Origin of the sequence: Vibrio ostreae (assembly GCF_019226825.1) — a bacterium.
GTDB lineage: Bacteria > Pseudomonadota > Gammaproteobacteria > Enterobacterales > Vibrionaceae > Vibrio > Vibrio ostreae.
This window is the reverse complement of record NZ_CP076642.1, coordinates 1,153,003-1,268,345: the sequence shown is the minus strand read 5'-3', so window position 1 is coordinate 1,268,345 and position 115,343 is coordinate 1,153,003. Positions and strand designations below refer to the sequence as shown.

The 115,343-nt window shown below is 49.6% G+C and carries 102 protein-coding genes and 9 pseudogenes (2 of these 111 only partly in view); 42 read left to right on the top strand and 69 right to left on the bottom strand.

Translation table 11 applies throughout. From position 1 onward, the window contains the following. From KNV97_RS05525 to KNV97_RS05515, 3 genes are all read right to left on the bottom strand, one after another. On the bottom strand, positions 1–340 hold the 5' portion of the coding sequence (locus tag KNV97_RS05525) for a LysE family translocator (protein ID WP_218561730.1). It extends 296 nt beyond the left edge of the window; 340 of the gene's 636 nt are visible here — the first part of the coding sequence; its start codon is at positions 338–340; the stop codon falls past the left edge of the window. Between the two features lie 326 nt (positions 341–666). After that, entirely contained in the window at positions 667–1,026 is a 360-nt protein-coding gene (locus tag KNV97_RS22195) for a GNAT family N-acetyltransferase (protein ID WP_407701870.1), read from the bottom strand. A 277-nt stretch (positions 1,027–1,303) separates the two neighbouring features. After that, positions 1,304–1,774, bottom strand: a complete 471-nt coding sequence (locus tag KNV97_RS05515; protein ID WP_136487449.1) for a GNAT family N-acetyltransferase — start codon at positions 1,772–1,774, stop codon at positions 1,304–1,306. A gap of 339 nt (positions 1,775–2,113) precedes the next feature. Between KNV97_RS05515 and KNV97_RS05510 the strand changes: the two genes are divergently transcribed. Continuing rightward, the gene (locus KNV97_RS05510; protein ID WP_218561728.1) at positions 2,114–2,527 is read left to right on the top strand and encodes a VF530 family protein; all 414 of its coding nucleotides are present in this window, start codon (positions 2,114–2,116) and stop codon (positions 2,525–2,527) included. 144 nt (positions 2,528–2,671) lie between these two features. Here KNV97_RS05510 and KNV97_RS05505 read toward each other — a convergent pair whose 3' ends face one another. The 3 genes and pseudogenes from KNV97_RS05505 to KNV97_RS05495 form a co-directional block, all read right to left on the bottom strand. Further along, positions 2,672–3,922 (bottom strand): DEAD/DEAH box helicase, encoded by a 1,251-nt coding sequence (locus tag KNV97_RS05505; protein ID WP_218561727.1) that lies wholly within the window; start codon positions 3,920–3,922, stop codon positions 2,672–2,674. A 260-nt stretch (positions 3,923–4,182) separates the two neighbouring features. Continuing rightward, positions 4,183–4,428 (bottom strand): hypothetical protein, encoded by a 246-nt coding sequence (locus KNV97_RS05500; RefSeq protein ID WP_218561726.1) that lies wholly within the window; start codon positions 4,426–4,428, stop codon positions 4,183–4,185. A gap of 75 nt (positions 4,429–4,503) precedes the next feature. Beyond that, positions 4,504–4,572: pseudogene (locus KNV97_RS05495) on the bottom strand (putative quorum-sensing-regulated virulence factor); the annotation flags it as partial. A gap of 258 nt (positions 4,573–4,830) precedes the next feature. On the opposite strand from KNV97_RS05495, the gene KNV97_RS05490 reads away from it, so the two are divergent. Continuing rightward, the gene (locus KNV97_RS05490) at positions 4,831–5,325 is read left to right on the top strand and encodes a GNAT family N-acetyltransferase (RefSeq protein ID WP_218561725.1); all 495 of its coding nucleotides are present in this window, start codon (positions 4,831–4,833) and stop codon (positions 5,323–5,325) included. Between the two features lie 166 nt (positions 5,326–5,491). After that, complete coding sequence (locus KNV97_RS05485; RefSeq protein WP_218561724.1) at positions 5,492–6,214, top strand: HNH endonuclease; 723 nt, start codon at positions 5,492–5,494, stop codon at positions 6,212–6,214. A 78-nt stretch (positions 6,215–6,292) separates the two neighbouring features. Here KNV97_RS05485 and KNV97_RS05480 read toward each other — a convergent pair whose 3' ends face one another. The 3 genes from KNV97_RS05480 to KNV97_RS05470 are packed head-to-tail and all read right to left on the bottom strand — an operon-like array spanning position 6,293 to position 9,068. After that, a complete protein-coding gene (locus KNV97_RS05480; RefSeq protein ID WP_017789163.1) occupies positions 6,293–6,979 on the bottom strand; it encodes a hypothetical protein in 687 nt (228 codons plus the stop codon). Positions 6,980–6,982: 3 nt separating this feature from the next. After that, positions 6,983–8,095: a hypothetical protein gene (locus KNV97_RS05475; protein ID WP_218561723.1), complete on the bottom strand. Its 1,113-nt coding sequence runs from the start codon at positions 8,093–8,095 to the stop codon at positions 6,983–6,985. Next, positions 8,088–9,068 (bottom strand): hypothetical protein, encoded by a 981-nt coding sequence (locus KNV97_RS05470; protein ID WP_061900404.1) that lies wholly within the window; start codon positions 9,066–9,068, stop codon positions 8,088–8,090. The genes KNV97_RS05475 and KNV97_RS05470 overlap by 8 nt, the downstream gene beginning before the upstream one ends. Before the next feature lie 649 nt (positions 9,069–9,717). Here KNV97_RS05470 and KNV97_RS05465 point away from each other — a divergent pair. The 6 genes from KNV97_RS05465 (at position 9,718) to KNV97_RS05440 (ending at position 13,546) form a co-directional block, all read left to right on the top strand. Continuing rightward, complete coding sequence (locus KNV97_RS05465) at positions 9,718–10,479, top strand: ABC transporter ATP-binding protein (protein ID WP_136487145.1); 762 nt, start codon at positions 9,718–9,720, stop codon at positions 10,477–10,479. 29 nt (positions 10,480–10,508) lie between these two features. Then, positions 10,509–11,459: an ABC transporter substrate-binding protein gene (locus KNV97_RS05460; RefSeq protein WP_218561722.1), complete on the top strand. Its 951-nt coding sequence runs from the start codon at positions 10,509–10,511 to the stop codon at positions 11,457–11,459. Positions 11,460–11,481: 22 nt separating this feature from the next. Next, entirely contained in the window at positions 11,482–12,474 is a 993-nt protein-coding gene (locus tag KNV97_RS05455) for a FecCD family ABC transporter permease (RefSeq protein WP_407701869.1), read from the top strand. Positions 12,475–12,478: 4 nt separating this feature from the next. Beyond that, the gene (locus KNV97_RS05450; protein ID WP_136487133.1) at positions 12,479–12,916 is read left to right on the top strand and encodes a hypothetical protein; all 438 of its coding nucleotides are present in this window, start codon (positions 12,479–12,481) and stop codon (positions 12,914–12,916) included. Positions 12,917–12,955: 39 nt separating this feature from the next. Continuing rightward, the gene (locus tag KNV97_RS05445) at positions 12,956–13,147 is read left to right on the top strand and encodes a DUF1289 domain-containing protein (protein ID WP_136487132.1); all 192 of its coding nucleotides are present in this window, start codon (positions 12,956–12,958) and stop codon (positions 13,145–13,147) included. A gap of 189 nt (positions 13,148–13,336) precedes the next feature. Next, a complete protein-coding gene (locus KNV97_RS05440; protein WP_218561721.1) occupies positions 13,337–13,546 on the top strand; it encodes an ATP-binding protein in 210 nt (69 codons plus the stop codon). A gap of 123 nt (positions 13,547–13,669) precedes the next feature. Here KNV97_RS05440 and ampC read toward each other — a convergent pair. Next, positions 13,670–14,701: pseudogene (ampC, locus tag KNV97_RS05435) on the bottom strand (class C beta-lactamase). 292 nt (positions 14,702–14,993) lie between these two features. Here ampC and KNV97_RS05430 point away from each other — a divergent pair. After that, complete coding sequence (locus KNV97_RS05430) at positions 14,994–15,863, top strand: LysR family transcriptional regulator (RefSeq protein WP_136487130.1); 870 nt, start codon at positions 14,994–14,996, stop codon at positions 15,861–15,863. A 19-nt stretch (positions 15,864–15,882) separates the two neighbouring features. Here KNV97_RS05430 and KNV97_RS05425 read toward each other — a convergent pair whose 3' ends face one another. From KNV97_RS05425 to KNV97_RS05415, 3 genes and pseudogenes are all read right to left on the bottom strand, one after another. Next, the gene (locus tag KNV97_RS05425; protein WP_218561720.1) at positions 15,883–16,098 is read right to left on the bottom strand and encodes a hypothetical protein; all 216 of its coding nucleotides are present in this window, start codon (positions 16,096–16,098) and stop codon (positions 15,883–15,885) included. A gap of 306 nt (positions 16,099–16,404) precedes the next feature. Next, positions 16,405–16,620: a DUF3820 family protein gene (locus tag KNV97_RS05420; RefSeq protein ID WP_136487129.1), complete on the bottom strand. Its 216-nt coding sequence runs from the start codon at positions 16,618–16,620 to the stop codon at positions 16,405–16,407. Positions 16,621–16,794: 174 nt separating this feature from the next. Then, positions 16,795–17,977 (bottom strand): annotated as a pseudogene (locus KNV97_RS05415) (lytic polysaccharide monooxygenase). A gap of 416 nt (positions 17,978–18,393) precedes the next feature. Here KNV97_RS05415 and KNV97_RS05410 point away from each other — a divergent pair. After that, positions 18,394–18,738: a DUF3316 domain-containing protein gene (locus tag KNV97_RS05410; protein WP_136487127.1), complete on the top strand. Its 345-nt coding sequence runs from the start codon at positions 18,394–18,396 to the stop codon at positions 18,736–18,738. 271 nt (positions 18,739–19,009) lie between these two features. After that, entirely contained in the window at positions 19,010–20,071 is a 1,062-nt protein-coding gene (gene glpQ / locus KNV97_RS05405; protein ID WP_218561719.1) for a glycerophosphodiester phosphodiesterase, read from the top strand. A 93-nt stretch (positions 20,072–20,164) separates the two neighbouring features. On the opposite strand, the gene xapA is transcribed toward glpQ, so the two are convergent. Next, complete coding sequence (gene xapA, locus KNV97_RS05400; RefSeq protein ID WP_136487124.1) at positions 20,165–20,998, bottom strand: xanthosine phosphorylase; 834 nt, start codon at positions 20,996–20,998, stop codon at positions 20,165–20,167. A gap of 108 nt (positions 20,999–21,106) precedes the next feature. Here xapA and KNV97_RS05395 point away from each other — a divergent pair, with 108 nt between their 5' ends. Beyond that, positions 21,107–22,012 (top strand): LysR substrate-binding domain-containing protein, encoded by a 906-nt coding sequence (locus tag KNV97_RS05395; protein WP_240798209.1) that lies wholly within the window; start codon positions 21,107–21,109, stop codon positions 22,010–22,012. A 209-nt stretch (positions 22,013–22,221) separates the two neighbouring features. Then, complete coding sequence (locus tag KNV97_RS05390; protein WP_218561718.1) at positions 22,222–24,333, top strand: TonB-dependent receptor; 2,112 nt, start codon at positions 22,222–22,224, stop codon at positions 24,331–24,333. A gap of 40 nt (positions 24,334–24,373) precedes the next feature. On the opposite strand, the gene KNV97_RS05385 is transcribed toward KNV97_RS05390, so the two are convergent. The 12 genes and pseudogenes from KNV97_RS05385 to rbsD all read right to left on the bottom strand — a co-directional run bounded on the left by KNV97_RS05385 (position 24,374) and on the right by rbsD (position 35,299). Beyond that, positions 24,374–25,153 carry an IucA/IucC family C-terminal-domain containing protein gene (locus KNV97_RS05385; RefSeq protein ID WP_218562136.1) on the bottom strand — a complete coding sequence of 260 codons (780 nt, stop codon included), beginning with the start codon at positions 25,151–25,153 and terminating at the stop codon, positions 24,374–24,376. Further along, a complete protein-coding gene (locus tag KNV97_RS05380) occupies positions 25,141–25,959 on the bottom strand; it encodes an ABC transporter ATP-binding protein (protein WP_218561717.1) in 819 nt (272 codons plus the stop codon). The genes KNV97_RS05385 and KNV97_RS05380 overlap by 13 nt, the downstream gene beginning before the upstream one ends. 27 nt (positions 25,960–25,986) lie before the next feature. Beyond that, positions 25,987–26,928, bottom strand: coding sequence for a FecCD family ABC transporter permease (locus KNV97_RS05375; protein ID WP_206208429.1), 942 nt, complete (start codon positions 26,926–26,928; stop codon positions 25,987–25,989). A 73-nt stretch (positions 26,929–27,001) separates the two neighbouring features. Then, complete coding sequence (locus KNV97_RS05370; protein WP_256611535.1) at positions 27,002–27,631, bottom strand: FecCD family ABC transporter permease; 630 nt, start codon at positions 27,629–27,631, stop codon at positions 27,002–27,004. Between the two features lie 19 nt (positions 27,632–27,650). Next, positions 27,651–28,016: pseudogene (locus tag KNV97_RS22190) on the bottom strand (iron chelate uptake ABC transporter family permease subunit); the annotation flags it as partial. Continuing rightward, positions 28,016–28,894: an ABC transporter substrate-binding protein gene (locus tag KNV97_RS05360; RefSeq protein ID WP_206208428.1), complete on the bottom strand. Its 879-nt coding sequence runs from the start codon at positions 28,892–28,894 to the stop codon at positions 28,016–28,018. The pseudogene KNV97_RS22190 and the gene KNV97_RS05360, both read right to left, overlap by 1 nt. Positions 28,895–29,126: 232 nt before the next feature. Beyond that, on the bottom strand, positions 29,127–30,137 hold the full coding sequence (locus KNV97_RS05355) for a substrate-binding domain-containing protein (protein WP_136487118.1): 1,011 nt from the start codon (positions 30,135–30,137) through the stop codon (positions 29,127–29,129). A gap of 68 nt (positions 30,138–30,205) precedes the next feature. After that, positions 30,206–31,126: a ribokinase gene (gene rbsK, locus KNV97_RS05350; RefSeq protein ID WP_136487117.1), complete on the bottom strand. Its 921-nt coding sequence runs from the start codon at positions 31,124–31,126 to the stop codon at positions 30,206–30,208. A 210-nt stretch (positions 31,127–31,336) separates the two neighbouring features. After that, positions 31,337–32,215, bottom strand: coding sequence for a ribose ABC transporter substrate-binding protein RbsB (gene rbsB, locus KNV97_RS05345; protein ID WP_218561714.1), 879 nt, complete (start codon positions 32,213–32,215; stop codon positions 31,337–31,339). A 178-nt stretch (positions 32,216–32,393) separates the two neighbouring features. Then, a complete protein-coding gene (gene rbsC / locus KNV97_RS05340) occupies positions 32,394–33,377 on the bottom strand; it encodes a ribose ABC transporter permease (protein WP_136487115.1) in 984 nt (327 codons plus the stop codon). After that, entirely contained in the window at positions 33,374–34,882 is a 1,509-nt protein-coding gene (gene rbsA, locus KNV97_RS05335) for a ribose ABC transporter ATP-binding protein RbsA (protein WP_136487114.1), read from the bottom strand. The genes rbsC and rbsA overlap by 4 nt, the downstream gene beginning before the upstream one ends. Positions 34,883–34,909: 27 nt before the next feature. Beyond that, the gene (gene rbsD / locus KNV97_RS05330; RefSeq protein WP_218562135.1) at positions 34,910–35,299 is read right to left on the bottom strand and encodes a D-ribose pyranase; all 390 of its coding nucleotides are present in this window, start codon (positions 35,297–35,299) and stop codon (positions 34,910–34,912) included. A 444-nt stretch (positions 35,300–35,743) separates the two neighbouring features. Here rbsD and KNV97_RS05325 point away from each other — a divergent pair, with 444 nt between their 5' ends. Next, positions 35,744–36,007, top strand: coding sequence for a DUF3012 domain-containing protein (locus KNV97_RS05325; RefSeq protein WP_168797047.1), 264 nt, complete (start codon positions 35,744–35,746; stop codon positions 36,005–36,007). 80 nt (positions 36,008–36,087) lie between these two features. On the opposite strand, the gene KNV97_RS05320 is transcribed toward KNV97_RS05325, so the two are convergent. Then, positions 36,088–37,206 (bottom strand): SEL1-like repeat protein, encoded by a 1,119-nt coding sequence (locus KNV97_RS05320; protein ID WP_136487111.1) that lies wholly within the window; start codon positions 37,204–37,206, stop codon positions 36,088–36,090. Between the two features lie 411 nt (positions 37,207–37,617). On the opposite strand from KNV97_RS05320, the gene KNV97_RS05315 reads away from it, so the two are divergent. Continuing rightward, on the top strand, positions 37,618–38,349 hold the full coding sequence (locus KNV97_RS05315; protein ID WP_136487110.1) for a complement resistance protein TraT: 732 nt from the start codon (positions 37,618–37,620) through the stop codon (positions 38,347–38,349). Positions 38,350–38,545: 196 nt separating this feature from the next. On the opposite strand, the gene KNV97_RS05310 is transcribed toward KNV97_RS05315, so the two are convergent. From KNV97_RS05310 to KNV97_RS05205, 22 genes and pseudogenes are all read right to left on the bottom strand, one after another. Continuing rightward, entirely contained in the window at positions 38,546–39,736 is a 1,191-nt protein-coding gene (locus KNV97_RS05310; RefSeq protein WP_136487109.1) for an SEL1-like repeat protein, read from the bottom strand. Next, positions 39,724–43,455, bottom strand: coding sequence for a LysM peptidoglycan-binding domain-containing protein (locus KNV97_RS05305; protein ID WP_218561713.1), 3,732 nt, complete (start codon positions 43,453–43,455; stop codon positions 39,724–39,726). The genes KNV97_RS05310 and KNV97_RS05305 overlap by 13 nt, the downstream gene beginning before the upstream one ends. A gap of 2 nt (positions 43,456–43,457) precedes the next feature. Further along, positions 43,458–44,012, bottom strand: a complete 555-nt coding sequence (locus tag KNV97_RS05300; protein ID WP_136487107.1) for a DUF4123 domain-containing protein — start codon at positions 44,010–44,012, stop codon at positions 43,458–43,460. Beyond that, positions 44,009–46,123, bottom strand: a complete 2,115-nt coding sequence (locus KNV97_RS05295) for a type VI secretion system Vgr family protein (protein ID WP_218561712.1) — start codon at positions 46,121–46,123, stop codon at positions 44,009–44,011. The genes KNV97_RS05300 and KNV97_RS05295 overlap by 4 nt, the downstream gene beginning before the upstream one ends. A 194-nt stretch (positions 46,124–46,317) precedes the next feature. Further along, complete coding sequence (locus KNV97_RS05290) at positions 46,318–47,592, bottom strand: type VI secretion system ImpA family N-terminal domain-containing protein (protein ID WP_218561711.1); 1,275 nt, start codon at positions 47,590–47,592, stop codon at positions 46,318–46,320. A gap of 77 nt (positions 47,593–47,669) precedes the next feature. Continuing rightward, on the bottom strand, positions 47,670–51,215 hold the full coding sequence (tssM, locus tag KNV97_RS05285) for a type VI secretion system membrane subunit TssM (protein WP_136487104.1): 3,546 nt from the start codon (positions 51,213–51,215) through the stop codon (positions 47,670–47,672). 16 nt (positions 51,216–51,231) lie between these two features. Beyond that, a complete protein-coding gene (gene tssA / locus KNV97_RS05280) occupies positions 51,232–52,635 on the bottom strand; it encodes a type VI secretion system protein TssA (RefSeq protein ID WP_136487103.1) in 1,404 nt (467 codons plus the stop codon). Positions 52,636–52,644: 9 nt separating this feature from the next. After that, positions 52,645–53,301 (bottom strand): type VI secretion system-associated protein VasI, encoded by a 657-nt coding sequence (gene vasI / locus KNV97_RS05275; protein WP_136487102.1) that lies wholly within the window; start codon positions 53,299–53,301, stop codon positions 52,645–52,647. Beyond that, positions 53,298–54,878 carry a sigma-54 interaction domain-containing protein gene (locus tag KNV97_RS05270; RefSeq protein ID WP_136487101.1) on the bottom strand — a complete coding sequence of 527 codons (1,581 nt, stop codon included), beginning with the start codon at positions 54,876–54,878 and terminating at the stop codon, positions 53,298–53,300. The genes vasI and KNV97_RS05270 overlap by 4 nt, the downstream gene beginning before the upstream one ends. Positions 54,879–54,880: 2 nt before the next feature. Then, positions 54,881–57,490: a type VI secretion system ATPase TssH gene (gene tssH / locus KNV97_RS05265; protein ID WP_218561710.1), complete on the bottom strand. Its 2,610-nt coding sequence runs from the start codon at positions 57,488–57,490 to the stop codon at positions 54,881–54,883. 24 nt (positions 57,491–57,514) lie between these two features. Continuing rightward, a complete protein-coding gene (gene icmH / locus KNV97_RS05260; RefSeq protein ID WP_136487099.1) occupies positions 57,515–58,288 on the bottom strand; it encodes a type IVB secretion system protein IcmH/DotU in 774 nt (257 codons plus the stop codon). Positions 58,289–58,290: 2 nt separating this feature from the next. After that, positions 58,291–59,625, bottom strand: a complete 1,335-nt coding sequence (tssK, locus tag KNV97_RS05255) for a type VI secretion system baseplate subunit TssK (RefSeq protein WP_136487098.1) — start codon at positions 59,623–59,625, stop codon at positions 58,291–58,293. 6 nt (positions 59,626–59,631) lie between these two features. Continuing rightward, complete coding sequence (tssJ, locus tag KNV97_RS05250) at positions 59,632–60,108, bottom strand: type VI secretion system lipoprotein TssJ (RefSeq protein ID WP_136487097.1); 477 nt, start codon at positions 60,106–60,108, stop codon at positions 59,632–59,634. Between the two features lie 2 nt (positions 60,109–60,110). Beyond that, entirely contained in the window at positions 60,111–61,667 is a 1,557-nt protein-coding gene (gene tagH / locus KNV97_RS05245) for a type VI secretion system-associated FHA domain protein TagH (protein WP_218561709.1), read from the bottom strand. Position 61,668: 1 nt separating this feature from the next. After that, complete coding sequence (gene tssG, locus KNV97_RS05240) at positions 61,669–62,685, bottom strand: type VI secretion system baseplate subunit TssG (protein ID WP_136487095.1); 1,017 nt, start codon at positions 62,683–62,685, stop codon at positions 61,669–61,671. Continuing rightward, a complete protein-coding gene (gene tssF, locus KNV97_RS05235; RefSeq protein ID WP_136487094.1) occupies positions 62,649–64,418 on the bottom strand; it encodes a type VI secretion system baseplate subunit TssF in 1,770 nt (589 codons plus the stop codon). The genes tssG and tssF overlap by 37 nt, the downstream gene beginning before the upstream one ends. A gap of 4 nt (positions 64,419–64,422) precedes the next feature. Beyond that, positions 64,423–64,860: a type VI secretion system baseplate subunit TssE gene (gene tssE, locus KNV97_RS05230; RefSeq protein ID WP_136487093.1), complete on the bottom strand. Its 438-nt coding sequence runs from the start codon at positions 64,858–64,860 to the stop codon at positions 64,423–64,425. Positions 64,861–64,862: 2 nt separating this feature from the next. After that, the gene (tssC, locus tag KNV97_RS05225; protein ID WP_136487092.1) at positions 64,863–66,335 is read right to left on the bottom strand and encodes a type VI secretion system contractile sheath large subunit; all 1,473 of its coding nucleotides are present in this window, start codon (positions 66,333–66,335) and stop codon (positions 64,863–64,865) included. Positions 66,336–66,381: 46 nt separating this feature from the next. Continuing rightward, a complete protein-coding gene (gene tssB / locus KNV97_RS05220; protein ID WP_136487091.1) occupies positions 66,382–66,891 on the bottom strand; it encodes a type VI secretion system contractile sheath small subunit in 510 nt (169 codons plus the stop codon). Between the two features lie 440 nt (positions 66,892–67,331). Further along, complete coding sequence (locus tag KNV97_RS05215; RefSeq protein WP_407701868.1) at positions 67,332–68,339, bottom strand: SEL1-like repeat protein; 1,008 nt, start codon at positions 68,337–68,339, stop codon at positions 67,332–67,334. Next, positions 68,323–68,606 (bottom strand): annotated as a pseudogene (locus KNV97_RS05210) (type VI secretion system PAAR protein). The gene KNV97_RS05215 and the pseudogene KNV97_RS05210 overlap by 17 nt, the downstream one beginning before the upstream one ends. A 421-nt stretch (positions 68,607–69,027) precedes the next feature. Further along, complete coding sequence (locus tag KNV97_RS05205) at positions 69,028–69,471, bottom strand: Lrp/AsnC family transcriptional regulator (protein ID WP_136487088.1); 444 nt, start codon at positions 69,469–69,471, stop codon at positions 69,028–69,030. Between the two features lie 108 nt (positions 69,472–69,579). Here KNV97_RS05205 and KNV97_RS05200 point away from each other — a divergent pair, with 108 nt between their 5' ends. Then, positions 69,580–70,164 carry a LysE family translocator gene (locus KNV97_RS05200; RefSeq protein WP_136487087.1) on the top strand — a complete coding sequence of 195 codons (585 nt, stop codon included), beginning with the start codon at positions 69,580–69,582 and terminating at the stop codon, positions 70,162–70,164. Between the two features lie 50 nt (positions 70,165–70,214). Here the strand turns inward: KNV97_RS05200 and KNV97_RS05195 are convergent, their stop codons facing one another. After that, complete coding sequence (locus KNV97_RS05195) at positions 70,215–70,631, bottom strand: MarR family winged helix-turn-helix transcriptional regulator (RefSeq protein ID WP_136487086.1); 417 nt, start codon at positions 70,629–70,631, stop codon at positions 70,215–70,217. A 17-nt stretch (positions 70,632–70,648) separates the two neighbouring features. After that, positions 70,649–71,611: a CDF family Co(II)/Ni(II) efflux transporter DmeF gene (gene dmeF, locus KNV97_RS05190; protein ID WP_218561708.1), complete on the bottom strand. Its 963-nt coding sequence runs from the start codon at positions 71,609–71,611 to the stop codon at positions 70,649–70,651. A gap of 134 nt (positions 71,612–71,745) precedes the next feature. Between dmeF and KNV97_RS05185 the strand changes: the two genes are divergently transcribed. From KNV97_RS05185 to KNV97_RS05165, 5 genes and pseudogenes are all read left to right on the top strand, one after another. Further along, the gene (locus KNV97_RS05185; protein ID WP_218561707.1) at positions 71,746–72,597 is read left to right on the top strand and encodes a DMT family transporter; all 852 of its coding nucleotides are present in this window, start codon (positions 71,746–71,748) and stop codon (positions 72,595–72,597) included. Positions 72,598–72,680: 83 nt separating this feature from the next. Continuing rightward, a pseudogene (locus KNV97_RS05180) lies at positions 72,681–74,379 on the top strand (pseudouridine synthase). Positions 74,380–74,579: 200 nt separating this feature from the next. Further along, the gene (locus KNV97_RS05175; RefSeq protein WP_218561706.1) at positions 74,580–75,176 is read left to right on the top strand and encodes a TetR/AcrR family transcriptional regulator; all 597 of its coding nucleotides are present in this window, start codon (positions 74,580–74,582) and stop codon (positions 75,174–75,176) included. A gap of 85 nt (positions 75,177–75,261) precedes the next feature. Beyond that, positions 75,262–76,293 carry an NADP-dependent oxidoreductase gene (locus KNV97_RS05170; protein WP_218561705.1) on the top strand — a complete coding sequence of 344 codons (1,032 nt, stop codon included), beginning with the start codon at positions 75,262–75,264 and terminating at the stop codon, positions 76,291–76,293. A gap of 96 nt (positions 76,294–76,389) precedes the next feature. Continuing rightward, positions 76,390–77,010 (top strand): glutathione S-transferase family protein, encoded by a 621-nt coding sequence (locus tag KNV97_RS05165; RefSeq protein ID WP_136487080.1) that lies wholly within the window; start codon positions 76,390–76,392, stop codon positions 77,008–77,010. Between the two features lie 112 nt (positions 77,011–77,122). Here KNV97_RS05165 and KNV97_RS05160 read toward each other — a convergent pair whose 3' ends face one another. After that, the gene (locus tag KNV97_RS05160; RefSeq protein ID WP_218561704.1) at positions 77,123–78,862 is read right to left on the bottom strand and encodes a SulP family inorganic anion transporter; all 1,740 of its coding nucleotides are present in this window, start codon (positions 78,860–78,862) and stop codon (positions 77,123–77,125) included. Positions 78,863–79,060: 198 nt separating this feature from the next. Further along, positions 79,061–79,780 (bottom strand): UTRA domain-containing protein, encoded by a 720-nt coding sequence (locus tag KNV97_RS05155; RefSeq protein WP_136487079.1) that lies wholly within the window; start codon positions 79,778–79,780, stop codon positions 79,061–79,063. Positions 79,781–80,000: 220 nt separating this feature from the next. On the opposite strand from KNV97_RS05155, the gene KNV97_RS05150 reads away from it, so the two are divergent. From KNV97_RS05150 to KNV97_RS05125, 6 genes and pseudogenes are all read left to right on the top strand, one after another. Next, positions 80,001–81,071 carry an ABC transporter substrate-binding protein gene (locus KNV97_RS05150; protein ID WP_136487078.1) on the top strand — a complete coding sequence of 357 codons (1,071 nt, stop codon included), beginning with the start codon at positions 80,001–80,003 and terminating at the stop codon, positions 81,069–81,071. 9 nt (positions 81,072–81,080) lie between these two features. Further along, a pseudogene (locus KNV97_RS05145) lies at positions 81,081–81,889 on the top strand (alkaline phosphatase family protein). Then, entirely contained in the window at positions 81,886–82,776 is an 891-nt protein-coding gene (locus KNV97_RS05140) for an ABC transporter permease (protein ID WP_218561703.1), read from the top strand. Before KNV97_RS05145 ends, KNV97_RS05140 begins: the two are co-directional and overlap by 4 nt. Next, on the top strand, positions 82,763–83,545 hold the full coding sequence (locus tag KNV97_RS05135; protein WP_218561702.1) for an ABC transporter permease: 783 nt from the start codon (positions 82,763–82,765) through the stop codon (positions 83,543–83,545). The genes KNV97_RS05140 and KNV97_RS05135 overlap by 14 nt, the downstream gene beginning before the upstream one ends. Then, complete coding sequence (locus KNV97_RS05130) at positions 83,542–84,582, top strand: ABC transporter ATP-binding protein (protein WP_218561701.1); 1,041 nt, start codon at positions 83,542–83,544, stop codon at positions 84,580–84,582. The genes KNV97_RS05135 and KNV97_RS05130 overlap by 4 nt, the downstream gene beginning before the upstream one ends. A 1-nt stretch (position 84,583) precedes the next feature. Further along, positions 84,584–85,249, top strand: coding sequence for an HAD family hydrolase (locus KNV97_RS05125; RefSeq protein WP_218561700.1), 666 nt, complete (start codon positions 84,584–84,586; stop codon positions 85,247–85,249). A 142-nt stretch (positions 85,250–85,391) separates the two neighbouring features. Here the strand turns inward: KNV97_RS05125 and dkgB are convergent, their stop codons facing one another. After that, complete coding sequence (gene dkgB / locus KNV97_RS05120) at positions 85,392–86,192, bottom strand: 2,5-didehydrogluconate reductase DkgB (RefSeq protein ID WP_218561699.1); 801 nt, start codon at positions 86,190–86,192, stop codon at positions 85,392–85,394. 317 nt (positions 86,193–86,509) lie between these two features. Then, entirely contained in the window at positions 86,510–87,391 is an 882-nt protein-coding gene (locus tag KNV97_RS05115; RefSeq protein ID WP_136487072.1) for a LysR family transcriptional regulator, read from the bottom strand. Positions 87,392–87,553: 162 nt separating this feature from the next. On the opposite strand from KNV97_RS05115, the gene KNV97_RS05110 reads away from it, so the two are divergent. Further along, positions 87,554–88,735, top strand: a complete 1,182-nt coding sequence (locus tag KNV97_RS05110; RefSeq protein WP_136487071.1) for an MFS transporter — start codon at positions 87,554–87,556, stop codon at positions 88,733–88,735. Positions 88,736–88,920: 185 nt separating this feature from the next. Further along, positions 88,921–89,484: a nucleotidyltransferase family protein gene (locus KNV97_RS05105; protein ID WP_240798208.1), complete on the top strand. Its 564-nt coding sequence runs from the start codon at positions 88,921–88,923 to the stop codon at positions 89,482–89,484. 69 nt (positions 89,485–89,553) lie between these two features. On the opposite strand, the gene KNV97_RS05100 is transcribed toward KNV97_RS05105, so the two are convergent. Then, positions 89,554–90,507 (bottom strand): DMT family transporter, encoded by a 954-nt coding sequence (locus KNV97_RS05100; RefSeq protein WP_136487070.1) that lies wholly within the window; start codon positions 90,505–90,507, stop codon positions 89,554–89,556. A gap of 112 nt (positions 90,508–90,619) precedes the next feature. Here KNV97_RS05100 and KNV97_RS05095 point away from each other — a divergent pair, with 112 nt between their 5' ends. Further along, a complete protein-coding gene (locus tag KNV97_RS05095) occupies positions 90,620–91,411 on the top strand; it encodes an AraC family transcriptional regulator (RefSeq protein WP_136487069.1) in 792 nt (263 codons plus the stop codon). 30 nt (positions 91,412–91,441) lie between these two features. Here KNV97_RS05095 and KNV97_RS05090 read toward each other — a convergent pair whose 3' ends face one another. Together KNV97_RS05090 and KNV97_RS05085 are read right to left on the bottom strand one after the other, a co-directional pair. Further along, positions 91,442–92,146: a dienelactone hydrolase family protein gene (locus tag KNV97_RS05090; RefSeq protein ID WP_218561698.1), complete on the bottom strand. Its 705-nt coding sequence runs from the start codon at positions 92,144–92,146 to the stop codon at positions 91,442–91,444. 59 nt (positions 92,147–92,205) lie between these two features. Further along, positions 92,206–93,126, bottom strand: a complete 921-nt coding sequence (locus KNV97_RS05085) for an MFS transporter (RefSeq protein ID WP_218561697.1) — start codon at positions 93,124–93,126, stop codon at positions 92,206–92,208. A gap of 266 nt (positions 93,127–93,392) precedes the next feature. On the opposite strand from KNV97_RS05085, the gene KNV97_RS05080 reads away from it, so the two are divergent. From KNV97_RS05080 to KNV97_RS05060, 5 genes are all read left to right on the top strand, one after another. Further along, complete coding sequence (locus tag KNV97_RS05080; protein WP_038149449.1) at positions 93,393–93,767, top strand: rhodanese-like domain-containing protein; 375 nt, start codon at positions 93,393–93,395, stop codon at positions 93,765–93,767. A 388-nt stretch (positions 93,768–94,155) separates the two neighbouring features. Further along, the gene (locus KNV97_RS05075) at positions 94,156–94,404 is read left to right on the top strand and encodes a hypothetical protein (RefSeq protein ID WP_136487066.1); all 249 of its coding nucleotides are present in this window, start codon (positions 94,156–94,158) and stop codon (positions 94,402–94,404) included. A 542-nt stretch (positions 94,405–94,946) separates the two neighbouring features. Further along, complete coding sequence (locus KNV97_RS05070) at positions 94,947–95,171, top strand: ParA family protein (protein WP_218561696.1); 225 nt, start codon at positions 94,947–94,949, stop codon at positions 95,169–95,171. Then, positions 95,168–96,043, top strand: a complete 876-nt coding sequence (locus KNV97_RS05065; protein ID WP_218561695.1) for a ParA family protein — start codon at positions 95,168–95,170, stop codon at positions 96,041–96,043. Before KNV97_RS05070 ends, KNV97_RS05065 begins: the two co-directional genes overlap by 4 nt. 12 nt (positions 96,044–96,055) lie before the next feature. Continuing rightward, a complete protein-coding gene (locus KNV97_RS05060) occupies positions 96,056–96,742 on the top strand; it encodes a RelA/SpoT domain-containing protein (protein ID WP_218561694.1) in 687 nt (228 codons plus the stop codon). A 216-nt stretch (positions 96,743–96,958) separates the two neighbouring features. On the opposite strand, the pseudogene KNV97_RS05055 reads toward KNV97_RS05060, so the two are convergent. Continuing rightward, a pseudogene (locus KNV97_RS05055) lies at positions 96,959–98,105 on the bottom strand (amidohydrolase). Between the two features lie 184 nt (positions 98,106–98,289). Between KNV97_RS05055 and KNV97_RS05050 the strand changes: the two are divergent. Both KNV97_RS05050 and tyrS read left to right on the top strand, forming a co-directional pair. After that, positions 98,290–99,108, top strand: a complete 819-nt coding sequence (locus KNV97_RS05050) for a helix-turn-helix transcriptional regulator (protein WP_218561693.1) — start codon at positions 98,290–98,292, stop codon at positions 99,106–99,108. An 81-nt stretch (positions 99,109–99,189) separates the two neighbouring features. Beyond that, on the top strand, positions 99,190–100,467 hold the full coding sequence (tyrS, locus tag KNV97_RS05045) for a tyrosine--tRNA ligase (RefSeq protein WP_218561692.1): 1,278 nt from the start codon (positions 99,190–99,192) through the stop codon (positions 100,465–100,467). Between the two features lie 109 nt (positions 100,468–100,576). Here the strand turns inward: tyrS and KNV97_RS05040 are convergent, their stop codons facing one another. The 4 genes from KNV97_RS05040 to pncB form a co-directional block, all read right to left on the bottom strand. Continuing rightward, a complete protein-coding gene (locus KNV97_RS05040) occupies positions 100,577–101,041 on the bottom strand; it encodes a heme-degrading domain-containing protein (RefSeq protein WP_136487060.1) in 465 nt (154 codons plus the stop codon). Next, positions 101,038–102,078, bottom strand: a complete 1,041-nt coding sequence (locus KNV97_RS05035) for an oxidoreductase (RefSeq protein WP_136487059.1) — start codon at positions 102,076–102,078, stop codon at positions 101,038–101,040. The genes KNV97_RS05040 and KNV97_RS05035 overlap by 4 nt, the downstream gene beginning before the upstream one ends. A gap of 1 nt (position 102,079) precedes the next feature. Beyond that, the gene (locus tag KNV97_RS05030) at positions 102,080–102,847 is read right to left on the bottom strand and encodes a DeoR/GlpR family DNA-binding transcription regulator (protein ID WP_136487058.1); all 768 of its coding nucleotides are present in this window, start codon (positions 102,845–102,847) and stop codon (positions 102,080–102,082) included. A 309-nt stretch (positions 102,848–103,156) separates the two neighbouring features. Beyond that, entirely contained in the window at positions 103,157–104,464 is a 1,308-nt protein-coding gene (gene pncB, locus KNV97_RS05025; protein WP_218561691.1) for a nicotinate phosphoribosyltransferase, read from the bottom strand. Between the two features lie 300 nt (positions 104,465–104,764). On the opposite strand from pncB, the gene KNV97_RS05020 reads away from it, so the two are divergent. Together KNV97_RS05020 and KNV97_RS05015 are read left to right on the top strand one after the other, a co-directional pair. Continuing rightward, entirely contained in the window at positions 104,765–105,481 is a 717-nt protein-coding gene (locus KNV97_RS05020) for an NUDIX hydrolase (protein WP_136487056.1), read from the top strand. A gap of 252 nt (positions 105,482–105,733) precedes the next feature. After that, positions 105,734–107,020 (top strand): hypothetical protein, encoded by a 1,287-nt coding sequence (locus tag KNV97_RS05015; protein WP_218561690.1) that lies wholly within the window; start codon positions 105,734–105,736, stop codon positions 107,018–107,020. A 156-nt stretch (positions 107,021–107,176) separates the two neighbouring features. Here KNV97_RS05015 and fecE read toward each other — a convergent pair whose 3' ends face one another. From fecE to KNV97_RS04990, 5 genes are all read right to left on the bottom strand, one after another. Continuing rightward, positions 107,177–107,944 carry a Fe(3+) dicitrate ABC transporter ATP-binding protein FecE gene (fecE, locus tag KNV97_RS05010; RefSeq protein ID WP_218561689.1) on the bottom strand — a complete coding sequence of 256 codons (768 nt, stop codon included), beginning with the start codon at positions 107,942–107,944 and terminating at the stop codon, positions 107,177–107,179. A gap of 3 nt (positions 107,945–107,947) precedes the next feature. Next, positions 107,948–108,910: a Fe(3+) dicitrate ABC transporter permease subunit FecD gene (gene fecD / locus KNV97_RS05005; protein WP_218561688.1), complete on the bottom strand. Its 963-nt coding sequence runs from the start codon at positions 108,908–108,910 to the stop codon at positions 107,948–107,950. Continuing rightward, positions 108,907–109,908 carry an iron chelate uptake ABC transporter family permease subunit gene (locus KNV97_RS05000; RefSeq protein ID WP_218561687.1) on the bottom strand — a complete coding sequence of 334 codons (1,002 nt, stop codon included), beginning with the start codon at positions 109,906–109,908 and terminating at the stop codon, positions 108,907–108,909. The genes fecD and KNV97_RS05000 overlap by 4 nt, the downstream gene beginning before the upstream one ends. After that, a complete protein-coding gene (locus KNV97_RS04995; RefSeq protein ID WP_218561686.1) occupies positions 109,908–110,807 on the bottom strand; it encodes a Fe(3+) dicitrate ABC transporter substrate-binding protein in 900 nt (299 codons plus the stop codon). The genes KNV97_RS05000 and KNV97_RS04995 overlap by 1 nt, the downstream gene beginning before the upstream one ends. A 164-nt stretch (positions 110,808–110,971) precedes the next feature. Next, positions 110,972–113,128: a TonB-dependent siderophore receptor gene (locus tag KNV97_RS04990; protein ID WP_218561685.1), complete on the bottom strand. Its 2,157-nt coding sequence runs from the start codon at positions 113,126–113,128 to the stop codon at positions 110,972–110,974. Between the two features lie 247 nt (positions 113,129–113,375). Between KNV97_RS04990 and KNV97_RS04985 the strand changes: the two genes are divergently transcribed. Continuing rightward, complete coding sequence (locus KNV97_RS04985; RefSeq protein WP_218561684.1) at positions 113,376–113,687, top strand: hypothetical protein; 312 nt, start codon at positions 113,376–113,378, stop codon at positions 113,685–113,687. Between the two features lie 314 nt (positions 113,688–114,001). Further along, positions 114,002–114,622 carry a PGAP1-like alpha/beta domain-containing protein gene (locus tag KNV97_RS04980; protein WP_136487048.1) on the top strand — a complete coding sequence of 207 codons (621 nt, stop codon included), beginning with the start codon at positions 114,002–114,004 and terminating at the stop codon, positions 114,620–114,622. Between the two features lie 486 nt (positions 114,623–115,108). On the opposite strand, the pseudogene KNV97_RS04975 reads toward KNV97_RS04980, so the two are convergent. Continuing rightward, a pseudogene (locus KNV97_RS04975) lies at positions 115,109–115,343 on the bottom strand (LysR substrate-binding domain-containing protein); it runs 651 nt beyond the window's last position.

Below are 115,343 nucleotides of genomic sequence, written 5' to 3'. Positions count from 1 at the left end.
GAGCGGATTTCTTGACCTGAGGTTGCTGTGTCTGAGTTAAATCCAATTTCGGCGCCCGGCTGGCACGTAAACTCTTAATGCCAAGGTAAATCAGATAGGCACCGCCCAGACATTTCATCACCAAGAACCAGGCTGGCAACTGGGCAAGAAGCCCGCCGATACCCACCGCCACCAAAGCAACAACGACCAACTGACACGACAGATTGCCTAAAATAGTCACCAGCGCAGATCGCCATCCATACTGCATGCCATTTTTCAGAACCAGAATAACGTTCGGCCCCGGGGACAAGGTAATAAGCAGATAAGCGAGAGCAAAAGCCAGCCAGAGTTCAATATCCATCAACACTCCTTTGTTTGATGACGGGAATATGCGAGACAATACTGCACCGTAACGATCTAAGCCAGCAAATAAGAATACAATCAGTGATCGTATTTCAGTGACTCGAACACCATATCCTGGCCTTCAATTTTTAGTGTCATGTACAGTTTGAGCAAGCACCAAGTTCTCCACTTGGCCTGCATTTCTTGTCGAATCAATTCAAAATAAATTCCTACGAAATTCCAGTTATTGCTATAACTCACAATTGGAAAAAACATTGTCAGATTGAATGACTTAATCGCATCAGTTCTAGTATCTTGAAAACCCTTAAACGTTTCTATGTACGTTTATATAATACGTTCCATTCTGACCAAGCCGTCAATTTCATCGACCTTTTCGAACCCAAACTTACGGTAAAGACTTATTGCCGGATTTTCAGAAAACACATTGATCCGAAGTCGATTTAACTTTTTATATTTTAACTTTTCTAGTGCGTACTCTAAACACGAAAAACCTATTCCTAGATTTTGATACTGGGTATCGATTTGCAGATCACGGATATAAAGTGCAGTTTCATCACATGAGAATCGAATTATACCAACCCATTTATCATCATACTTAATTGAAAAATTATCGAACCGGACCCAACTTTTTTCATATTTTTCTTGGTCCCAAGATAGGTTTCTAGCCAAATAATACGTGTGCATATTTAGTCGAGTTAACTCTTAAGCTAATTCGATTTCTGTTGCTTCATGAAATTCTATTTCCACCTAAACTCCAATTCATATAAGTACATAACGCTTTCTATACGGCCTTTTATCATTCTATCATGCGGTCTTTCTTATCGTAGTTCAATTAACAATCAGCATCTTAGCTAGAGATAAGGGGGATTAGACTAGAAAATGGCGTAAGAATTTAGCAAGTATAACTTTCAGATTTCCTCCCCCCCTTACAATATTGGCTACGCAACACTTGCACTATTTGTTAGTAAGCTGTTTCTAGCACCATTGGAACGTCGATCATTCCATCCCGATTGCGGATCCCGTCGATACGAATAAACCCAAAGCTCAAATATATTTTTTCAGCATTGACCGCTGAATTGACTGTAAACCTTCCTGAATTACCACTTATCATCGCTGCTGTTTTAACTCGTTCCCAGAGTTTACGCGATAAGCCTTGCCTCTGATAATTGTCGCTAACAAAAAGATGGTATAAATGCGATGAATCACGAATGCCCGCTACCCCAATAATTTCACTTTTTTCGTTAACAGCAACAAAATATTGGTAATTATCGGATAAATAGTTAGCCACATTAGCTTCTGACATTGAGTTAATCAGAATCTCCTGTGCAGATTTGTCACATGTAGGGCAGACATATTTTTTCGTCAAAGGAATAATTAAATCGCTGATGCCTTTTGCATCTCCTAGCGTCGCGTTTCTTATATTTACACTCATGACCTCTCCTACTTGCTTACGCCAACGAGACAACTTTACACCATTTTAATACTAAAATAATGTCACTATGACTATTTTAAAGCAATCAATTTACAACCCATCTCGTTAATTAATTCATAGTAACTCTCGCGTATACGGAAGCGCCCAAAGTTATGGGCTTTGGACATGTCTTCTAACAAACTTGGCGCAGACACCGAGTTCACTACTCAGCCAGTTTTTTCCAGTTAAGCAAGAAAATGCCTTCTTCCGTTTCTATCCAAACCATCACGGCCTAACTATCGATATCTCTGTACTCTATACTTTGCTAAACTCCGCCCTTTGATGAGCAAGGCCCCTGAAATGATGACTGACGAAGAGAGAATCGAACTGCAACAAAACAACCCGCTGCACGGGTTAAAGCTAGAGACGATGTTGCAAGAGTTGGTGGATTTTTATGGCTGGGAGATTCTCGATACAGCCATGCGCTTTAATTGCTTTAATACCAAGCCTTCCATTGCAAGTAGCGTGAAGTATTTAAAGAAAACCGATTGGGCGCGAGAAAAGTTAGAAAACTTTTACCTGTATCGCTTTAAGCGCATGCCACGCGCGAGCGAAGAAGAATACAATTTACCACCGAGAGCGCGCACTTTCCCTCATGGTCTTGAACCTAAAGAGCCGATGCCGCTAACTGTTGAATCCATTCTCAACTCACAAGCGAAAGCCGCATCTACATTTAAAAAACGCTCACCGCGCGGACGTTCACCACGTCGCTAGTCCCACTTGCTGTAAAGCAATAGAGCCCTGCTCAAAGATCCAGCAGGGCTCTATTGTTGTTTAAACGAACGGCCGCGAGTTACCCAACCGGTTAACCGCCGCTAAACAACGCGCAAAATTCAACGAATTTGTAGTTTACGTCTTCTACTGATTACGCGTTTTCTTGTTTTTACCTGTACCGGCTGGCTTTGCCCGTGGTTTCATGGGTGCAAAGTAGGCTTCACTTTGATCGTCTTCCACTTCAAAGCCCTTGACCTGCTCGCGTTCAAGCTGGAACTTGTTTTTCTTTTCTATCACCTTAAAGTGGTGGTAGTCATCGTAATCGATAAGAGACAGACCGAGGCCCACTTCACCCGCACGGCCACTGCGCCCGATTCGGTGCATATAGTCGGCAGGACTGCGCGGAAGATCGAAGTTAATCACCACGGGCAGTTTTTCAATATCAAGACCGCGCGCGGCGATATCGGTAGCGATCAGGACTTGAATTTCACCCGACTTAAAGCCCTCAAGCACACGAATACGAGCGCCCTGTCCTTTGTCACCATGGAAAACTTCCGCTGTGATGCCACGCTTTGACAGTTTTTGCGCTAAGTGGTTACAGGCATTCTTAGCGTTCACAAAGATTAAAGTCTGTCGCCATTGATGCTGTTTGATGAGGTGTGCGAGTACTGCCGTCTTCTCACCTTTATTGACACTAAACACGCGCTGCACCAAAGTGCTGGCTTCTGCACTCTGAAGCTGAACTTCAACCGGATCGTTCAGTAAGTGCTGAGCCAAAGTGGTGACTTTATCAGGGAAGGTTGCCGAAAATAGCAGTGTCTGTTTCTTCTCGGGCAGTAAAGCAAGAATCTTATTGAGTTCTTCGGTAAATCCTAAGCTCAACATACGGTCAGCTTCATCGAGCACGAGCGTTTTGACCTGGTCGAGCTTAATCGCGTTACTCGAGACCAGATCAAGCAGCCGTCCAGGCGTAGCAACAATGATGTCACTACCTCCGCGCAGGGCCAGCATTTGAGGGTTCACGGATACACCACCAAAGACGGCAACCGTTTTGATTTTATCTCTCAGATGATATGAGTAGGATTTGACGCTATAAGCCACCTGCGATGCCAGCTCACGAGTCGGAACCAAAATCAGATGAGAAACGACGTTGCCACGACGCTCATTGGATTCACTTTGCTGCAGAACTTTCTGCAGAATGGGCAGTGAGAAAGCGGCGGTTTTACCTGAACCTGTATTGGCCCCGCCTATCATATCCCGGCCGTCAAGCACATGAGGAATGGCATAGGATTGAATCGGTGTTGGTTGGTTATATTCTAACGCTGCTAGTCGCTCGACTAAGGTTGGAATCAGACCAAGATCGGCAAATGTCGCTTGCTGTGTTTTGTCTGTCATTACAATGAGTGGCTCAGTACTGGGTAAAGGCCGTGTATCTTATGCTATTTAGCACCAGGGTGTTAGCGATAATGCGCCAAACAGGGATAGTTTGGCGCAGAACGATAGGGCTCAGGTATTTCCTTTACCTGTATTTATTCATGCCCCTCACGATCAAAAACCAATCATGATGGCAGTGACGACTGACCACTTTACTCTTTTAAATAAAACCACATGGTATCGCGGAAGAACTCAGGGAAGCTGTGGCTGGTCACACTCACTTACTCTTTGGACTGGTGACCCGTCTTATTTGCAAGCTTTTGCATCGCCTCGGCAAAGGTTGTAGTCTCCCCTTTCGCTTTGACCTGCATTACTTTATACCCCAGCTTTTCCAACGCTTGGCGTTCTGCCACAACAGCTTTGTCATCTTGCTGACTACCTTGAGCAGGCTGATGAATGTAACATCCCTCTAGCTGACCATCTTCAACCAATTGGTGGTGTTTCAGTGCATCAATATCGAAATTCATAATAACTCTTTTCATTAAAAAATATGGCGCCTCGGTGACAGTTTACATTCGCTTTAAAGGTTTAACCACACCGTCTCAGCCTTCAATTTTGAGAGCCAAGCACAATTTGAGCAAATCGCCTAGTTCACCACTCGGCCAGCCTTTTTATCGAGGCCATAAAATAACAAACTTCTTGGGGAATCTTCTTTCGTTTCATCACTGTAACTCGTTTGTGCCCCATTGTTTGTTTCGAAGAGATTGGTAATCTACAAGTAAGCGTCCGACTGTATCCAAATTTTAGGAATGATACGAAGTATATGCTGACTCGGTGGCTATTTAGTTTCTAATTACACACTTTGCTTTACGAATAGTCTATGTAAGTGATAGTAATACCCTAATGTAGTGTTATGTCCTTGGATTTATATGGAAATAGAAAAAGCTAGCCTCTGTCATCTTGATGCGTTCCGAGATTATGTTGAGAAGTGTGTACAAGATGGAATTGAGTTATATGATGGTGCAAACCGTGACAGTGATGCTTATTTGAAAAAGCGAATTGGATATGCTGAAGGCGTTGGATTGCCAGAAGGTTGGCCTCCCATGTCAATGTATTTTTATGTTGATTCAGGAAAAATTCTTGGTGCTATTAGAATCCGTCACGGTTTCAATGAGTACATCAACAATGTTATTGGTCATATAGGATATGAGACCTTACCGCAGGCCAGAGGTAAAGGTATAGCAACTTCCATGCTACATTGGACTTTGAGAAATTTAGTTGATGAGAGTGTTATTATTTCTTGTGATATTAATAACATCGGTTCTAGAAAGGTTATAGAAAAGTGTGGTGGTAAGTACTTAAGCACTTTCTATTGTGACGAAAAAAAGAATCATATAATGCGATATCAGTTAAAAGCTGTCTAACTCAGTTTTACTGAGTTAGCTGCCAAAATCGAAATGCCCCAAAGTGTGCTTAAACAACATTTAAGACACGTTTCTTTTGTCATGATTTGACCTATTTCTTCTAATCATTAAATATGATTCAGTTACGTATTGAATATTTTTCACACGATGAACCGGAGGCAGTATAGTGGCTTTTAAACCCAAAATAGCCGAAATGATAGCTTATAGAGCTGCATATATATGTAGCAATCCAGAGTGCAACACTTTGACTATAGGGGCGACTATTAGCGACCCTCTGTTAAAAAATAAGAAGGGGGAGGCTGCTCATATTCTAGGTGAAAGGGTGGGGTCAGCAAGGCATGATCCAAACCCAAGCATAGATGTAGGTGGTGTAGAAAACGGACTTTGGCTCTGTGCTAATTGCCACACGTTAGTGGATAAAAATAAAGGTGTTGATTATCCTTCAAAAGATCTATTTGAGTGGAAAAAAGAGCACGAAGCAACTATATCAATGCTACTCAGAACCCATAGAAGTCCTCTTCCTCTCATTTCTCGACAATCAACAAACCGGAAAATTGCTCAAAATATTGTCGACTGTATTTCTAACAAAGGTGCTTATTTTCAACATTCATCTATTGAAGATCCAGCACATGTTATTAGTTCAATCGACCAAGTGAGGAATGCAATACAGAGAGAAGTTCGTAATATTGATTCCGATAAGCGCTTGCAGGGGATCTGTAAATCTATTCAAGACGCAAATAGAGAATTTATGAATGAGTTGTCAAGAGATAGTAGCTTATTAGATGCTTACCTTACGATACTCAGAAATAGAGTTGGTATTCAGTTGAAAAGACTAAGAGATGAGATAGGATGTGATATTTCTGGTCAAATCACATCTATCATCCCCTAATGCTCAGGTAAAGCTCTTGTCGAACTGGCTTGTCGCTATGCCACAAGCCAGCTGAAACACTATCACTGCGACCCTAAATTAGGAAGAGGGCTCAGCATGCCCCTCTAAAGCCTCTCTAAGCTTGTCGAGCACAAAGTTAACATTGGCAGACTTTAAGCGACAAACACCCAGCCTAGTCAACTCACATAATAACTCCAAATTGCCAAACTCAGCCTTAAATTTCACGCTATCAACTAGATACCGCTTATCTGCAATGATAGTAGTGAAATCATCTCTAATGTCTTTTATACCATTAACTGTAACTTTCGCAGTAGCACCCTGAGAAATACGAATGCCATATGAGGACAATTGAGTAACTTTCAAAGAATCAGCCGAGCGCTCCAAATAATCAACCCAACGTTCAGGGGCCACATTAACTTCAGACAGTACTAAACCTAAACCCGTCAAGTCGTGTAGTTTGTTTAAAAACTTCCTTAACGAACGAGGAGGGTTAGTGATGTACATATATTTTGAGTTCGAAGACCAGTTAAACTGACATGTGTAGTAAGTTACTGATTCAATTTCAGTAACTTCACCAAATGGATCTTCAACCACACTTCGTTGGACTTGCTTCTCAACGTATTTTCCTGAAAGCTTTGACGGAGTAGATACAGAAAGCAAAAAGCCCAAACCAATTTCTTCTGAATATTGTTGTTCCCTCATCAATCTTGACAACTCGATGAGAGTAAGAGGAAGTTCAGAGTATAGCCATTTTGCTTTAATCATTGTCTACACCTTCTTGTCATATGCTTCAATGGCTCTGGCCAAAGCCTTTTCTGATGCATCTCTAAGGTTCACGTTGTACTTCTCATTTTCATAAGGAGTCGCCGCTTTTCTGGTGACATTGTATTCAAGAGTTCTAGAGTTATATGGATATAGTCCTCTAACGGTGTACATAAATTCCGTGCATAAATCAGGTTGACCAAAACGAGCCTCAAACTCCACTTTTGGCCCTTCATGCGTGTTATCGATTGCTGTCCAGATAATTTTGTAAATATAAAAGCCCCGCTTATGAAGCTGCTTAAATTCTGTTGAATCTAACACGCCTTCTCCTGCCAGTGCTGCTTTATTGATATAGGAAGCTAATCTAGCTTCAACAGTATCATCCTCATCAAGCTCGTCTTTCTCCTCCTGCTCCAAATGATAAACATCCACACTAGAAACATTATCAAACTCAAAGTCAGGAACACCGCGAATTAAGCTATCAAAGAATTCACTTCTACATGCGGCATCTGTAATAGATTGTAACGAAATGGAAAACTCTTCTAGCTCATTGCCTGTATCTTTCACTACCTGCGCTTGAACAGCTTTTTTTAGCGTCTCAGAAACTTCTTTAGCTTTTTTTGTTGATGGAAGTTTCATCACAACCCCATCTTTACCTTTCTCAAGCTTTATTTCGCAAGTCTTAAGCGTGCGCTGACGCATCTCGGTTTTTGTGAAGTCATGATCAACATAACTAACTGTTAGCGTTGTTGTATCACCATTTTTAGTAACTTTTACAGAATCATCACCAATTGCAGTCAAATTCGCTTTTACTGCTGAGCAAGCCGCTTGGATTTGAGCGTCCTCTATTTCTCCCTTAAGTTTGGAATGCGTTGTTTTATCTTTCCTGTTTGGATTTTCTAGTAGCTTACCAATCCAGTTGAAATCAGAATGACTAAGGGTTAAAGAGCTGATTTTTTCAACTAACGCATCTTTAGAAGTGCTGCTAGAGACCAAAATACCTCTTCCTCTTAGGAATGAAACTAACTCACTATGAGTTACCTTCTTGTGCTGTAAAGCGTCAAATATGTTTTTATCAGTAGGGATATAAATGGAAGGACCAGTTTTGAGTTTAGACATCTTCTCGCATTCCTATTTCCATTGGATTAAAGCAAGTTGTGAACTTCGTTATACTTTCAGCTTCAATAGCCGCCATCTGTTTCTCACGGGCATCGTCATTGCCCCACATTTTTAGGTATTCACGTTTTGCTTTCTCAAAATTGACTGAGGCATGCTTACATGCATCAGTAAACCGAACTCGTATCGTGTAGTCACTACTGAGCATCTGATAGTGGGACATAGCGTCGATAAGATAAATAAACTCATCAACCGTTTCCCCTGACTGGTGGTAATAGATGACAAAACCACTATCAAAGTCATCCCCCGAACGATGTTTTATAATTAACCAAGGTGATGTTAACGCTTCAACTGTAGCTGGTTTATCCCATTCGTCACCACAACGACGTGCACGAATCAAATCAGGATAAAAGAAAGTGAAATCTTTAGGACTAGGAAAACTATCATCAGCCTTCAGCTTTTGCATATCACTTACGACGTCATAAAGACGTTTAATTAAGTGTGGCCCCATTACAACAATTTCTTTGTCTTCCAAAAGTGGGATTTCCCTAAAATCCACTCTTCCCAACAAGTCAGAAAAGTCATAGTCGTATTTGTCGTCGTGGTTGTAGATGAACAATAATCCTGCGACACTCCCAAATCCTACATCATCCAGAAGAAATGTATCTTGCCAACTTTCACTAATGTTTGCGCAATCAACAGACATTGCAAGTGATTTAAGAGCCTTTGAGACAGAACTTGTATTGATAGTACCAGCCTTGTAACTCTTAAGGTCAGTGTTTAAATATTTAGTATCACCCGAGTATGGGTCATCATAATAGAACACAACATCTGACGGGTGAGTAGATTTGCCATGATGCTCTGCCACACATTCCCAGTTCTCATCTTTTGGTAAGCAAGTTTCCCACTTGAACCACTTAAATATCTCATTGGAAACTATTTTTGCGAGTTTCTCTATATTTCCAGTTTCTGCCATTACTCATATTCCCTCGTACACACCACAACATAGTGCGTACTAAATAAGTTGTATAATGACGATGTTAATTCATTCTTAAGTTTGTAACAATTGACTTTGCGCAAAATATCAACACTGACCTGCACCAGTAACTTTGGACAAGTCGTTAAACTTAATAGCTTATGGTGCTTAGGTAGCCAGAGCACTTGTGCCTTCTCGTCCGAGTATAATCAAGTGCTATGTACTCGAAGATAGCTTGAACATATCTCCCTCTTACGGCATGGCTCATTGAGTTTGTCTATAGTGCCTTTAAATGAATTGATCCCACTATTACGAATTAGCTCAATATGTGACAGCACTGCACAGCTTCATAGGTTGTCTCTATGCTGAGCTGCACTAACAGTTCTGAACGACAGTTTTAGTGATTTGTTATACCTGTAGTTATTCATTAGTTGCTAATGTTCTATTTTCCGAAACTGATTTTTGTCCAAAAATAAGCCAGAAAGTATTTTGGACTGTTGTGATAAGCTCTGGTCTCGCCAATATCCTCATAAAAATCTACCTTTTAAATTCATACATCCATCGACTAATGGCAAATGAATTGTTATGTTATAACAATTCATTTGGTAATTAATATCATTTACTTTTTAAGGGAAATGGATTTGTGGCGATGTTAGAAGTCAAGCAACTAGGCACTCGAAGCCCGCAAGGCTGGAAAGCGTTGATTGATGCAACGTTTGAGGTCGCAGATGGTACATGTCTTGCGGTTATCGGAACCAACGGCAGTGGTAAATCGAGCCTGTTAAAATCGATTACAGGCGAATATGGCATAGTGCAAGGTGAGTTACTGATTAGTGGTTGTCAACTCAGAGAGTTATCCCCTCAGCAAAAAGCCAAATTGATTGCCGTCGTCGCTCAAAATGATTATGTCGATCCGCGTTTAACGGTACGTGAATACGTGAGTCTTGGGCGAGTGCCACATGCTTTCTGTTGTAGTCAAGGCGCTCACTTGGCTGCGGTTGATAACGCATTAAATGATGTAAAACTGCTCGAAAAAAGCAATCGAAAAATGGGCTCACTCTCTGGTGGTGAACAGCAACGAGCGAATATTGCTCGAGCTTTTGCCCAGCAGCCTCAACTTTTACTGCTTGATGAGCCAACCAATCATTTAGATCCTTTAGCGCGTCTAGAATTGCTCGCTCTAATAAAACGCAAAGGCGTAGCCTGTATCGCAGTATTACATGACTTACAACTGGTTGCGCCTTTCGCCGATAAAGTGGTTCTCATGGACAATCAGCGTGCGGTGAAATGCGGCTCGCCGGAAGAAATACTAAGCAACCAATATATCACGCCAATATTTGGGTTAAATGTGCTGACTTTTCAACACCCACATCTCAACAACGCAGTTCATCATTTTGAAGCTGCATCTTAATCACTCAAATTTTTAACAGGAATGACTTCATGAAATGGAAAGTTGTATTTTCACTTTTATTGCCTATCGCCGCCGCGCAAGCAACGACAACCCAATATCCGGTGACAGTAGACAGTTGTGGAATTCCATTAACGATTGAGAAGCACCCAACTCATGCGGTGTTTCACGATATCAACATGGCTGAAATGGCGTTTGCTTTGGGTCTACAAGATGATATGGCTGGTGTTACAGGCATTACCGGTTGGTACAAGATGTCACCGGAGTTTAAACATCGGTTGGGGGGGATCCCAGAGCTGGCACCTAAATATCCATCGCTTGAAACCTTGATGGCAGCGCAGGTCGATTTCTTCTTCGCGGGTTGGAATTATGGCATGAAAGTGGGCGGTGAGGTGACACCTGAAACATTAGCGCCTTATGGGATTGATACATTGGTTCTGAGTGAAAGCTGCGTCCACACGCGATCCGAGCAGAAAAAGAGTGCCAGCATGGACTTACTCTATACAGACATTCTGAAACTCGGCGTGATTTTCGACCGTCAAGATAAGGCTAATGCACTTGTCAACGGTTGGAAACAACGTATTGCGGCTTTACCAAAACCTACATCTAACGCCAAAGCTCCTAAGGTATTCTTATACGATTCTGGTCAAGATAAGCCGTTTACCGCAGGCCAGTATGCGATGCCAGACGCTATGATTCGAGTGGCTGGTGGTGTCAATGTTACGCATGATATGCAAACTAGCTGGGCGACTACTTCGTGGGAAACGGTTGCGAAGGAAAACCCAGATGTCATCATCTTACTTGATTACCAAAATGCCAACGGCGCGAGTGAACTGCAGCGTTATCTCGAACAACATCCGCTGATGAAATACACCAAGGCTGTTAAGAACAAACGCTATATTAAGCTTCGATATGAACAACTAACGCCTGGACCTGCAAATATAGATGCTGTTGAGAAGATGGCTCGTGCTTTTGCTCAGTAATGCGGTTATTTAAGTGATGAGAATGAGCAGCTATTCATGGATGTGGGTATTAGGGATCACCCTACTATTCTCGATATTTCTATTTAGCTTAATGTGTGGTTCGATGACTTTTTCTGTTCAGCAGGTTTGGGATGGAATGGCAGCCATCGGTTCACAAGAGATGTCGATGACTAGCAGAATTTTGTTGGATCTGCGCGTACCGAGAGCACTGCTTGCGATTATTGCTGGAACTGGGCTTGCAATTGTTGGAGCCTTACTACAAACCGCCACGCGCAACGATTTGGCTGATCCATTTCTATTTGGTTTATCTTCAGGAGCCTCGGCTGGCGCGGTGTTAGTGATCACTCGCTTGGGGGACTTGCTCGGTATTTGGTCACTACCCATTGCTGCATTTAGTGGTGGTCTTGTCTCTGCTGCAGCGGTGATTATGCTGTTCTCGATGCAAAAAAAGCGCGGGAACGACAACTTAGTGTTATGTGGGCTCGCCATCTCATTTTTGTTTGGTGCGATGACGAGCTTTCTTATCTACTCGGGCGACCAGCGCGCTGCCAGCTCCATACTCTTCTGGACTATGGGAGGATTAGGACTGGCGCGATGGGATAATTTGCTTTTTGCTTTGTTAGGCGTTGCCGTTGTTGTCTTGCTGTCGATTAAACGATATCGCGCCCTCGATACACTATTGGTTGGTGATCAGACAATTCACTCGCTGGGGATGAATGTTCACCGCCTACGCAGTGAAATATTTATCTGTTGCGCGTTTTGTACTGCGGCAATCGTCGCTATAACCGGCGTGGTGGGATTCATTGGTTTAATGGTTCCACATTTGATAAGACCGTTTTCAGGAATGACTCACAAGCGTGCACTACCTCTCGTTGCATTATGGGGCGCAGTGATGATGAGCCTGGGTGACGTACTCAGTCGCACATTACTTGCGCCGCAAGAACTACCTGTTGGGATTATTACTGCAGCGATTGGTGGTGTGTTTGTTTTGTATTTAGTTTGGAAGAAAAGTTAGTGCGATGAAAGATGTAAAAGGTGTGTTCCGTAACCTAGAAAAAATGCTACGACAGTCGAGTTGGTTTGGTGACGACTGGGAAATTTATAATCGAGGTAACTACTTACAGCTCTATAAGCAGAATTGGTTTAATCACAACCAAGGCGGCGTTCATTTTGAAACATTTATTGAGTCCCCTCAGATTAAGAGCAAGTCTTTCCCAGTGTGTGTGCATGCCGAAGAAGACTGCCCTCAGCAAGCTGAATTTATTCGTCAGTTGTTGAGTTTGGAAGCCGAGCGAATCAATGGTTGGAAAGGGTATAAAATGTTGGATAGCAGTTATGGTGTATGTCAGCGTACTTTGCCGCTTAATTTTAAAAACTTAGAACAGCGTTTATACGAGGAACTCAATCGTCTACGTACACTTGAATCAAGCATCGACAAGCTTCTGCTTGAAATGTGAATAGGTGTTTTATTTAGCCAATAACGTTGTGAGAATGCAATGAAAAAGCAAAAAAGCCCATGTATTGATGTGTGCGATTTTTCAGGTCCGAAAGGATGGTGTACTGGGTGTGGTAGAACTCGAGAAGAATGCCAGAAATGGAAGACAATGAAGCCTTATGCGCTGAATAATATGCATAAAGCACTTCGGAAAAGGATGTCACAAATAAATTTGATGGCGAGTAAAAAATAACGTCTTCGTTTTATAGTGTAGTGGTTTACAGAGGCCACCGACCTCCATCAGGTCATGTATACTGTAGCCAGTTGGTATGAAGATATGTCTGACGAAAAACAGATCGAATTGCGCGTTACCACCGACGAAACACTGGTATACAGTCTGATACGGACAAACTGACTAAAGTGCTGGATAACCTGGTTGATAATGCCATTAAGTACACACAACCTGGCGGTCAGGTTACGCTTAGCGGCCCAACGTACCGACGATAACCTGACAAAGATTCAGGTCACGGACACCGGAATCGGTATCGTTCCCCAATATCAAGATCTGATCTTCGAGCGTCTGTATCGTGTGGATGCAAGCCGCAGTAATGTTGAGGGTTTAGCCTCGGGCTTTCTCTCGCCAGAGCGATGACCGAGAATTTAGGTGGTCAGTTGAAGTTGGCATAGCAGATTAATCAGGGGGCCGTGTTCACCATCCTATTGGTTCAATAAACAAACACCCATGCTCGCCAATCGCGGACATGAGTGTTAAACGTTATCTACCCTGGTTGCGCTTACTTCTGTCTAGTCCTACCTGCAGAATACGGAATGCCGCTTTCACTCGTTCCTGATTTGGGTAGTTTTTATTGGCAAGAATCACGATACCCGCTTCTTTGCTTGGAATGTAAACCACGTAAGCACCAAATCCACCAGTCGAGCCTGTTTTATTGACCCATACCTCGTTCGTCGGTGGTGTCGGCGGCGTGTTGAGCTGGATGGTTTGAGGCTTAATGATCACATCCGTCGAATTGCCTTCCAAAAGAGCATTAAGTTTGCTGGGATACGGGTACATCTCCCACGCCAAACCTTGCGTAAAAGTACTGGACTGATAGAAGCCAGCACGGTTATTGACCAGTGCCTGCTGTATATCAGGTACGACCACTGTCAACCCCAGATTGGCTTTGATGTACTGTACCATGTCCGAACTGGTGGACTTGACCCCATACGCCTCTGCATCCAGTACGCCCGGATTCACTCTCACGGCGTCGCCGTTCGAGTTATAGCCAAACGCATACTCTTTCATTTTATTATCCGGCACATTGATGTAGGTATTGGGCATACTCAGTGCTGGAAACACGTTTTTTTCCATAACGGACGCGTAGTCCTCTTTTAGGCTTAACGCGGCGATATAGCCAAACAGACCAATACTGGGGTTCGAATAGAGCCTTTTAGTGTTACTTGGATACGCTTCGCCCCAATTTCGATAGTACTGAACCATATCCTGATTGTTTTTCACCGTATCTGGAAACTGCAACGGCAACCCGCCTGCGAATTACGTTCCTAACTCTTGCAAGGTTCGCGTACCTATGGTGCTGCCTTTCAGTTCTGGCATGTGTTGCTCCGCCGTATCCATTAACGACAGTTGCCCCTTCACCTGCGCGTAGCTCGCTAGCGTGGCTGCGAATGTTTTGCTGACCGAACCCAACTCAAAAATCGTCGCTTCAGAAACAGGCTGGTTTTGCGCTTTGTCAGCCACACCGTAATTGTAAAAATACGCTTTTCCCTCAACGACAACACCAAACGCCATACCCGGAATATGGTAGTTCTGCATCAATGCTTGAGCCTGTTTGTCGACCTCGTTTTTTAGTTTTTTCTCCCACGCCAGCCGCGTTAACGGCAGGCGCAAACAACATAGCTAGAGATACTGCATTGATGGTTAGTCTTCTCACACACATTGAAGTGAATCTCTCCATTTATAACTATTACTTATTGGTTTTTAATATGTATCACTCTAAAAACACGCCAATCGTAAGGATAGACGTATCAGAGAACAATGTGTTAAAACTGAACTCAGCCATAAGTTTAACTAAGATCTAATCATGAATATCACACATCTGCCGTTGAATGCCCTGAGGGCATTTCTTATCTCTGCTAAGCATTTGAACTTCACCAAAGCCGCTATCGAGCTCTGTGTCACGCAGGCGGCGATCAGTCAGCAAGTTAAGATGTTGGAGCAGCAACTGGGGGTAGCGCTGTTTTATCGTCTTCCGCGGGGATTAGCGCTGACCGATGAAGGAATGATGTTATTGCCGGTGGTTAAAAATGCGTTTGACAGTATGACCGATACGCTAGAGATGCTTGAACAAGGAATTCACCGAGAAGTGGTCAGTGTTGGTGCTGTGGGTACCTTCGCTCTGAACTGGTTGCTCCCAAGAATCAAAGACTTCAATGAACGTTTTCCCTATATCGATGTCAGAATCTCGACCAACAACAACGTGGCGGATCCCGTGTCCGAAGGGCTGGACTTCTTTATTCGTTATGGCAAAGGCAGATGGCATGCGACCGAAGCAGAGCATTTGTTTCCTGCCCCTTTAACCGTGCTTTGCAACAAAACGATCGGCCATCACTTAGAGAAACCGCAGGACATTCTGGGCTACACCTTGCTGCGTTCATATAATCCTGAGGAGTGGGCGTTGTGGTTTCAACAAGCTCATATACCGCTACCTAAGTCCAGACTCAACAGCATCACCTTTGATTCATCTATTTCGATGATTGAAGCCACAATTCAGGGATTCGGAATTGCATTAGCGCCTCCCGTTATGTTTGAAAAGACACTCATGGAAGAGAAGCTCATCCAACCCTTCGATATCTTTCTCGACAGCGGATCGTACTGGCTAACAAAACTCCAAAGTCAAACTGAGACCAAAGCGCAAACTCTATTTAAGCAGTGGATCCTGGAGTATTGCTGATAGTGAACGGGTATTAATCCTAAAACGTCCAGCTGTCAGCGCCATCTAAGTTGCGGACATCGATGTCCGCCGCCTCTCTGGGATCAAACATACGATAGTTCACCGCCAGACAACCACTATCCCACGCTTCAGTTGCGGTGTAGTGCGTGACACAACCGCATTGATTACAATGCTTAAAGCTTATGTATTTGTCACCATATTCGTAACTTCCCAGACCAAACTGCCCGACATCCACCTGAACCTCATTGCAAGTTAGGTACCCCCACAATACGCCATAGCGGTGTCAGAGTGAACAGTTGTAACTGGTTGTGGTCTCAGTTAAACGTAGAATGGTCAACGTGTAGTGGTTTAGCAAAACTGGCCACTACTTTGTAGTTATTTGGCATGTTTGAAATACAATAAGTTATCTGAAAGTTTGGCTGATTCCGTCCCATCGTAACTCGGAAATGTCCAAAGGTGTGCTGAGGAGGCATATAACAAGATAACGTTCTGACATGCCTAAGATAAAATCTATTAGCTGACTTAGTATCACCCTGAGGAGTTACATCCGTTTCAAAGGTTTAACCACACTGTCTAACCCCTCAATTTTGAGAGCTAAACACAGCTTGAGCAAATCGCCTAGTTCACCGCTCGGCCAGCCTTTCTTATCGAACCACAGCAGGTACTCTTCCGGTAGATCGATGAGTGCACGGCCAGCGTATTTGCCAAATGGCATTTGCATTCGTGCCAGTTTAATCAGATTTTCTTTTTCCAGCATAAGTCACGTGCCTTGCTTTAATATCAACGCATAATCACTGCGCGAGATCGACCAAACCTGGAGTCTACCTTGCTTTCACTAGTAAGGATACTCTCACCAAACGGTCATCCCATAGATATACGTCAGAAGCGATAAAGGGGGCTAATGCCCCCTAAGATCAATCGCCTGATGTGATTAGCGCCACACGCCCCACTGGCCTGTGGTGCCCGGCTGCTCACCCTGAGTCCACCACTGCGCGGTCCACTCGCGACCATCGTGAATCACGACATCACCTGCGGTATACACGGTAGCGCTATCCCAGGCATTGTCGGCCTGCTCGGCGGGTACACTGCCTTCTTTAATCAGAGACAACTGATAGCTGTAAGAGGCATTGGGGGCAAACACCTGGTTGGCATAGATGTTACTGGTATCAAACATGTAGTGCTCCATCTCTTCAGACCAGATACCAATAAACCAGTTATTACCTTGTAGCTGATTAAACTGCCCGGCCAGCTCTGCGGCCCAGGTTGAACTGTTGTTCGCCTTAATCGCCAAACGGATATCTGCCTGCTCGTTACCATTTACATCAAAGGTACGCAGCCTGACGGTATCTCCGGACTCCACCGGTCCAAAACCCTGCGGTACAAAATAGCCAAGTGCCGTCATATCTGCGGCCGGCGTCGATACATCCGGCTGATCCGGAGAGGTTGAACTGCCCTGTGTACTAAAAAGTGATATCGCTGCAGTTGTAAAAGCCTTCCCCTGCCGGGTCTTGGCGCTGCCAACGGGTATAAAGAATCGCATCGCCGCTGCGGTCAGTCGGGAAAGTGACATTGAGATGGTATTTGCCATCAGCAGAGACAGTCGTATTACCTGCGGTATCGATTAACTGCAGATCGTCCCAGGTTAACGACGCAGAGGAGTTGTAGTCCGGCTTGGTCAGGTAGAACTCCCAGAACGATGGGTTATGCGCAGCTGTAGCATGAAAAACTAGCTCAATCTGATTGTTTGCATCCAAAGTAACAGCCGTTTTTTGCCAATGGGGAGAAGGAACATCCAGGCCGGACTTAGCACTATCACCTGCCGCACACAGTGAACCATCCGTGACAAGTTGTTTAACCGCATTGATGTCCTGATAGTTAACTACGTTGGCGGATAGCTCATTACGTTGTACAAACGGATAAGTGCCCGATTGGTCAAACGCTGCCTGACAGGCGGCATTAGGAATCGTATTGTTCCAAAACCCCCCATCCTCATAACAGGTATTTTGGCGGGCACTTGGAAACTCAACCCAACCGTGAGCATTTACCTGAAATGAAAATGCAGAACCATACAGCAGTGCTGCGCAGGTTACGAGGCGAAAATTTCGATTTTTCATGATCATACCTTAACTATGGGAAAACCGGGAAAATTCAGGATTTCATACATCATCCCGTAAAAGAAGCGAGGTTTTCTCATAAAAAATCATATTCCAAAAGCAATATACCGTACGATATTCTTATAATGTTGTGTGCTTTCCAAATTCCTACATCATTATTGATTGAATAATTGGTATCTTATTGGGTTAGATTCCATCTTCAGCGCAACCAAACATCAGCATACACTCATGGCTGATTCAATATTTGGTCAAAAAAATCACACTGTCAGCAAATCCAGCACGACCAGAGATATGTAAAATTTGTTCACAAAATGCTATCGCGCTCCTGACTGAGCCTGACATGCTATTAACATGCACACCTACATGCATAGCTAATATGCAACTGTGCATGTCGCACAAAGATGAGGAGAAAAGTTATGAAGAAAGCACTTGTGATCTTAACAACTATGTCCCTGAGCGCTGGCGCTTTCGCAGCAGTGAATACGGCAGAAAAAGAAACCACCATCGCTACTGATGCATATCAGTCACAGCAGCAGGCGTATGATGCAGGTTTTAAGCTGGTTGACCAACTCAATCAGTTACCGGCCGAAAAACTGGCTCAGGAGCTGAATATCTTTGACGCCCAAATTGCGACAGAAAGTTTAAAAGTGACTGATGCAGAAGTAAAAGTCGAGCCGTTTGCACCGAAAGAAGGTCAGATCCAATATCGTGCACTGGTTGATGTCGACTACCAATACACAATGCGTGGAGGCCAGAGCTAATTTAACCACGCTCAGCTGATATTCTAACCGAGGGTGAAGTGCAACTTTGCCCTCGGTTTTTTTTATCGGTGCGCACCATAAACAAAAACAGGCGCTGCAGACCACCAACGCTACGGTTTAGTTTCTGAATACCAATTCAGCTGTGACACTCTGCTCATCCTCAGCAGAGTGTCATCATCTTTCAACCGACTTATGTTGGAGTATTCTCCTGACCGGGTCGGTTATTCAACAACCGGCCCCCTGAGGTTTATTGGCTTATAGGAAGTTATTTATGTTTAAAACCATCAGTTTGTCTCTGCTTGCCCTGGCTTGCAGCAGCGCTGCGTTTGCCAACCCGCTGGTCATTGCCCACCGTGGTGCGTCCGGATACCTGCCGGAACACACCTTACCAGCCAAAGCAATGGCCTATGCGATGAAGCCGGATTACATTGAACAAGACGTGGTCATGACCAAAGATGATCAACTTGTCGTACTGCACGACCACTATCTTGACCGGGTCACCGACGTTGCTGAGCGCTTCCCGGACCGGGCGCGCAACGATGGCCGTTATTACGCTATCGACTTTACTCTGGCGGAAATCAAAACGCTGCGGGTTACCGAAGGATTCAAGCTGGATGAGCAAGGGAATAAAGTCGCCGGATTCCCGCAGCGCTTTCCGATGTGGCAGTCGGATTTTCGTGTACCGACACTGGCTGAAGAGATTGAGCTGATCCAGGGTCTCAATAAGAGCCTGGGCTACAACATCGGAATTTACCCTGAAATCAAAGCGCCCTGGTTTCATCGCCATGAGGGGAAAGATATTTCTAAAGCAGTGTTAACGACGCTTAAGCAATACGGCTATGACAGTAAGGACGACAAAATCTATCTACAATGCTTCGATGCCAACGAGCTGAAACGCATCAATGATGAATTACTGCCGCAAATGAACATGGATCTCAACCTGGTTCAGCTCATGGCCTATACCGACTGGAACGAAACCATGGTGTATCAGAACGGGCAAGCTAAGCCGTACGACTATGACTGGATGTTTGCCGCAGACGGTATGGAGAAAGTCGCGCAGTATGCAGATGGCATCGGCCCCTGGAAACCTATGCTGGTTGATGAGAAATCAACCCGTGATCATCTGATGATCAAACCACTGATGAATCACGCTAAACAAGCAGGCCTGGTGGTGCACCCTTACACTTTTCGTGCTGATCCGGGACGTATCGCGCCTTATGCGACCGACTTTAATGACATGCTTGATGTGTTTATCAATCAGGTCAAAGTGGATGGTGTGTTCACCGATTTCCCAGATCAAGCGGTCTCGTTTTTACAACACAACACCATGTAGCTGTGCTTGTACCATCCTATTCCCAGACAAGACACCATATAGAGAAAAGGGACGCACGCGCGTCCCTTGTTAATCGCCTAACCGGCGATAAACTCAGGCCACTGCAAAATGGTTGCGGATAAAGGATTTGATCAAGTGGATAAAATCTTTCTCCGCCAGTTTGGCGCAGCGCAGTGTCTGTTCGTGCGACAGTTCGACATCACCCAGGCCCTCTGCCATGTTAGTAATCGCACACACTGCCAGAACCGGCAGGCCGCAGTGGGCGGCTGAAATCACTTCCGGCACCACAGACATGCCGACCACATCACCGCCGATGATTTGCATCATGCGGATCTCCGCAGCAGTCTCAAAATTGGGTCCGGTATAAGAGACAAACACACCTTCATTGAGGTGGATGTTCTGATCCTGGGCCACTTTCAGAGCTTCATCACGCAGCGTCTTATCGTAGGCATTCGCCAGGCTGAAGAAACGCGGGCCGTACGCGTCATCATTCGGACCGGTCATTGGTGATTCCGGCATGGTGTTAATATGATCGTTAAACACCACCAGCGAACCTACATCAATCCGTTCCGGACGCAGTGAACCCGCCGCGTTAGTCACCAGCATAAATTCACAGCCAAGGCGTTTAAACGTGCGGACCGGATTGGTCATCACTTTCATGCTTTGATGTTCGTAATAATGGCCACGCCCTTTCATGCACACTACTTCAATACCAAACAGAGTCCCCATCACCAGTTCACCGGAGTGGCCCTCGACCGTACTGACCGGAAAGCCGGCCAACTGCTCGTAAGGAATCACCACTTTATCTTCCAGCTCATCGGCAATGACGCCCAGGCCAGAGCCGAGAATAAACGCGGCTTGTGGTTTAAAGTCTGCTTTGTGTGCGTAAATGGTTTCCAGTGCTTGGTTTACCGGATCACAGGACATGATCATCACCTCATTGTGTTGTTTGGTTCACTTTACCCCAATAACCGTACTGACAAAATCTCAAAATTTGGCACAATTATGCTCTTTCCCAGCACAATCAGGCACCTTATGACCGAGCTCGATCCCCGTATTACCTTGAAAATGTTGCGTTACTTCTACCAGGTCGCGCAGTGCCAGCAGTTCAGTCAGGCAGCGCAACAACTTAATATCACCAAATCCCCGCTCAGCGCGCAGATCAAAGAGCTGGAAAACATACTGAACGTGACTTTGTTTGAGCGCGATACGCGCAACGTGAGGCTGACCCGTGCCGGCCAGCAGATGCAACTGGAGTGCGAACGCATCTTCGATATCCTGGACAGCTCTCTTAACCGGGTTATGCAGTACGGTCGCCAGGAAAAGCAGACCGTCAACATCGGCCTGATGAGTTCGATTTTCTGGGCGGGTTTTGGCGATGCCCTGCACCGACTGCAACAGGCTTATCCGCAGGTCACGTTAAATCTGCTGGAACTGCCGCCGGAAAAACAAAAACAGGCCCTGCAGCAACACCGGCTCGATATCGGCCTGGTGCGTTACGCCGACAGTATTAACACCGCGCCACTGACAACCCACACCTTGTATAACGAGCAGATGGTGGTCGCCATCCCGGCCGGCCACTCGCTGGCTAACCAACCTAATCTCTCCCTCAGGCAGCTGCATCATCAGCAGTTCGTTATGCTCAAACAGGAAAACTCGGCCGCGACCCAATGGATTCGTCAGCACTGCCTGAATGCCGGGTTTGACCTGAAGATTCTGCAGCAGGTGGTCGAGCCCAATACCCTGCTGGCGGTCATTTCGACCCGTGGCCTGCTCTCAATTGTTCCCGCCAGCTATGCCAGCCTCAGCTGGCCACATGTGCGGTTTGTACCGCTGCAGGAGCCGATTTGTGCTGACATCTGCGCACTTTCTGCGGCAAAGCCGCATCCGCTGACCGAACATATTCTGGCCGAGCTTAGCCGTGCACTACAATCTGAATAGCAGGCCAGCACATTCCAGACTGCGCATGACATAACGGTTTCGCCTCAAAAAAATCGTTTAAAGATGCCTTTCTTCTGCCCCTCAGCGTGTCAATCATTGAAGCGCATCATTCTAACGATCAGATAACATAAAAATCTTTTATGGTTTATTGATGAAATTAATTATCGTTTGCATTAGTATTTGCATCTAAATTTACAAGGAGAGTCCCCATGGCACACTCACTGTCATCGAAAAACCTATTATTACTTGCCCCTTTTGTCTGCAGTCTGCATGTCTTACCCGTTCTTGCCTCAGAGAGCGAAGAAGCCGATATGGTCGTGATCGCCTCCAGCCGGACTGATTCGATCAAATCTAAAAGCCCACAAGTCGTGACCGTGATTTCACGTGAGCAGATCGAGCAGCAGCTGACCATCACTACCGACAGTTCTCAGGTTCTGTCCAATTTGCTGCCGGGATACTCTCCTAATACCCAAAAACTGAATAACAGCAGCCAGACCTTTCGCGGGCGCTCAGTGCTGTATATGATCGATGGTGTCCCACAGTCGAACCCGTTACGTGAGGGCAGCCGCTCGGCACATACCATTGATCTGTCAATGGTCGAACGGATTGAAGTGATTCACGGTGCCAGTGCGATTCATGGCTTGGGCGCCACCGGCGGCATCATTAACTTTATTACCAAATCCAACAGCAGCGCCCAACCACTCAAACAACATGTCAGTATTCAGGCCACTTCGGCAACGGAGAATATCAGCAGCGATACCACGTCGTATAAACTGAATTATCAGGCTCAGGGTGCCACGGAGCAGTTTGATTACCTTATCGGCCTGAGCGGCGAAACCCAGGGAGTTTATCTGGACGGCAACGGCGATTATGTCGGTGCAGCCACGGTACGCGGCGATATCATGGACTCACAAAGCTACGATGCCTTTGCCAAGTTCGGCTACTGGATCGATGATGAACGGGATATCCAGTTCTCTTTCAACCGCTATCAACTGAAAGGCCAGAAGAACTTCATGGGCGTCAGCGGAGACCGGGACAATGGAGTAGCAACCTCGTCGGTGAAAGCCACTCCGGTTGGTAAAGCCCCTTATAATCAGGTCAATACCGTCAATCTGGTCTACACTGACCGTGATTTAGCCGGCATGAAACTCAATGTGCAGACCTTTTATCAGGACTTCACTGGTCGTTACGGTGCCACCACTTCATCCAGCTTTCAGGATCCGAGCACAGCTGAAACCATTTACGATCAGTCGCAAAACGAGTCCGAAAAAATCGGCGCCAAACTGCTGCTTTCGAAAGGCGGCCTGCTGGACGATACCCTCAAAGTGACCACAGGCCTCGACTTGCTCAGAGACACCACCAGCCAGAAACTGATCCTGACTAATCGCAGCTACGTTCCGGAAACCACCTATAAAAACTATGCGCCGTTTGTACAATTGGAACTGAGCCCGATTGAACGCCTGACCATCCAGGCCGGAGCGCGCTATGAAAAGGCAGAACTGGATGTCGCTGATTACACAACCGTCGCTGCTCGTAACGGAGTCAGTGTGAACGGCGGCACCCCGAAATTCAGCGATACGGTTTACAATGCCGGTGCCGTATTCGACCTGACACCTGATGTCAGTGTATTTGCCAACTATTCACAAGGATTCGGGATGCCGGATGTCGGCCGGGTGCTGCGCGGCGTCAACACACCCGATCAAAACGTCGATGACTTGATTGATCTGTCACCAATCGTCACTGACAACTACGAAGGTGGCTTGCGTGTCAATAAAGAATCGTTTGATTTTGAAATCAGCTACTACGAGTCCAATTCTGATCTGGGCAGCCGAATTGAAGAAAATAATGGTTTGTACACAGTCAAACGCGAGAAGAAGGAGATTCATGGCCTGGAAACATTCCTCGCGGTCAGGATCAACCCTGAGCACACTGTTGATGCCGGATACTCCTATATTCAGGGGAAATCTGATACCGATGGTGACGGTTCGGTTGACACCAAACTGACCGGGGCAGATATTCCGCCCAACAGACTGCGCGTCGCCTGGACCGCGCACTGGAACGACACCGTATCGTCAATGCTGCAGGCCAACCACGCTTTTGACCGCAGTTTCGATGATGATGAACTGGAATTTGAAGGCTATACCCTGGTTGATGCTTCACTCGGCTATGCCCTGCCAGTCGGTAAAGTCACCATGTCGGTCGCGAACCTGTTTGATGAAGACTACTTTACCTATTACTCGCAAAGTGCCTATAAAAATGATGACTTCTATTTCAAAGGTCGCGGCAGAACCGTCACTCTGGCTTATGCCCTGAACTTTTAAGCAACGAGAGCATGGCCAAGGCCATGCTCTTTTTTATGAGCTACTTGCGTTTAAGCAATAGCGGGCAATTGGAGCAGAACTCAGGAGGCTCGGTGGCCTGATAATAGTAGCAACAGGTTCTGCGCATTCTGACCGGTTCAGAGTGTGCTTGCCAATGGCGTTTGGTGCGATAAAAACGGGTTAACGGATTTTCATCCAGATCAAACACTGATCTCGTGCTCTCATCCAACAGGTAAGCCAGATCGCCTTCTGCCTGCCGCCGGCGCTCAGAATCCAGAGCCGGAAGAATGCGCCGCTCATAAATACTAAACACCCGCACCGCAACATTTTCCCACAGTATTCGCGGTGAAACCCCGCTCAGGCGCTGCAACTGTTCAATCAATGGGGTTAAATGTCCGGCAAAAGCACCGCTCAGAATCAGCTCGCGCCAGGCACTGCGATCATGCTGGCAAGGGACCGCCTGAGTCTGTTTCAGTGGCATACCTGAACGCCATAACCGGTTGTGCAACTGATATTCAAATACGCAGTTGTCGATTGAGGCGTCCAGTCCCTTATCAAATACAGACATGGCATACAGCGTCGGCGCCAGCAGTAAAAACGCGCTGCGCTTAATTACCAGCGATGCAGTGACTTTAAGTTCAGGGGCGCCAAGCTCTGGCATGATGGCGTTTAGTGTCGCCAGACATTGCTCATCATCCAGTAACAACACGCTGTCCAACGCATACTGCTGATCCTGTTCGGCCGCAGGTTTTAATCCGAACCCGGTTAACTTAGCCCATTGCAGGTCGGTTAAACTGACCGTCTCGGTCATGACGGACATTTGAGCAGACGCCCTTTACCGCGCGGCACACACATCGGCGTGCCAAACAGCGGATCCTGGGTTAAGTAACACTGCATATCAAACACGGCTTGTACCATCTCTTCATCCAGAATGTCTTCCGGTGGCCCTTGACGATAGATCTTGCCCTGTTTCACCGCAATCATCTGATGCGCATAGCGACAGGCCAGATTCAAGTCGTGCAAAACCATGACTATCGTGGTGTGGCGAGTCCGGTTTAATTCAAACAGTAAATCAAGAATCTCGATTTGATAGGTCAGATCCAGATAAGTGGTCGGTTCATCCAGTAACAATATATCGGTATCCTGAGCCAGCGCCATTGCAATCCAGGCCCGCTGGCGCTGGCCGCCGGACAGGGTTTCAACCGCCCGGTCAGCAAGTTCCAGCATATTGGTATCTCGGAGCGACTGCATCACCAGACGCTCATCCTGCTCGCTCCAGCTCTGCAACCAGTTTTGATGCGGATAACGCCCCTGTCGCACCAGCTGTAGGACGGTCAATCCCTCGGGAGCCGCCGGCCCCTGCGGTAAAATCGCCAGTTTTTTTGCCACCTGTTTACCCGGCATTTGATGCAATTTTTGTTGCTCCAGCCAGATGTCACCGGATTTAGGCAGCAGCAGGCGGGCGAGCGATTTGAGCAGGGTCGATTTGCCACAACCGTTGCCGCCAACCAGCACGGTAATCTGATTCGGCTCAATCGACAGATCGAGCGATGAAATAATGGTGGTGTTCTGATACCCCAGAACCAGACCGGACGTTTGCAGTGGACTGCGCTTTGGAATGGTCATCCTTTCTGCTCCATAACAAATAGTGAATTAAGTCCGCTGCCTAAACAGCAAATAGATAAAGAAAGGAGCACCGATAGCAGAAACAAATACCCCGGCCGGCAGATCAAGCGGCACAAACAAGACCCGCGCCGCTAAATCGGCGGACATTACCAGACATGCTCCGACCATCGCCGTCACCGGGAGCAAGAGCGCAAAACTGCGCGTCACCAGTTGACGGGCAATATGCGGTGCGATCAAGCCGACGAACCCAATCGCTCCGGCATAGGCCACCACCGGTGCGGCAAGAAGAATACTTAACATCACCAGCATGAGACGCAGCTTTTGCACCGAGATACCGAGCCCGGTGGCAACCGGATCCCCCAACTCCTGAGCATTAATTTGGCGGGAAAAGCAGAGCGCCAGTGGGAACCCGACCATCAACCAGGGCAGCAACGACTGTACATCGTGCCAATTTGCACCATAAATACTGCCGGTCAGCCAGATATAAGCAGACAGGCTACCGGAGGACGGGCTGATCGCAATCAACAGGGTCGTCACGGCTCCCATCGCTGCAGAAACACCAATACCGACTAAAATCATCCGCATCGGCGTAACACCCTGTCGCCAGGCCAGCAAATACACCGCGCCCGAGGCAAAAAAAGCACCGCCAAGCGCAAAGAGCGGCAGCCACCCAATACCATAGCTCATCTGGAAAAAGGCCAGAAACCCCACCGCAGCCGCACAAGCGCCGCTGGTCATTCCGACCACATCCGGTGATGCCAATGGATTGCGGATCACAGACTGCAAAATCAGCCCAGAACACCCCAGCCCCGCACCAACCAACATCCCCATCACGATACGCGGCAGCCGCAGTGTTTCCACCATTGTGCTCAGTTCCCCGTTCAGAGAACCTGACATCAGTTGCCAAGGATTTATCCATTCACTGCCCGAGGACAACGAAATTACAGCAATACCCAGGGTAAGCAACATCAGACCAACAACCGCTCTCAATGCAGTGGATGGTAGACTAAACGACCCTAAACGGCCCCGGTATATCAATGGCTCAGGCATTGCGGTTTCCTTTTCGGGCCAGGAAAATAAAGAAAGGCGCGCCGATTAAGGCAGTCATCACACCAATCGGAATTTCCTCCGGTGGCAGAATTATCCGGGTGATCACATCGGCCAGCAAAAGCAGCGTCGCCCCCCAAATGGCACTAAGCGGCAGTAGCCATTTGTGATCATTGCCCACCAGCGACCGCGCCATATGCGGTACGATCAAACCAATAAATCCGATGTTGCCTGCCATGGCAACAGATATCCCAGCCAACGCAACGATAAGCAGGCTTAACGCTACCTTAAGCAGCCAGGTATTCTGACCTAGCCCCGTGGCAATATCGTCACCAGAGAGCAGAATATTGATGTGCGGTGCCAGCAGCACTGCCGCGAGCATTGTTGCGAGCAGATAAGGCATCACCGGCATAATGTCCCCTAATTCACGTCCTGAAACAGAACCGGCAACCCAGAATAATACGCTGTCGACCCCGTCCTGGCCGATCACCAGTAACCCTTGAGTGAAGGCCATAAACAGTGCAGAGATCGCCGCGCCTGCCAATACTAAGCGTACCGGAGACTGAGCATCGCGGCCCAGATTGCCTAACGCATATACCAGTCCACCGGCTACGCCCGCGCGCAAAAAGAGCCACCCAGAACAGCATCGACATGTCGCTGAATGCGAACACCTGGCTGCATAACACGATAAAAAATACCGCTCCGGCGTTAACGCCGAATATTGCCGGAGAGGCAAGCGGATTGCGGGTCAGTGTCTGCATCAATACGCCGGCAATCGCCAACGCAGCGCCGACCACAATCGCAATAATAGTGCGTGACCAGCGAATGGTATTAATCACCACATGTTCGATGGATGTCGGTTCAGGATGCCAAAAAGCAGGCCACACTTGTTGCACCGTCACCGGATATTGACCAAACACCAGACTTGCAAAAACGGCACCGCAGAGTACCACCAGCGAAATAACGAACAGACTCAGCCGAGCCGAAGGAGAAGAAACGGATATTAACATCATTGCGTACTTGGGGTGAGCAGCGGAGGATAGATGGTACTCAGTTGATCCAGCATCAGGTTGGCCCCAAGAATACCGCCGGACAGCAGCCAGCTAACCTTATTGACCTCATATACCTGATTCATTCTCGGTGCTTTAAGCACTTTCCAGATGGGATGGGTGCGCCAGGCATCATAGTTGCGCACCACCACTGGTTGTTCTGAATCCTTGATAACAAAAAACACATCCGCGTCAGCACTTGGCAGCGTTTCTTTGCTTTTAATTTTGATTCCCCAGCTCGCATTTGGCACCGCCGGCAAGCGAAAGCCGATACTACTCAATACCTGACCGGCAAAACTGTCGCGCAAATACAAACGCAGGTGATCAGCGCGAATATCTAACACGGATGCGGTCAGCGGCCAGTCAGAATAGCGGGACGCCAGCTGCTGGCGAAATACAGTTACATTGTGTTGCCACTGCTGCCACAACGCCTGCGCCATGGCTTCACGCCCGGTGGCTAGGCCGGTTAGCGCTAATGTACGCTGAAAATCATACACGTTGTCGGTCAATACGGTAGGTGCAATCTGCTGTAGCTGCGGATAGATTTTTTCATGTCGGCTTCGTGCGCCGATGATCAGATCCGGCTTGAGAGCGACAATTTTTTCCAGGTTAGGTTGCGTTTCCAGGCCAAGATGCTGCACACCTTGCAGCGCTTCACGCAAATAATCATAAGTCGGTGTTTCGGCCCATGAATCAACTACACCCACCGGACGAATACCCAAGGCAACCGCGGAGTCGGTGGCGCCCTGAAATAAAGTGATCACACGGTTAACATCGGAGACAACCCGGGTCTGCCCCATGGCATGCGTGACAACACTCGTCGAAGCTTGCGCCGGCAACACAACTCCACACAGGATCGCCAACACACAAATCAGCACAGCTGACCGATAAGTCAGGCTTCGAAAACAGGTCAACGGCAAGCCAGCAATCCTTTTGAGCAGATTAATTATTCAAAGAGTGAATATTAATGATAATTAATCTCATACGCAATATAATGTTAAAGAAAACAGACTCGACCGTGGAGCATGAGGTGACGTCGTTAGCTCGTTAGCTCGTTAGCTCGTTAGCTCGTTAGCTATGCTGCACTTTCTCTACACTAGTGCGTACCACCAGTTCCGGCTCCAACTGCACTACTTGCGGATCACGCTCCTGGTGCGCCAGTTTATGCAGCAGAGTTTCGACTGCCGCTTTGCCCAGGCGATATTTGGGCTGGTGAATGGTGGTCAGGGGTGGGGTCATAAATTTCGCGATATGAATATCATCGTAGCCGATTAGCGATACATCCTGTGGAATTCGCACACCCAGTTCGCTGGCGGCGTTAATAGCGCCCATCGCCATCATGTCGTTGGATACAAAGATAGCCGTGGGTAAGGCTCCCCGTTGCTGCATGGTATTGAATGCGGCATAACCACCTTCACACTCAAAGTCAGACTCAACAATCCAATCCGGATTGATCGTCAGTCCGGCCTCAAGGACTGCGCGCTTATAACCTTCATAACGTTGCTGCGCCTGCTGGCCAATCAGCGGCCCGGTAATACAGCCGATCTCTTTATGGCCGCACTCAATCAAATGCCGGGTCGCCATGTAGCCGCCCTGAAATGAGTTATCCTGAATTTTGTCCGCAGCAAACAGCATCGGCCCCCAGTCCATCACCACGACCGGAATATCCGGGTACCGTTCAAACATGTCGATACGCTGCCCGATCAGGGTCGGACACATCAGGATGATGCCATCGACCCGCTTTTGCAGCAGCGTGTTAATCGAGGCATGCATCCGTTCCGGGTCACCTTCGGTATTACACAAAATCAGGTTATAACCCTGATGGTAGCAACTGCGTTCCACCCCTTTCACCACCTCGCCAAAAAACGGGTTGGTCGAGGTGGTCACCAGCATACCTATGGTTTTGGTACGGTTCATTTTCAGGCTGCGGGCAAGCGCAGACGGCGCATAGTTCAGCTCCTGCGCTGCCCGGTTAACCCGCTCGGCAATCTCATCGCTGACAAAGCGGGTTTTATTGATGACATGGCTAACGGTCGATGTGGAAACACCGGCCAGTCGTGCAATATCTTTCATCGTTGCCATGTCATTTTCTCCTGTGCGCTTATTCGGGCTTTCCTGCCCAGATCAGAACCTGCCGATTGTCGGCTCGTTTACACTTGCTGAGACAGAAATGCTTCAACTTCGGCGCGGCGCGGAATCGAGGTCTGAGCGCCAAAGCGGGTCACCGAAATCGCCGCGGCAGCATGGGCAAAACGAATCGCCGATTCTAGCGGCATATCTTCCAGGAGGCCAGTCACCAAGGCGCCGTTAAAGGTATCACCGGCAGCTGTGGTATCGGTTGCCTGAACACGAAAGCCGGGAATAATCTCGCCGCGGCCGTTCTGGCTCAGCCAGACACCTTTAGCGCCCAGGGTAATCATCACGATTTCAATCCCTTTGGCGTGCAGAGCATTGGCGGCCTGCTGCGCTGACTCATCATCATTGACGGTGATTCCGGTCAGCACTTCGGCTTCGGTTTCGTTCGGCGTAATGACATCCACACAGCTTAGCAGTTCATCCGGCAGCGGCTGTGCAGGTGCCGGGTTGAGAATCACATTAGTGCGCGCCTGCTTGGCAGCCTGAGCCGCCGCAACGATTCCATCCATCGGGGTTTCCAGCTGCATGAGCAGATAATCGGCGGCGCGGATACGCTCTAAATCACCTTCAATGACCTGTGCGGTCAACTTGGCATTGGCTTCCGCCGACAGACAAATGGTGTTTTCGCCACTGTCGGAGACCTGAATCATCGCAATGCCGGTCGGACAGTTTGGCTGCATCTTGATGGCGCTGATGTCCATACCGTCGAGCTTAAAGCTTTCACGAATATTGATCCCGAACGGATCGTCGCCCACGCAGGCAATAAAACCGATGTCGGCATTCAAACGGGCAGCCGCTACGGCCTGATTGGCCCCTTTGCCACCTGGGATAACTTGATAGTTGCGACCGTGCAGCGTCTCGCCGGGGCGAGGAAATGAAGGCACTTGAAGAACATGGTCAGCATTGACACTACCTAATACCACCAACTTGTTCATAAAGGTTATCCTCAGTCTTATAGGAAGTAAAAAAATAGATAGATGATTGAGAAACAGAGAGATTTAATGCTTCAGTGTGCTGCACAACCGACCGATCACCAAGCGGTCATATACGCCGGTATATCTGAGTATTTGGCCGCTTTAAAAGCATTAAAGCTGTCTGTACTGCTCTCCCCTACAGGGAGAGCAGTGACGTTCAATCAACGCGAATTATTCAGCGATGATTTTCAGCGGGACCGGAATGTATTCATCCACTTGTTCACCTTTCAGTACCTGGTCAGCCGTTTCTACGCCAAGCGCACCAATCAGATCCGGTTGCTGAGCCACAGTTGCGGCCAGTTTGCCACGTTTCACCGCGGCGATGCCATCGTCAGTACCGTCAAAGCCGACGATGACAACGTCTTTACCTGATGCCTGAACTGCGCGTAGTGCGCCCAGCGCCATCTCATCGTTCTGGGCGAATACAGCCTGGACATCCGGGTTAGCTGCCAGCAGGTTTTCCATTACGTTCAGGCCTTTCGTACGATCGAAGTCAGCAGGCTGGCTCGCCATCAGCTGCATTTCGCTGCCGTTCACTGCGTTCATGAAACCTTCGCCACGCTCACGCGCTGCAGACGTACCGGCAATACCTTCCAGCTGAATCACTTTTGCCTTCTCACCCACTTTTTCCATGATGTAGTGACCGGCCATTTCGCCGCCAACCACGTTGTCAGAAGCAATGTGGCTGACCACTTTCCCACGGCTTGCGCCACGATCCAGCGTCAGAACCGGAATGTTGGAATTGTTGGCAATGCGAATCGCATTGGAAACCGCATCAGAATCCGTTGGGTTAATCAGGATCGCTTTCACACCACGAACAGTCAGGTCTTCCACGTTCGACAGCTCTTTGCTCGGGTCATTTTGTGAATCAAGCACAATCAGGTTGTAACCCAGCTCCTGTGCTTTGGCTTCAGCGCCATCTTTCATCGATACAAAAAACGGGTTGTTCAGCGTCGAGAGCACGATAGCGACAGTGTCCTGAGCCTGAGCTGAAACAGAAACGGTTGAAGAAAGAAGAGCAGCAGAGATCAAGGTTGCGAGTTTTTTCATTTTCATCGTCCTTATTGTAGGGGGCCGGGTCAGCCAGGCTGAACCCGGTGTGTCACATGCATGTTAAAGTTTCACAGTTATTTTAGAGTTTTACTTATACATCAAGCTTAACTATTTATTTTCAAACGGTTATCCCTCTAACTTCGATTGATAACCGCTTGCTTTGGAACGCTTGGAGTTACTTGTTCTTGTTGTCGACCAGTACCGCCAGCAGAATAACCACCGCTTTAGCGATCATCTGGTAGTAAGACGAAACATCGAGCAGGTTAAGGGCATTGTTGAGGAAACCGATGATCAGCGCGCCGACCAGAGTCCCCATGATACGGCCTTTACCGCCCATTAGGCTGGTACCACCGAGTACAACCGCTGCAATCGCGTCCAACTCGTAACCCATACCCGCCGTTGGCTGCGCTGATGACAGACGAGAAGTAACGATAATGCCAGCCAGTGCCGCCAGAGCGCCACAAATCGCATACACACCCATTTTTACCCGGTCAACGTTGATACCTGACAAGCGGGTTGCTGACTCATTACCGCCCAGTGCATACACGTAGCGACCAAAACGAGTGTGATTCAGCAGATACCACACCGCAGCAAACACAACCACCATCAGCCATACCGGTACCGGAATACCCAGCGCATAACCGGTACCAAACCAGGCAAACGCATCCGCGGTATCAGTAAAACCCGTAGAAATAGGACGCCCGTCGGTGTACACCATGGTCACACCACGTAGCAGAGTCATGGTCACCAGAGTGGCAATAAACGCCTGCACTTTGCCTTTGGCGATAATAATGCCGCTGATGCCACCCAGTACTGCCCCCGCCAACAAGGCAGTCGGCACCGCGACAAAGACCGGGACTTCCATTGCAATCAGGCTGGCAGCGAATGCGCCGCACAACGCCAGCACCGAGCCGACACTCAGGTCAATCCCGGCCGTCAGGATAACCAGCGTCATACCGACCGCGATAATCGCATTGACCGACGTCTGACGCAGAATGTTAAGCAGGTTATCAACGGTAAAGAAGTTGGGATTTAAAAAGGAGACCACCACTACCAGAAACAGTAGTGCAATCAGTGATTTCTGCTCAATCAGCCACTCTTTACTCAGCAGTTTCTTACCGCTGTTTGGGGATGAATCGGTCATGGTTTTGCTACTCATGCTGCGTCCTCGTTTAACGTTTTGCCAACGGCACACGCCAGTAAATTTTCTTGGTTGGCCTGGGCGGCATCGAATTCCCCGCTGATGCGACCCTCGTGCATCACCAGAATCCTATCGCTCATGCCCAGCACTTCCGGCATTTCAGATGACACCAAAATGATGCTCATGCCTTCTGCTTTGAATTTATTAATCAGTTGGTAGATTTCTTTTTTTGCGCCGACATCCACACCGCGGGTCGGCTCATCCAGGATCAGCACTTTTGGCCGGGTCATCAGCCCTTTGGCAATCGCGACTTTTTGCTGGTTACCACCAGACAAGTTGCCGATAATCTGATCCCGTGACGGTGTTTTGATATTGAACAGCTGAATGAAATCCTGCACCGCAATCACTTCTTCGCTATGCTGGATTTGTACGCCTTTACTGAGCTTATCCAGTGCGCACAACGACATGTTCTCTTTCACTGACAGCCCGAGTACCAGGCCATCACCCTTGCGGTCTTCAGAGATATACGCGATTCCGTTTGCCAGACCATCCTGCGGGCTGACCGGATTCACCGTTCTGCCGTTAAGATTAATCACGCCACGTTCAGACGGCAGCGCACCGTAAATCACTTTCATCAGTTCAGTACGGCCTGCACCCATCAGACCAGACACGCCGAGGATCTCACCGCGTTTCAGGTTGAAACTGACGTCATGCACGCCCGAACCGGTCAGGCCAATCACTTCCAGACAGATATCGTTACTTGGATGGACATCGATACGCGGGTACTGCTCATCCAGCTTACGACCGACCATCATTTCGATCAGTCCGTCTTCGTTAGTATCCTCAACCTGGCATTCTCCGATGAATTTACCATCGCGTAGTACGGTGATGTCGTCGCAGATCTCAAAAATTTCTTTCAGACGGTGTGAGATATACACGATGCCACAGCCCTGCTCCCGCAGCTCGCGGATCACGCTGAACAACGATTCGGTTTCGGTATCGGTCAGCGCATCGGTCGGCTCATCCATGATGATCACCTTGGACTCAAACGACAGCGCTTTGGCGATCTCCACCATCTGCTGTTCACCCAGGCTTAAATCGCCCAGCAAGGTTTTCGAGCTGTGTTTGACGTTGAGGCGAGCCAGCAATTTGTCGGCATCAGCGTACATTTTCGCCCACAGAATCCGCCCCATCGCACTGGTCTTTTCCCGGCCGAGATAGATGTTTTCAGCAATAGTCAGCTCAGGAATCAGGTTAAGCTCCTGGTGAATGATGCTGATACCGGCGTGCTGTGAATCGCGCGGTCCTTTGAAGCTGGCCGTTTGTCCCTGATATTCTATCGTGCCGGCATCTTTGGAATAGATGCCAGTCAGCACTTTCATCAGCGTTGATTTACCTGCACCGTTTTCTCCCATCAGCGCCATCACGCGCCCCGGATAAACGTTCAGGCTCGCTTTATCCAACGCTTTGACACCAGGAAAGGCTTTTTCAATCTTGCTGAGAGCCAGAATTGGTTGAGTCATAATGAGTCCTCAATCGAGTTTGGCGGATTAAAAAACAACACCAGCCTGGAAAATAACGTTGGCGTACGGTGTGCATTCACCGGTTCTGACTACGGCACGGCTGTAGTGGGTGCGCGCTTTAAACTCTTCGTGAGAAACATAGCTAATGGCAATGCTCTTACCAAAACGCGCTTCCTCGTTTTTAAGTTCATCGAGAAGCGCCGCGTGCAGCTCCGGGCTCACTTCAGCAAACTCTTGCGCCATCACCACGCCTTCAATCTGTGATTCAGACAGGATGACCTGCACGGTTTGCAGGAAACTCGGAACGCCATGAGTCAAAGCAAGATCAATACGTTGTGATTCTTCTGCGATCGGTAAGCCCGCATCACAAATGGTGATTTCATCGGTATGACCCAGTGTTGAAACCAGGTAGGACAGATCGGAATTGAGTAGGGTACTTTTTTTTCATCGTTTTACCTTTTTATGCGCTTACGTTGGGCTGTTTCTGCGTTGGCAGCTCGCTCAGGAAACAGTCATCGAAACGTTTCGATGGCATCCTATTCTTTCGGTTTTTGAATTGCACCCGGCAGCAAAACAGACTGTGAGTTAGATCGTCCAATTTAGCCGACAGCATGAATAAACAGTGAGAATGATCACTGAGAGTTCTATCATCAACATCCGGTTTGGTGCACATATGTCATAATTTGCTGCAGAAACCGTGACTTCATAGCCAACCGTCCCATCTGTATATGGGATTAACACCGGCCAAAATGCATCGAATTGCGCTTAAACACTGATATTTGGCGGAGATTTAACACAACTGGGGCCGGTTTCGGTATAGTGACGCGCAGCAAGCTTAGATAGCGTAAAGGAAGATTTATAATGAAAAAATTCGCCGTGGTAATGTTGGGAGCATTGGCCCTGGCCGGCTGTGAAAACGAGGTCGGCAGCAGCGGCTGGTGTGAAGAGATGCGTGATAAACCGACCAATGAGTGGAGCGCGCAAAACGCGGTCGATTTTGCCAAGCACTGCCTGTTCGAGCAAGAAGTCGGCACTCCGCAATGGTGTGAAGCAATGGACGCCAAACCTAAAGGCGACTGGACAGCAAACCAAGCCACGTCCTACGCCAAGCACTGCATTTTCTAATAAGAAAGTAAACTAAAGAACACAAAACGCCGCCGGATACCATGGGGATCTGGCGGCGTTTGAATCAAATACAACATTCGTTAATAAATAACATCTCCCCAAGCACCGGATATTTCATCAATATAAATCACTGGTTTCTGTTTGTTTAAATACGTTTGATATAGCAGATCCGCGTTCTTTTTCTCATCATCAGTTAAAGCAGTAATACCCGACTTTTCAAGCTGATCCTGGTACACTGTCGTGAGAATTCCATATTCATTACCCTCATAGGTAGCGAACAACTTAGCCACTGCGTATCCCTGTACGACAAACTCTCTATGTTCTTTACCCTTGGCAACGAAGTAGTCGAAGGTCAGAACGAAGTGTTTATTATCCAATACTGATAAATTTCTTCCTACAGATTGATTAAGGTAACGTTCCGAACTTAATACATTTTTAAATCGTTTATTAATAACATTCAACGAATCAATATCATTATTATCGGCAGCGTAAAATAACAATTTGAGTAACTCTTTTTTATCCTTTTCGGATAATGGGTTGACGCTACTATCAAACAGGCTTGAGTGCTCTCGTTTTAAATACATGGATATTAGGTGTCTTAACGGGCGAAAGTAGTTCTCATTCATCCCCTCTTTCACTGTATTAATAAACTCATAAAAGTATTTTTCATCTGCGTTGTCAAAACGAGCGTAATATAAAAGTGCATACTGAGCGGATAGATCGCCGGAACTCGCTCTCTTTGCTAATAAATCTATCCCGATTTTACTCCATGAATCATCACAATAAGATGACATTCTCATTTCGCATTGATATTGATTATACTTTGGCGACAATCGAAGCGCAGCATAAGGGTTACCAAGCTTTGCGGACTTTTCAAAAAGCGCAGCGCCACCACTACCAGAAAAAGCGCTACTGCGATAGGTGATTTCCGCCAACCAAAACATTGCAGTAGCGTTACCCTTGTCTACCATCGGTTTTAACAACTGCTCAGCTTTCGCCCAATTGCCCTGCTGAATAGCCAACACAGGATCATATAACGTATCATTAGGTCTATAACGACTCGAAGCATAAGGGTCTGGATTTATCTTTTTCTCTTTGTCAGCAAGCACAATGAGGCTTTGTATTGTTTGATCGACGGGACGAGATAGCTCGACATCAACACCTGTTGGCCATTTAAGATACAAATAATAACCCAACATAGATGAAAAAATCATAATTAGAATGAACAACAAAACTTTAAGAAAACTTATGCAACTAAACACTAACATCTCCACTAATCAAAGTTGAGGTTGACACTTTTAATATCTACTCCAAAAAATCCGAGATCAATCATAACCCACAAAAATAAATAAATACAAACGATAGAAAAAAATAATAACAATACATGCTAAATTATATATTCATCAACCAAATCACTAAAAAATTAAAGTATCAAAACAATGTCAAGACAAATTTCCCCCACAAACCATAGTTAAAAACAATATTGTCATCAATTAACTTTAAATTAGTGAACGAACGCGTGGTTTTTATATTCACTCAGTAATTTAAATATAATAAGCTCCCTAAGAAATTGACACAATTTTTACTTAACCATTATTGAAGGTATATAAATGAACACTAACGCTAAATTTGGCTTTCTACTCGCTGCTATTCTCTCTGTTTCTGGCTGTTCTGCAATAAACACCGCCGTAAGCAAGCGTAATCTCGAAGTAAAAACCACAATGTCAGAAACGATCTGGCTGGATCCGGTTTCAGCTAGCCAACGAACTATTTTCTTACAAGTACGAAACACAACCGATAAGCAGATTGATATTCAACAGGAATTAAAAGAAAAGCTGACACAAAAGGGTTACTCCGTTGTACAAGATCCAGCTGCTGCTCACTACTGGCTACAGGCAAATGTGTTAAAGGCAGAGAAAATGGATCCCGCTTCAGCCCAGGGCTTCCTTAACAGCGGATACGGTGGCGCACTCTCTGGTGCAGCAATTGGAGCTCTAGCTGCAGCATCCGCTACGAGTCATTCAAACACTATTGGTGCGGCAGGTCTCATCGGTGGCGCTATTGGACTGGTTGGAAATGCTTTAGTAGAAGACGTTTATTATGCCCTGATTACTGATGTACGTGTCGTGGAAAAGACAGATAACAAAGTCACTTCTACTGAAGTCGCACAACTATCAAATGGTAATTCTGGCGCACTAAATACCTCTATATCCAGCGTGGATAACAAAAAACGTTTTCAAACCCGTGTTCTGTCGAATGCAAACCAAGTGAACTTAGAGTTTGAAGAAGCTAAACCAGTGCTAGTAGAAGATCTAACCACTTCAATCAGTGGTATTTTCTAAAATAATTAACGTTAATCACCTGACTGTTTAAATTTTATTAGTGTTTATCAATCTGCAAAGACTTTTTAGGTTGTCCAGTTACATTAAGTAACAACGATTGAGACACTGATATAACATGCTTTGTACTATAAAAATGCCGTCAGATACCAATGTGTATCGACGGCAATTTAAAAAAATCTCTAACTTCTTATCATCTTCAGTGAAATAATGGCGAAATCCCAGTTACTTCATCAATAAAGATAACTGGTGTAGAATGACCAATCAAATTTCTAGTCATTATCATCCCTTGAGACTTCTCTTCTTCACTCATAGGTTTTATATTACTATCCATTAGCATATACTCAAAGATACCTTTATATTCGCCGCGTTGGTTAAAGTCCTTGATATAATAATCAAAAAGATTCGCAACAGAGTATCCTCTTATCAAAAAATCTCTATTTGACTTTGTATTACTCCTACCTCTAATAAAATAATCAAAAGCAATAAGAAAATTATTACCATCCAATAGAAGTTGGCTCTGATCTATCAAATCATCAAAATCACTGTCAAAAAAACCTTTAAAATCATCATTAATTAATTTCATAGACAATACGTCATTATTTTTTGCCGCAACCATCAATGAGTTAAAAATAACTTTCTTTTCATTATCACTCAAAGGTAATGGGTCATTGTCAAAAGGACTTAATGACTCCCTAGACAAATAAAGGTTCACTAAATATCGCAATGGGGGATAATAATTTTTATCCATTCCGGTTTTTACCAAATCAACCAAATCAGAATAAAACTCTGAACTTGTATTTTTAAATCTAGTAACATAGAGATAAGCATACGCAGCTTTGGTGTCACCGTCATGTGCTAGTTTTAACAAACCTTTTAATCCGATATCATCCCACTTACTATCACAATAGGCCTTCAACCACCTATCGCAATCATGACCAAAACTCAATGAGGGAGAAAGTCTTAATGCAGCATAAGGATTACCTAATTCAGCAGCCCTTACAAACCATTTACCCCCGTCTGAAAAAGCGTTCGCTGAATAGGTAATATCTCCAAGCCAAAACATGGCAGTAGAGTTACCCTGCTCTGCCATTGGTTTTAACATATCAATGGCTTCACTCCAGCGCTTTTGCTGGATTGCCAAGACAGGCTTATACAAAGGATCATCAGGTCTGTAGGTACTAGAAGCATAAGGATCATTATTTATATTTATGCTTTTGTAAGAAGTCGTACTTAACGTTTCGTCAGTTAGTGGAGACGATAAAGCAATGTCTAACCCAGTCGGAAGTTTTAAATATAACCAATAGGATCCAATAGATATGATGAAAGCAAAAAGGATAAAAATTGCAAACTTATACAGTATATTTTTTTTAATCATCATATTTTCCATATACTAAAAAACTCCCACCGAGGATCACTACCAAAAACTGCTTTTATTTTTTCTCTATCTAACTTCATCTTCTGAGTTTCGTCATCAAGTTCAACTCGATAGGCTCGATAATGAAAGTTCCCCTTAACATCTTTATATCTATATCCATGCATATTGATTGCTAATTGCCAAACATTATCATTGAAGGAAATTCTAAGCCCTCTGTTATTATCGCTAACAGAAATGATATATTCTTCAAGACGCCGCCAACTATCAGCAAAACGCTGCCACTGTGAAGCTGGAGTTCTAACATCTTCTAGATTTCCCCCTATGCGAATAAGAGTTTCTTCAAACTGACGAGTCCTGAATTTATTCTCATCATTTCCAGTAGGAGAAATCCATTTCAATATTTGTATAACAGCACTAACTTTCCTTTCTTCATTTTCCTGTCTAGATATTTTCTGAAGATCACTCTCAAAAAAAGATTCTTCCTTTTTATTAGTCAAACAATTTAACAATTTAGCTAATGTTTCTGGAGGTAAATTTCTAATCCAATCTTTCTTACTAGAGCTAACCTCAGCCATCGTGATATGTCGTGCTATCATGGGCGCGTAATCTTCTTGGAGCACATCGTTTTTATACTCATCATAGACAACTGATGGAAGCAACATAACATCTCCAAATGTTAAGCCGAGAGCCATAGCTATAGTCAACCTTTCATTAAGTTGTTCAAAGTACTCATTTCTTCCATTTTTGTCATAATCTCCAAACACCTCTACATAACGGAATCCACTCTCTTTTAACACTCCTAAAAGGCATGCCAAAAATCTATCCATCATAACTGGACTTAATGTTACAGAAAATTTTCCAGAGAAGCCTGGTCCACACACAGCTTTTGCTGATGTGATAAGAACGATTTGGCCATTTTGAAAGGTAAACCGAAATTCTCCAGAGTATCCGATACCATAATTAGCCGCCATCTGAGCACTGATACTGCCCAATTTTCCTAGTGATTGCTCCACCTTATTATTGTTTATCATCACCGCAGGCGGCTTCCAATGAACTTCGGCATCAATGCTTCCTCCGGCTTCGACACCAGCAAATACGTCTACCTTAACCCCAGTTTGTGCCGCCGCTTGTGGAATAAGAGCATCACCATCCTTTAATACTCTTGCTTTAGGTGAGTTTTCGCTAGCTTGGTTTGCGTCCAGAACCTTGATAGATTTTCCTTTAACACCCAACCCACCGTTGGTTTCTGAAGGACCGAAGGATAAATTCCCAGAGAGTTGACAACTTGCTGCCGCCAAACCATAGACTTTGGCGCTAAGTTTTACAAAACACTCTCCCGCATCGTATTCTCGTTTTTTATCCGTCATAGACTCATAATCCAGGGCTACGTAAGAAATCGAAAGCCCATGCCCCTTATCTGGGCGCACGTTTTGATCCTTATCATTAGTCGGAAACCAAGACGAAAATCCTATTTGACCACTTAATAAGGTAAAATTGGCTTGAATCGACGCTCCTGTAGTCAAGTCTAAGTTAGGACGCAATGCATCTAATTCGCTTAACGGCAGATTCAAAGAACCACTGGCACTTGATGATAAGCGTAAAAATTGCGCCTGAGCATTCGCTATATAGGCTGACGAACCGTTGTCTGCTCTTCCGCCTTGCCAGTGGTAGTGGGATTGCCAGAAAGCACTTGAGTCATACTTTTCTATTGTCTTATTTAGATTCAACGGTCCTGTGACAAAATTTGCTTTCGTAAAAGTACCTGCTAATTGCTTCTTAATTTCATCTAAAGCTTCAGATAATGTCTTACCTGCAGCATCTGCGTTGACTAACGGATCAACCATTACGACTTTTTCCGTTATATCCTTACAGTGACCTTTACTAAGGTTTTTTTTCGCCGTTGGTAAAAACCAACTTGGTCCTCTAACCCAACCAACTTCTCCCTCATTTGATAACAAACTACATTCAACAGCTTGAAGGTCTGCATCACCAGCCTTGTTAGAAAATATCCCTAGTTTTTTTTCCAAAACCTTATAGTTCTTTTCATCCCATAAAAGAGTCATGGCAGATAGCTTATCTTTATTAAGATAAAAATTAATGACTTTACCTTGTAAAGCTGACGCTTCAGCCCTTCTCTTAAGTTGTTCTAGTCTCTCGAGTGCAACTTTCTTTACCCAGATTAGGTCAGAAAACATATCAGGAATAGAACGTCCACCCATAATGCTACGAATAGAGCTCAGCCATTCAGAAAGTGTCGCATCAATAAAGCGAATCAGCGCCAATGTCGGATAATACGCCCATTGACTGGCGGAACATTTATTAGAAGAAAGAATAGCTCTAATATGCTTATCATCTCTTACTGTGTCGTCAAATGTTAGTAGTTCTGTCAGTAATCCCGAAACTACTTTGTTATAATCATCCGGTTCAATAGTCAGACTAGCGTCATCTCGCCAATTTTTGTATTTACTACTGTTATAAAGGCTTTCCGGTCCCAGATGCACTTTATCCGTGCCAATTAACAACTCTTTAGGCAGACACTGCTCTTTGACAACAAAGCCATAATCATTTAATTTCAAAAGATAGAAAGTGAAACTATACGCGCTCATGGCGTTTGATGGTATGTCACTACCGCGTTTAAATTCTTCCAATGCATTAATAAATTGTGCAGAATTTTTGACATCTTGATTCCAAAATCTATCCAGTTTAGAGTTCAATTCTTCATGATTTTGTTCAGATAACTCTTCATCAGACCAACGACGATAAGAATTAACTTTTTTTATACATTTAGCGATGTCATCTTGTTTTTCACTAGTAAAGTAACTTTCCTTTTCACTGTAGACGAAGTTTGTACCGTCATCAGTAACTACCTTTCCTGCTGCTTTTACTGCTTTTTTCTCTAGCAAAGCAATTTCGTCTTCAAGATAGTCTACAACTTTTAATTTTGCAGCACTTAAAGCTTTCTCCCTTAGAATATATTCTTTGTTTTCCTCATCTACCTCATCAATAAAACCTAATGATTTACCAATGTAATAGGAAATAGGGGCAGTACGTATTGAAACTTTAAATACAAAATCTTTTAGCTTCTCCCAAGTAAGGCTGTCACTAAGAATACTATAATAATCTATGCCATCTTCTTGTTCTGCAATAGAAATGATAAATCCATTTTCTCCTCCATTAAAATAGTTCTTAGCAGCGCCTGATTGAATAGTTACCAACATCCAACTCACAGTTCTTAAGCGTTCGATATCCGTGTCTGACAGGAACATTTCATGTGGTTTATGTTCAAATTTAGATAATATCCCTAGTGTATTAAGGTTGTTAAACGTCGTTTGTCTGTCCGTTGTGACTGCGCTTTTAAACAAATCAATTTCAGACATAACCGCTTCTTGAGCTGTTTTCGTTAGTGCATACCAAGTTTTCTCTCCCGTTTCCGGATGAGCAGGTACGTATAGTATATCGACAAAATCAGGGACTTGACTGGAACAGAGTTCATTCCCACATGCTGGTTTTTCAGGAACTAGAGGAAGTGTAGTACGTGTACCTAAGTCTACTTCGATTGGAGACCCTTCATTACCTGATAACTTAAGTGTGTTACCAGCATAAATCAGATCAATATCTTTAATTTGATCACTATTTAATTCTTGGAGTACACTTTTTGAAATATCAAACTTTTCCGAGATCAGATCTAAACAATCTCCCGGACGAATTTCATAAGTTTTTACTGTAGTCATAATTATAGATATCCCAATAAAACAGATGATGTCAAAGAAAGTGGTGTATTTCCGTTATTTACGTATTTCTTGTTTTCATCTCCAACCAAACTCTTCCATTCATCATCCTCACCAACCCAAGTTAAGGACGAAAAGGGACCTAATATATTTTTCTTGTCTTGATCGTTTAATCCTTTGTGAACGCTATTCAAGAAAACCGAGGAATAATATCTAAAAAACCTCATATCACCATTAATTATTACTGTTAGCAAACTTCGGAGATGATTTAACCTATCTTCTTGTTTCGTATTTTTCTTAAATGAAAATACTACTGTGCTTGTCTTCAAAGCAAAATCGTATTTAATTAAATTAGTCAGTTCTTTTGAACCGGTGAAACAAAAAACTACCGGACTAACTTCAACAAGATGGTGAAAATCACTTCCATAGAACAGTTTTATCATTTCAGGATTGTTCTCGTACCGATATGCCAAAATATCAATATCAGGTACTCTTATTTTGTCGACGACTACCCAATGGGTATATTCGTCAGATTCAAAAAACTCGGTTAACTGACTCATACATCCTCTTTAATTTCACACGGACAATCAGTTCTGGGACAATTGCCATCTAGTTGACGCTGACACATTCTGGCTATTGGTATATCACTAATTGCAATCTGAACTAACGCTTCTTCTGAAATCAATGATGCTATTGGTTTTATGAATGTCAACTCTTCCGGTGCGTCTACAGCCTCAACGCCGCCGGGTAACAAGGCTGATTGGCCGCTGTAGCCGGAGGCACTGCCTGCGCTGCCGCCGGCGTTTAGATTAATAGCCGGGCCCGACAAATGTACGCCACCGCCGTCAACTTTGACGAAACTGCCGCCGGCTTTGAGGGTGACTTCGGCACCGGCTTCGACCACTAATTTAGCGCCGGCTTTGAGGGAAATTTCCCGTCCTGCCTGAACCGCGATGAGATTGCCGACTTTGTGCTGGGCTGAGCCATCGACTTTCAGGCTGCTGTCCGCGCCGATTTTACTGCGGCTCTCACCACCGATAGTTTGGTGCTGATTGGCCACGACTTGGCTGAAGCGATCATTTTCGACCGTGACATGGCGGTCGTGGCGGATTTCACTGCGGTGGTCATTCTCGACTAAGCCATCGAAGTCTTTCTGAGCATGCAGGTAAACCTGTTCTCTGCCGGCTTGATCTTCAAAACTCAGTTCATTAAATCCTTCTCCCTGATGGGTTTCACTGCGGATCACGGTTTTGGTTTTGTTTTCTGGCAGTGGATACGGCGTAGTATTGGTCGCATGGTAAGTACGGCCGGTCACGATCGGCTGATCCGGATCGCCATTCAGGAATGAAACAATCACCTCGTGGCCAATGCGTGGCAGCGCCAGCATCCCGTATTGACTGCCGGCCCAGCCTTGCGATACCCGGACCCAGCACGAGCTGAGTTCATCAGCGTTGGAATAGCGATCCCAGGGGAAATGCAGTTTGACCCGGCCATGCTCATCACAAAAGATCTCCTCGCCCTGTGGGCCGACCACAGTCGCAATCATCGGGCCATCGACCTGAGGTTTTGCCTCCGGTGTTGCCCGCCAGCTGATATGGGCCGGGATCAGCTTGAACTGGTTCGCGTAAGTGGTGGCACCGCTGCCGCCCTCTTCCTCCAGCGCCTGGGGCTGAGTGCCCTGGTGGTGAACACTTACCACCAGCCAGTCACGGTTGAGGCTCTCATGTAAGTGCTCTTGCAGATCAAATTTCATTCCGGCGCGCAGCAAAGGCTGGTTACTCTGACCACTGGCAGTGCGCGCCTCGCGGCGCAGGAACTCAAGCCGAATCCGGCTAAGCGCTTTACCATTGACGTCATCTTTGAAGCGGCCCGGCGCGTCATAATGCTCGTAAGTCGTGTGCTGGTAATCCATTTCGCTACCCAGCGCACTTTGCGCAAAAGAATAAGCCGGCTTTTTAAAGCTGTAATCCTGCATCGCGGTCTGGCTGACTTCAGCACGCGTACGAACCTGCAATGCGGAGATATATGGCGTATCCATCACGCCACCGGCCAGGCTGTTATAAGGTACCGGCTCGCCCAGTTTAGGCAAGCTGTCAGACGCATCACTGAAGAGCAGCGTATGCTGGCCTTCCTGATGAATGAAGCTGTACACCAGCCCCTCTTCCGCTGCCAGACGGTGTAAGAATTCGAGGTCGGTTTCTCGATACTGCACACACAGTTCGCGCTGCGGATAATCGCGGGTCAGCGCAAAGGCGTAATCATCGATGTCCATTTCCTGCAGCAGCACAGACAGGATTTCAGGAACGGTTTTGAGCTGAAAAATGCGGCTGTTGTGACGCAGTGATAAACGCTCCAGCGCCGGAACCAGAGTGAGGGAATAGAATGTATGATGATGGCCGGTGTCGCCACGACTGAAAGCCCGCACAACGCCATGCACGCGCTGCACCAGCATCTCGTCTCGATATAGAGTCAGTTCTGCGCTTTTATCCACCACCATTTCAGCGCTGATGCCCGGCTGGCGGCTGGCCAGCGCAAGTTCATAACGAAACCCGTAGCACGGACGACCATCCATGAGCTCACAGGACAGCGTTTCCTGCCCGTCGAAGGCATGCACCACCAGGGTATCTGTTTCCAGACCATCCACCTGGAACTTGTAACTTAACGTTGCCATGCTGCTATTCCTATCTCTGACCGTTGATAAAGTGCAAACTTGAGTTTGCAGCAAGGGTAATGCCAATCTTATTTTTATTATTAATCAATTGGTTATGTTGAAAAACTCATCATCAGGGCAATCTGCCGCCACAGTGGAGCAAGAAGCTGCCCGATACGCAACTTTTTGCCCGCTGTGTAATGGACATGACACGCTCAGCGCGCCAGCTCTGCGGATAGGTTTTCTTCCAGCTGAGCCATGGTCCAACTCAGGTTATTGAGACGCAGTTTCAGGATGTCCAACTCCTTCCGGGCGTCGTCAACCTCGCCCTGCTTAATCAGGCTCTGCACGTAATCCACCCGGCCATAAATCGGTGACAGACTCACGGCAAAATCTTGCAGAGATTTGGTTTGACGCTGCAACTCGTTCCATCGGCCACGTTTCGCCAGCAGTGCGATGTTAGCCATGCGGGTACGCATTTCACCGAAACGTTGCACAAAAATATCGGTTTGCGCCAGCGCCTCCTGCTGTGCGGTAGAAAATGCCTGTTGCGATTCAGCCACCTTAGGATCCTGCGGATAGAGCGCCATCAGCGCTGACATCTCATGCATCGCTTCGCGCTTACTCTGTTCAACAGATGCGGCACTTTTTTGCACAATCGAGTGCTGATACAGCCCGACCAGATCTTCTTTCCAGCGCACGACCTGGCCCGGGGAGACATCAAGCTGGAACTGATGCAGAGCCTGGTCGCTGTTTAGCGTCGCCACTTTCACCTCAGCCGAATACTCACTGTGACTGAACCATGGCAACACCTGATAAGCCCAGACTCCGGCACCAAACAGCAGACCGCCGAGGACAAATGCGGCGCCAACCCATTTGCGGTGCAGACTGCGCAGCACTTTAGGCGGCTCCTGAGCTTGCTGCTGCATCTGGCGTTTCACCAGGCTGTGGTACTGAGTTTCAATCCGGTCAATATGTTCGAATAGCACAAAACCGACACTTTCAAAATCAACCGGGTAATCCGGCTGCTGCTGCTCCAACTGATGATGAATCCGTTCGCACAAGCGCTCACAACGATAGAGTTCACGCAGTGATTCATAGTTGGGCTTGATGGCTTTCAGCTCCGGCACCACTTTGCCATTCACCCAGTCCAGCACCTCTTTGTGCATCTTGGCATACTTAGCATCCGGCTTGTTCTGACTGTTGAGACAGGCACTGAGTAATTCCAGTCCGTTGGCATATCCGGCCAGACCCTGGGTTTTCAGACTCGCGACCGCGAAGTAGCCGCTCATCATCAGATCCACCCCCGCCTTTCTGGCCAGAGTGTCACAACAATCACGCACCAGTTCCCAATCTGTCGATCCCGCCAGCGGGTTAAAACGACGATTGATCTCATCTCTTACTTTTTGGTACTCATCGAGATGACGAATCTCATCCACATGCTCGCAAATACGGTAGTAAGCATTATCAATAAACAAAATATTGGACATTTACGGCTCAGTCCCAGAGTAAAGGAGCGGGTTACCCCGCTCGCTTAATTAGATTAGTAATATCGAAAATAAACTTTTTAATACAAGGTATTGGATAGCTTAAACGAGTTAAACAAGCGCTCGGTGAACGGGTTAGCATTCGCTTCTGAATTGATGCGGTAAATCATGTCACCGCCATCAACATCAAATTTGTAGTCCACCGAAGTCGCACTGGCTGCCACCACATCCCCCTGGTCCAGCAGACGGAAGAACGCCCACGGTCCCTGAATATCAATACTACGTGGTGACATATTGGACTGAGTCGGCACCAGCGTGACTTTAGAAACCGCAGAGTCGCGCAACGTGTTTGGCCAGATCAGCTCCACGCTGTCACGCGGACCATGGCTGTAGGCCAGATACTGACCGTCGACGTTGAGCACACTGCGGCGCTTGTTGCCGCTCAGACGCAGCGGCTCCACCGAGAAACTGACATCAAGAATGCCTTTGCGGTTAAAGAAAGCATCGCGGATCTTCTGCGCCTGCTTGATCTGATTGAGCACATCTTTACGAATCAGCGACTGGGCATTTTCGCCATCATTGACTGTGATGTTCTCCTCAATAAACATCCGTAACTGATTGTTATAGAAGTTGTCCAGAGTGCCATTTGGCGCAAAGAAGGCTTCAAAATCCTGCAGTGACGCATCTTTCTTCGCCTTCGGATTAAACGGATAGCGACCAGCCAGCTTGCGCTGGAAGGTGTTGTAAACATCATCGTGCCAGCGCACTTCCAGATGGCGGATCGCCTCCTGCTTAATCACATACCAGCTCTCGTCAGCAATTTTGGTCATCATGCTGTCGAGTGGTTTCGGCAGACCGGAAGCAATCCGTTTCAGGGTATAAATCGGATCCGCATTAACCAGTTTGACTCGTGCCTTGGTTGCATCAAGAGCGGCAGTGCCGACATCCGGTGCGGTCTGAATCGCTTTCAGGTAATTCTGCAACTCTTCCACCGAGGCCAGTACTTCATTCATGTAAGCCGGTTTGTCGCCCACCGGTTTAAGCATGTCATTCAGCTCAGCAAACGGTGATTCGATCATCGACGCTACTTTATATTTCGGACTCTGCAACAGCGCTTGCTGCGCCGCATCATCATCAGGCAGAGAAGCATACAATTCAGTATTGGTGTCCAGCGTGCGCAGCAGACGCTGCATCGGTTCAATATTACCGGTCAGGTTATCCAAGACAGCCACGGCATCATTGATGTCACTGAAATACTTCACATCGATTTCGTTCAGTGCAGCACGCCAAGTGTTGGTGTAATCGGCGACATATTGATCGCGGATCTTATTTCGCAGTGCCTGCTTATCTGCCTCACTGAACTGAGCTGACTTTGACTGGCCCAGTACCCAGCTGTCGATCAGTGCCAACTCCGACACCGACTCAGAACGCGGCATAAAGTACTCTTCAAAGCCACGCTTAGTCAGCATCTGCGGAATGTACAGGCTGCTGCTGTTCATCACGCGTTCTTCAAACACTACGTCAAACACCGGCCCCACTAGGTTACGCAGGTTAATCGCCGGGCCTAATACGGTCTGAGCATTGAGCTTGAGGTTGCGATACACGCGCTGATCATTAGGCATGCTACCCAGTTCTGCCTGAACCTTGGCAATGGTCGGCTCATAAGGTTTCATCACCTTGGTCGCCGCCTTGTTACCATGCTGGCTTTCACCTGCCAGATCGGTATGGCGCATCGCATAGTCGAGGTGGCCCAGCAACTCTTCCTGAATTTCACGCCGCCCCGAGAACTCCTGCTGCCAGTAACGTGAGAAATAATCCATCACGTAATCCTGATAACGGCCGCTTTTATCCACCATCATGCGATACACACGCAGCACTGCCAGTTTTTCTTCATCGGTTTGGGCCTGATTGAGATCCATCACCACATCAGCCATTAACAGTGGCAAGAAGCGGGTTTCCAGCAGATTCAGATAGGTCGCTTCCACCATAGGACCGATGGTGTGCCCTTGATACAGACCGAAATCTGAGATGTATTTGGGCTTTTCACGGAAGAAGCCAAACTCCAGCGTCGCTTCACGGATTTTGTTCAGTGGCTCCAGCACGTCTTGCTGAGAGGCCAAACTCGCTTTGGACGGAAATTCATCCCGGTACTGGTTCACCTTGGCCAGTACGGCATTGGCATGTTCCACGTTGGCGAGGTAATTACGGTGCCAGTTACCCACTAAAAGCAGAGTTGCAATACTACCAGTCACCACCGACAACACCATCAGACGGCGTTTCTGACGCGCAATACGAAAGTTATCCGAGGCCAGTCCTGCTTCAGGATAGATGATGTTAGTGAACAGCTTCTGAGTGAAATAAATGGTTGAGTTTTTCGCCCGCTGCGCGGTGTTAACCGCATGCGACAAGCCATAGCGACGCGACGCCGCATCATCAAATGCGTTGGTCGGCACCCCTTGCTGATACACCGAGGTAAAGTAGGCGCCGCGCACCAGAGCGGAGGTCGAAAACTGATCACTGGCCAGCGCATCCTGGAAAAACTGCCCCAGGATCTCTTTCAGGCCGGAGACCTGACGGGTGAAGCTGTAGATCGCATTGCGCTCTTCCAGTGACATCGGTGCCGACACCGCATGTGGCAACGCATTATTGATACGTTCTACAAACTCGGCATAATCTTTAGCAAACTCTTCCAGCCAGTTGTCGAGGTTGTCGATTGAATCGAGCGAAAAAGTAAAGCCCAGCACTTCCTCACGTTGACTTTTGGTATAGTGCTTGAAGAAAGGTTCAAAGCCATACAGTAAGTCCAGCTTGGTCAGAGCAATGTAGACTGGCAGACGCGTTGACAACGTTTCCATCAGTTCGCGCAGACGTGCACGCAGCAGACTGGCGTAGGCTTTGCGCTCAGACGCCGTCGCGGTGGCCAGATGTGACACATCCAGCGCCAGTACAATACCGTTGAGCGGACGACGGCTGCGGGTACGGTCCAGCCACTTGACGAAGTGCAGCCACAGACGGCGCTCCATGGCACCATCGTTATCTTCACTGCGGTTACCCTGCGTCAGCAGTTCACCGTCCGGATCGATCAGGACCGATTCATCACCAATCCACCAGTCAAACGAATATGGGTTTTCACTCTTCTGCCCGGAGGCACGCATGACGGAAGAGAAAACAAACTTCTGCCCCGAGCGGTTGATCAAACTGGTTTTACCGGCATTTTCCAGCCCAAGAACCAGATACCAAGGTAAAGAATACAGATAATTACGCTTGTTCAGGTTCTGGCGCATATTAACCATCACCTGATTCAGTTCAACTTCCTGGCGCTCTTCATAAACCCGAATCGGATCCTGACGCAGTTGTTCATCACGCTTTTGCTGCGCCTGATAGTTTTGCAGTTTACGCCACTGCAGCAACCCCCATAACGCCAGAGCGCCCAGAGTGAACAAGCCACTGGCGACCACGCGCGACAAGACAGACTGGAGTGGCTTAGTTTCAAAAATCTCTAACCACGGTCCCGCCCACCAAATCGCAACATTCAGTAATATGAACAGGGTAACGAGCAAAATAGGTAATGCGGCCAGCATGCCTGGCTTAAGCCTTCTTACTAACCCAACAATAAATCTCCACATGGATGGTGTCCTTCGTTTACTCTGACGTTGTATATCGTTCTAATTGTTCCACCAGCGACGGTTCCCAGTCGGTCACCTGCATAGCAGATATTTGTGTATGTAATGTTTGGTACTGCTGCTGAGCCATGGCATCCAGATGATTGGCCTGCATCAGGTCGGCAGACAGCAGGCGCCAATAGAACTGGTCTCGCGGCTCAGTCGCCGCTACCAACCCATCGTTCAGCATCGACAATGCCACCGCGATGCCACCGTCTTTGGCCAGAGTGAGTGCTTCCTGACGTTTTTCCTGCCAGTCACCAACACTTTGCGTGGCCGTTGTGTGCTGAGTCGCTGCCAGCCAGTCTCTGACTTCTTCTGACACAAACGGTGCACCGCCTTTGAATTTGAGATCGAACAAGGACGGCATGCGCTGCAAAAACTGCTCAGTTTCTTCTAAAATCGCACTGCACCAGGTCTCTTTGCCCAGGCTGCGCGCGATGTTAAAGCTCATCAACTGGCCGTCGAACCAGTACGGTGACAGAGTCAGGCTCTGCTCAACCTTACGCCATAATGTCAGATCAGGATGACGCATCTGATCCTGATAATCTTTGATTCGATCCTGCTGCATGCCCCTCAGCATGGTCTCCCCGTCTGCCTTATGATCAGGCAGCGAAGTGATCGCTCCCCAGACCGCATAGCGACGTAAACGTACTGACAGCGCAACCCCGAACTCCTGCTCGGCCAGAAAGTCCGCCACTTTTAATAGGGTCTGCTTGGCGGCTTTATCACTCGAGTTATCAATAGCCAGAGACGGACTGCTGCTGGTCGGCGCTGCCGTTGCAGCCGCAACCGGCTGCGCCGACGCCGCAGGCTGGGTTTGCTGACGCTCTTCTGCCTGACGTAACTGACTGGTGATACTGCGCACGACCAAATCGACCGCCTCAGAGCTGAGTCCGTGGCTCTCAATCACTTTTTGCCAGCCATCAACAGCACTAGCGAGCGCGTCACGGTCGGCAGTGTCAAAGCGGTTGAAGTCAACTTTGTCCACTACCAGCGCAAAGCGCTGCGCGATCTGACTGAAAAATTTACGCCGCGGCAGATTACCGCGCTTACCCGGCGCCGGATAACTCTCCTCCCAAAATTCAGCCATGAAATCCGTCATAACCTCAAAAGAGAGAATAAAACGCGCGGCTGTAAACTGGTTGTGCAGGCACTGCAGCAGATAAACCAGCAACTTGATATCTTTGGTTTTCTCACCCAGCAACTTGACGACGCTGTGCTCAACTTCATCCCACTGCACGCTGCCGTGGGAAAGAGAGCCGACCTTCATCATCTGATCTTCAACAAAATCAAACAGCGGGTCATCAATAAGACGCTCTCCAACCCGGCTTTCGCCCTTGATCGGCTGCGCAACAGACTGGCGGTATTCGGTCAATTCCATCTCTTTCTCCTACCAGCCACAGCGTTCACGTAATGCACCGAGTGCATGCTTCAACGGCTCGGTGTCAAACTGCAGCCCGTCGGCAAACGGGGCATTCGAACGCAGTAATAAGCGAGATTGTCCGGCCATTGATTTCATCATGCTGATCGCCGGCATACCTCGCGCCGATGACATCAGCGTACCGCTGTCGTCACTGCGCATATATTGCGAGTCCAGTCCTGCAGCCGAGATTTCAATTCGGGCGTCTGAGACACCACTTGGCAATGCCAGCTCAACCCGGCTGAGGTTATCGATACAGCTCAGCATCAATACCGGTTTAGCATTGTCGGCAAAGCGGGTCTTCTGGTTGAGCGCGGTCAGCGTGACCCAGGCATTGCTGCCTTTGCCCTCGCCTTCCGTGGTCAGTGTCCAGTTTTCATTACTATTTTGCACAGCCTGCATCGCTCGCTGCCAGGATGGCGGCAGATGACTCTGCACGGTTGGCATTGCCACCTGTACCGGAGTTTCAAATACGCGGTCAAAACAGGCCAGGCGCTCAAGACGGGCGTCAATCTGCACACATTGCGAAGCTGCTTCGAGCGTCTGCCGTGCCGTCTCTGCCCGGGCCATACCTGACAGGCCAAACAGCGATGAGCCTGCCAGCACTAACAAGATTGCTCGGTTCATAGCGCTTTGATCTCCAGCTTTTGGCACTTATAAGCCAGGGTACGCTTAGGAATACCCAGGCTTTCCGCTGCTTTGGCGCGGTCACCGGAAAAATGACTCAGACGCTCGCGAATGATTTTTTCTTCAAAATCGTTCAGCGCCTGCTTGAGATCGTTAATCACATTAAAATTCTGCTCGGATGCCGGTACATCCTCTGACGCGATATCGGCCGAAGCGCTTGGTGCGATTGACGAGGCAGTAGCCGGACTGGCCGCAGGTACAATACGCGCAGTGAAACAGTGTTCTTCAACCTGAGTTCCGTCGCTAGTCTGGGCGCAGCCAAATTCAATCAAGTGCTTGAGTTCACGTACGTTACCCGGAAAATCATGCATTTTCAGACAATCCAATGCACGGTAATGCAAGCCGCGAATATTCTTGCCATGCTGCTGATTAAACTGCTGAACAAAATGCTGACTGAGCAGATCGATATCATCCAGACGCGCCGCCAGACGTGGCAGGGTCAGCGGATACTGGAACAGGCGATAGTAAAGATCCTGACGGAACGCTTTACGACGCACCTGGTCAAGCAGATTAACGTGGGTGGCAGACACCAGGCGAAAATCCGAAGTCATCTCCTGCTTACCACCGACCGGGCGAAAGGTTTTTGACTCCAGCACCCGCAGCAGTTTGGCCTGCAGCGCCAGCGGCATATCACCAATTTCATCCAGGAACAAGGTGCCGCCGTTGGCCTGGGCGATCAAACCCTGCTTGTCACTGTCTGCACCGGAGAAAGCGCCTTTGGTATAGCCAAACAGTTCGCTCTCCAGCAAGTTTTCCGGAATCGCGGCACAGTTAATCGCGACGAACGGCGCACGCTGTCTTGATGACAGGTCATGCACCGCTTCGGCCACCAACTCTTTACCGGTACCGGTTTCGCCCTGAATCATGACCGACAGATTGGAGCTGGCCGCATTGACGATCTGTTCACGCAGTTTTTGCATCACCGCACTGTCACCGATCAACTTGCGCGACAGATCTTTGACCAGCACGCGCTGGGCTGAATCACGTTCGAAATCACACAAGGATTCTTTCAGTGCCTGACGCGTCTGCTCTTCACGTTCCATATCGTGCAGCAAAGACCATTGCTGGGAGAAGACATCAATGAATTTTAAAAACGCGGCATCGCTGAAAATCTTACCCACTACATTACTGTCACCCATCAGCACCAAAATCGATTGCACGTGACGGTGCCCCATCGGCAGCGGCTGGATCCAGACTGAATCAAACATGCCGACCTTAGCCACCAACTGGCTGAAGGTGCGGTTTGATTGCCAGAAAACCAGCTCTTCCGCCGTCAGATGCATGGCTTTGGAAGACTGCAATACATGCGAAAATGGATTTTCAAAATCCGTTACCGACCAGGAACAGCTGAGACGGTCATCATGAGGCACCAGCAGACGTCCATTGGCATTTGGCAACAGCAGCAGAGCGTTGGATAAACCCAGTTCGCGGCTGATAATGCTGACAAACTGAGTAGCCAGTTGCTGCGGCTTTCTCAGCCCGACTAAGTCTGCAGTGAAAGTAAGCCAGTTACTCATGCTCAATCCACCTCACCGATAAATTCACCCTCCACCGCATCCAGGTGAATGCGATGTACCGGCTGCTGCTCAGCCAGTTTGCTCAGTAGCGCCAGCGATACCGGCGGCAGCAGCTGGCCTTCGATAATGGCTTCGAGCATACGGGCACCGTTTTCACTGCGTGTCGCACGATTAAGGATTTCGTCAATCAGGCGCTCTTCAATCACCACTTCAGCGTTGTAACGTTCACGGAACAAGGTTTCCAGGCGATTGAGTTTGCCTTTAACAATTTCCGCCAGCACCTCTTTGCTAAGCGGTTTGTAAGGAATCACTTCCATTCGGGCCAGCAAAGCCGGTTTAAAGAAAGCCGCCAGTTCAGGATACAAGGCTTCATCAAGTTGTTTAGGCTGTTCGGCGTAATCCACAATGGTTTGATAACCAAGGTTTGAGGTCAGGAAGAACACGATATTCTGACAATCAATCAGACGACCTTCGCCGTCAGCCAGCTCACCTTTATCAAATGCCTGATAAAAGATGTTCAGCACTTCCGGATGCGCTTTTTCCACTTCATCCAGCAGTACGACAGAATAGGGCATCTTACGAATCGCTTCGGTCAGCACGCCGCCTTCACCGTAACCGACATAACCCGGAGGCGAGCCAATCAGACGTGATACGGTATGCTTCTCCTGGTACTCGGACATGTTGATGGTGGTCAGGAACTGTTTGCCGCCATACAACTGCTCTGCGAGCTGGACCACGGTTTCGGTTTTACCAACCCCACTCGGACCAACCAGCAGGAACGCCCCTTTCGGACGCCCCGGACGGCGCAGGTCTGCACGGGCGGTGAGCAGATTACGGTGCACACGTTCAATAGCGATATCCTGACCTTTAATGGAGCGGCCCAGGATCTCAGTTAAATGGGTGATTTTATGCAGTTCATCGCTGTTCATTTGATCAACCGGTACGCCGGTCCAGTCCGCAATGACTTCGGCTATCTGCTCGGCGTCGACTTGCGCATGCATCAATACTTCCTGATGCGGAATCGCTTGCAGGGCCAGATAATGTGACTGCAGATCAGCATGCAGACTGTCACGAGTCTCTTCATCCGCATCCTCCTGTTTGGCCAGATCCAGCAGTTGCGCACGCAGGTCAATAATGGTCTCAACCCGCTGTTTTTGCTGTTGCCAGCTCTCAGTCAGAGTCTGCTTCTCAGCTTCGTCCGCCAGCTCTTGCGAGCGCAGTTCATCCAGACGGCCCAAGTCCGCACTCTGGCCGAGGTAATGGGCACGTTGCAGCATGTCGATTTCCAGCTGACGCTGGTGACACGCAGTTTCTAACTGCGCCAGACGTTTTGGCGGCGTGGTCATGTTAATCGCAATCCGCGCGCACGCGGTATCCAGCACATCAATGGCTTTATCCGGCAGTTGACGACCCGAAATATAACGCGCCGACAGCTCAGCAGCGGCTTTGAGCGCTTCATCAGTGATCAGCACGTTGTGCGCTTTCTCATACACACTATTCAGGCCACGTAAAATGTCGACCGCCTGCTCAATGCTTGGCTCTTCCAGCTTAACCAGTTGAAAACGACGGGTCAGGGCCGGGTCTTTTTCAAAGTACTTCTTGTATTCTTTCCAGGTAGTCGCCGCGATGGTGCTCAGTTCACCACGTGCCAGTGCCGGCTTCAGCAGGTTAGCGGCATCACTGCCGCCTTCCTGATTGCCAGAGCCAATCAGGGTATGTGCTTCGTCGATAAACAGAATCACCGGATTGGGCGCATTCTTGATAGCGTCAATCACGCCTTTCAGGCGTTTCTCAAATTCACCTTTGACCGAAGCCCCCGCTTGCAGCAGGCCAAGATCAAGCGACAGCAACTCAACTTTCTGCAGTTGAGTCGGCACCGTACCCGCCACCACGCGCAGTGCCAGGCCCTCTATCATCGCACTTTTACCCACACCGGCATCACCCACCACGATCGGGTTGTTTTTGCGACGGCGACACAGGATATCGATCATCAGATTCAGCTCATTTTCACGGCACAGGACCGGATCGAGTTCCTGCTTACGTGCCTGTTCGGTCACGTTGGTGCAGTATTTGTCCAGCGGCGATGTGGCACAGGACAGCGCTTGTGCCGCCGCCCCTTTAGCCGGTTTCTCCACCTCAGTTTCCGCCGAGTCTGCGACGATGGCATCAAAATGTTTCTTCAGACTTTCGCGGTTAATATCGGCCAGCAGAGACGCCAGTTTTGGGGACAGATAACGGTCAGCCTGAGTCAGGGCCGCGACCAGCATGGCACCGGAGCGCAGTTCAGTCTGATTCAGTTCGGTAGTCGAAAGCAGCCACGCTTCTTGCAGCAGTTCCACCAACAACGGGGAGAATGCCGGGTAAGTATCCAGCGCCTGCTCCCGGGCATAGCCGGATGTTATCGCCTGCTTGACCGCTTCAACATCCAGACCAGCCTGTTTGATGACCAGTCGCACATCAGAAAGCGGGTTATCTGTCACTACATCTAAAAAATGGGCGAACGTCACTTCCGGATGCTGACGTTCAATACACAAAGACGCCGCTTGTTCTAATGCCAGTTTACTTTGGGCATTTAATTTCGAAATCAACGTTGGGAGTTCAATACGGATCACGGCGATCACCTAGCCTTATAATTTTTAAAGTATTTGATTTAATTGAGTTATTACGTCGCTTGATTTGCTATGCAGCAGATAGCTGTAACCAAGAAAGATGCCGACCCACAACACCAGGAATCCGGCAAACACGGACCAGAGCGGTACTTCACGGCTTAATTTATATTTCGCTTTCACCACATGATCCGTCGCACGGGTCAAATCCTGCGGCTCTTCATCATCGAGCGTGGCCAGTACATCATGCAACCGGCTGATCACACGCTCGCGCTCTACCTGTCCGCCATCCATCACGCGGTATTTGCCTTCAAACCCCAGCACCAGACACTGATAGATAAATTCCAGCAGGGCTTCATAACGCTTAGGTTCCCCTTCCAGACGACCAAGAATGGTAAACACCTTTTCGCCACCCCAGGTTTCGTTGTGAAAACGCGATAACATGGAATGCTCCGCCCAGACGCTGGAAGCGCCCCATTCGGTGCCCATGACCGCTTCGTCGAGAAAAGCACACAGGATGTAGCGGTAAGCCATTAAGATCGCGTGCTCAAAACCCTGCTCCGAAAGCTCAATTTCGATCGCTTTAATCTCTTCCACGGTTTGGTTGTAGATCTGTTCGATGTTGTGACATTCCGACAATGAACGAACTCGCAGAGACAAACCAAACAACGGGGTTGCTGCGTCAATCAGTACATTCGGGTTATCACCGCGCAGCTGGAACCAGTAGTCCTGGTCATGGTTGATCTGCTCGACATCGTCAAACAGCAGGCTGGCGTATTGGCCCTCTTTTTTATTCTGTGCCATGGTTAGCTCCTTATCGCCCAGAACTGCAGGTCAAGATCATCAAATGCCGCGGCAACGTGGAACGCAAAGCCACTGGAATGATCCAGCATCGCCCAGGCAGGGCTGCTCTTATCCAGCTGGTAATAGGTATAGCCGGCGTGGTACGGCAGCTGACGCGGTGCAACAGGCAATGAAATCAGTGGAATTCCCGGTAACTGCAGTGAAATCAGTTCGCGAATCTTCTCAACCGATGACACTTTAGTTTGCTGGGTAAACAGGCGACGCAACTCGTCGAGTGGCATACGGGCTTTCACTGCGATAATGAATTCGGCGCTGTCCATCAGCTGCGGATCATGCACCGGTGCGACCATCAGGCCGTACTTACGCTTATCAAGCTGGATTGAGACCGCACGAGGTTCAAGAACCACACTCAGGCTCTGACGCAGGCTGCGGATCAGCGGACCAAACGACAGGCTCGGCATATCGTGGTTGTAACTTGGTAATGAAGGCGGAAGACGACCTTCATCAGTGAAGGTGGCCAGCTCACCGCAAACAGAAGCCAGACACTCAAACAGACGCTCCGGATGCAGGCTGCGCAGTTCCGCCAGATGCTGCATCTGAGGCTGCAAACGGTTCAGAGCCTGCAGTAACATAAAATCTGATACATCAGCCACGCCACCCTGAGAAGGTGCGCTGATACGTTGGGCGATGTTTTTCGCGCGCTCACGCATCAGGCCGGACATCTCATTAATAAAGCGGTGCAGGGCAGCATTACCAACGACGTTGAGATGACAAGGGATAAAGTCCGGGTCCATCACCACACTGCCATCCGGGCGTTTTTCCAGAATGCGGGCGATGGCAATCGAGGCAAACGAACTGCGATCTTCTTTTTCCAGCATTAACTGCATGCGGATTGGCGAGACATCAATGGTGGTGTTGTCACCCTGCACCGTATGCACATCGCGCACTTCAAGGCGGCGACTGACGTAACGTCCCGTCCCCTGCTCTTCCGGCCAGTTGATTTCCATCAGGGATTCGCTGCGCAGCGGTACGGCCAAATACACCAGTTGATTGGCCAGCGATGCGTCGTCAATTTCCAGCGCATCCGGCATCGCGTCTTCCTGCGGAATACGAAACGCGGTGCCGTCAGGCATGATGCCTACCGCACGCTCTATCGCGATACGACCAAAAGACAAATATTCAGGATTCAGTGACAACTCTGAAACACCATACAGGTAACGGCTGACCGCACTCATGCGCTCATCGATGTGGTATTCCGTATAACGTTGCTGCTGCTGGAAATGCTGGGGTTTAATGAACAGCCCCTCATTCCAGATCACGCGGTTTCGAGCAAACATCTTGTGTTATTCCACCCTATCCAGTTTGACGTTGTAATCTTTAAAAAACATCAGCAGGTGGTATTCCCTGCCTCTATTGAGCACTTTGACTGCTTTTTTCCATTCACTGATTTCCGGATCAGAAAAATGCGCCATCACACCGATGTAATGGGTGTTCTCATCCAGTTCAAATGCATTGACGAATTTAAACTGTCCCGGCATCAGCACGTAGTCGTAGTTTTTAACAAAGTTACTGCGCAGTGCTTTTTTATAATCATCTTTGAGTTGGTCATAGTCGGCCGACATGAACATCGAGTCGTCCTGCAATTCAAAAACTTGGATTTCAACCGGTGACGCTTCTCCCCAGATACTCGGGTTCACCCCTTCATCGGTCAGCAGACTGAATGTCACCTTGGTCGGCTCTTTCGCGGGCTCGTAAGGCTCTGTCGAACTACAGGCCGACAACAGCAGCAGCGAAAGCAGCATAAACAGCAGCTTGTTCACGATTACGACTCCAGTTGCTTCTCACGGATTTTCTTGTCGTACGCCTGCTCGAAGATTTCCCAGAACAGCTTGTCAAAACCACGCTGACGGTTAGAAGTCAGTTCCTGGTAGTAATTGCAGTACATGTTCCAGGCCCAGGCTTCATCAGAGCCGGTCTGGTTATCGCTATTACGCTTGTAGTGATTAAAACGACGCAGCAGGACCTGAGGCGAAAAGGCATTCAGGATCTGACTCAGCGCTTCGGTGGTAGCGTGTTGCATCGCTTCATTATGGTCGCGCACATTTTTCAGACTTTCCGAGATAGCCGCCGGTGCAGACAGGTGGACCAGGCTTTTATCCGCGTCATACATGGTACGGATGGTGTCAGGGTAATTCAGGCCAAGACGCAGCGGGTTATCTTCAATCGGCTGCAGGTTACGGTTCATGGTGCCAAAACGGCCTTCACTCACCTGTTCATGCAGTTGCAGTAAGCCTTTGACACACGCCTGCAGCGATTCTCCGAGTTCGTGGGACAACATGTGCATGCGTTCCATATCATTATTCTGACTCAGATCAATACCCAGGCCCTGCAACATAGGTCCGGTCAGCAGATGCTGGCCGCCAGCGGCCGTTGTGGTGTTGTGGTCGGTCGCAGGTTGCATACTTTTGGCAACTTCTTCTTCGAGAAGATCCAGTACGTTTTCATCCATGGTTAAGCCCTCTGATTCGTTGTTGGTGTTTATATCTGTTGGTGCTGTATTATTTTTAAATAGCGTGTTATTTCTAAACTGATCGTTTCCAGACTGTTCGTTCGTTTTAAACGGATCATTTGCTTGATTGTGCTGAACATTCTGCTGATGCATGGCAGGCTGCTGTGACGATTCATTTGCTAAAACTGAACGTCCGAAGCCAAGAATTTTTTTCAGACGGATTGAGGAGGTCATCTCATACTCGCTGTCCGCCTGCGGGGTGAAAGAGGGATCATTGAGTACCAGGTTATCCTGCGGAACCAGACTAGCTGGCTGCTCGCTGTCCGGTGCTTTTTCGACTTCCTTTAGCAAAGATTCGCCGTCATCTTCGCTGCTGACCAACGCGTCCAGCGCGGCCAGCGGATCGTGATTGGCTTCTTCTTCGTCCGCCGCGATAAGCTCACTGTCATCGAAAACGTCATCCGCAAGTAAATCAACTTGCTGCGACTTAAACATCGCATCCAGCGGACCATCACTGTCTTCACTATCCCGGGATTTATCCAGCAACACGCGCAGTTGGTAAGGGCCGATGGTGACTTCGTCTTTATCTTCCAGACGCGCCAGTTGGTTACGGCCCAGTGGCATGTGCGAACCGTTGACATAAGTGTCACCGCACAGGTCTTTGACGCAAAAAGCACCATCAACCGACATCACTTCACAGTGCAGAGGTTTCACCTTTCCCTGGGTATCTTTCAGACGCCAGGTGGCGTAAGCATCACTGCCGATCGTGCCGCCATCGACCGTGATTGTCGATTGAGCCGCCAGTCCGGATTCGAGGATCTGGACATTGGTTACCAGAAGAGTCACTGAGGGCTGTGTCATGGCATTCATGTTATTGTCTCACTTGAATCAAAACGTATTTGTCCTCGGTGTGCTTACCGAGGAATGAAGTCCAGCCTAGTGCGACACCGCTTTCAGCCCGCAGGGTGAGCGGTGGCGCTTCTTCAGCGTCCATCGACAACTCAAGGTCATAGGCCATCTGCTCACGCAAAATGAATTCGACCAGTTTGCACAGCGGCTGATACTCTTTTCCTGAGGGCAGAAAATCGGCAAAACGCGCACGTGACAACTTGCCGATACAAATCGCGAACTTGCCGTTACAGTCCATGACCGATTCACCCAGCATGGTATTCATCCCGAGTTCGCCATTCTGGCGCCCCAGAGACAGTTGCTGAGAGGGGTCAATGCTGACTTTGCGACGGACCCATTGTCGAATCTGCACATCCTCAAGATCAAAACAGTGCGCGATAATGCCCGCCACCACCTGCGGAGAACGGCTACGGCCAGCCAGCGTGCCGGCATAGGCCAACATCTTGCACCAGTTAATCGGTGTTTCACCGCGCAAATCCGGGTCGCCCAATCCGACCAAAGCAAACAGCTGCGCCGAAAAGGTATCCTGTGCATCCGGTTGAAAACGCACGTAATAACGGTATTTGCGCCAGATGCGATAAACTAGGTTGATCAGGCGGTTATTAAAAAAATCCATAAACGGCTGTTTAATACCGCCGGGTTCTTCATTCACCAGCTGTTCGATAATGAAACCGGGCAGTGGTGACTGCGCACCGGACAGACCAAAAAAGTTGGTCAGCATCACCAGCCGGTCATCCGGCCTTTCCAGCAGTGCATTGACATCGCTGGGCGAAAAGCCGAGGCTCGGATTCGCACTGAACACCAGCTGACACTGGCGTTCCCACTCTTCCGACTCCGGGTTCAGTTGATGAAGTTTTTGCAACAACTCCACCAACTGGTAAAAATTGTAAGAGCGTACATCCCCGGGTAAGTGCGACTGAGGCACAACCGGACTATCGGCCGTTATATCAACGGCTGCATTCCTGTCTGTGTTCCCCATGTGTACTTCTCTTGATTGGTTAAGTTGACCACCACCAACTCATGAAATGAGTTGATACTGGCGTAAAGTGCGAAGAAATGACTTAGAACTGTACCGAACAGGTAAAGATCGCCTTCAGACCCGAAACCAGCCTGATCGATGTACAGCGTCGACTGCAATCCACGTACCGGCAAACCGCGCAAAATTTTATCGACCGGTTTCGATTCGATTTTGCTGATCCCGTCCAGGCGCAGACGCGCCACGCGCTCAGCCTGACGATCCACCAGAGCGCGGAAATCGTAAGCACGTAACACGCTGCTTAAAGCATCTTTGGAAAGCAGCGACAGATAGTTCAGTGACAGATTGGAAATCAGGGTCCACAGCAGGCTGCCGTCCAGCACCGGACGCAGTGACTGCGACGGAATGGTGATGTTATGAAAGTCCGCATAAGGCGGTGACGTATCCGTCGGCTCACAGATATCGCCGATGCCCAGTTCCAGTGGGAGCAGGCGATTGGTACAGGTCAGTTTGAGAGAAACGGCTTCGTCCACGTCGACAGACAAGGTTTCATCACCACGCACAAACGACATAAAAGAGTCAAAGCCATCACCACGGATACTTTCTTTGACACGGGTACGGTAATACAAAGCCTGCCGGTCACGTGCCCGCTCAACTTCATGCTGGAAGGTTTCAAACGCCGAGTAATGGCGTTTTTCGCCGCGCATACGCTGACCATTCTGGCTGCTGTCCTGCCAGCCGGTCACACTGTCCACACTGAACACTTCGTAATGCGCCGGATAACGACTCGATGGCACAATGCGGTACTCGGCTTTTCGGCCATTGAGATCAATAGGATCAGCATCGTGCTCAAACAGGTTGATCACAGGCGTACAGTAAAGCTGGAAATTATCCTTACGCACCCGTACATCAGCTGGCAAGGTTTTCGAGAAATGAATATTCAGCGTGAAGTCACCCTGCACCGATTTCGGCACAGTGCGTCCAAGCGCTTTAATGTCGAAAAAGTGGAAAGCTTCCGGAAAAGAGAGATATTCCTGCAGAATACGGTAACCTTCATAAACATTGCTCGGATAAGGCAGCAAAGATTCGTCGCTGCCAAAGCCAACCGTGCAAAACGCACTGGCCGGAAGAATAAATTCGGTACCGTTGACTTCAACGCTGATTTTTTGCAAATAGTGGTTGAGCCATAAATAGAGCATTTGTGAACTGTATTTATCGCCCCCCAAATAAAAACGCAGATCCTCAATGCCGGCGTCACCAAAGGCGATGTCACCGTTCATTTTCATATCCAATTTAATGGTGGTTGCTTCGCGGGTGTGTTGCGCGTGCGCATCCAGACATTGCAACGGATAAAGCTCGATATCACGGCAGGTACGAAAATGACACTTAGTGCCAAATACCGGTTTACTGTCGAGCTGGGTACCGCGCGAGACGGTCTGCTTTTCACTGACACTTTTATCTGGAGTGAAAGTGACAATACTCATGCTGGGGACCGGACGCAGATAGTTCGGCCACAGCATGTTAATGATCGAGTGAGTAAGTTCAGGGAATTCATCTTCCACTTTCTCACGCAGGCGCGCAGTCAGAAACGCAAACCCCTCCAGCAAACGTTCTACGTCCGGATCAGTGGTTTTAGCCTGCAAAAAGCGTGAAAGCTGGGGATGAATTTCGGTAAAGGCTTGGCCCTGCTCTTTAAGAAAAGCGAGCTCTTCCCTGAAATACTTATCTTGAGTCATAAACTTAATACACTCGATACTTTCTATTTTGATCCAGTAACAGACTGAACTGAACTTTCTTGTGTAATGCATCGCTGTTGATGCTGGCGGCAATATGGAAACGCAACGTAAGCGGATTGTGATGTTCGTTATCTGAACGAACCAAGACATTCTTTAAACGCGGCTCATAACGCTCCAGGCATTGCTGGATCGCCAGCTTGATACGTAACGATAAATCCATGGTTTCCAACGTGGCGTCATTAAAATCGACCAATCCCAAATGAGGTGCGCTTTGCGCACCACCAATTCGGGTGTTGAGAATGTTGGATACGTTACGTTTAACGGAGTCGAGTACATCCCATGCATCCGGACCTTGAGTCAGAGACACAGGTTTAGCGTTGGCTTCTAAACGCTCGAAGAAGCCAACCCCAAAAACACTCTCTTCAGGTGCTATATATGTCATGATTAAGCTTGATCCAGACGGCCTACCAATGACAACTCAAAATTTGCACCCATGTATTTGAAGTGCGGACGTACCGCCAGAGAAACCTGGTACCAACCCGGGTTACCTTCAACATCCATAACCTCAATCTTCGCGGCGCGTAGCGGTCGGCGGCTGCGAACGTCTGCTGGTGGATTTTCCTGATCAGCTACAAACTGTTTGATCCACGCGTTCAGTTCACGCTCAAGATCCTGACGCTCTTTCCATGAACCGATCTGCTCACGCTGCAAGACTTTCACGTAATGTGCCAGACGGTTGATGATCATCATGTAAGGCAACTGGGTTCCCAGCTTGTAGTTGGTCTCGGCTTCTTTGCCTTCTTTGGTATTCGGGAATACTTTTGGCTTCTGAATCGAGTTTGCTGAGAAGAACGCGGCGTTATCGCTGCCTTTACGCATCGTCAGAGCGATAAAGCCCTCTTCAGCCAGTTCGAATTCTTTACGGTCAGTGATGAGAACTTCAGTCGGGATCTTGCTCTGCAGTGCACCCATAGACTCAAAAACGTGCACAGGAAGATCTTCAACCGCACCGCCACTTTGCGGGCCGATGATGTTCGGACACCAACGATACTTAGCAAAGCTGTCAGTCAAGCGGGTTGCAAATGCAAACGCCGTGTTACCCCACAGGTAATGTTCATGCGACTGGCTGACATTCTCTGCATAGTTAAATGATTTAACTGGATTTTCGGTGGGATCGTAAGGAACACGCAGCAGGAAACGTGGCGCAGTCAGACCGATATAACGTGCATCTTCTGAATCACGCAGAGCACGCCACTTGGTGTACTTCGGACTTTCAAAGATAGACTTCACGTCTTTGACGTTTGGCAGCTCTTCAAATGAGTCAATGCCAAAGAACTGAGGTCCGACACTGGAAATAAAAGGCGCATGAGCCATAGCGCCCAAAGAGCCCATGTACTGCAGCAGTTTCATGTCCGGTGTTGACGGTGTGAATGCAAAGTTACCAATGATGGCGCCGGTTGGTTCACCACCAAACTGACCATAACCTGATGAGTAAACGTGTTTATACAGGCCAGACTGGCTTGTTTCAGGAGCAAACTCAAAGTCTTCCAGCAGCTCTTCTTTGGTGACATGAAGTAACTCGACTTTGTTGTTTTCGCGGAAATCAGTCCGGTCGACGAAGAGTTTCAGACCACGCCAGGCCGATTCCATCTGCTGATACTGCTCATCATGCAGAATTTCGTCCATCTGGGCACTGATTTTTTTATCCAGTTCAACCAGCATTTGATCAACCAGAGATTTGTTGACCATTTCTGAATGGTCACTACCAATCAGGTTTTCGATAAAGGCTGCCACGCCTTTCTTTGCTACATCGTACCCTTCTTCGCTTGGCGCGATGCGGGTTTGAGCCATGATTTCATCCAGCAGGCTGCCTTCAGCCAGCTGCGGTCTTTCCAATACCGATTCAGTAGTAGACATCTGTTAGTTCCCAATTCCGAATTAATGTCAAAAGTATCAAGTCAAGTTATGCCTGAGTCTGCTCTTCTGCGTCGCTGACCAGATTAAGTTCCGCCAGCAATTTCTCGCGCGACTCTTCTGAGTTCAGCAGCTCTTGCAAACGATCGCGGAACGCAGGGATGTTACCCAGTGGACCTTTCAACGCCACCAGCGCTTCACGTAGCTCGATTAACTTTTTCAATTCAGGAACCTGAGATGCCACAGCATCGGGTGAAAAGTCAGCCAGAGACTTAAAGCTCAGCTCGACAGGCAGTTCTGCACCTTCGTCTTCACCCAGTTTGTTCTGCACTGTCGTGCTCAACTTAAGGTCACTTTCACGCATCACGGCTTCGAAGTTGTTCTTGTCGACTGAAACCGTCGAGCGCTCTTCGACAGGCGTCTCTTCAGCGTGACCTTTGAAGTCACCGACCACCAAGGTCTTGAGCGGTAACTCAACTTCTCCCTGTGCATCCCCAGTTGCAGGAATATATTTGATATTAATGCGCTCTTTAGGAGCGACACTTCCTTCTTTAGACATATAACGTCTCCAAATACCTATGCCAATCGTTGTGATAAATTAACTGTGCAGATGCCTTGCGGACTCTGCACAATTAACAATAATAAAAATGTTGTTATTTATAATATACTAAACACTACCGATTGATATTTAACTAGTCGTTGTGTCAGAGGTTCAATAGTTGCGGCTACAACTTACAGAAATCCCTGCCCCGGCTGTCTTTGAATTATTTTCCTGAAGAATTAATTCAATCTTAAAGGCTTATCGGCTCGTGCCCAGTTTTATTTATATTTTTCTTAATTAAGAAAAAGTGTGTCTGACGATGTTTCAATATTTATTTTTTGGGACATTCTATTCATTTGCGATGTATTTGTTGTACAAAAAAACACAAAAACATGACCTTGCTCCAAAAAACTCTTGCTATCGCCATTCTTATAATTAATTACTAATATTAAAATCGATTAAATATCCCAAAAGCGATCATGGTTATAGTAATCCACATTACTCCTAAGCTTTTGTTCGATATTTTCAGCACGTTCTCCCTGGGTCACATTCATGCGCTGAATAATGTTTTTGTTACTCTCTTCAACGGAAAGATAGAGATTTTTCAGTCGGTTGGTGCCCGCTGTTTCAATGTAAATATCCATGTAGGCCCGTGCTTTCGCCAGGTCCGTTGGCACGAACTGATAGTTTTCGCTTTGGCCGGCATAAACAAAGCCGAGCGCAGCCAGAGAAGTCAAATCACCGGCCTGAAGCGCCTCTTCACGCCAATGCAGCGCTTCCTCATAACGTCCTTTGTCTTCCAGCAAACCGATATAAGCGCGCATTGCCGGGATATAACCAGTTTGCGCAGCTGCGAGATACATTTTTCTCACTTGCGTATCACGCTCGCCCGGTAAAACAAAATAGCCAGCACCAGCCTGGTAGCGTTTGGCCTTTTCCATCAAGGCCTGAGGCTGCTTAAAATCGACGGCCATGTTTAAGTACTGCTCTGACAGCGTCGGGTCAATCGGTTGATAATACTGAGCCAGTTCGTACAACGCTTGCGGCGCATCTTTCTGCCCCAAAGTCACCAAAGCATCATGATATTGCTGTTGCCAATATGCCTGCTCATGATCTGTCAGCCAATCGCCATGAATATAGAGATGGCGCATAGCATGACGGTTACCGCCATTAGCAGACTGCAACAAATAATCTCTCGCTCTGGGTGGAGTACGTATCGTGGTATTGTAGTTCGACAGTTCCATCGCATACAGATACGCAGCGTCAGCATTGCCCATATCGGCCGCGTGTTTGAGGTAGTTACGCGCTTCAATATTCTTAAACTGCGCCCTCAATAAACGTCCGCTTTCCAGCGCCTGCTGAGCGGAGAGAGTGTCGACATCGTAACTGTCTGCACTTGCTCCGAAACTCGCTACAGACAGACCAAAGACGACGGAAAAAAGTAATTTTTTAGCCGATGTTAACACTGCTGCCACCTTGTAATACGCCGCCACAATCAATAGCATCACCCGCTCGGGCTGCTGGTTTTCCGTCAATCATTACGGTTGCAGAGCCCGCCGCAATGGCCCGCGGATGCGGGGATGCAAAGGTTTACTGTGCATTTCCAGTGGATCTCCCATTCTTGCCGCAGGTTTGCCGTCAATTTTGACCGACCCGGACCCCGCAGTAACTGGGGTCGGCGCAAAGCCCTCATGGTCGGTCCCCACGTGGCCTACAATTATTCCATTTCCCATAATAAGGTTTCTCTGATTTATCGATAAAAAATAGCTGAGAAGCCTAAAAGCAATTTGTATACCTGAATCTGATACAAGCGGTAGCGGAATTCACCATCACGCGAGCAACTCCTTACCTGATCCAGGCAAGAACATGCCCAGGCCAATACAATAACTTGCCCAGGTTGAATTAAATGTCAGAAAAAAGAAAACAATTAAAGTATTTACTCTAAAAAAATTCACCTAATAACAATTAAATCACTTACCGCTCAATTTTAATGGCTGAATATCACCAAACTAAGTTAAGGACATATTTTCATCATCTCAATGTTGAGAATATATTATTCTAATTACATTAACGTTAACTGAAATATCCGATTCATTATCATTTGCTAATTAAATTAATACTTATTTTAGTATGCTTTGATATATTGATTTATTATTACTCACGCTCATCTTTTGGCGAATCCATGACCACCATAGTTGTAATCGATTGCACTTGTAAACACTCTCCTAACACATCGGCGTGAAAACGTTTATAAGCACTTAAGTCTTTGGTTTCGACCCGCAGTAAATATTCGTTCATGCCGGTAATGTTATGGCATTCCACCACTTCTCTGGCCTCACTAACGTGCTCTTCAAAACTAAGCTGCGATTGTTTGGTATGGCTGTTCAAGCCAATCGACACATAAGCGATAAAGCCGACCTCAAGCTGGGTCTTATCCAGCACAGCGCGATAACCTTTAATGATTTTCTTGCGCTCCAGCTCCTGGACCCGCCTCAGAGTCGCTGAGGGTGACAAACCGACCCGCTCGGAGAGCTCAACATTGGAGATCCTGCCGTCTCGCTGTAGTTCACGCAATATTCTGTCATCAAACCTATCCATAACACACCTTTGTTGCTTACATTCATCATTCAACACAAATATAAACACAAAATTGCGCCCATTAGCCATTACTATTTATCCCATGTTCAATCGCTGAGAAGTAGCACAATGGATTACAGTCAATGGGGCCCTTTAGTGGCATTTGCGTTTGTTTCAACTTTTACTCCGGGTCCGAACAACATTATGTTGATGACCTCCGGAGCCAACGTCGGCTTCCTGCGAACGATTCCGCACATGTTAGGAATTACGGTCGGATTTAGCCTGATGGTACTGCTGGTCGGCGTCGGATTAACCGGTCTGTTTCAGGCTTATCCGCTGCTGCAACAGATCCTGCATGTGGTATGTCTGGCGTATCTGGTCTATCTGGCAATTAAGATTGCGCGCAGTCGCCCATCCAGCAGCTCACAGCAGTACCGGCCGATGTCGTTTATCTCGGCGATATTATTTCAGTGGGTTAATCCGAAAGGCTGGTCAATGGCACTGACCGCGGTCAGTGTCTATAACGAGAGTGCCAGTTGGCTGCAACTGCTGTTGATCTCTCTGGTGTTTGCTATGGTCAATATTCCGAGCGTCAGTGTGTGGACAGCAGCCGGTAAACAGCTCAGCAGTTGGATGACACACCCCAAATATGTGCGCTGGTTTAATGGGGCGATGGGAGGGTTACTGCTGGCATCGACCCTTCCGATGTTGTAATCAGATAGCCGAAGGTGATGGCTGGTTGGTAAAACAACACATCCAAATGCTCAAAATTCGTGGTTCATACTGGCCAGCATGCTGGCCAGTTGCTCGCGCTGCTCTTGAGTAAAATGACGGGTCAGATCCTGGGTCAGCGTTAAATGCAACGCATTATGCTGACGATACACATCCTGGCCCTGTTCAGTCAGATCAACCAACACTGAACGACGGTCTCCTTCAATCGTACGACGCTCGATCAATCCGGCCTGAACCAGCTTTTCAACCTGCACCGTCAGAGTGCCAGTGGTGATGCCCAGACGGTTAGCCAGCTCTTTCATGCGCATAGCACCATGACTGCCCAGCACTTCCAGCGTGTGGATCTGTGCCAGAGAATAGCCGGTCTCTTTCACCACCGACATTTCCCAGGAGGACATTTTGTCATAGAACTCGGTGATCAGATTATTCAGTTCAGTCAGGTGTGGCATATCGGGACCTTGTCGCTTTACTTGGCATTGACCTCTAAGGTGAGGTGGTGCAGTTTATCAAAGTCTTTCAGTTGCTGTCTAAAGTACTCCGCATCTTTATCACTGTCAGTTTTAAGGCGAATCGTGGCCGCATAGTGGTTGGCGCTCACTTTCCACATATGCATATCCATGACATTGACTCCATCATCATCCAGGCGCTCCAATATCCGCTGCTCATAATCCGCACCAATATGGGCATCAAGCAAAATAGGCGCGGTCTGTTTCATCAGTCCCAGCGCCCACTTGGTGATCACCAGCGCGCCGACCATGCCCATAATCGGGTCCAGCCATACCCAGCCGAGATATTTACCAACGATCAATGCCGCTATCGCCAGCAGCGAAGTCAACGCGTCCGCCAGCACATGCATGTAGGCAGCCGTCAGGTTGTGATCATGCTGGTGCTCATGCCCATGAGAATGAGCATGGTCGTGGTCGTGGTCGTGGTCGTGGTCGTGGTCGTGGTCGTGGTCGTGGTCGTGAGCATGATGATGACCATGGTGATCTTGCAACAGAAACATGCTGGCCACATTAACTAACAGCCCGACAACTGCCACCAGAATCGCTTCATTGAACTGGATCGAGAGCGGATTAAACAAACGGTGCACCGATTCACCGAGCATAATGATTGCGACCAGTCCCAATCCAATCGCGCTGGTATAGCCGCCCAGCACACCGACTTTACCGGTACCGAAAGTAAATTGGCGTGTGCCCTGATGCTTACGCGCGTAACGCAAAGTAAACAAGGTGATACAAAAAGCGGCGGCATGCGTGCCCATATGCCAGCCATCCGCCAGCAGTGCCATCGAGCCATAAATGGTCCCGGCGACAATCTCGGCCACCATAGTCACCAGGGTAAGTAACAACACATAAATGGTGTTCTTCTCACCTTGCCGGTTAGCGTATGAAAAGGTTTGTACCTGTGGGCAGTTTGGTGATTGCATAAGAATTACTTTGATTATCAAATTTTCTAAATGGTAGTTTGTTTGATAATCAAAGTAAAATAAATTGGCCATGTTATGCATTTTCGCATTAAATGTTGAACAATTAATAATCCAATGACATAAGGAAACTGACCGTGCCAGTGAGCCTTGTCACCACCATCACCATGCTGGCATTTGCTGCCAATTCCATCTTATGCCGCCTGGCACTGCAGGACGGTGCGATTGATGCCGGATCATTTACTGCATTACGATTGGTGTCCGGCGGCGTGACTCTCATCGCTCTGCATACATTGGTCGTTCCCAAAAGCCGGCGCGTCTATCAATGGCGCTTCTCACTCAAAGCCGGACTGGCTCTGTTTGGCTATGCACTGTGCTTCTCGATTGCCTATCTGCAACTGTCTGCGGGAACCGGCGCTCTGTTGCTGTTCGGCACCGTACAATTGGCCTTGCTTATCGCGCACTGCTGGCAGGGCAATGCCGTCAATCGTCTCGAATGGCTGGGCCTGGCGATTTCCGTCGCCGGCTTTATTTACCTGATGCTACCGAGTGCGCAGCAGCCGGATCTCTGGTCTGCCGCGCTGATGATCCTATCCGGATTATGCTGGGCAGGGTTTACCTTACTTGGACGGCAAAGTGACAATCCGACCAGCGCGATTGCGCAGGGGTTCTGGTGTGCCAGCCTGCTGTGCGTGTTGCTGGCTCCGTGGTTAATTAACCTCAATGCCCTCACCACGACTGGCATTCTTCTGGCGCTCGCTTCCGGATGCATCGCCTCTGCCGCCGGTTATATCCTTTGGTATCAGGTGGTGCGCCGCCTGACGATTTTACAAGCCTCCGTGGCGCAATTGTCCGTCCCGGCGATCGCCCTCATCGCCGGCAGTGTGCTACTCGACGAAACCCTCACATGGCGCCTGACCATGATCAGCCTGCTAATTCTGGGCGGGATTGGCCTGGTGTTTATTGCCCGCCAGCGTGCCGGCACCTAGTTTCTGTCCGGAGAAACCCAGGCTGGATTTTCCCTTGCAGCCAAGTACAATTCGCAGCGTCGATCACCAGCAAGAACCTCATTATGTCATCTACTGCGCCCAAGACCGCTGCCTGCTTTACTCCGTTCCAGCGCGATATTTCCGCCCTTGCCCTGCCAGAGCGGTTTACCTATCCCTTCTGTTATGAACCGCATCCGCTCAGTATCATCGCCGCCGAAGAGTTGCAGCAGCACATCATGACTCAGCAGGACTGGTCCCATCCATTCGGCCTCAACGGCGAGCAGCAAAGCGGTGCCAGCGGAAAAATGTTTGGTGTGCTGGTGGTCAGAAAGCCCGATGGAGAGCTGGGCTATCTGAGCGCCTTTTCCGGTCAGCTGGCCGAGCAGAGCCATTGGCCGGCTTTTGTGCCGCCAGTATTTGACCGCTTTGCTGACCCGGATTTTTTCCGCGCTGAAGCTGACCAAATCAACTTGATTAATCAGCGGGTTAAAGCACTGAAAGGCGATCCACGCAGGGCCGGACTGGACGCTGAAATCAAGCAGTGCCAGCAGGATGCTCAGCAGGCGATCGAAGCCTTCCGCCAGCAGATGATCGCCGCCCGCGCAGAGCGTAAAGCGCAGCGCGCCGCGGGGGAAAAAACGTTGGATCCGGCCGCCTTGCAAGCCTTGCTTGATCAACTGGGCAGGCAGAGTGTGGCGGAAAAGAATCAGTTGAAAAAGCTCAAACAGCAGTGGGAAACTCAGCTCAATGAGCTACGCAACCAGTCAGACAACCTCAATCAGGAGCTGGAACAGCTCAAGGAACAACGCAAACAGTTGTCCGCTGCCTTGCAGAGTAAACTGTTTGGTCAGTATCGCTTTCTTAACCGTGCGGGGGACGAGCAATCATTGAATGCGATCTTTGCTGATAGCAGTAATCCGCTCCCGCCTGCCGGTTCCGGTGAGTGCGCTGCGCCAAAACTGCTGCAATACGCGTTTCGCCATCAGCTACAACCGCTTGCACTGGCTGAATTCTGGTGGGGCTGCTCACCAAAATCAGAAATCCGCCAGCATAAGAAATTCTATCCGGCTTGCCAGAACAAGTGTCATCCGATCCTCGGCCATATGCTGGCAGGGATGGATCTGGATCCCAATCCGCTGCTCGACAATCCGGCCCAAGGCAAAGAGATCGACATCGTGTATCAGGATGAAGCGATTGTGGTGGTCAACAAACCGGCCGAATTTTTATCCGTGCCCGGTGTGAACGTGAAAGATTCCGTTCTGACCCGGCTCGAACAGCGCTTTCCTGATGTGGAAGGCCCGTTTGTCCTGCACCGACTAGACATGTCGACCTCCGGCCTACTGGTGTTTGCTCTTACTCGCCGCGCGAATAAAAGCCTTCAGAAACAATTTATTACCCGTGGAGTTGAGAAACGTTATGTCGCCCTACTGAGTGGAGAAATAGCCCAGGGAGAAGGCTACATTTACCTGCCGCTGCGGCCTGATCTGGATGACCGTCCGCGCCAGATGGTGTGTGAGCAGCACGGTAAACCAGCAGAGACGTTCTGGCAAACCATCCGTACTGCGCAAGGCCAGACCCGGGTCTATCTCTATCCGAAAACCGGTCGCACCCACCAATTACGGGTACACTGTGCCCATGCGCGAGGCTTTAACACCCCAATTGTCGGTGACGACCTGTACGGTGAAAAAAGCCGACCGCCTGCATCTGCATGCCGAGACTCTCAGCTTTGATCACCCCTACACCAAACAACGGATGACATTTCAGATTGAAGCCGATTTTTAAGCTCCGGCCACAAACAAAACCGTATCCGACATCAGCTGAGACAAAAGATCGCCGCGTGCGATCTTTTGTCTTACTGCTGCTAATTCTTTCTGACTGCTACTCATTTTTTCTGACTGTTACTCATATAGTTACCTGAACAGGAAAAATCCGTCCCAAACGATAACTAGACGACCGGTCTAATTTCAATTACAGTGCCTGTCATGAACACGAAAACCCAAGATACGCGTCAGCATATTCTCGAAGTCGGTTACGAACTGGTGGTCAATAAAGGCTTTACCGGGGTCGGGCTGTCCGAGTTGCTACGCAGTGCAGACGTGCCCAAAGGCTCGTTTTATCACTACTTCAAATCCAAAGAGCAGTTTGGCGAAGCCCTGATCATTGCCTATTTCGACCATTATCAGTCCCGGCTTGATACCTTGTTTATCGACAACGAGGAATCCCGCTATGAGCAATTAATGCGCTACTGGTACTACTGGACCGAATACAACAGCCAGCGCTGCAACGCATCCCGCTGCCTAGTGGTAAAACTGGCCGGTGAAGTGTCGGACCTCTCCGAACCCATGCGCCAGGCGCTGCTCAAAGGGACACGTCAACTGATCGACCGGCTGGCGCGGTGCATTGAGCAAGGTATCGCGCGTGGTGAACTGCAGGTCAATGACAGCCAGAGCACTGCCGACCTGCTGTATAATTTGTGGATTGGCGCCAGCTTACTCAACAAAATTCGCCAGGATGATGTCAGCCTGCAACAGGCACTGCGCAGTACAGAGCAGATCCTGCAAGGCCATGCGCCTGACTGATATATCGGTTCGACCCGCTATTTCGATAGCGGTTTTTTTGCAACCTTTACTAGACGACTGGTCTAATTGAAAAAGGAAACCAGAGATGACTCAAGCAACAAACCAACGCATCGTACTCGCTTCACGCCCGGTCGGCGCACCAACGGCCGACAATTTCCGTACTGAGAGCCTGCCGGTCGCAATGCCTGGCGAAGGTGAAGTGCTGCTGCGCACCATTTACCTGTCTCTTGACCCGTACATGCGTGGCCGCATGAGTGACGCCAAGTCCTACGCCGATCCGGTTGCAGTGGATGAGGTAATGGTAGGTGGTACCGTGTGCCAGGTTGAAGTCTCTAATCATGCAGACTATGAAGTCGGTGAATGGGTACTGGCTTACACGGGCTGGCAGCAATACGCCGTCTCCAATGGTGAAGGCCTGCTGAAACTTGGCAAACACCCCTCCCATCCGTCTTATGCACTGGGCATCATGGGCATGCCGGGTTTCACCGCCTACATGGGTCTGCTGGACATCGGTCAGCCAAAAGCAGGTGAAACCATCGTAGTAGCCGCTGCTACCGGCCCGGTCGGCGCAACCGTGGGCCAGATTGGCAAACTAAAAGGTTGTCGTGTGGTGGGTGTCGCTGGCGGCGCAGAAAAATGTCGTCATGCGGTGGAAGTGCTGGGGTTTGATGCCTGTATCGACCACAAAGCCGACGATTTTGCCGCGCAGCTGAGCGCTGCGGTGCCGCAAGGCATTGATGTCTACTTTGAAAACGTCGGCGGTAAGGTATTTGACGCCGTATTACCCCTGCTGAATTCTAAAGCTCGTGTACCGCTTTGTGGCATGGTATCGATGTATAACAACACTTCACTGCCGGATGGTCCGGATCGCATGTCAAGCCTGATGGTGCAACTGCTCGTCAAACGTATCAAGATGCAAGGCTTTATTATTTTTGATGATTACGGACACCGCTACAATGAGTTTGCGGCCGACATGACCCAATGGCTGGCACAAGGCAAAATGCAGTACACCGAGCAAATGGTGCTAGGACTAGAGAATGCCGCAGATGCTTTCATCGGCCTGCTGGAAGGTAAAAACTTTGGCAAACTGGTGATTGAAGTGAACTCTCCGTTATAAATTCAAACCGTTATAAGTCCAAACCGGCATTCGCTGCGTACAAGGCAGCGAGTGCCGGTACATTGGCACATACATACACAAAGACAAGGACATAGCATGATAACCCTGCACCACCTCAATCAGTCACGTTCCAAGCGCATTATCTGGCTACTGGAAGAACTCGGCGTAGAGTACCGCGTCGTCCCTTATCTGCGTGACAAAGCGACTTTCCTCGCCCCGCCGGAACTGAAAAGCATTCATCCGCTGGGTAAATCACCAGTGATTGAAATCGACGGACGAGTGATGGCAGAGTCCGGTGCCATTACCGAGTATCTGATCGAACGTTATGCACCGCAGCAACTGGCTCCGGCTAAAGACAGTGACGAATACATTGATTATCTGCAGTGGCTGCACTTTGCCGAAAGCTCAGGCATGCTGCCTTTACTGCTCAAGCTGTTCATTGGCATGGAGAGTGCGCAAACCGAATTTCTGGAAAAATACGCCAATGGCGAAGCGGCCAAAGTACTAGGCTATGTGGATGCCCAACTGGCAGGAAAACAGTATCTGGTGGCCGGCAAACTGACCGGGGCTGATATCATGATGTCCTTTATCGCCGAAGCGGTGTACATGAGCGGTATGCAGGAACACTTCCCCAATATCAAAGCGTATCTGGCTCATCTGTCGACCCTGCCGGGCTACCAGAAAGCCAATCAGACTGAAGCCGAGCTGAGCGCCTGAGCTTACATTCTGAACAACAAAGCCTGCCACGCGGCAGGCTTTGTTATTTTTAATTGAATCGGGCTCATCACTGAACCCGCGTTGTGACTGCACAAAATAACTCCGGCCGCCATCAGGCCACCTCCGGCACCGCCTTGGGCAGCGCATCGACCGGCGCTTCTTTTTGCACTTCAGGAATTTGTCCTTCCTCAACCGCCTGGATATAACAGCCACTGAGTTTAATCGCCAGATACATATCAGCGCGCAGCACCATACCACCATCGCCAACCGGCACCCCGCTCAACTCACACCATTGGCGCATACTGCGCTTGCGTCCGGCCAGGATCAGCCGGATACCGCGTTTTTTCAGCATGGTCTGCACATCACTGAGCATCGCCATCACACTCAGGTCCAGATGGGTAAAGCTCGCCACTGCATCTATAACCACACAGGTTACTTCCGTGTCGTTACCTTCAACAACCTCCAGCACCCGGCGTTTGAAATACGGCGCATTAAAATAGGTCAGCGGCGAATTAAACCGATACAGCACCAGGCCCGGGATCGCGGTCGCTTTGCCGCTGCCGTCGATGGTACGAATGATGCCGTCTTTATCCAGCCCGAGCCGCTGATCACTCGGGCGCATCACCACACGTAAGAACTGAAACAGCCCCAGCAGTACCGCAAGGGTAATGCCGGGAATCACGCCGACCACCAGCACCGCGATAAAGGTGATACCGGCCAGATAGAATGCATCTTTGTCGCGTTTACGTAACGTCCATAATCCTTTCAGATCGATGAGCGACATCGAAGCGATGATCAGCACCACACCGAGCGCCGCAGTAGGAATATATTGCAGCGGCCGATAGACAAACAGCGCAATGATGCCGATCAGCACTGCCGCGATCACCGACACCAGCTGCGATTTACCGCCGTTGGCATCGTTCACAGCGGTGCGTGAATCGGCCCCGCTGATGGCAAAGCCCTGCGAAAAGGCACACGCAATATTGGCAATGCCCAGCGCTCGGAATTCTTTATCGGCATCAATATCGTAGCCGTTTTTGGCAGCGAAACTGCGCGCTGTCAGCATCATACTGACAAAGCTGACCATAGCCAGGTTGAGCGCCGGCACCACCAGCTCACGGCTGATCCCAATATCGAATGCCGGAGCCTGAAACACCGGTAAACCACCTTCAATCGCGCCGACAACGCTGACGCCGCTGGCGTCAAGCTGGGTCACCCACACCAAACCGCCCGCGGCTATGATCGCCAGCATTGCTGCCGGCCAGGCCGGACGCAGCCGTTTCGAAACAAAATAGACCACTACCGTTAACACGCTGACCAGCACCGTTTGCCAATGCACATCGAGCGCCCGTTGCGGCGCTTCAAGCAACCGCTCCAGCAGATAGCGCGCCTGATAATTGACCCCGGCCACTTTACTCAGTTGACCGACAATAATCGTCAGGGCCACACCATTAATCAGGCCAAGCAGAATCGGCCGCGACAGGAAGTCCGCCAGAATACCGAGCTTGAATTTGCTCGCCACAATGCACCAGATACCGGTCATGGCAGTCATGGTCATCACCAGTTGCCAGTGCTTGGTCGCATCGCCGCCTGCCAGCGGTGTCACTACCGCGGCAATCACCGCACACGTTGCGGCATCCGGCCCGACAATCAGCTGACGTGACGTACCAAACAGAGCATATACCAGCATCGGCACTACGCAGGAGTACAAACCGACAATCGCTGACACGCCGGTCAGCTGGGCATACGCAATGGCCACCGGCAGAGCAACCGCGACCACCGACAAGGCAGCGCGCACGTCGTCCTTTAACCAGACACGTTGATACTGTTTTAACTGATAAAACCCCGGCATCGTCTGCCGCAACCACGCTGTTCTCAAGGCTTGGTTACCTCTATCTTATGGACCGCCCCTGCGGCACTTATATCATTAAGCATAAACCAAGATTGACTAATCACGTATCTAATTTGCTGATTTGTATAACAATGATCAAAGGCATTTTCGGCATCAAGCCGCGTACTGGATAAATTGAAACAGAGCCGCGGCTAAATCTCAGTCGCTGCAACTGTCGATGGTGATGACCACCGAATCTGGCCGCCAGTATTCAAACTCACAATCCATGATCTGGCCATGCTGATTGTAGTTCACCCGGCAGATTTTCAGCACCGGCTGACCGGCGGCCAGATTGAGCGCCCTGGCCACATGCAGCGGCGCGGCGGTCGGCACCACATCAAAGCGCGAGCGTTGAGTGCAATAGCCGTATTTACGTGCGTACAATCCGGTCAGTGAACCGGCCAGATTTTCAGCTAAAATATCCGCAAACAGACCGGCGATCAGACAGTTCTCGACAAATAACACAGCGCGCCCATCAATAAAGCGCAGCCGTTCAATGATATGTACCGGAGTCATCCGGGTGATCTGCAGCGCACGCGCATACTCCTGAGTCGCCAGCACACTGCGTACATTCAGCACCCGGGTTTCCGCAATCCGGTTCTGCTCAGCAATCATCTGATGAAAGTGGCAACGTGACAGTGGGTTGTAACGCACCCGCTCCGGCGACACAAACCAGCCGCGCCGCTCTTCGCGGTAAATCAGCCCTTCGGTTTCCAGTGACACCAACGCATCTTTAATTGTAATGCGGGTGGTTTCAAACAGCTCACTCAGCTCGCGCTCTGACGGCAGCTTCTGACGCTGGTTCATCACTCCCGAGCAAATCTGATCACGCAACGTCGATTTAATCGACCCCAACTGCGTGCTCGTCTGTCGCTTCATCCTGATCTAGTCCAGTCCTTATTCATCCGCCCAGCATAGTCAGCGCAGATAACAAATTTATGACAGACAATTGCGGCACAATCACCGCTCATTACTGCTTTTCGCAACATAACTGCCATAAAAGCGCCGTAAAAGCGTCATCTGACTGGCGCTAAATCGTCATATTCGCTGCCTAGGATAAAAAACGTACTTACTGACCTAGTCCAGAAGGATAGAGACAATGAAAACGTTACTGCACCGCTCGGCCATGATCACCGGCGCCACTTTACTTGCCACCACACTTGCCATGCCTGCTTTCGCTGAACAGGCCAACATCCAATCGTTAATCGATGCCGCCAAGAAAGAAGGCGCGGTCTACAGCGTCGGCATGCCCGACAGCTGGGCAAACTGGAAAGGCACCTGGCAGGATCTGAGCCAGCATTACGGCCTCAAACATCAGGATACCGACATGAGCTCGGCACAGGAAATCGCTAAGTTTGCCGCGGAGAAAAGTAACGCCACCGCAGATATCGGCGATGTCGGTTTTGCTTTTGCGCGCGTGGCCGTGCAAAAAGGCGTGACCCAGGCGTACAAACCGACCACCTGGAGCGATATTCCGAACTGGGCCAAAGATAAAGACGGTCACTGGGCGCTGGCCTATACCGGCACTATTGCGTTTATCAGCAACAATAACCTGGTCAAAGACGCACCAAAATCATGGAACGACCTGCTAACTGGTAACTACAAAGTGACCGTCGGTGATGTTGGTGTGGCTGCTCAGGCCAATAACGCGGTGCTGGCGGCGGCTTTTGCCAACGGCGGAAACGAAAGTAACCTCGAACCGGCACTGAACTTCTTTGCCAAGCTGGCCAAGCAAGGCCGCCTGTCCTTTACCGACCCAAGCCTGGCCAACCTGGAAAAAGGCGAAGTGGAAGTGGCCATCATGTGGGATTTCAACGCCCTCAACTATCGCGACCAGATTGACCGCAGCCGCTTTACTGTCACGATTCCGCAAGACGGCTCGGTGATTTCCGGTTACACCACCATCATCAATAAATACGCGGCTAATCCAAACGCCGCGAAACTGGCACGCGAATACATTTTCAGCGACCAGGGTCAAATCAATCTGGCCGAAGGCTATGCCCGCCCGATCCGCAGCAACATTACCCTGCCGCAATCAGTGCAGGATAAACTGTTGCCTAACTCGGCCTATCAGAATGTTCATCCGGTCACGGACTTCAACGCATGGGAAAAATCCGCACGTAAACTGCCACGTCAATGGCAGGAAAATGTGCTTATCCACCAGCAGTAAGAGGTCATGATGCGCAATAAGGTTATCCTTGTTGTTCTTGATGGACTCAATCTTCAGGTAGCCCGTCAGTGCATGGGCTACCTGCACGGTTTGATTGAGCAGCAAAGAGCAACACTTTATCCGCTGCAGTGCGAACTGCCTTCTCTGTCCCGTCCGCTGTATGAGTGCCTGCTGACCGGCGTTGCGCCGGTTGAAAGCGGTATTGTCAGCAACCAGACAGTACGCCGCTCTCAGTTTGAATCGGTATTCAGCCTCGCCACGCAACAGGGTAAAACCACCGCCGCCGCGGCCTATCACTGGTTCAGCGAACTGTACAACCGCGCTCCTTACGATGCGGTGCGTGACCGCTTTACCCATGACGAGTCGCTTAACATTCAGCACGGCTGTTTTTATCACTGGGATCACTATCCGGATGAAGCGCTGTTTCTTGACGGCGAATCGCTGCGCCGTCAGCATCAGCCGGACTTTCTGCTGATTCATCCGATGAACATTGATGACTGTGGCCACCGCTACGGACTCAACTCCCCCAGTACCGCAACAGTGCCCGCCATGCTGATGTGCTGCTGTCGCATTTTGTTCCGGCCTGGCTCGCCGATGGCTATCAGATTTTGATCACCAGTGATCACGGCATGAATGACGACTGCACGCATGGCGGGACGCTGCAAGAAGAGCGCGCGGTGCCGTTGTTTGTGCTTGGCGATCGCTTTTCGCACCAACCGGAAGTGGCGCTGCGTCAGACTGACGTCTGCGGCACCGTGTGTGAGCTGCTGCGCCTTAATCACGACAAACCGTGCGCGCAAGAGGTACTGGCGCTATGAGCAGTTCCACTTTAAGCCAAACGACCACTCAACCTGCCGCAAGCAACCCACACCGCAGCTGGCAGCGCTTTATGCCACTGGCCTGGCTGTCGCCGTTTGCGCTGTTTTTCTATCTGTTTCAGCTCGCTCCTATGCTGTGGGTCATGGTCAACAGCTTTCAGGTGGATGAACAGTGGTCACTGGATAACTATCGCGAAATATTCAGCTCCGGTTTTATCCTGCAAGGCTTTAGCAACAGCCTGTGGCTGGCATTGTGGTCGGGCCTGGCCGGGCTTGCCACTGCGGCTCTGCTGGTCAGTTCGCTGCGCCGTGTTCCAGGGCGACTGCGCGATGCGGTGATTGCCTTTACCAACATGAGCAGTAACTTCGCCGGTGTGCCGCTGGCGTTTGCCTTCATCATCATCCTCGGCACCAATGGCGCGCTGACTCTGCTGCTCAAACAATACGGCCTGATTGATGACTTTAATCTGTATGGTCAGTGGGGCCTGCTGGCGATCTACATCTATTTCCAGATCCCGCTCGCGGTACTGCTGCTCTATCCCGCCTTCGATGCGCTGAACGATGACTGGCAAGCCGCAGCAGCGCTGCTTGGCGCGCGTAGCTGGCGCTACTGGGCGCACATTGCCCTGCCGGTGCTGTCACCAGCTCTGCTCGGCACCCTGATCATTCTGATTGCTAATGCCATGGGCGCGTATGCCAGTGTGTATGCCCTCACCTCCGGTAACTACAACCTGATCACCATCCGCATCGCCAGCCTGGTATCCGGCGATCTGTTTCTCGAGCCGAATCTGGCGGCAGCCATTTCAGTACTGCTGATGGCACTTCTGGCGGCTATTACCCTGATTAACCAATGGCTGATTGCCCGGAGCTATCATGCAACACGCTAATTCCGTTTATCACAAAAGCGTGGTGTACGGCATCGTCGCCCTGATGCTGGTACCGATCATCGCCACGCTGGCTTACTCACTGTCGTCACGCTGGGGGGCGACCATTCTGCCGGACGGCTTTACCCTCGACTGGTACCGCCAATTGCTCAGTGATGTACGCTTTGTCGAAGCGTTCGGCCGATCACTGCTGGTGTGCGTGGCTGCGCTGGCACTGAGCACTGTGTTGATTCTGCCGGCGATCTTTGTGGTGTTTTACTATTTCCCCCAACTCGACAAGCTGATGAATCTGCTGATCCTGCTGCCGTTTGCCGTGCCGCCGGTGGTCTCTTCAGTCGGCCTGCTGCAGCTGTACGCTGACAGCAGCGTCCCCATGGTCCGCACGCCGTGGATTCTGATCGGCACCTATTTCACCATCGCGCTGCCGTTCATGTACCGCGCGATAGCGAACAGCTTTACGGCCATTAACCTGCGCGATCTGATGGACGCCGCGCACCTGCTCGGCGCGAGCACGCTGCAAGCCTTCTGGCATATTGTACTGCCCAACCTACGCAAAGGATTAATGGCCGCGCTGTTTCTGTCGTTTTCGTTCCTGCTCGGGGAGTTTGTGTTTGCCAACATTCTGGCCGGCACCCGCTATGAAACCTTGCAGATTTATCTCTATAACATGCGCCAGACCAGCGGTCATTTCACCTCGGCGTTAGTAATGACTTACTTTCTGTTTATCTTTATCTGTACCTGGCTGGCAAGCCGGATTGGAGCAAAATCATGAGTGACGTTTCTGTCTCCCGGCTCACCAAGCGTTTTGGTGACAACACTGTATTTGAGGCGATCGATTTTGATATCCGTCAGGGCGAGTTTATCACCCTGCTCGGTCCGAGCGGCTGTGGTAAATCCACTCTGCTGCGCAGCCTGGCCGGGCTCAACCCGGTCGACAGCGGCCGCATTTTGGTCGCTGGTGAGGATATTACCCACAGTGCGCCCCAGCAGCGCGGCATTGGTATGGTATTTCAGTCTTATGCCCTGTTTCCCAACATGACCGTGGCCGGCAACATCGGTTTTGGTTTAAAGATGCAAGGTGCGAATAAAGCGCATATTGAACAGCAAGTCGGCCGGATTATCGAACTGGTCGCGCTGCAGGGTAAAGAGCAGTGTTATCCGCATCAGTTGTCAGGTGGCCAGCGCCAACGCGTTGCTCTGGCGCGCGCTCTGGTGGTCAAACCGCGTATTTTGCTGCTCGATGAACCGCTGTCAGCACTGGATGCCAAAATCCGTAAGCATCTGCGCCAGCAAATCCGCGACATTCAGCAGGCGCTCAACCTGACCACCATCTTCGTCACCCACGATCAGGAAGAAGCGATGACAATGTCAGATCGCATTTTCCTTATGCATCAGGGTAAGATAGTGCAGCAAGGCTCGCCGGAGACAATTTATACCCAGCCGGCCAATGAATTTGTTGCCGGTTTTATGGGGCATTACAATCTGCTCAGTGCTGCGCAGGCAAAAAAACTGTTTGCCCTCGATAGCGAGCATAAAGTGGCAGTACGTCCGGAGTCGATTTATGTGGCCGAAGCAGGCCGCCAAGAATCGGGGGGCCACTATAGCGATGGCGCGCATATTTCTGCGCCGATGCGCGGCGTTCTCAAAAGTCAGCAACTGCTGGGCAACGTGATCCGTTATCAGGTCGCGCTGGATGACTGCGAGCTGACCGTCGATCAGCTCAACCGCTCTTCCGGGCGCTTACTGCCTGCAGGCAGTGTGCTGGAGCTGCGTTTTAATCTCAATGAACTACAACCTGTGAGTGCCTGATATGTCTCAACCCCTGTACGTGTTCGATATGGACGACACCTTAATCGACGGCGACTGCGCCATGATCTGGAACGAGTTTCTGGTCGACAAAGGCATCGCCACCGACCCGGAATTTCTTAATCAGGATCGCTATCTGATGTCACTGTACGCGCGCGGTGAAATGGATATGGAAGACTATCTCGACTACGTAATGCAGCCCCTCGCCGCCCTGCCGGTTGAGCAGGTGCATGCACTGGTGGATGAATGTGTCGACCGCCGTATCATGCCGCGCCTGTTTGATGAAGCGCGTAACCTGATAGCGACGCTCAAAGCACACAATTCCACCATGCTGATCATCTCGGCCTCTGTCAGTTTTCTGGTCGAAGCCGTGGCCAAACAGGTCGGTATTCCTCATGCTCTCGGTATTGATATGGCGGTCAGCAACGGTCATTACAGCAGCGAGATTGTCGGCGTACCGAGTTATCGCGAGGGTAAAGTGGCCCGGTTAGAGGAGTGGTTACTTACTCACCCGCAACACCTTGATGAAGTGCATTTTTTCACCGACTCGATTAACGATTTACCGCTGTGCCAGCACGCCGATTTCGCTTATCTGGTGAATCCGTGCCAGCGTCTGGCGGCTCATGCTGGTCAGCTGCACTGGCAGGTACTGCGCTGGGGTCAGGCTTAAGCTGCTGTCGCTATCACTGTTCCTGAGATAGCGCGACCCTTATCACGAGTAAAAGCCCCGGCCATCAATACAACGGCCGGGGCTTTTCATCTTAATCAGCGTGGTTATCTTAACAACTCCGTGCCGCAGTCATGCGACGGGATCAGTCCCACTGCGGAGCAAAGTCCGGATTAGCCAGCCGATGGTTGCGATCCAGAGTCGCAATACGCGCCATATCCTGCTCACTGAGAGAGACATTGACGTAGCCCAGGTTGCTGTCGATATTGGTACGTTTGGTTGACGACGGAATGGTGACAAAGTGATTGGCTGCCATCCAGGCCAGAACCACCTGAGCCGGTGTCGCCTGATGCTGCTCGGCAATCTCAACGATCACATCATCTTTCAGCACATCGCCGTAAGCAAAAGGCATATAACCGGTCACTATGATGTCGTGCGCGCGGCAGAACTCAACCACAGCCTTGTTTTGCAGGTAAGGATGGACCTCCACCTGGTTGGTGTACAAAACGCCCTCGCCCAGGATCTCAATCGCCTGTCTCATCTGTGCCACGGTAAAGTTCGACACGCCGATGTGGCGGGTCAGGCCCTGATCCTGCGCCTGTTTCAGGCTGCGCAGGTAATCACCCATCGCGACACTGTCATCCGCCAGCGGCCAGTGAATCAGCAGCAGATCAACATAGTCGGTGTTTAAGTCCTGCAGGCTCTGTTTCACGCTTGGCAAAAACTGCTGGTCTGAGAGTTTATCCATCCACACTTTAGTGGTGATGAACAGCGCTTCACGCGCGATACCACTTGCACTCACCGCCTGGCCAACTTCTTGCTCGTTACCGTAAATCTGCGCGGTATCAATGTGGCGATAACCCGCCTCAAGTGCCATCGCAACCGACTGAACCGCTTCATCGCCTTTCAGACGGAATGTACCTGCGCCAAGCTGAGGAATTTGCATGGAGTTCGCTCCTTATCGTGGTTGTTCAATGTCATTAATCCATTGATATAACATGGATTAATGAAGAGTAAGTCAATAAACTGTCATCCGTTAATGGTAAAGCGTGACCCGTACATGACCGGGCACGCTTTACCTCTTAATCAGTGGCCGTGTTACACCGCATCATAGGCCGGATAATCAGTCAGCATGCTAACAACCGAAGCGAAAGAGATTAACTGGTGCAAAGACAAAACTTTTTTGTCAAATTTGCAAAAACTAATATCACCTGCCGCTGTCAGGCTCGCGGCCAGACATAAGCCAAACTCACGCTATCCGCTCTACAGGGTGAATTTTGGCTGAATAAAATCGATAAACGCAGAGATACGACGCGCGACGTTAGAGGACTTGTAATACACCGCATTCACCAGCTCACGCTCTGAATTGAGTTGGCGATATGAAGCAAGCAGGGTCACCAACCGGCCGGCGGCCAAGTCTTCATGAATCATAAAGCCGGACAGGCAACCGATGCCATTGCCGGCCAGCACTAACTGGCGCACGGTTTCACCACTGCTGCAGGCAATGGTCGGCTCAACGTAATCACTGCCCTGCAGCGGCCAGACATTCAGCGCACGCGGGCTGGTGAAGCCGACAATTTCATGCTGTTGCAGCTCAGATGGTGTCGCCGGGAAGCCGTGTCGGGCAAGGTAGTCCGGCGCAGCGACTACAAACAGCGGACTTTTTCCCAAAGGCCGGGCATGCAAAGTGGAATCATTGAGCTTGCCAATCCGGATCGCCACATCGGTGCGCTTTTCCAGTAAGTCAACGTAGCCTTCATTCGAGGTCAGTTCCAGCTCAATATCCGGATAGGCCTGGTGAAATTCACGCACCAGCGGCACCAGTTGATGAAGCATCAACGGGCTGGCCGCATCGACGCGCAGCTTGCCTTTCGGCAGTTCACCGCGCGACACCACCTCTTCTTCCGCCTGGCGCAGTTGCTGTAGCCCCGCTCGGATGGTTTCACTAAAACGACGGCCTTCTTCAGTCAAATCCAGGCGCCGCGTGGTGCGGTTTAAGATGGTCATCCCGAGCTGCTGCTCAATCCGGCTCACCGCACGTGATACCTTGGCCACCTGCACATCCAGCACTTCGGCCGCCTGGGAGAAACTGCCGCTGTCGATCACTGCCAGTAAGATTTCCAGATCATCAGAACGGGTCAGCATAGGCGTTCCATTTTTACATAAATGACAAAATTATTTTGCCAATACTAGCGTTTTTAGCAAATAAAAGCTCATCAATAATGCGCCTATCTAAACACAGTCAGCCCGTTGCCGGACACATCTCCACTCATTAAACGGCAGCGGAACTTCAACAGGAAAATTGCTATGCCTATTGCTTTATTTGCCTTAACCCTCAGTGCGTTTGCCATCGGCACCACTGAATTTGTCATCGTCGGCCTGCTGCCGACCATGGCCGCAGACCTCAACGTTTCTCTGCCCTCGGCCGGTTTGCTGGTCAGCCTGTATGCGCTCGGCGTCGCCATCGGCGCGCCGGTACTCACCGCCTTAACCGGCAACTGGAACCGAAAACACGTGTTGCTTTCCGTCATGGCGCTGTTTGTCGCTGGTAACCTGCTCGCCTGGCAATCTCCGGGCTACAGCACGCTCATCCTGGCGCGTATTCTGACTGGCCTGGCGCACGGTGTGTTCTTCTCCATCGGCTCAACCATCGCGACCGGCCTGGTAGCAAGGGAGAAAGCCGCCAGCGCGATCGCCATCATGTTTACCGGCCTGACCGTTGCACTAGTGACCGGCGTACCGCTTGGCACTTACATCGGCCAGCATTTCGGCTGGCAGACCACCTTTTTAACGGTCGCGCTCTTGGGGCTTATCGCCCTGATCGGCAGCGCCCTGCTGGTACCGTCAACCCTGCCGCAAGCGGCTAAAACCTCGCTGACCGAGCAAGCCAAAGTACTAATGCAGCCGCGTCTGCTGCTGGTGTTTGCCATTACTGCACTCGGCTATGGTGGCACCTTCACTGCCTTTACCTTTATCGCCCCCATCCTGCATGAAGTGTCCGGTTTTGCCACATCCACCATCAGTATTCTGATGCTGGTGTACGGCGTATCGGTGGCGTTCGGTAATATCTGGGGCGGCAAACTGGCCGACAAACACGGTCCGACTCAGGCGCTGAGTGTGATTTTCACCGGCCTGAGCCTGGTGCTGCTATTACTGACCTTCGCCGCGCCCAACCCGGTGACGGCGGTGATCATCATGCTTATCTGGGGTATGTTCGCCTTTGGTAATGTGCCCGGACTGCAGGTCTACGTGGTGAAGCTGGCCGAACACTACACTCCCAATGCGGTCGATGTCGCTTCAGGGCTCAATATCGCCGCCTTTAATATCGGCATTGCCCTTGGCGCCTGGGGCGGTGGCCTGGTAGTGGAGCAATCCGGCCTGATGACTACACCCTGGGTGGGCGCGATTGTGGTCGCGGTTGCCCTGCTGCTGACCCGTCTCAGCCAACGTTTTGATAAGCGCCAGCCCGAACTGGCCCGCTCACTGTAACGGCACCAAACTCAGGGGAAGGGAGCTAAACTCACAGGAATTGCACCAAGCCCTCCGACGAGGGCTGGTATGCGCTGAGGCATCAATTTGATGATTTACTGAACCGATATCATATTCTCCTGCCATCATGCGAGATTACCGTTATACTGAATATCAACAGTCACTAACATAATTACCCGCAATACATGCCAAGTGATATTGAACACCTTTATCTGGGACAAACCGAAGCTCTGCTACGCAATGATTCATTGCGTATGCGCTGTCTGCTGGCCGTGCAAGCGCTCAATTTACCTGACTGGTATTTGGGAGCCGGCTTTGTGCGCAACGCGATTTGGGATCACCTGCACCACAAGCCCGAAATGACGCCACTCAATGATGTGGATGTGGTCTATTTCGATCCCAGTGATGTTTCACCGCAAACAGAAGAAGCACTGCAAGCCCGTCTCTGCGCAGTCATGCCGGACATTAACTGGGAAGTGCGTAATCAGGCACGCATGCACGAAAAGCACGGTCATGCCCCTTATCGCAGCACCGCGCACGGCATTGCGCAATGGGTGGAAGTGCCGACCTGCGTCGGTGTGCGGCTCGAAACCGATGGCCGCCTGACCTTCTGCGCGCCGTACGGCCTGCGTCAGAACTGGTCACTGACCATCGCGATTAACCCCTGCAACCGTCAGCCGGAAGTGGTACAGCGTCGCATTCTGGAAAAGAAATGGCTTACACTGTGGCCGCATTTGCATTTGATTTAATCGTTTCAGACTGGTTATGTCTTTGAGTTACACACAAACCGGCGGCCGAATCCGATCCGCCGCCGTATTTTATTCCGCTTTCAGGCTGGGCTTGAGCGCTGCACGCCGCTTGGTCAGCAACTGCTTGATCCAGCCATGACCGCTGACCAGTACAATGCCGCCAATCACCATCGCCGAACCATACAAAAACCCGGCTTCAATCCGCTCCCCCAGGAGCAAAGCCCCGAGCACCACACCGTACAGCGGCGTCATAAACGACAACACACCAAGACGCGAGGCAATATAGGTATTGAGCATCCAGAACCAGAGCAGAAAACCACCGAACGAGATAATCAAAGTCTGGAACGTCACACTGGCCAGCGCCAGCGGCGTCGGATTAATCGCCAGCTGATCACTCCACGCTGCCGCGCCAAGCAAAATCAGCGCGCCCATCACCAGTTGGTACAACAGCGTTTGCTCGGAAGAGACATTGGCCAGTTTCGAGCTGCGGATCAATACCGTGGTCAGGCCCCAGGCCACACCGCCGAGCAGAGCGAGAAAATCGCCCCACAGCATATTGGGCTGCATCTCTGCTGCTTCTTCACCGTGCCACAGAAATGCCACCGCGATGCCGGAAAAGGCAAGCAGAATACCTACCCACTGCACAATTTTCAGCCGCTCACTCTCAACGAGAAAATGCAGGATCAGGGCGCTAAAAATAGGCGAAGTGTAGAGAAAAATAACCGAATGGGCCGCTGAGGTATAATGCAGCGCTGCGCCCAGAAACAGATATTCCAACGCAAACAGAGTACCGACCAGGATACCGGCTTTCCAGTTTCCGTCCGCAAACTGGAGTTTTTTGCCGCGTATCACCACGTACGCCAGCACCAATACCGCCGCGATGGCGGAGCGCAGGCCGATTTGCAGGATCGGCGCAATATCCTCTCCGGTCGCTTTAAGTGCAATTTGTTGTAAGCCCATGGCAAAGCAAAACACCACCATGATGCCGAGCGCTGTGGCGTCGATTGGTTTGCGTGTCATCATTCTCGTTATCCAACTGTTATTTTGTTATCGCTATGTTTACATTATGCGTTGTCGTCATTAAGACATATAGCTAAAATCAGACAACCCATAGCGATGATATGACAGAGTCAGCATGAGCATTCCAGGCCAACAGATTCATTTCCCGCCATTCAGTACCGAACTGCCGGCTCCGCTGGTGTTTCGCTCCGCCTGTATGCCCGCCGACGCCGCCTATCCGCGCCACAGTCATCGCTGGGGCGAGTTCGTTTATTCGTTCAGTGGCGTGATGGAAGTGAAAGTCGGCAGCCGCCAGTATCTGACTCCGTCACAATACGGTTTATGGCTGCCGCCCAATGTCGAGCATCAGGGGCTCAACCGCTACGAAACTTGCCATGGCTCACTGTATGTCGATGAAAGTTTGTGCCACGCCATGCCGCAGCACACCTGCGCGCTGGAAATCAGCCCGCTGGTGATTGCCCTGCTGGAGCACCTGCGCCAGAGTTTAATTACCCCGCCCTACAGCGAAGCCGAATACCGCCTGCTGCAAGTGTTAGCCGAACAACTGACCCACGCCACACCGATTGGCAGCTACCTGCCCACCTCCGGCGATCCTTTGCTGAGCAAAGTGCTCAGTTGGCTGGAGCAAAACCCGGGCAGCAACGAATCCCTGCGAATGTTGGCCCAGCGCGCGCACACCACCGAACGCACTCTGACACGCCACGCCCAGCGTGAACTGGGTATTTCGGTCTCAGAATGGCGCCAGCGTCTGCGCGTCGTGAAAGCGATGCCGATGCTGGAAGCCGGCGCGAAAGTAGAAAATGTTGCCCACGATCTCGGCTACGCCAGCGCGTCTGCGTTTATTGCGATGTTCCGACGTTTAACCGGGGTAACGCCGGATGAGTACCGGAGGAATTTAGGGGGGTGATGTTTTTCTCCGCAACCAAAGGTGCTGCAGTTAGTCTGTATGATGGCTTCCGCAAATAAATGAAGTTGCAGCATGCAAGCTCTGATCGTTTGCATATTGATTAAAGCGAGAGCCATATCCGCCATAGCCAATTTCTTCTTTGGTAAAACTATGCTGAACTCCCCCTAGCATCAGCATTTGCCAGCAACAATTGGCAAAGTCCATTTCATGCATAAACTCGCTTACCGCGTTCAGTGGAATATGAGGATCACGACTTCCTTGTACCAATAAAAATCGAGTATTGACCGTCTTTTCAAGCGGTAGGAATGAGGTTGGTGTGCCATGAATCGAAACAGCCGCATCCACGCCAATATCAGCCCGGCCAGCTTCAAATACAATCGAGCCACCAAAGCAAACGCCAACAAACGATATTTTTTTACCCTCAGCACCCAAGGCATCCCTGAAAACAGGGAATAAACCAGCAAGTAGCCTCCTAAGCTCTTGGGGCTCTGTGAGTGTTTTTCGTATAAACGCTTCAGCCTTTCCAACGTAAGTTTTGGGCTGATGACCTGAACCATAAATATCGGTAAGAAGTACTTTTCCGTTGACATTTTTTGCAAGTTGTTTCGCTTTACGATGAGCATATTCGGTGTGGCACCCTTCCCAATCAGGGAAAAAAACGACATGTGCCTCATTGCCAAAATCATATATGAACGAATCAAAATGCTGATCTTTATGAACTAATGTTTGCTTCATCCTATCTCCTTGCAGAAGCTCCCTTTCGAGAGCCCCCGATTGTTTTTAATAATATGTTTCTAGGCGGTAACGAGCTCTGGTGTCTCTCGTTTTGTTCGTACTGACAACGCCAGTAGTAGCCCAGAAGCGGTAACTGCAGCAGCTATGATTGGCAACATTTGTAACGACAATCCGGCATCGATAACCTCCCCGCCAACCCAGGCTCCGCCGGCGTTACCAAGGTTGAATGCCGCGATGTTAAATGCAGAAGCAAGAATCGGCGCTTTGCCTGCTTCGGAAAGTACATAGGTTTGAAGAGATGGAATGGTGGCAAACATAGCCACTCCAAACAGGAAGGTGACCACCACCATGGCAACGGTTGAGCCCATGGCAAAATAAAGCGCGACCAGTACGACCATTAAAAGAAGCAACGTACTGCGCATACCGAACACCACGCTTTTGTTAGTCAGGCGTGCACCAATTGGGTTTCCGACAGCCATGCCAGCACCGAACAGCAACAACATAGCGGGCACGTAATCTAAAGACATACCGGTAATGTCGGTCAAAATCGGAGAAATATAGGTAAAAGCAGTGAAAGTGCCGCCAAAGCCAAATATGGTAATTAATAAAGCGCGAATCTTGCCTGGCTGAATGAGTGCTGCGAATTCTTGTTTTAGATTGGTTGGGGCTTCACTTTCAATGTGAGGTAATAATTTAGCAATAGAGAGTGCTGAGATAACACCTAGTGCCGCAATAATATAGTAGGTATTTCTCCACCCAATTATCTGGCCAATATATGTACCAAACGGTGCACCAAAAATATTGGCTAATGTAGCGCCCAAGAACATGGCAGCGATTGCACTGGCTTGTTTCTCTGGCTGGAACCAGAAAGTGCCTTTGTTTTTTTGGCGCTGGTTGCTGTGATGAATTGTTTCGTGGTTTTGTATGTCACGCTTTGAATTCAATAATTTCTTTTGGCTTGGTGTAAGCGTGCCAGTCACTCTTTGTCTTGCCAAAGAGTAACCAGAAAGGCGCTTGGGTTCTTTGGCGCTGTCCGGGCCGGTTTTAGGCGTTCCCTACGCCAAAAACCTAAAAAATCGTCCTGATTTTTTTCCCTGGTTTTCGAGTTTCTAAAGCACGCCACTTGAAAGATTTGAAAAAAACTCACTTCTGTTTGCCCCATTACATAATTTGTTACTACACATGTTCTAGAGCATTCGCACTTGTTCAACCATACTTATTTGAGTTTCAATTCTGAGGGGTAATTATGTTTGGAGTTAACTGGAAAGCGGCGGGGCTGGCGTTCATGCTGGCTTTGCCTGTGGGTCAGGTGTTGGCGAGCGAGCGGGCTGAGCAGGCTTGGCGGATGATAGATAATGGCGCATTGGTGATTGATGTGCGCACGACGCAGGAATACGCTGACGGCCACTTACCCGAAGCGCGTAATATTCCTCTCAGTGACGTTGGCACTGGCTTTCATGATATCGATAAGCAGCAACCGATTGTGGTGTATTGCCGCAGCGGTGGTCGTGCTGCGATGGCAATGGAAGCGTTGCAAAAACAGGGCTTCACTCACGTGCACAATGGTGGCGGACTGAACGAAATGCAGGAAACTCAGATGAACACCGGGCCGCTGAATTAGCCCTGTTTAGCACAATGATTTGATTTGAACGGGCCAAACCGCCCCGTTTTGGCTTTATCACTCTCCGCTTATCCCGTTACTGCTTTGTGACGTGAGCAATCAGCGTTGGCTTTGCTGGCTGCTCCAGGCTTGACCCAGGCGTGCCAGAGCTTTCAGTACTTTAATCAACCAGCTATCACTCCTGATATAACAAAGTAGGTTGTGAACAGCGGTCGCGAGCAGTAGACTTGCACGAGCTAGAACGCCTGACAGTGTCTATCGCACGTTGATATGTCCGGCGTTGAGCAAATCAGAAACGTCCGGTTTAGCGATATCAAAGAGTAAAAGTAAACATTATCCTTTCATTATGCTGCCGTAAAATCGATATTAAATTTGATGGAGATAAACAATGAACAGCGGTTGGGCTAACTTCTTTCCGTACTTTGCCGGAGCTCTCAAAATTATCGTAACAGCGATTGGTGCCTACTTTGCGATTAAATGGCATTTTGATGAAGATCGCAGAGTGAAGGAAGCGGCAGGTGTGGTATTTGAACCACAAAGCTCTTTGAAAAAATTGTTAAAGATGCTGGCTATCCCTGTCATTCTGACCGTTCTGGTCGTTGCCGTGATTTACGCGACGAACTGGTATCTCGACTGACCACCGGTGTGAATACCATCCCTGCTTAGCGATGGTAAGTCGTCTTTTTCAGGCCTATTGATATGCAGATCTTTAGCTTATATTCCTCTCAGTGACGTTAGCAATGGCTTTAATAACATCGATAAGCAACAACCGATTGTGGTCGACTGCGGCAGCCGCTCGCCATGGCGATGGACGCACTAAAAAACAAGGCTTTAGAAATGTGCACAACGGCGGCGGTTTGAATGAGATGCAGGAAACGTAGATGGAAATGGGGCCTCTGAATTATAGGCTAAACTGATTACTTAAAATACCGCCTGAAATTTTGTATCAGAATTGAATGCTCTAGCTCTCAGCGATTAAGAGTAAATCTATGCCTATTTTTTTGAAAATAAAGAATGATGTTGTATCTCCTCATGTAATCAAAGATATAATTCAGTATGAAGGCTGCTAATCAAATAGCTGATTTTTTGACCTAGACAATCCTTTTTTAGAGATAAATTTTACATTATCCTATATGCATGTATTATAATTTTCGTAAATTGGTTGTCTAGGGAATTAAAATGAAAGTCGTATCTGTATTTAACAATAAGGGTGGTGTAGGTAAATCAACCCTCACATATCACATGGGGGCAGCATTATCAGAACTAGGGATAAAAACTCTCCTAGTTGATCTTGATCCTCAATCTAACTTAACATTGTATGGTTTGTCAGAAAAAGAGCTTGAAAAAATCTGGATAGCTGAAGATCCTTTTATTGAAGATTTTGCAGCTGCAAAAAAGAAATGAGTCCTGACTCATTTAATCATTTCCACCGGAAAAACCATTCTATTCACTACATATTAAAAGCTGTAGAAGATGGTCTTTCAGATGAAGAGCACTTACCAAGTCCTGTGGAAATTTCAAAAAATCTAGCTTTAATACCTGGACGCCTTACGCTCCATATGTTCGAAAACAAAATATCGAAACAATGGAGTGAAGCTTTCTTGGGAGAGCCTCAAGCTCTAAGAACTGTCACTGCTATTCGGAAAAAGTGTGAGCAGTATGCAGATACTTTTGGATATGACATTGTACTTATTGATACATCTCCAAGCCTCAGCGCATTGAACAAAATAATTATATCAAATGCAGATGCGTTTATGATCCCTTGTGCTCCAGATATGTTTTCTGATTATGGCATTCGAAACATAGGTAACGCTTTAGGTGCATGGAAACGAGAATTCAACACCATGTACTCACTGCTGACAGACTCAAAACGAAAGTATTTCCCCGATAATTTCGTCCAACTTCTTGGCTATACTGTGTACAACGCCAAACGAAGGTCTGATGCATCAAATGAACTGGGAATAGCATTAGCCCACTACAACTACGCAACAAAATTGCCTGATACTATACGTAAATATGTGCCTAACACGTGTTTTTCTAACCTTGATGAAAGACTTTTTAGAAGTTCGATGGGGAACAATGCTGTTATTTATGGCCATGGAACATTACCAACAATGGCTCAGAAATATCGAGTACCAATGTGGAGCGTACCGGATCAAAGCGACTTAGGTGATGATAAGTCTACAATCAAAGGCAATCAAAAGATGTATTACTCAACAAAAGAAATGTACATCGAACTTGCCAATGATGTATTGGAAAGACTGAGTTCAATGTAGGAGCTGGCACCAATGACCAAAATAGCAGTTCAAGACACTAAGGCTATCATTGATCATCTAAAAGAGGAGATGTATTTATATGAAGGCCTACATGACAAAATCATATCTTTGATTACTAGGGATCCCGTATTTAAAAAACATGTGCATAGCTACAAGTCTAGATTTAAGGACCTAGATCACTTACAACAAAAAATCTTACGAAAAAATAGTGAAGATGCCGCTCTTCCAGAAGAAAAACGAAAAGGCCCTATAACTATAGATAATGTAAAACAACGAATCACTGATATAGCGGGAATACGTATTTTGCATCTTTATCAAGGTCAATTTTCTGACTTGCACAATCGCATAATGAAATTAGTTCAAGAAAAGGAATTAGCGCTATTTGAAGACCCTAAAGCTTATACATGGGATCCGGAGTTTAGTAGGTTTTTTGAACAACTGAAACTCGAATCTCACGTAAAAGAGAGCTTCTATACTAGTGTTCACTACGTTTTCAAACCTAGACCCGATAGTAACATAACTTGTGAGGTTCAAGTTAGAACACTATTTGAAGAGGTTTGGGGAGAGATAGACCATACTTTTAACTACCCTGAACCTTCCGAAAGCATTGTTGTTCAAGAGCAACTTAAAGTTTTAGCTCGCCTTGTTGGAGCAGGAACTAGACTCGCTGATTCGGTCTTTAAGCTCAAAGAGCACTAGTTAACTTGGCGCTGAAATAGCGCCATTTTTGATTATATTTAGTAACGATCCATAAGAATTCTAAGGTACTGTGTAAGCCAACAAAGACTTATTAAAACAGTATAACCAAGTCTGAAAACATAGTTTTAGAGATTGACGAATGTGCTGTTGCTCCGTCCGATAAACCAAGAAAGCCAAAGCGTGACATACAACCCCACGAAACCATTAATCCCCCCCTCAAAGCGCAGCTTCATCCACGCCATGAAGCCCTGCCACAATACTGGCGAAGATATCCCGCCCGACTGGCGTCAGGACATCGGGAAAATCGTAATCCGGATTATGCAGTTGCGGGCTTTGCTGGCCCGAGCCGAGCACAAACATCGCGCCCTCTTTTGCGAGCGCGGTAAACTGGCCGAAATCTTCTGACCAGCGCATCGGTTTTTCTAAAATCGTACATGGCGTGCCGGTTTCCTGGCAGGCTTGCACTACCCGTTCGCAGCCCTGTTGTGAGTTTACGCTGGCCTGGAATACATCCTGCCATTCGAGTTGGCAGCCTAAACCATATTTATCGGCATTGGTTTGCGCCAGTTTGCTGGCAGCTTCCACCAGGCTTTGCATGGTTTGGTTACTTTCGCTGCGCAGGGTTGCCATCACCACCGCTTCACCCGGGGAGGTGCCGAAGGCCACTTCGCCTAGTCTGGCATGGATCACCGTCACCCAGCAGCGCTCGCTGAGGTACTGCGGCAGCGCGGTGAGCTTAGTGACGATCTCGCACATCGCCATGGCCGGGCTGACACCGTTTTCCGGGTGCGCCGCGTGGGACGTTTTACCGTGCAGACGGATGATCATGCCGCGCGAGGCGCAGTTAAACGGGCCGGCTTTGACCGCCACATGGCCCAGCGCCAGGCCGGGGTAGTTGTGCAGCGCAAAGGCGTAATCCGGCATCAGGCTGGCAAAGTTAGGATCATTGACCATATTAATCGCCCCTTCACCGGTCTCTTCGGCGGGCTGGAAGGCGAGTATAACTCTGCCCCTCGCCGGGCGGCGGGTACTGAGCTGCTCGCCCAGCGCGCTGACAATCGCCATATGGCCGTCGTGGCCGCACTGGTGTGACACGCCGCTGTGAGTGGAGCGGTGAGCAAAGGTGTTAGTCTCTTCGATGGGCAGCGCATCGAGTTCACAGCGAATCAAGGTTGTCAGCCCAGGCTGCCGGCCCTGATACACAAAAAGCGAGCCCACTGCCGCCAAGGCCGGTGAGGACTTGATCAGGCTTAAAATGTTCAAACTGCGCCACAATGCGCTGCGCGGTCTCCTTCTCCTGATTGGACAATTCAGGAAACTGATGCAGGGTATGACGAAATTCGGTCCAGCAAATCTCTGCCATAAATAATGTCCTCCGTGACCATGGCATAAGTGCATTGAGCCAGAGTGCCGTAAGTGTGTCGACAATAGATTGAGCGAGTTCACACTTTATCCTTGATAACGGCTCAGCTTGACACTCGATTTGCCCGCCGCCAGCAGGCATACTGGGGTAAAATTATAGCTTCAGTCACACGCAAGGGATGCTCATGCAGGTCAGTTATCAGGAATACCACGCACTCGGTGAAGCGATCAGCGCGCTGCACAGCCCGCAGTTCAGCTCGCGTCTTATTGACGTACTAAAAAGTGTACTCAGCTTCGATTGCGCGGTGATTCTCGGCCATCGTCTGGATAAACATCCGATCTATTTGTATGACTCACTGCCGGCCAGACGTGAGCTGTTGTTCCAGCACTACCTGACCCACGCCTATCAGCATGACCCGTTTTATCTCAAAGTGGCGCGCGAGCACAGCGAAGGTGTGTTTCACTGGCGCGAGGTGGCGGGCAGCGAGTCGGCGCAGCGCGAATATCAGCATCAGTTTTACTCCGCAACCGGCTGGCAGGATGAAGTCACCCTGGCGGTCAATCTTGCAGGCCAACGCAGTATAGTGATTCATCTCGGGTTCCTGTCACAGCACAATCCTGTCACCAAAGACGAGATACATGCGCTGCAACAACGCTTTGTCACGCTGGCCGCATTATGCCGTCAGCACTGGAATCCGCAGCCGTTGCTACTGGCTGAAAGTGGTCAGGCGCCGCAGGATCTGCGCCACTGGGTAGAAGCGGCAATTGCCAGTTTCGGACACGCCCGGCTCAGCCCGCGCGAGCAGCAGATCACGGCGCTGTTGATTCAGGGCCTCGACTCACAGGACATCGCCGAGCAGCTCGGCATCCGTCATGGTACGGTGAAAAACCATCGTAAACGCATTTACGCCCAGCTCAATGTCGCCTCGCTGAGCGAACTGTTTCAGCTGTTTTTAAATCACCTGATCGCAGCCGGCTACCCATCAACGCCCAAAGCAGACTAAAACAGCGTGATTGTCCCTTTAGGGACATCGCCCCGCGCGCATCGTTTGCTTATGCTGCCAACATCAATGATTGGAGGCAGTATGAATTCAGATTTTTTGTTTAATGACCTGAGCGCGCGCGGGCTGATCGCACAGAGCACCGATTTGGCAGAGCTGCGCCAGCTGTTTACTACACCGCAAACCTTATACTGCGGGTTTGACCCCACGGCGGGCAGTTTACACATCGGCCATCTGGTGCCCTTGCTGATGTTAAAGCGCTTTCAGGATGCCGGACATCAGGCAATAGCCCTGGTAGGCGGTGCCACCGGGATGATTGGCGATCCGAGTTTTAAAGCCACTGAGCGCAGCCTGAACGATGCAGGGACTGTCGGGCAATGGGTTGCGGATTTGAGCGGTCAGATTACGCGGCTAATGACCCCGCATCTCAATCAGCCTATCCAGTGCGTCAACAACGCCGACTGGATGAAAGATATGGATGTGATTCGCTTTTTTCGCGATATCGGCAAGCATTTCTCAGTGAACAGCATGGTTAACCGTGAATCGGTGAAGCAGCGGCTTGAGCGCCCGGATCAGGGCATCTCGTTTACCGAATTCAGCTACTCGCTGCTGCAGGCGTATGATTTTGCCCATCTCAACCACAGCCGGCAGTGTCAGTTACAAATCGGCGGTAACGACCAATGGGGTAATATTGTCAGCGGTATCGACCTGACCCGCCGCCTCCATCAAAGCAAAGTTCATGGCCTGACTCTGCCTTTGATTACCAAATCCGACGGTACTAAGTTCGGCAAAACCGAAAGCGGCGCGGTGTGGCTGGATGCAAGCAAGACCTCGCCGTATTCGTTCTACCAATTCTGGCTCAATTGTGATGACAGCGATGTCTACCGCTTCCTCGCCTACTACACCTTCTTATCCATGGAGCAGATTGCCATGATTGAACAGCAAGACTCACAGCGTCAGGGCAAGCCGCAGGCGCAGCAGATCCTAGCCAGTGAAGTGACCCGCTTTGTGCATGGCGATGAAGGGCTCGCCAGTGCGCAACGTATCAGCGCTGCGCTATTCCGCGGTGAGTTGAATCAGCTCAGCGAAGCCGAGTTAGGTCAGTTAGAGCAGGACGGATTGCCGTGCCTCAATATGACACGCAGCGACATGACACCCGGAGAGGAAGTGGTTGCCATGCTGCTTTCCAGCGGACTAGCCGCTTCCAAACGTCAGGCACGCGAATGGCTGGCACAAGGAGCGATTCGGATCAACGGAGAACGCTGCGAAAGCGCGCAGATTACCGACCACTTCGCCCTGTTCGACCGTTACTATGTGCTGCAACGTGGCAAAAAGCAGTTTGTACTGGTCAAGCTGGGCTAAGTTTACACTGTAAACAGCCGCCGCTTAGTGCAACAAAAAAGCCCCTCGCGGGGCTTTACACTTTGTGTATCGGATAAGCTTTATTACACAAGCTTTAGTTCTACAAAGATTATTGCTGGCTGAGCACGTTTTGCAGTGCGTCCGCCACCAGCTGATGGTCTTCTTCCTGCGGCAGGCCGGAAACGGTCAGCGCGCCGACCAGGCCGGAGCCTTGGATGCGGATCGGGAACGAACCGCCGTGGCCGCAATACTCGTTGGCATCGACATGCAGCTGCGCTTCAAATTCACGCTGTTTCTGCGCGTTGTACAGCGACAGGTAATAGGTACTGTGGTTGTACTTGAGCACCGAGTTGCGCTTGCGGCGTACCCAATCAAACTTGTCAGCCGCCGTGCCCGGCATCGCATACTGGAACAGTACCTGACCAAAACCAAACACTTCAATCGCTACCGCCGCGCCGCGTTGCTCTGCCGCCTGCTTGAGTGCACAGCCCAGTTGCCAGGCTGTCTCGTGATTGAAGTGCTTGAGCTGAATTGTCGCTTCCTGCGCCAACACATCATCCAGAGTCAGGCTCATAGATTCACCTGAATCGTCTGGCCGGTTTTGCTGCTTTGCAGCGCCATTTCAATCAGCGCAATATTATGCAGCGCTTCTTGTGGCGGTACCGGATTGGCGGTGCCCAAGCGAATCGCATCGGCCACCGCTTTGAAGTACAGCTGGTAGCCGCCCAGCTCGGTTTTCACCGGCTCAGAACCTTCTTCGCTGTACAGCACGCCGCACAGGGATGCCTCTTCAGCAGCCCACTCAGGCGCTTCCGGCAGGAGCCCTTGTTTCAGGTAACCTTCCTGCGGATCCAGGCCGTATTTTTCAAATTTGGCCTTTGAACCCAGCACTTTGTAGCGCAGGTTGGGCTCCGGGCTGTACAGGTTAGAGTGCAGGTGCACAATGTGCTCCGGGTAGTGCAGGATCAGGTTGTAGTAATCGATGGTGGTAGAGCCCGGGCGCATCAGGCGGCACTGAGCGTTGATCGCCTGTGGCAGGCCAAACAGTATCAGCGCCTGATCCAGCAGGTGCGGTGCCAGATCAAACAAAATGCCGCCGCCGTCTTGGGCCTGTTCGCGCCAGCGCTGACGGATTTCCGGACGGTAACGGTCGAAGTGCGATTCAAACAGTTTAACTTCACCCAGCGTACCTTGTTCAATCAGCTTTTTCACGGTCAGGAAGTCACCATCCCAGCGGCGGTTGTGGAATACGCTCAGGGTCAGACCTTTTTCATCGGCCAGCGCAATCAGCTTTTCGCCGTCTTCGATGCGGGTCACGAACGGCTTTTCGACAATGACGTTTTTGCCGTTTTCCAGCGCGCGTTGAGCGAGCGAGAAGTGAACATCATTCGGAGCCGTGATGATCACCAGCTCGGCATCGCTGTTATCGAGAAGCGAATTGGCATCAGCAAACCACTCAACTTCCGGCCAGTCAGCTTTGACGGCATCCTGCTGACTGGAGCTGATCGCGCTCAGCTCCAGCTCCGGCAGGGTTTTAATAAACGGCAGATGGAAGGTTTTCGCTGAGAAGCCGTAACCAATCACGGCTGTTTTTACCGGGGCGTAAGTCATATTAAAGCTGTCCTTCTTGTGGGGTTGCCACGATGCATTGAATATCGTGACGTTCAAACAGTTGTTGTAGTGCGGCTGTTGGCGCTGCGTCGGTGATCACCATGTCAATGGCGGCGATATCACATACATGATGGAAGTTTTCGACGTCCATTTTCTGATGTTCACACACCAAAATCACCTGCTCGGCCTGCGCCATCATGGCCTTTTTCATCGCTGCTTCCTGCTCATCGTTGGTGGTCAGGCCGCGCTCAGATAAAGCGCACACACCGATAAAGGCTTTGTTGACATGATAGCCGGCCATCTGTTGCTGCGCCTGAGCGCCAAGTACCGCGCGGCTGTAAGGGTCAAAATGGCCACCGAGCAAATGAACGGTCAGGTCACTGCTCAGCTCTGTATTGGCGACAATATTAACGGAATTGGTCACTATGGTGGCCGGCACGGCAAGGTAGCCCGCCATCAGCGACAAGGTAGTGCTGGTGTCGAGCACCAGATAATCCTGCTCATCCACCAACTCGGCGGCGCACAACGCCATGGCATGTTTGGCCGCACTGATGGTTTTACCGGCGTAAGGCTCACTTTTGGCGGAGACCGGCGCCGTCATCGCACCACCACGGATACGCTGAATACCGGGCTGCTGGGTAAGCTTGACCAGATCGCGCCGCGCCGAGTCACGCGATACACCAAACTGCTGGCAAATTTCGTTCAGGGTAATTTTACCCTGCTGCTCAAGCAGCGTGGTTAAGTGGATCAGGCGTTCGTCTTGGGTCATTTACTTATAATCACGTAAGTGGTTTTAATGCATTATGCCCAGTTTCGCGATTTGATGCACGAAAAATATACCGTACACAGCTTTGACGTTACGTACACTGCTTTAACGTTAAGTGAGGAACCCGCTTAATGAGCAGATTTCGCGCATAAAAAAGCGGCGTTAAACGCCGCTTGATTGCTGGATGTGGATGTGGATGTGGATGTGTGATTGTGATTCAATCGCAGTGTTGGCCGCACTCGATTAGCGCGAAGTCAGCGCATTTATCTTGTCTAATTTATCTTGTCTATCTAAGCCGCGACGAAAGTCGGATCAGGCGGCTGCGATATACTGCCGCTTAACCTGCTTTTGCCGACGCAGCTCCTCAACCAGTGCATCGACATCCAACTCAATATTGAAACGACGCTTGAGGTTAGCGAGGAAGATTGGGTCTTCACACATCGCTTTTTCCGGTTCATCGCTGATTTTCGCCACCGGACGACCATTACATTCAGTCAGCTTAATCACAATCGACAGGGGTTGATACGCCTTGCCTGCCTGATTTTTCCAACCTGCCAGATCGTTGGTCAGGAAGGTGCCGATACCAAATGAAATCCGCACCCGGCCGGCAAAGTATTCACACAGCTCCAGCGCTTCATCAAAGTTGAGGCCGTCGGAGAAGATAAACACTTTCGAGCTTGGATCAATTCCCATGCTGGCATAATGCTCCAGCATGCGATCACCCCATTTAAACGGGCAACCGGAATCATGGCGGATCCCGTCAAAGGCTTTCGCCAGGTGCATGTTGAAATCCTGCTGGAACGCATCGATGGTCAGGGTATCGGTCGGCGCAATCGACAGCTGGCCGTCAAAGGCCGTCAGCCACTGCTCCAGCGCGACGCGCTGAGAATCACGCACGTTGACCAGTGCCTGATGCCCCATAAACCACTCATGGGCGATGGTGCCAATCGGTTTGAGGTCAAACTCACGGGAAAAATGATAGTTACTGGTGCCCAGCAGCAGCTCCGGGATCTCCTGCTTGAGGTACGCCATCACGTCGCGCTGTACCTGGCCGGAAAAACGGCGTCGGGTGCCCATTTCAGTCAGTGAGAAGTTGCTGATGCCGCGCTTGGCGATTTCCGCTTTGAGTTTCTCTACTTTGCCGGCCAGCACCTCGATTGGCAGTTCGGCCGGAACGTCAGCCCAGCGGCGGCGGTTACGCACCTCCGATACAATCGACATAATGATGGTTTCGTACAAAATGGTGTCGCGCCAAGTGCCTTGGATCCCAATCCGCAACTGATGTTTACCCTCTTGCTTGACCACGCCCATTTCAATCTGACGCTCAGGCTGGAAATGGAAATAACGCAGAGACTGCAAAAACGAGCTTTTCAGATGCGGTGAACTCTGTTTGAGGTAGACAATATCGGCATCGGAGAAACGCAACGACGCCAGATGCGCGATCTCATCGCGCACTTCATCCAGCAGGTCACTGACGTCTTCATCACTGCGCACAATCAGTTCGTAACGCACCTGACCATCAGGATAGAGCGAGTGAATCGCCTGCATCATGTTGATTTTATAGGCGTCGAGGTCCAACAAACTGCGGATAATGCGGGGAGAAAACAGGCCAGCGTTCATAGTGCTTTCCTTTGGTTCACGGCAAGGATAACTCATGTTAGTAACATTGTGTTCTTAACTCATGCCGGAACAATAAATGAGCACATCCTGTTTGTCAACTTTTGTGACAAACCCTGCAGCCATTCATATCCATAAACTTAGATGGTTAAGCAGAGGAACCCGCCTATTTACAGCCCTTTAACCAGTAAAAAGCGCCCTGAGCATTTGGACAAAATCAGTTTGTCACAATTGGTTATTTACATTTGACCACGCCGTCGCGCTTGCCTAGAATGTGACTCGTTGTTTGCCAGGAAAGCTAATATGATCGTCACCATAGATATGATTTGTCTCCGTCTTGCGCCACAAGGGATCCAAACCCTGCTGGTCAAGCGCCGCAACCCCAATCGCCCGGATTGCGGCAAATGGGCGGTACCGGGCGGCCTGGTGTACGATGAAGACATGACGGCATCCGGCGGCGAACCGGCCGATGAGGATTTTGAATCCGCCCGGCGCCGGATCTGCCGCCAGAAAGTGCACACCTTTCCCAACTTCATCAGTGACCCTCTGGTAGACGGTAACCCGAAACGCGACCCGGACGGCTGGAGTGTGAGCATCTCCCATTACGCCCTGCTCAACCCGTCCAATGTGCGTCAGATTGAAGACTTTGGTATCGACAGTGAGCGCGCGGGCTGGTTTGATTTAGCCCCGCTGCTGCGCGGCGAGAAAGAGCTGGCCTTTGACCATGTGGCGCAAATTCAGCATGCGTGGAAAAAACTGCGGGCCGCCGTGGAGTACACCTCGGTGGTGCTGTTTTCGCTGGAAAAAGAGTTTCTGGTCGCCGACATCATCGAAGCCTACGCTAAATTCGGAGTGGAAATGAACCGCATGACGGTCAAACGCCGCCTGATCGATACCGGAGTGATTGTCAGCGCCAATAAAATCGCCGCGTCCTGCAAAGGCAAAGGGGGCAAACCGGCCACCATTTACCGACTGGCGAGCAATGAAGTGATTTACTTTCAGACCTGCCTACGCGGCTGACGGAGCGCTGACTTTCCCACGGGCATTTCGCCTATCCGCTCTGATGCTGCTAAACTTTTGCGCAATACCTTGCTTAAAATTCAGCCCTTGACTATTGCGTAACTTAAAAAGCTTTGATAATGATCACATTCGTTGTTGAAGTTTTGATCACCATCCTAATTTAAGCTTCAACGACTGCAAACACGAAGCCGGATTCAGACACCAGGTCTCTTATTCTCCCGACTTTCCGCACTCAATCACATTAAGAACGCTATGACGCCTTTTATCGCCGCTTCCGGCGGCTGGCTGCTGATGATCAGCCTGGTAATCTCTCTTTGTGCCCAGATGACCGGGCTTATCAGCGGCTATTGGGCCGGCGTACCTATCTGGATCGCCGCCGCTCTGTTTATTCCTTATATTAAGCCCGCGCAAAAAAAACAGATTGTCCTGCTGCTGGTGATTGGTCTGGCCGGCCTGATTTACGGCATGAGCCACGGTGCCGATATGCTGTATGTCCGCAAAGCGCTGGAAGCAAACCAGAACGTGGTCACCATGCTGATCGGGGTCGGCTTTCTGCGCATTTTTGCGGTGCAAAGTGTACGCAGCGGCGAAACGCTGCCGCAAGGTAAATCCGCCCTGCTGCGTACTTTGTTTGGAACCCATCTGTTTGGCTCCGTCCTTAATATGTCTTCAGTGATCATTGTCGGCGATAAGATCGCCGCTCAGGGTAGGCTTTCCACCACCCAGGGGCTGGTGCTGCTGCGGGCATTTGCCGCCTGTGCATTCTGGTCACCGTTTTTCGCTTCCATGGGTCTGGCGCTGATCAGTGCGCCCGGTGCCCAGCTCAGTACTCTGGTCGCCTACGGTATTCCGGTAGCCTTAGTTGCCCTTGGCCTGAGTGCCTGGCACATCTGGCGTCAGCCTGACAGCGATTCACTGGCCGGTTATCCGGTCACCCTGTATTCACTATGGATGCCGGCCCTGCTGGCGGTGATCGTGATAAGCGCCCATGAGCTGTTTCCGCACGTCAGCGTGCTGTCATTAGTCACCCTGACCGCGATTACCTTTACCGCTGGCTGGCTGCTGTTGAAAAAGGGCAAACCTGGTGTGCGCATCGCGCGCAATCACATTAATGTCGGTATCGCCAGTTCGTGTGGCGAAGTGGTGCTGTTTGCCGCCGCAGCGATGCTGGCCTCCGGTGTCGCGGCGACGCTGATGGCGCTGGATATTCAGCTCGCACCAGCCCATTTCGGCGCCTTTGAAGCCTGTATTACGGTACTCGTACTGATTGTTCTGGCGATGACCGGCATGCATCCGGTCACCAGTGTGGTACTGGCAGGCAGTATCCTTGCCCCTTCGGTCAGCGACCCGAATCTGCTCGGCATGACGCTGCTGATGGGCTGGTCGCTGGGCATCACTCTGTCGCCGTTTTCCGGTATTCAGCTCAGTATCCAATCACGCTATGCAGTGGGCACCAAAGCGCTGCTGAACGCAAACTGGCGCTATATCGGGATGATGTATCTGGTGTGCAGTGCGATGATCGTCTGGTACAGCCTGTAACCTGTGTTGCTCTCATAGATACCATTTGACCCGAGCGCCCTGCGTGGCAGCCGCAGTGATAGTGTCCGCCAGTTCAAAAAGCAGCCGCCACTGACAATCCACCGTCCACCACACCGGCATCGGAAACGGCGCTCGCCTTGTCGCCTGTTGCCGTGATCAGCGCACCACACACATCGGTGTGCCAGCGATCGGGTCCTGATGGATTTCCGCATCCAGCTCAAACACACTGGCCAACAATTGCGGGGTCATTACCTGCGCCGGACGGCCTTCACTGACTATGTGTCCGTCCTGCATTACGATCAGATGATCGCAGTAACGACAGGCCTGATTAATATCATGCAACACAGTGACAATGGTTTTGCCCTGCTGATTTAAGCTGCGCATCAGCTTCATTAGTTCAACCTGATGGTTGATATCGAGGTACGTGGTCGGCTCATCCAGCAGAATAAAATCGGTGTCCTGCGCCAGGGTGAGTGCCAGCCAGACCCGCTGGCGCTGACCACCGGACAGATCTGACACCGCTTTATCCGCAAAAGAAGCAACACCGGTCGCCTGCATCGCCTGCTCGACTATCTGCTTGTCTTGGGCCGAGAGCTGGCCCCAGAAACCGGTGTAAGGACTGCGCCCGTAAGCCACCGCCTCACGCACTGTCACGCCTTCCGGCGGCTCCTGTGACTGCGGCAGCAACGCCAGATGCTGCGCCAACGTACGCGATGCCACCTGTTCAATCGGTTCACCCTGCCATAATACCTGCCCGCTCTGCGCTTTGAGAATGCGCGACAACGTCTTGAGCAAGGTCGATTTTCCGCAACCATTCGGGCCGAGCAGTGCGGTTATTTTACCCGCCGGAATATCGACATCGACCCCTTTCACGATCGGGCCTTTGCCGTAGCCGACAGTCAGATTTTCAGTACTTAAACGCATCGGTTATCTCATCTTAGTTAGCAGGTATAAAAAGTAGGGCGCGCCGATAATAGCCGTCATAATGCCGGCCGGCAGCTCAAGGGGCGGAGCAATGATGCGCGCCGCCAGGTCAGCGACCAGCAGCAGCAAAGCCCCCACCAGCATCGCGGTCGGCAGTAAGTTCTGATGCCGCCCGCCGACCAGTTGCCGTGCCAGATGCGGTGCCACCAGTCCAAGGAAACTGATCGGTCCGCACACGGCAACCGCCGCCGAAGTCCAGATCACTGCCACCAGCAGCGCCGCAGCGCGTACCCGGTTGACCGAAATACCGAGGCTGAGCGCACGTTCATCGCCCAGAGTGAGCAGATTCAGGGCGTGACTGAGCCACAGCATGACAGGCAACGCGGCCCACCATGGCCACAACAAAGTGAGCTGATCCCAGCCGCGTCCCCATAAACTGCCGGTCAGCCACAGCAGAGCATTGTTGATTTCCAGTGGCTGGGTCAGGATAAGAAAGTCAATTCCACTGCCGTACAAAGCAGCCAACGCGACACCTGTGATGGCCAGTTTGACCGGAGTGGTCTTGCCGCCGCACACCAAAGCCAGCACCAGTGCCGAGGCCATACCGCCACACAAAGCGGCCAGCGGCAGCCAGTAGACCGACACCGTCGGCCATAAGGTCATCAGGGCCACCGCCGCCAAACCAGCGCCATGGCTGACACCGAGAATATCCGGCGATGCCAGCGGGTTACGAATCACGCCCTGGATCAGTACCCCGGCGCTGGCCAGCATAGCACCAACCAGAATCGCGATGACAATCCGTGGCAGGCGATAATCATGAATGGTGAAATAGTGCTCACTGCCGGGAAACAGACCGTCCCACACCTGCGGTAACGGAATATGTACCGCGCCAAGACTCAGGCTGGCCACGGACAGCACAACAATCCCGCCCAGCAGCAGGCATTGCGTTTTGATTAAGGAATTCATGCGCGATTTCTCACCAGATACAGAAAGCAAGGTGCACCGATCAGTGCCAGAACAGCACCGGCCGGTGTTTCGGTCGGAAACACCACCGCCCGGCTGATGATATCGGCCAGCAGGGTCAGCATCGCACCAATCAGCATTACCACCGGCAACAGACGCCGGTGATCATAGCCCACCAGTAAACGCGCCATATGCGGCACAATCAGGCCGACAAAAGCGATCGCTCCGACCGTGCTGACACACAAGCCAACCAGCACCAGCACTGCCAGGCCAATCAGCACCCGCAGCAGAGTCAGATTAACGCCTAAGCTTTTGACCCGCTCATCGCCCATCGCCAGCACGTTAACCTTGGGAGCCAGCAGCATACTGAGCACCAACGCTGCGCTCAGGCCCGGCCAGCTCATCTGCCAGGTATCCCAGCTGACATGAGCAAACGAGCCCGCCAGCCAGGCCATCACACTGGCGGCCTGATCTTCTTCCAGAATGACGCTGGCTTTGGTCAGCGCGCCACACAGGGCTGAAATTGCAATCCCGGCCAAAACCAGCTGACCGCGCTCTGAGCCCATTTTCCAGGCGCCGCCAAGCAGCATCACTAACCCCCAAGCCGTGAATCCGCCGATCATAGCCGCCACCGGAGTCGTCAGAGCTGAAGACGCTGCAAATACGGTGCTGACCAGCGCCATACCCAGTGCCGCGCCGGCATTGACGCCAAACAGGCTCGGTGACGCCAGCGGATTACGGGTCAGCCCCTGCATTAAGGCGCCGGCGCAGGCCAGACTCGCACCAACCAGTGCTGCCTCCAGCACCCTTGGCAGACGAATTTCGCGCACAATCATGTGCGACATCACCTGCTCATCCGGCGCCCACAAGGCCGTCAGAGCTGCAGCGCCCGAGACCGGCACCGCCGAAAAGGCAAACAGCGCCCACCAGGCAACCAGCAATAAAAACACAACGAGCGTGGCAACCACGCTCGTCTGTTTTAGCTTGTCAGCCCGGCTCATCAGGCGTTAACCAGTTTAACCAGATCGGCCGCCATATATTCCGCCGCCAGGATACCGCGGCAACGCGCCCACAGGTTGCCGTCAACGTGCAGCAGATGCTTGGCGCGCACTGCATACAACAGTTTCCACAACGGTTGCTTTTCCCAACGGGTAATGATGCTGTTTTGGGTGTAATCTCCTACCACCAGATAACCGGGGTTGAGTGCCAGCAGTTGTTCCAGACTGATCTGACGCGACGCATTTTCGTTTTTCAGTCCGGCCGGAGAATCGAGGCCCAGAGCGTGAATCACACCGCCAGCGTAAGAGTCCGCTGAGTGAGCGTAAAAACCGTTTTCACGCGCGACACCAAACTGCACCACAGGCTGTTTAAGTGTCGACAACTGCCTGGCGTAACCTTGCATGGTCTGCTGGTGCTCAGCCAGACGTTGCTGCATCTGCTTATCTTTACCCAGCACTTGACCAATAATCGCTGCTGATTTGAGGTTATCCTGATAGGTTTCGCGGCGTGAAGGCAGCAGCAGCGTCGGCGCAATTTTCTGCAAATCACGGTACACCGATGAATGACGATCGACATCAGCAATAATCAGATCCGGTTTGAGCGACGCAATCACTTCCAGGCTTGGCTGGGAGCGGGTACCAACCGATGTCCACTGCGCTAGCTTATCGCGTACCGCAGGCAGCAGGCGATTGGGGTCATTATCATCGGCAATCCCGACCGGGCTGACATCCACCGCCGCCAGAGCATCAACAAAAGAAAACTCCAGCGTGACAACGCGCTGCGGTACATAATCTAAGGTGAATTCACCGTGACTGTCCGTCACGGTCACGGCAGAGGCCATAAAGCTCACCCAACATCCCATTAGCACCAGACTACGTGCTATCCAACAAGACCATTTCATATCTATTTCCTAATTTTCGTGATCATCAGCACCTTAATGCTGCTCTCGATTGTACTGATTTCGACTTCAGATGAAACGAAAATTGCAGTGAGAATTATTTTTAGTTACTCACTTAACTTACTCTTAATGAGCCACAAAAAAGTCCGGCTAATGCCGGACTTAGGTTAAAAATCGTAGCTTGCGGTCAGATAAACCCGACGCTGCTCGCCCGGGAAATGTCCGGTACGATCGATAAAGCCACTGACGGCATACTTCTTATCAAACAAGTTCTTTACGTTGAGCTGGAACAGCCAATCCTGCCAGCGTGTCTGCCAGGAAGCATCAAACACAGTATACGCTTTGACTATCTGGCCGCTCTGGTTGTACTGCTCGCTGACATGGTCGGCGCCGAAACCCACCGACGAATCGATCGCCGTCAGATCGTAACGGGTCCATAGCCCCAACTGATGGTGCGGCGCGTTCGCAAAGCGGGTTCCCACTGTGCCGCTGATACCATCGTAAGCCTCTTTGACCCGGGTATCGTTGTAGGCATAGCTCAGATTCGCAGTCCAGTTATCAGTGACATCGGCCAGCATATCCACTTCCACACCCTGGCTGCGCACCTTGCCAAACGCCACTGAGCGTGTATCGTCATCCGGGTCTGCCTGGAGAATGTTCTCTTTAGTAATATGGTACAGCGCCAGATTGACGTTTAGGGCATTATCGAACCAGTAACTGCGGACCCCGGTTTCAAACATCAGGCTTTCTTCCGGATCAAACGGACCACCGTTAGACGACGCCTGATCCGCGGCATCCTGCGGGACAAATCCGGTCGCGACCACGGCATACGGGTGCCATTGCGGGTTGATTTTGTAAGTCGACCCCAGACGGTAGGACATGCCAGAACCGGTATAGTGATCTTCGGTCGAGTTCTTGATGTCGTTCACTTCATCCTTAAAGCCGTCAATGCGCAGTCCGGCCAACACATTCCACTGCTCGCTAATCTGCCATTGATCTTGCGCATAGGCGCCATAACGTTCAGAGCGTGAATCGGTCTGTTTAGACAAACTTAAGGTATAAGCGGAAGTGTCAGCACCATACACCGGATTGGTCAGACTCAGGCCACCCACACTTTTGGCGCGGTAATAGACATAGTCTTCATCAATGCGGTAGTAGTCTCCGCCAAACAGCAGGGTGTGATCACCCAGTAGCGCAACGAGATTCGCCGATACCGAACCTGCTTTATTATCGCGAACCTGATCGCGGAACTGACGCTTGCTCCAGTCAGCCACGCCATCACCATCGGTATCTTCCAGCCCGTTCGGCTCATGGTATTTCTGATCTTCACTGTTTTCGTAGTAACGCAACGTTACATCACCGCTCAGCCAGTCGTTGAAGCTGTGGTCAAGACGCAACTGATATACCTGCGCTTCCAGATCCTGAAAATCGGACGCTTCGTTAGCGTTCCAGTCGATGTCAGCCAGAAAGTTACCCGCATCATCGGTCGGGATACCACGCAGACGGGCACCGCCGTAATGCTGGATAATATCGGTGAACTGGGCCGTGACCGTGCTGTCTTCGCTCATGTCCCAGCTGTAACCAAGATCAATGATGCGGTTGCGTACATCAGTATTAGTGCGGGACGGATTTTCATGATCCTGGTAAATCGCCACACGATAGCGCTGGCTGGCATCATCGTTAACCGGCCCCGACAGCTCAACGCCGCCACTGACAAACTCCTGGTTGCCCGCCGTCACAGAAACACGGCGCTGGGTAGTATAAGCCGGTTTCTTGGTGACGTAGTTCATCACCCCGCCCGGTTCGCCACTGCCCATCACAGCAGAGGACGGACCTTTCAGCACTTCCACCCGTTCGATATTAAACAGTTGTGGAATGGCAAAGCCGTTAAACGGATCTCCGCGCACACCATCATAAAGAATTTCATCCTGACGAAAACCGCGGAACGTCACCCCGGAATAGGAATACTGGCTGACACCACTGACAGAGCGATACAGATCCGTTATCTGACGCGCGCCCTGATCTTCGATCAGTTGTTGCGGCAATACCTGAATAGATTGCGGCGTGTCGTCAATCGCGGTCGGCGTTTTGGTCGCCAGGCTGGTTTCATTCGCCCGGTATAAAGAGAGCGCACGACCATAAACCGTCATAGTGTCTTGATCGGCAGAGCTGGTTTCAGCATCGGCAGAAGAAGTCACAGGCTGTGTGGCAAGCTCGATTGAAGTCGCATTATCTGCGGCAAACGCTGCGGTGCCCAATCCTGGCGCACCTAACCCGGCAACAATAGCCAGGCAAAGAGGATGAAGTTTTGTTGGGGCTTTCATTAAATTTATTATGATGTGGTTCGCAAAAACAGGGCAGGAATGTAACTAATTTTCATTTGCATTACAAATGGTACATGCATTCATCATGGGCATTATTTCATCGTGCAAAATAGAAACGCTGATTATTTGTTCGATATTTTTGAAGAAGTCGGACAACTTTATCTTATCGATAAAAGTGTGACGTAGATCTAATATTTCTTCCAAGCACTACGGTGCTCAACAAACTTAAATCAAGAGGAAATGAACCATGACTAAAGTCACTTCAATCATCACAGCTACTCTTCTTTCAACCACTTTTGCCGCTGGTGCAATGGCTGCCGATCTGAGCATGGATGTCGCTACTCAAGATAACCTGGCAACGGTATCTCTGACTCAAAATGGTCAGGCTGTGGCAAACTACCCGGTTCAAATTCAAGGTCAGACTTACCTGACTTCTGAAGATGGTACGCTGACTTACAAAAACTACGCACCAACTGCACGCACGCTGAAAATCGTCGCGGAAGACAGCGCAGGCAATCTGATTGTGAAACAGGGTTTCGTTGCTCGCGATGACGGCTAAGCCGATATTCATGAGAAAAATGGAAGGAATATTCAATGGATTTGAATAAGACTATTTATCTTCGGCAGCTGAGGACTTCCCGGTCCGGCTGCCGATTTTCTTCCCCAAGCCGAAATTTCACCCCGGCTTTCATGTCATTATTTGGCATCCCATCCATAAAATCATTTCCCTTTCACCCAAGACTTCAATCTGATTCAATGCGTTAATGCTGCTGGTTAGCGGCAACCTGCTCACGTTCCTCCACTCGGTTGGTGCTTTCCTTTTGTGCTGGCAGTGGTTAAATTGGTTGTCTGATCCTTGGCATTGAATTCGCGATGAAAATTATCATATTGCACGGTTTGTATATGCATGGCCTGGTTATGCAGCCACTGAGCCAGCGTCTCACCAAACTCGGCTATACCACTCAAGTGCTCAGTTACAACAGTGTGGCCATCGATGCAGGTAAAGTGTTTCGCGCTATTGATGCAGCACTCGATTGCAAGCAGACAAATATTCTGGTTGGCCATAGTCTGGGTGGCTTGATGATTAAACATTATCTCGCTTCACGTCAGCCTTCAGCACAACAGATTAGCCATGTGCTGGCGATTGGCTCCCCCCTGCAAGGCGCGTCGATCGTCGCTAAGATTCAGCAACTCGGTTTGGGTGCTTTGCTTGGCAACTCAGCCCGTTATGGTCTGCAAGCGCATGAGGATAAGTGGCGATTTCCGCAGAAGCTGGGCAGCATTGCGGGAACTGTGCCTATCGGGATGCGCCGTTTGCTGATGGGCAATGAGCCGCTGTCGGATGGGACGGTCACGGTGGAAGAGACTAAAATCGATGGCATGACCGACCATATTGAAACCCGCACTACCCACACCAGTATGATCTATAACGACTATATCGCGCGCCAGATCGATCACTTTATCCGCAGCGATACATTCAACCCAGACCTCTAGCACTTTCCTAAACACCAAAAAAAACCGGATAAGCGAGCATGGAGTGAATCGCTTATCCGGCAACCAGGTGATTGGCTTGCGCCTTATCGTCTAAAAAAGCTAAAGCGCCAATATCTGTGGCGCAAAAAGCCTGCTGTCACCGCTAATCAAGCTCGGACGACGATATTCATCCAAGGAGAAATAGTCACTTCCGAGCAACAACCACGGGCATAGGGCAGTGCGAACCATGTGTCCGGCAAAGAGCAAACGGCTATCAGTGCTTCGCTGTCAGCACTTTGCGGACTGGAACAGCGGCAGTTATGACCTCTGCTGCTGTTATCAATGGACCCCGCCACTATAACCCTCTTCAAGCGGTCAAGCAGGCTGCTTTTGGCTATTACTCTGATAGAGAAAAACGATAACGCCGCGGGTGAATACACGGGTGCTTATCGATAAGGAGACACATGGATACGGTGGTATAAACGACCTCTGCGCCGTACAGCACGTTTAACTTAACGTCGCCTGATAACCGTCCACCAGCCAGTTCTGGAGCAGATCGAGCATGGGATTATCACTCTGCTTGGGAAACAGAATCGAGTAGTTGTAGCCGGACGGCACCGCATCACTAAAAGGTGAGACCAAACGGTGCATCGCCAAATCCTGCGCGGCCAGTGTTACATCCCCCCACGGCAATACCAAAGCCTTGCTGCGCGGCATTCATCGCCTGGTCCAAGGTAGAAAA

Coding starts and splice junctions, on each gene's coding strand:
- KNV97_RS04985 (WP_218561684.1), top strand. CDS start 113,376: ATGACTAAAGTCACTTCAATCATCACAGCTACTCTTCTTTCAACCACT.
- KNV97_RS05420 (WP_136487129.1), bottom strand. CDS start 16,620: ATGCTGGAAAAAGAAAATCTGATTAAACTGGCACGAATGCAAATGCCA.
- KNV97_RS04995 (WP_218561686.1), bottom strand. CDS start 110,807: ATGAAATGGTCTTGTTGGATAGCACGTAGTCTGGTGCTAATGGGATGT.
- tssE (WP_136487093.1), bottom strand. CDS start 64,860: ATGACATATATAGCACCTGAAGAGAGTGTTTTTGGGGTTGGCTTCTTC.
- KNV97_RS05430 (WP_136487130.1), top strand. CDS start 14,994: ATGAATATCACACATCTGCCGTTGAATGCCCTGAGGGCATTTCTTATC.
- vasI (WP_136487102.1), bottom strand. CDS start 53,301: ATGAACCGAGCAATCTTGTTAGTGCTGGCAGGCTCATCGCTGTTTGGC.
- KNV97_RS05065 (WP_218561695.1), top strand. CDS start 95,168: ATGAGTCCTGACTCATTTAATCATTTCCACCGGAAAAACCATTCTATT.
- fecD (WP_218561688.1), bottom strand. CDS start 108,910: ATGAATTCCTTAATCAAAACGCAATGCCTGCTGCTGGGCGGGATTGTT.
- KNV97_RS05510 (WP_218561728.1), top strand. CDS start 2,114: ATGATGACTGACGAAGAGAGAATCGAACTGCAACAAAACAACCCGCTG.
- KNV97_RS05390 (WP_218561718.1), top strand. CDS start 22,222: ATGGCACACTCACTGTCATCGAAAAACCTATTATTACTTGCCCCTTTT.
- KNV97_RS05450 (WP_136487133.1), top strand. CDS start 12,479: ATGAAAGATGTAAAAGGTGTGTTCCGTAACCTAGAAAAAATGCTACGA.
- tssK (WP_136487098.1), bottom strand. CDS start 59,625: ATGTTTGCTCGAAACCGCGTGATCTGGAATGAGGGGCTGTTCATTAAA.
- KNV97_RS05500 (WP_218561726.1), bottom strand. CDS start 4,428: ATGAATTTCGATATTGATGCACTGAAACACCACCAATTGGTTGAAGAT.
- KNV97_RS05380 (WP_218561717.1), bottom strand. CDS start 25,959: ATGACCATTCCAAAGCGCAGTCCACTGCAAACGTCCGGTCTGGTTCTG.
- KNV97_RS05440 (WP_218561721.1), top strand. CDS start 13,337: ATGCCATTAAGTACACACAACCTGGCGGTCAGGTTACGCTTAGCGGCC.
- KNV97_RS05455 (WP_407701869.1), top strand. CDS start 11,482: ATGAGCAGCTATTCATGGATGTGGGTATTAGGGATCACCCTACTATTC.
- KNV97_RS05030 (WP_136487058.1), bottom strand. CDS start 102,847: ATGACCCAAGACGAACGCCTGATCCACTTAACCACGCTGCTTGAGCAG.
- KNV97_RS05020 (WP_136487056.1), top strand. CDS start 104,765: ATGATCGTCACCATAGATATGATTTGTCTCCGTCTTGCGCCACAAGGG.
- KNV97_RS05505 (WP_218561727.1), bottom strand. CDS start 3,922: ATGACAGACAAAACACAGCAAGCGACATTTGCCGATCTTGGTCTGATT.
- KNV97_RS05110 (WP_136487071.1), top strand. CDS start 87,554: ATGCCTATTGCTTTATTTGCCTTAACCCTCAGTGCGTTTGCCATCGGC.
- KNV97_RS05095 (WP_136487069.1), top strand. CDS start 90,620: ATGAGCATTCCAGGCCAACAGATTCATTTCCCGCCATTCAGTACCGAA.
- glpQ (WP_218561719.1), top strand. CDS start 19,010: ATGTTTAAAACCATCAGTTTGTCTCTGCTTGCCCTGGCTTGCAGCAGC.
- pncB (WP_218561691.1), bottom strand. CDS start 104,464: ATGAACGCTGGCCTGTTTTCTCCCCGCATTATCCGCAGTTTGTTGGAC.
- KNV97_RS05490 (WP_218561725.1), top strand. CDS start 4,831: ATGGAAATAGAAAAAGCTAGCCTCTGTCATCTTGATGCGTTCCGAGAT.
- KNV97_RS05395 (WP_240798209.1), top strand. CDS start 21,107: ATGACCGAGCTCGATCCCCGTATTACCTTGAAAATGTTGCGTTACTTC.
- KNV97_RS05200 (WP_136487087.1), top strand. CDS start 69,580: ATGGATTACAGTCAATGGGGCCCTTTAGTGGCATTTGCGTTTGTTTCA.
- KNV97_RS05135 (WP_218561702.1), top strand. CDS start 82,763: ATGCAACACGCTAATTCCGTTTATCACAAAAGCGTGGTGTACGGCATC.
- KNV97_RS05445 (WP_136487132.1), top strand. CDS start 12,956: ATGAAAAAGCAAAAAAGCCCATGTATTGATGTGTGCGATTTTTCAGGT.
- KNV97_RS05355 (WP_136487118.1), bottom strand. CDS start 30,137: ATGGCAACGATGAAAGATATTGCACGACTGGCCGGTGTTTCCACATCG.
- KNV97_RS05060 (WP_218561694.1), top strand. CDS start 96,056: ATGACCAAAATAGCAGTTCAAGACACTAAGGCTATCATTGATCATCTA.
- KNV97_RS05310 (WP_136487109.1), bottom strand. CDS start 39,736: ATGGAAAATATGATGATTAAAAAAAATATACTGTATAAGTTTGCAATT.
- tssF (WP_136487094.1), bottom strand. CDS start 64,418: ATGACTCAAGATAAGTATTTCAGGGAAGAGCTCGCTTTTCTTAAAGAG.
- KNV97_RS05140 (WP_218561703.1), top strand. CDS start 81,886: ATGAGCAGTTCCACTTTAAGCCAAACGACCACTCAACCTGCCGCAAGC.
- KNV97_RS05080 (WP_038149449.1), top strand. CDS start 93,393: ATGTTTGGAGTTAACTGGAAAGCGGCGGGGCTGGCGTTCATGCTGGCT.
- rbsK (WP_136487117.1), bottom strand. CDS start 31,126: ATGAACAAGTTGGTGGTATTAGGTAGTGTCAATGCTGACCATGTTCTT.
- KNV97_RS05150 (WP_136487078.1), top strand. CDS start 80,001: ATGAAAACGTTACTGCACCGCTCGGCCATGATCACCGGCGCCACTTTA.
- KNV97_RS05480 (WP_017789163.1), bottom strand. CDS start 6,979: ATGATTAAAGCAAAATGGCTATACTCTGAACTTCCTCTTACTCTCATC.
- tagH (WP_218561709.1), bottom strand. CDS start 61,667: ATGAATGCCATGACACAGCCCTCAGTGACTCTTCTGGTAACCAATGTC.
- icmH (WP_136487099.1), bottom strand. CDS start 58,288: ATGGCACAGAATAAAAAAGAGGGCCAATACGCCAGCCTGCTGTTTGAC.
- KNV97_RS05075 (WP_136487066.1), top strand. CDS start 94,156: ATGAACAGCGGTTGGGCTAACTTCTTTCCGTACTTTGCCGGAGCTCTC.
- tssB (WP_136487091.1), bottom strand. CDS start 66,891: ATGTCTAAAGAAGGAAGTGTCGCTCCTAAAGAGCGCATTAATATCAAA.
- rbsA (WP_136487114.1), bottom strand. CDS start 34,882: ATGACTCAACCAATTCTGGCTCTCAGCAAGATTGAAAAAGCCTTTCCT.
- KNV97_RS05090 (WP_218561698.1), bottom strand. CDS start 92,146: ATGAAGCAAACATTAGTTCATAAAGATCAGCATTTTGATTCGTTCATA.
- KNV97_RS05015 (WP_218561690.1), top strand. CDS start 105,734: ATGACGCCTTTTATCGCCGCTTCCGGCGGCTGGCTGCTGATGATCAGC.
- KNV97_RS05295 (WP_218561712.1), bottom strand. CDS start 46,123: ATGGCAACGTTAAGTTACAAGTTCCAGGTGGATGGTCTGGAAACAGAT.
- tssM (WP_136487104.1), bottom strand. CDS start 51,215: ATGTGGAGATTTATTGTTGGGTTAGTAAGAAGGCTTAAGCCAGGCATG.
- KNV97_RS22195 (WP_407701870.1), bottom strand. CDS start 1,026: ATGCACACGTATTATTTGGCTAGAAACCTATCTTGGGACCAAGAAAAA.
- dkgB (WP_218561699.1), bottom strand. CDS start 86,192: ATGCAAATTCCTCAGCTTGGCGCAGGTACATTCCGTCTGAAAGGCGAT.
- KNV97_RS05165 (WP_136487080.1), top strand. CDS start 76,390: ATGATAACCCTGCACCACCTCAATCAGTCACGTTCCAAGCGCATTATC.
- KNV97_RS05470 (WP_061900404.1), bottom strand. CDS start 9,068: ATGGCAGAAACTGGAAATATAGAGAAACTCGCAAAAATAGTTTCCAAT.
- KNV97_RS05125 (WP_218561700.1), top strand. CDS start 84,584: ATGTCTCAACCCCTGTACGTGTTCGATATGGACGACACCTTAATCGAC.
- KNV97_RS05205 (WP_136487088.1), bottom strand. CDS start 69,471: ATGGATAGGTTTGATGACAGAATATTGCGTGAACTACAGCGAGACGGC.
- KNV97_RS05300 (WP_136487107.1), bottom strand. CDS start 44,012: ATGAGTCAGTTAACCGAGTTTTTTGAATCTGACGAATATACCCATTGG.
- rbsC (WP_136487115.1), bottom strand. CDS start 33,377: ATGAGTAGCAAAACCATGACCGATTCATCCCCAAACAGCGGTAAGAAA.
- KNV97_RS05290 (WP_218561711.1), bottom strand. CDS start 47,592: ATGTCCAATATTTTGTTTATTGATAATGCTTACTACCGTATTTGCGAG.
- KNV97_RS05070 (WP_218561696.1), top strand. CDS start 94,947: ATGAAAGTCGTATCTGTATTTAACAATAAGGGTGGTGTAGGTAAATCA.
- xapA (WP_136487124.1), bottom strand. CDS start 20,998: ATGTCCTGTGATCCGGTAAACCAAGCACTGGAAACCATTTACGCACAC.
- KNV97_RS05385 (WP_218562136.1), bottom strand. CDS start 25,153: ATGTCCGTCATGACCGAGACGGTCAGTTTAACCGACCTGCAATGGGCT.
- dmeF (WP_218561708.1), bottom strand. CDS start 71,611: ATGCAATCACCAAACTGCCCACAGGTACAAACCTTTTCATACGCTAAC.
- fecE (WP_218561689.1), bottom strand. CDS start 107,944: ATGCGTTTAAGTACTGAAAATCTGACTGTCGGCTACGGCAAAGGCCCG.
- KNV97_RS05000 (WP_218561687.1), bottom strand. CDS start 109,908: ATGAGCCGGGCTGACAAGCTAAAACAGACGAGCGTGGTTGCCACGCTC.
- KNV97_RS05320 (WP_136487111.1), bottom strand. CDS start 37,206: ATGTTGGGTTATTATTTGTATCTTAAATGGCCAACAGGTGTTGATGTC.
- KNV97_RS05100 (WP_136487070.1), bottom strand. CDS start 90,507: ATGATGACACGCAAACCAATCGACGCCACAGCGCTCGGCATCATGGTG.
- KNV97_RS04980 (WP_136487048.1), top strand. CDS start 114,002: ATGAAAATTATCATATTGCACGGTTTGTATATGCATGGCCTGGTTATG.
- KNV97_RS05105 (WP_240798208.1), top strand. CDS start 88,921: ATGCCAAGTGATATTGAACACCTTTATCTGGGACAAACCGAAGCTCTG.
- KNV97_RS05175 (WP_218561706.1), top strand. CDS start 74,580: ATGAACACGAAAACCCAAGATACGCGTCAGCATATTCTCGAAGTCGGT.
- KNV97_RS05410 (WP_136487127.1), top strand. CDS start 18,394: ATGAAGAAAGCACTTGTGATCTTAACAACTATGTCCCTGAGCGCTGGC.
- KNV97_RS05130 (WP_218561701.1), top strand. CDS start 83,542: ATGAGTGACGTTTCTGTCTCCCGGCTCACCAAGCGTTTTGGTGACAAC.
- KNV97_RS05475 (WP_218561723.1), bottom strand. CDS start 8,095: ATGTCTAAACTCAAAACTGGTCCTTCCATTTATATCCCTACTGATAAA.
- KNV97_RS05460 (WP_218561722.1), top strand. CDS start 10,509: ATGAAATGGAAAGTTGTATTTTCACTTTTATTGCCTATCGCCGCCGCG.
- tssC (WP_136487092.1), bottom strand. CDS start 66,335: ATGTCTACTACTGAATCGGTATTGGAAAGACCGCAGCTGGCTGAAGGC.
- KNV97_RS05155 (WP_136487079.1), bottom strand. CDS start 79,780: ATGAAGCGACAGACGAGCACGCAGTTGGGGTCGATTAAATCGACGTTG.
- KNV97_RS05465 (WP_136487145.1), top strand. CDS start 9,718: ATGTTAGAAGTCAAGCAACTAGGCACTCGAAGCCCGCAAGGCTGGAAA.
- tssG (WP_136487095.1), bottom strand. CDS start 62,685: ATGGGGAACACAGACAGGAATGCAGCCGTTGATATAACGGCCGATAGT.
- KNV97_RS05305 (WP_218561713.1), bottom strand. CDS start 43,455: ATGACTACAGTAAAAACTTATGAAATTCGTCCGGGAGATTGTTTAGAT.
- KNV97_RS05035 (WP_136487059.1), bottom strand. CDS start 102,078: ATGACTTACGCCCCGGTAAAAACAGCCGTGATTGGTTACGGCTTCTCA.
- KNV97_RS05515 (WP_136487449.1), bottom strand. CDS start 1,774: ATGAGTGTAAATATAAGAAACGCGACGCTAGGAGATGCAAAAGGCATC.
- KNV97_RS05270 (WP_136487101.1), bottom strand. CDS start 54,878: ATGAGTAACTGGCTTACTTTCACTGCAGACTTAGTCGGGCTGAGAAAG.
- KNV97_RS05160 (WP_218561704.1), bottom strand. CDS start 78,862: ATGCCGGGGTTTTATCAGTTAAAACAGTATCAACGTGTCTGGTTAAAG.
- KNV97_RS05040 (WP_136487060.1), bottom strand. CDS start 101,041: ATGAGCCTGACTCTGGATGATGTGTTGGCGCAGGAAGCGACAATTCAG.
- KNV97_RS05050 (WP_218561693.1), top strand. CDS start 98,290: ATGCAGGTCAGTTATCAGGAATACCACGCACTCGGTGAAGCGATCAGC.
- tyrS (WP_218561692.1), top strand. CDS start 99,190: ATGAATTCAGATTTTTTGTTTAATGACCTGAGCGCGCGCGGGCTGATC.
- rbsB (WP_218561714.1), bottom strand. CDS start 32,215: ATGAAAAAACTCGCAACCTTGATCTCTGCTGCTCTTCTTTCTTCAACC.
- KNV97_RS05325 (WP_168797047.1), top strand. CDS start 35,744: ATGAAAAAATTCGCCGTGGTAATGTTGGGAGCATTGGCCCTGGCCGGC.
- KNV97_RS05170 (WP_218561705.1), top strand. CDS start 75,262: ATGACTCAAGCAACAAACCAACGCATCGTACTCGCTTCACGCCCGGTC.
- KNV97_RS05315 (WP_136487110.1), top strand. CDS start 37,618: ATGAACACTAACGCTAAATTTGGCTTTCTACTCGCTGCTATTCTCTCT.
- KNV97_RS05195 (WP_136487086.1), bottom strand. CDS start 70,631: ATGCCACACCTGACTGAACTGAATAATCTGATCACCGAGTTCTATGAC.
- KNV97_RS05115 (WP_136487072.1), bottom strand. CDS start 87,391: ATGCTGACCCGTTCTGATGATCTGGAAATCTTACTGGCAGTGATCGAC.
- tssA (WP_136487103.1), bottom strand. CDS start 52,635: ATGGAATTGACCGAATACCGCCAGTCTGTTGCGCAGCCGATCAAGGGC.
- KNV97_RS05375 (WP_206208429.1), bottom strand. CDS start 26,928: ATGTTGCTTACCCTGGGTATTGCTGTAATTTCGTTGTCCTCGGGCAGT.
- KNV97_RS04990 (WP_218561685.1), bottom strand. CDS start 113,128: ATGAAAGCCCCAACAAAACTTCATCCTCTTTGCCTGGCTATTGTTGCC.